This window comes from Asticcacaulis sp. YBE204, assembly GCF_000495855.1.
Lineage (GTDB): Bacteria > Pseudomonadota > Alphaproteobacteria > Caulobacterales > Caulobacteraceae > Asticcacaulis.
This window is the reverse complement of the sequence record NZ_AWGF01000013.1, coordinates 1-111,288: the sequence shown is the minus strand read 5'-3', so window position 1 is coordinate 111,288 and position 111,288 is coordinate 1. Positions and strand designations below refer to the sequence as shown.

118 protein-coding genes and 2 tRNA genes (1 of these 120 only partly in view) are annotated in these 111,288 nt (G+C 60.2%); 86 read left to right on the top strand and 34 right to left on the bottom strand.

Features of this window, described 5'->3' with window-relative positions:
• From pyrE to AEYBE204_RS35210, 14 genes are all read left to right on the top strand, one after another.
• Nucleotides 1-479, top strand: the 3' portion of a protein-coding gene (pyrE, locus tag AEYBE204_RS35270; RefSeq protein WP_023463345.1) for an orotate phosphoribosyltransferase. The gene continues 109 nt to the left of window position 1, outside the view; the window shows 479 of its 588 coding nt (coding positions 110-588); its start codon lies off the left edge, out of view; it ends in the stop codon at nt 477-479.
• Nucleotides 480-483: 4 nt separating this feature from the next.
• On the top strand, nt 484-1,233 hold the full coding sequence (locus tag AEYBE204_RS35265) for a pyridoxine 5'-phosphate synthase (RefSeq protein WP_023463344.1): 750 nt from the start codon (nt 484-486) through the stop codon (nt 1,231-1,233).
• The gene (acpS, locus tag AEYBE204_RS35260) at nt 1,230-1,631 is read left to right on the top strand and encodes a holo-ACP synthase (RefSeq protein WP_023463343.1); all 402 of its coding nucleotides are present in this window, start codon (nt 1,230-1,232) and stop codon (nt 1,629-1,631) included. The genes AEYBE204_RS35265 and acpS overlap by 4 nt, the downstream gene beginning before the upstream one ends.
• Before the next feature lie 96 nt (nt 1,632-1,727).
• Nucleotides 1,728-2,531, top strand: coding sequence for a signal peptidase I (gene lepB / locus AEYBE204_RS35255; protein ID WP_023463342.1), 804 nt, complete (start codon nt 1,728-1,730; stop codon nt 2,529-2,531).
• Between the two features lie 151 nt (nt 2,532-2,682).
• Nucleotides 2,683-3,411, top strand: coding sequence for a ribonuclease III (gene rnc, locus AEYBE204_RS35250; RefSeq protein ID WP_023463341.1), 729 nt, complete (start codon nt 2,683-2,685; stop codon nt 3,409-3,411).
• A complete protein-coding gene (era, locus tag AEYBE204_RS35245; RefSeq protein ID WP_023463340.1) occupies nt 3,408-4,382 on the top strand; it encodes a GTPase Era in 975 nt (324 codons plus the stop codon). Before rnc ends, era begins: the two co-directional genes overlap by 4 nt.
• A gap of 209 nt (nt 4,383-4,591) precedes the next feature.
• On the top strand, nt 4,592-5,314 hold the full coding sequence (recO, locus tag AEYBE204_RS35240; RefSeq protein WP_031231234.1) for a DNA repair protein RecO: 723 nt from the start codon (nt 4,592-4,594) through the stop codon (nt 5,312-5,314).
• A gap of 98 nt (nt 5,315-5,412) precedes the next feature.
• Nucleotides 5,413-5,877: a hypothetical protein gene (locus AEYBE204_RS35235; protein ID WP_031231232.1), complete on the top strand. Its 465-nt coding sequence runs from the start codon at nt 5,413-5,415 to the stop codon at nt 5,875-5,877.
• Nucleotides 5,878-5,914: 37 nt separating this feature from the next.
• Entirely contained in the window at nt 5,915-6,847 is a 933-nt protein-coding gene (locus AEYBE204_RS35230; RefSeq protein ID WP_023463337.1) for a GGDEF domain-containing protein, read from the top strand.
• Nucleotides 6,848-6,909: 62 nt separating this feature from the next.
• The gene (locus tag AEYBE204_RS40425) at nt 6,910-7,050 is read left to right on the top strand and encodes a hypothetical protein (RefSeq protein WP_155908455.1); all 141 of its coding nucleotides are present in this window, start codon (nt 6,910-6,912) and stop codon (nt 7,048-7,050) included.
• Between the two features lie 170 nt (nt 7,051-7,220).
• Nucleotides 7,221-9,434 (top strand): DNA topoisomerase IV subunit A, encoded by a 2,214-nt coding sequence (parC, locus tag AEYBE204_RS35225; RefSeq protein WP_031231228.1) that lies wholly within the window; start codon nt 7,221-7,223, stop codon nt 9,432-9,434.
• 55 nt (nt 9,435-9,489) lie between these two features.
• Nucleotides 9,490-9,744 carry a hypothetical protein gene (locus AEYBE204_RS35220; protein WP_023463335.1) on the top strand — a complete coding sequence of 85 codons (255 nt, stop codon included), beginning with the start codon at nt 9,490-9,492 and terminating at the stop codon, nt 9,742-9,744.
• A 103-nt stretch (nt 9,745-9,847) separates the two neighbouring features.
• Nucleotides 9,848-10,324 (top strand): VOC family protein, encoded by a 477-nt coding sequence (locus AEYBE204_RS35215; protein WP_023463334.1) that lies wholly within the window; start codon nt 9,848-9,850, stop codon nt 10,322-10,324.
• A gap of 355 nt (nt 10,325-10,679) precedes the next feature.
• Complete coding sequence (locus AEYBE204_RS35210; protein ID WP_023463333.1) at nt 10,680-11,321, top strand: exopolysaccharide biosynthesis protein; 642 nt, start codon at nt 10,680-10,682, stop codon at nt 11,319-11,321.
• Here the strand turns inward: AEYBE204_RS35210 and AEYBE204_RS39660 are convergent.
• The 4 genes from AEYBE204_RS39660 to AEYBE204_RS35190 form a co-directional block, all read right to left on the bottom strand.
• Nucleotides 11,318-11,743 carry a hypothetical protein gene (locus AEYBE204_RS39660; RefSeq protein WP_023463332.1) on the bottom strand — a complete coding sequence of 142 codons (426 nt, stop codon included), beginning with the start codon at nt 11,741-11,743 and terminating at the stop codon, nt 11,318-11,320. The two genes, AEYBE204_RS35210 and AEYBE204_RS39660, sit on opposite strands and share 4 nt — an antisense overlap.
• Entirely contained in the window at nt 11,740-12,060 is a 321-nt protein-coding gene (locus AEYBE204_RS35200; protein WP_023463331.1) for an autorepressor SdpR family transcription factor, read from the bottom strand. The genes AEYBE204_RS39660 and AEYBE204_RS35200 overlap by 4 nt, the downstream gene beginning before the upstream one ends.
• 73 nt (nt 12,061-12,133) lie before the next feature.
• Nucleotides 12,134-12,874, bottom strand: a complete 741-nt coding sequence (locus tag AEYBE204_RS35195; protein ID WP_023463330.1) for an arginyltransferase — start codon at nt 12,872-12,874, stop codon at nt 12,134-12,136.
• A gap of 50 nt (nt 12,875-12,924) precedes the next feature.
• On the bottom strand, nt 12,925-13,827 hold the full coding sequence (locus AEYBE204_RS35190; RefSeq protein ID WP_023463329.1) for a flagellar motor protein MotB: 903 nt from the start codon (nt 13,825-13,827) through the stop codon (nt 12,925-12,927).
• A 162-nt stretch (nt 13,828-13,989) separates the two neighbouring features.
• Here AEYBE204_RS35190 and AEYBE204_RS35185 point away from each other — a divergent pair, with 162 nt between their 5' ends.
• The 3 genes from AEYBE204_RS35185 to AEYBE204_RS35175 all read left to right on the top strand — a co-directional run bounded on the left by AEYBE204_RS35185 (nt 13,990) and on the right by AEYBE204_RS35175 (nt 15,862).
• Complete coding sequence (locus AEYBE204_RS35185) at nt 13,990-14,403, top strand: DUF1761 domain-containing protein (RefSeq protein ID WP_023463328.1); 414 nt, start codon at nt 13,990-13,992, stop codon at nt 14,401-14,403.
• A gap of 68 nt (nt 14,404-14,471) precedes the next feature.
• Nucleotides 14,472-14,975: a flavin reductase family protein gene (locus AEYBE204_RS35180; RefSeq protein WP_023463327.1), complete on the top strand. Its 504-nt coding sequence runs from the start codon at nt 14,472-14,474 to the stop codon at nt 14,973-14,975.
• Between the two features lie 23 nt (nt 14,976-14,998).
• Nucleotides 14,999-15,862 (top strand): NAD(P)-dependent oxidoreductase, encoded by an 864-nt coding sequence (locus tag AEYBE204_RS35175; protein WP_023463326.1) that lies wholly within the window; start codon nt 14,999-15,001, stop codon nt 15,860-15,862.
• Nucleotides 15,863-15,867: 5 nt separating this feature from the next.
• On the opposite strand, the gene AEYBE204_RS35170 is transcribed toward AEYBE204_RS35175, so the two are convergent.
• Genes AEYBE204_RS35170 through AEYBE204_RS39655 form a run of 3 tightly spaced genes read right to left on the bottom strand, consistent with a single transcriptional unit; the run spans nt 15,868 to nt 17,996 of the window.
• Nucleotides 15,868-16,419: a hypothetical protein gene (locus AEYBE204_RS35170; protein ID WP_023463325.1), complete on the bottom strand. Its 552-nt coding sequence runs from the start codon at nt 16,417-16,419 to the stop codon at nt 15,868-15,870.
• A complete protein-coding gene (gene hemB / locus AEYBE204_RS35165; RefSeq protein ID WP_023463324.1) occupies nt 16,416-17,417 on the bottom strand; it encodes a porphobilinogen synthase in 1,002 nt (333 codons plus the stop codon). Before hemB ends, AEYBE204_RS35170 begins: the two co-directional genes overlap by 4 nt.
• Before the next feature lie 30 nt (nt 17,418-17,447).
• The gene (locus AEYBE204_RS39655; protein ID WP_023463323.1) at nt 17,448-17,996 is read right to left on the bottom strand and encodes a hypothetical protein; all 549 of its coding nucleotides are present in this window, start codon (nt 17,994-17,996) and stop codon (nt 17,448-17,450) included.
• A gap of 295 nt (nt 17,997-18,291) precedes the next feature.
• Between AEYBE204_RS39655 and hemA the strand changes: the two genes are divergently transcribed.
• The 15 genes from hemA to AEYBE204_RS35100 all read left to right on the top strand — a co-directional run bounded on the left by hemA (nt 18,292) and on the right by AEYBE204_RS35100 (nt 30,291).
• Nucleotides 18,292-19,515: a 5-aminolevulinate synthase gene (gene hemA / locus AEYBE204_RS35155; protein ID WP_031231219.1), complete on the top strand. Its 1,224-nt coding sequence runs from the start codon at nt 18,292-18,294 to the stop codon at nt 19,513-19,515.
• Nucleotides 19,516-19,530: 15 nt separating this feature from the next.
• Nucleotides 19,531-19,869 carry a VOC family protein gene (locus tag AEYBE204_RS39650; RefSeq protein WP_023463321.1) on the top strand — a complete coding sequence of 113 codons (339 nt, stop codon included), beginning with the start codon at nt 19,531-19,533 and terminating at the stop codon, nt 19,867-19,869.
• 50 nt (nt 19,870-19,919) lie between these two features.
• Entirely contained in the window at nt 19,920-20,138 is a 219-nt protein-coding gene (locus AEYBE204_RS35150) for an addiction module protein (RefSeq protein WP_023463320.1), read from the top strand.
• Complete coding sequence (locus AEYBE204_RS41130; protein ID WP_081724729.1) at nt 20,139-20,429, top strand: type II toxin-antitoxin system RelE/ParE family toxin; 291 nt, start codon at nt 20,139-20,141, stop codon at nt 20,427-20,429.
• Nucleotides 20,430-20,431: 2 nt separating this feature from the next.
• Nucleotides 20,432-20,638: a hypothetical protein gene (locus AEYBE204_RS35145; protein ID WP_023463319.1), complete on the top strand. Its 207-nt coding sequence runs from the start codon at nt 20,432-20,434 to the stop codon at nt 20,636-20,638.
• Between the two features lie 140 nt (nt 20,639-20,778).
• On the top strand, nt 20,779-22,074 hold the full coding sequence (gene glyA / locus AEYBE204_RS35140) for a serine hydroxymethyltransferase (RefSeq protein WP_031231216.1): 1,296 nt from the start codon (nt 20,779-20,781) through the stop codon (nt 22,072-22,074).
• Nucleotides 22,075-22,082: 8 nt separating this feature from the next.
• Nucleotides 22,083-22,670, top strand: a complete 588-nt coding sequence (nrdR, locus tag AEYBE204_RS35135) for a transcriptional regulator NrdR (protein ID WP_023463317.1) — start codon at nt 22,083-22,085, stop codon at nt 22,668-22,670.
• On the top strand, nt 22,667-23,317 hold the full coding sequence (gene ribD / locus AEYBE204_RS35130) for a bifunctional diaminohydroxyphosphoribosylaminopyrimidine deaminase/5-amino-6-(5-phosphoribosylamino)uracil reductase RibD (RefSeq protein WP_023463316.1): 651 nt from the start codon (nt 22,667-22,669) through the stop codon (nt 23,315-23,317). Before nrdR ends, ribD begins: the two co-directional genes overlap by 4 nt.
• Before the next feature lie 144 nt (nt 23,318-23,461).
• Nucleotides 23,462-24,052: a riboflavin synthase gene (locus AEYBE204_RS35125; protein WP_023463315.1), complete on the top strand. Its 591-nt coding sequence runs from the start codon at nt 23,462-23,464 to the stop codon at nt 24,050-24,052.
• Between the two features lie 154 nt (nt 24,053-24,206).
• The gene (gene ribB / locus AEYBE204_RS35120; protein WP_023463314.1) at nt 24,207-25,346 is read left to right on the top strand and encodes a 3,4-dihydroxy-2-butanone-4-phosphate synthase; all 1,140 of its coding nucleotides are present in this window, start codon (nt 24,207-24,209) and stop codon (nt 25,344-25,346) included.
• Nucleotides 25,347-25,473: 127 nt separating this feature from the next.
• A complete protein-coding gene (locus AEYBE204_RS35115) occupies nt 25,474-25,944 on the top strand; it encodes a 6,7-dimethyl-8-ribityllumazine synthase (RefSeq protein ID WP_023463313.1) in 471 nt (156 codons plus the stop codon).
• Nucleotides 25,937-26,452, top strand: a complete 516-nt coding sequence (gene nusB, locus AEYBE204_RS35110) for a transcription antitermination factor NusB (protein WP_023463312.1) — start codon at nt 25,937-25,939, stop codon at nt 26,450-26,452. Before AEYBE204_RS35115 ends, nusB begins: the two co-directional genes overlap by 8 nt.
• A gap of 15 nt (nt 26,453-26,467) precedes the next feature.
• Nucleotides 26,468-27,427 carry a thiamine-phosphate kinase gene (gene thiL / locus AEYBE204_RS35105; protein WP_023463311.1) on the top strand — a complete coding sequence of 320 codons (960 nt, stop codon included), beginning with the start codon at nt 26,468-26,470 and terminating at the stop codon, nt 27,425-27,427.
• A gap of 70 nt (nt 27,428-27,497) precedes the next feature.
• On the top strand, nt 27,498-27,908 hold the full coding sequence (locus AEYBE204_RS0120640) for a hypothetical protein (RefSeq protein ID WP_023463310.1): 411 nt from the start codon (nt 27,498-27,500) through the stop codon (nt 27,906-27,908).
• 232 nt (nt 27,909-28,140) lie between these two features.
• Nucleotides 28,141-30,291, top strand: a complete 2,151-nt coding sequence (locus AEYBE204_RS35100) for a sodium-translocating pyrophosphatase (protein WP_031231211.1) — start codon at nt 28,141-28,143, stop codon at nt 30,289-30,291.
• Between the two features lie 196 nt (nt 30,292-30,487).
• Here the strand turns inward: AEYBE204_RS35100 and AEYBE204_RS35095 are convergent, their stop codons facing one another.
• Nucleotides 30,488-30,979 (bottom strand): outer membrane protein assembly factor BamE, encoded by a 492-nt coding sequence (locus AEYBE204_RS35095; protein ID WP_023463308.1) that lies wholly within the window; start codon nt 30,977-30,979, stop codon nt 30,488-30,490.
• Between the two features lie 99 nt (nt 30,980-31,078).
• Here AEYBE204_RS35095 and AEYBE204_RS35090 point away from each other — a divergent pair, with 99 nt between their 5' ends.
• The 10 genes from AEYBE204_RS35090 to AEYBE204_RS35045 all read left to right on the top strand — a co-directional run bounded on the left by AEYBE204_RS35090 (nt 31,079) and on the right by AEYBE204_RS35045 (nt 37,573).
• The gene (locus tag AEYBE204_RS35090; protein ID WP_023463307.1) at nt 31,079-31,660 is read left to right on the top strand and encodes a ubiquinol-cytochrome C chaperone family protein; all 582 of its coding nucleotides are present in this window, start codon (nt 31,079-31,081) and stop codon (nt 31,658-31,660) included.
• A gap of 4 nt (nt 31,661-31,664) precedes the next feature.
• Nucleotides 31,665-32,198: a DUF177 domain-containing protein gene (locus AEYBE204_RS35085; protein WP_023463306.1), complete on the top strand. Its 534-nt coding sequence runs from the start codon at nt 31,665-31,667 to the stop codon at nt 32,196-32,198.
• 96 nt (nt 32,199-32,294) lie between these two features.
• Complete coding sequence (gene plsX, locus AEYBE204_RS35080) at nt 32,295-33,419, top strand: phosphate acyltransferase PlsX (protein ID WP_031231208.1); 1,125 nt, start codon at nt 32,295-32,297, stop codon at nt 33,417-33,419.
• Nucleotides 33,420-33,421: 2 nt separating this feature from the next.
• Nucleotides 33,422-34,399, top strand: coding sequence for a beta-ketoacyl-ACP synthase III (locus AEYBE204_RS35075; RefSeq protein WP_023463304.1), 978 nt, complete (start codon nt 33,422-33,424; stop codon nt 34,397-34,399).
• A 119-nt stretch (nt 34,400-34,518) separates the two neighbouring features.
• A complete protein-coding gene (locus tag AEYBE204_RS35070; RefSeq protein ID WP_023463303.1) occupies nt 34,519-34,821 on the top strand; it encodes an integration host factor subunit alpha in 303 nt (100 codons plus the stop codon).
• Nucleotides 34,822-34,824: 3 nt separating this feature from the next.
• A complete protein-coding gene (locus AEYBE204_RS35065; RefSeq protein ID WP_023463302.1) occupies nt 34,825-35,343 on the top strand; it encodes a MerR family transcriptional regulator in 519 nt (172 codons plus the stop codon).
• 118 nt (nt 35,344-35,461) lie between these two features.
• A tRNA-Pro gene (locus AEYBE204_RS35060) sits at nt 35,462-35,538 on the top strand.
• Between the two features lie 384 nt (nt 35,539-35,922).
• Nucleotides 35,923-35,999 (top strand) — tRNA-Pro (locus tag AEYBE204_RS35055).
• A gap of 108 nt (nt 36,000-36,107) precedes the next feature.
• Complete coding sequence (locus AEYBE204_RS35050; protein WP_023463301.1) at nt 36,108-36,824, top strand: murein L,D-transpeptidase family protein; 717 nt, start codon at nt 36,108-36,110, stop codon at nt 36,822-36,824.
• Nucleotides 36,821-37,573 (top strand): hypothetical protein, encoded by a 753-nt coding sequence (locus tag AEYBE204_RS35045; RefSeq protein ID WP_031231206.1) that lies wholly within the window; start codon nt 36,821-36,823, stop codon nt 37,571-37,573. The genes AEYBE204_RS35050 and AEYBE204_RS35045 overlap by 4 nt, the downstream gene beginning before the upstream one ends.
• Here the strand turns inward: AEYBE204_RS35045 and AEYBE204_RS35040 are convergent.
• A complete protein-coding gene (locus AEYBE204_RS35040) occupies nt 37,570-37,815 on the bottom strand; it encodes a DUF2842 domain-containing protein (protein WP_023463299.1) in 246 nt (81 codons plus the stop codon). The two genes, AEYBE204_RS35045 and AEYBE204_RS35040, sit on opposite strands and share 4 nt — an antisense overlap.
• Nucleotides 37,812-38,075, bottom strand: a complete 264-nt coding sequence (locus AEYBE204_RS35035) for a GlsB/YeaQ/YmgE family stress response membrane protein (RefSeq protein WP_023463298.1) — start codon at nt 38,073-38,075, stop codon at nt 37,812-37,814. The genes AEYBE204_RS35040 and AEYBE204_RS35035 overlap by 4 nt, the downstream gene beginning before the upstream one ends.
• A 160-nt stretch (nt 38,076-38,235) precedes the next feature.
• On the opposite strand from AEYBE204_RS35035, the gene AEYBE204_RS35030 reads away from it, so the two are divergent.
• Nucleotides 38,236-39,285 (top strand): COX15/CtaA family protein, encoded by a 1,050-nt coding sequence (locus AEYBE204_RS35030; RefSeq protein WP_031231204.1) that lies wholly within the window; start codon nt 38,236-38,238, stop codon nt 39,283-39,285.
• 117 nt (nt 39,286-39,402) lie between these two features.
• On the opposite strand, the gene AEYBE204_RS35025 is transcribed toward AEYBE204_RS35030, so the two are convergent.
• Nucleotides 39,403-40,842: an alkaline phosphatase PhoX gene (locus AEYBE204_RS35025; protein WP_023463296.1), complete on the bottom strand. Its 1,440-nt coding sequence runs from the start codon at nt 40,840-40,842 to the stop codon at nt 39,403-39,405.
• A gap of 273 nt (nt 40,843-41,115) precedes the next feature.
• On the opposite strand from AEYBE204_RS35025, the gene rplM reads away from it, so the two are divergent.
• The 25 genes from rplM (at nt 41,116) to AEYBE204_RS0120630 (ending at nt 67,634) form a co-directional block, all read left to right on the top strand.
• Nucleotides 41,116-41,592, top strand: a complete 477-nt coding sequence (gene rplM, locus AEYBE204_RS35020) for a 50S ribosomal protein L13 (protein ID WP_023463295.1) — start codon at nt 41,116-41,118, stop codon at nt 41,590-41,592.
• Between the two features lie 2 nt (nt 41,593-41,594).
• Entirely contained in the window at nt 41,595-42,077 is a 483-nt protein-coding gene (rpsI, locus tag AEYBE204_RS35015) for a 30S ribosomal protein S9 (protein ID WP_023463294.1), read from the top strand.
• 232 nt (nt 42,078-42,309) lie between these two features.
• Complete coding sequence (gene argC / locus AEYBE204_RS35010) at nt 42,310-43,242, top strand: N-acetyl-gamma-glutamyl-phosphate reductase (RefSeq protein WP_023463293.1); 933 nt, start codon at nt 42,310-42,312, stop codon at nt 43,240-43,242.
• A 22-nt stretch (nt 43,243-43,264) separates the two neighbouring features.
• Nucleotides 43,265-43,528, top strand: a complete 264-nt coding sequence (locus AEYBE204_RS35005; protein ID WP_023463292.1) for a DUF1467 family protein — start codon at nt 43,265-43,267, stop codon at nt 43,526-43,528.
• 86 nt (nt 43,529-43,614) lie between these two features.
• Nucleotides 43,615-44,934 carry a proline--tRNA ligase gene (proS, locus tag AEYBE204_RS35000; protein ID WP_023463291.1) on the top strand — a complete coding sequence of 440 codons (1,320 nt, stop codon included), beginning with the start codon at nt 43,615-43,617 and terminating at the stop codon, nt 44,932-44,934.
• Nucleotides 44,934-46,217, top strand: a complete 1,284-nt coding sequence (locus AEYBE204_RS34995; RefSeq protein WP_023463290.1) for a lipoprotein-releasing ABC transporter permease subunit — start codon at nt 44,934-44,936, stop codon at nt 46,215-46,217. Before proS ends, AEYBE204_RS34995 begins: the two co-directional genes overlap by 1 nt.
• On the top strand, nt 46,210-46,908 hold the full coding sequence (locus tag AEYBE204_RS34990; protein ID WP_023463289.1) for an ABC transporter ATP-binding protein: 699 nt from the start codon (nt 46,210-46,212) through the stop codon (nt 46,906-46,908). The genes AEYBE204_RS34995 and AEYBE204_RS34990 overlap by 8 nt, the downstream gene beginning before the upstream one ends.
• A 260-nt stretch (nt 46,909-47,168) precedes the next feature.
• On the top strand, nt 47,169-50,600 hold the full coding sequence (gene dnaE / locus AEYBE204_RS34985; protein ID WP_023463288.1) for a DNA polymerase III subunit alpha: 3,432 nt from the start codon (nt 47,169-47,171) through the stop codon (nt 50,598-50,600).
• 275 nt (nt 50,601-50,875) lie between these two features.
• Nucleotides 50,876-51,643: a 30S ribosomal protein S2 gene (rpsB, locus tag AEYBE204_RS34980; RefSeq protein ID WP_023463287.1), complete on the top strand. Its 768-nt coding sequence runs from the start codon at nt 50,876-50,878 to the stop codon at nt 51,641-51,643.
• 121 nt (nt 51,644-51,764) lie between these two features.
• Nucleotides 51,765-52,670: a translation elongation factor Ts gene (gene tsf, locus AEYBE204_RS34975; RefSeq protein ID WP_031231200.1), complete on the top strand. Its 906-nt coding sequence runs from the start codon at nt 51,765-51,767 to the stop codon at nt 52,668-52,670.
• Nucleotides 52,671-52,808: 138 nt separating this feature from the next.
• Nucleotides 52,809-53,537: a UMP kinase gene (pyrH, locus tag AEYBE204_RS34970; protein ID WP_023463285.1), complete on the top strand. Its 729-nt coding sequence runs from the start codon at nt 52,809-52,811 to the stop codon at nt 53,535-53,537.
• A 39-nt stretch (nt 53,538-53,576) separates the two neighbouring features.
• Entirely contained in the window at nt 53,577-54,134 is a 558-nt protein-coding gene (gene frr, locus AEYBE204_RS34965; RefSeq protein WP_023463284.1) for a ribosome recycling factor, read from the top strand.
• 48 nt (nt 54,135-54,182) lie between these two features.
• Nucleotides 54,183-54,950, top strand: coding sequence for a polyprenyl diphosphate synthase (uppS, locus tag AEYBE204_RS34960; protein ID WP_023463283.1), 768 nt, complete (start codon nt 54,183-54,185; stop codon nt 54,948-54,950).
• Nucleotides 54,937-55,806, top strand: coding sequence for a CDP-archaeol synthase (locus AEYBE204_RS34955; protein WP_023463282.1), 870 nt, complete (start codon nt 54,937-54,939; stop codon nt 55,804-55,806). The genes uppS and AEYBE204_RS34955 overlap by 14 nt, the downstream gene beginning before the upstream one ends.
• Complete coding sequence (dxr, locus tag AEYBE204_RS34950; RefSeq protein WP_023463281.1) at nt 55,803-57,008, top strand: 1-deoxy-D-xylulose-5-phosphate reductoisomerase; 1,206 nt, start codon at nt 55,803-55,805, stop codon at nt 57,006-57,008. Before AEYBE204_RS34955 ends, dxr begins: the two co-directional genes overlap by 4 nt.
• A gap of 39 nt (nt 57,009-57,047) precedes the next feature.
• The gene (locus AEYBE204_RS34945) at nt 57,048-58,247 is read left to right on the top strand and encodes an RIP metalloprotease (RefSeq protein ID WP_023463280.1); all 1,200 of its coding nucleotides are present in this window, start codon (nt 57,048-57,050) and stop codon (nt 58,245-58,247) included.
• 108 nt (nt 58,248-58,355) lie between these two features.
• Complete coding sequence (gene bamA / locus AEYBE204_RS34940; RefSeq protein ID WP_023463279.1) at nt 58,356-60,761, top strand: outer membrane protein assembly factor BamA; 2,406 nt, start codon at nt 58,356-58,358, stop codon at nt 60,759-60,761.
• 28 nt (nt 60,762-60,789) lie between these two features.
• Nucleotides 60,790-61,440: an OmpH family outer membrane protein gene (locus tag AEYBE204_RS34935; protein ID WP_023463278.1), complete on the top strand. Its 651-nt coding sequence runs from the start codon at nt 60,790-60,792 to the stop codon at nt 61,438-61,440.
• Between the two features lie 162 nt (nt 61,441-61,602).
• Complete coding sequence (gene lpxD, locus AEYBE204_RS34930) at nt 61,603-62,607, top strand: UDP-3-O-(3-hydroxymyristoyl)glucosamine N-acyltransferase (protein ID WP_023463277.1); 1,005 nt, start codon at nt 61,603-61,605, stop codon at nt 62,605-62,607.
• A gap of 8 nt (nt 62,608-62,615) precedes the next feature.
• Nucleotides 62,616-63,095 carry a 3-hydroxyacyl-ACP dehydratase FabZ gene (gene fabZ / locus AEYBE204_RS34925; RefSeq protein ID WP_023463276.1) on the top strand — a complete coding sequence of 160 codons (480 nt, stop codon included), beginning with the start codon at nt 62,616-62,618 and terminating at the stop codon, nt 63,093-63,095.
• Nucleotides 63,092-63,877 (top strand): acyl-ACP--UDP-N-acetylglucosamine O-acyltransferase, encoded by a 786-nt coding sequence (gene lpxA / locus AEYBE204_RS34920; protein WP_023463275.1) that lies wholly within the window; start codon nt 63,092-63,094, stop codon nt 63,875-63,877. Before fabZ ends, lpxA begins: the two co-directional genes overlap by 4 nt.
• Entirely contained in the window at nt 63,874-64,704 is an 831-nt protein-coding gene (locus tag AEYBE204_RS34915) for an LpxI family protein (protein ID WP_023463274.1), read from the top strand. Before lpxA ends, AEYBE204_RS34915 begins: the two co-directional genes overlap by 4 nt.
• Nucleotides 64,688-65,866: a lipid-A-disaccharide synthase gene (gene lpxB / locus AEYBE204_RS34910; protein ID WP_031231190.1), complete on the top strand. Its 1,179-nt coding sequence runs from the start codon at nt 64,688-64,690 to the stop codon at nt 65,864-65,866. Before AEYBE204_RS34915 ends, lpxB begins: the two co-directional genes overlap by 17 nt.
• 108 nt (nt 65,867-65,974) lie before the next feature.
• On the top strand, nt 65,975-67,198 hold the full coding sequence (locus tag AEYBE204_RS34905) for a serine hydrolase (protein ID WP_031231188.1): 1,224 nt from the start codon (nt 65,975-65,977) through the stop codon (nt 67,196-67,198).
• Between the two features lie 67 nt (nt 67,199-67,265).
• The gene (locus AEYBE204_RS0120630; protein WP_023463271.1) at nt 67,266-67,634 is read left to right on the top strand and encodes a hypothetical protein; all 369 of its coding nucleotides are present in this window, start codon (nt 67,266-67,268) and stop codon (nt 67,632-67,634) included.
• A gap of 48 nt (nt 67,635-67,682) precedes the next feature.
• Here AEYBE204_RS0120630 and gltA read toward each other — a convergent pair whose 3' ends face one another.
• Nucleotides 67,683-68,972, bottom strand: coding sequence for a citrate synthase (gene gltA, locus AEYBE204_RS34900; protein ID WP_023463270.1), 1,290 nt, complete (start codon nt 68,970-68,972; stop codon nt 67,683-67,685).
• A gap of 75 nt (nt 68,973-69,047) precedes the next feature.
• A complete protein-coding gene (gltX, locus tag AEYBE204_RS34895) occupies nt 69,048-70,445 on the bottom strand; it encodes a glutamate--tRNA ligase (protein ID WP_235068243.1) in 1,398 nt (465 codons plus the stop codon).
• 91 nt (nt 70,446-70,536) lie between these two features.
• Here gltX and AEYBE204_RS34890 point away from each other — a divergent pair, with 91 nt between their 5' ends.
• Nucleotides 70,537-72,660 (top strand): ComEC/Rec2 family competence protein, encoded by a 2,124-nt coding sequence (locus tag AEYBE204_RS34890; RefSeq protein ID WP_035442211.1) that lies wholly within the window; start codon nt 70,537-70,539, stop codon nt 72,658-72,660.
• On the opposite strand, the gene AEYBE204_RS34885 is transcribed toward AEYBE204_RS34890, so the two are convergent.
• The 5 genes from AEYBE204_RS34885 to AEYBE204_RS34865 form a co-directional block, all read right to left on the bottom strand.
• Nucleotides 72,631-73,101, bottom strand: coding sequence for a hypothetical protein (locus AEYBE204_RS34885; protein ID WP_023463267.1), 471 nt, complete (start codon nt 73,099-73,101; stop codon nt 72,631-72,633). The genes AEYBE204_RS34890 and AEYBE204_RS34885 overlap by 30 nt on opposite strands.
• A 56-nt stretch (nt 73,102-73,157) precedes the next feature.
• Nucleotides 73,158-73,856: a transcriptional repressor LexA gene (lexA, locus tag AEYBE204_RS34880; protein ID WP_023463266.1), complete on the bottom strand. Its 699-nt coding sequence runs from the start codon at nt 73,854-73,856 to the stop codon at nt 73,158-73,160.
• A 111-nt stretch (nt 73,857-73,967) separates the two neighbouring features.
• Nucleotides 73,968-74,762, bottom strand: a complete 795-nt coding sequence (gene trpC, locus AEYBE204_RS34875) for an indole-3-glycerol phosphate synthase TrpC (protein WP_023463265.1) — start codon at nt 74,760-74,762, stop codon at nt 73,968-73,970.
• 4 nt (nt 74,763-74,766) lie between these two features.
• Nucleotides 74,767-75,780 (bottom strand): anthranilate phosphoribosyltransferase, encoded by a 1,014-nt coding sequence (trpD, locus tag AEYBE204_RS34870; RefSeq protein WP_023463264.1) that lies wholly within the window; start codon nt 75,778-75,780, stop codon nt 74,767-74,769.
• Nucleotides 75,773-76,366, bottom strand: a complete 594-nt coding sequence (locus AEYBE204_RS34865; RefSeq protein ID WP_023463263.1) for an aminodeoxychorismate/anthranilate synthase component II — start codon at nt 76,364-76,366, stop codon at nt 75,773-75,775. Before AEYBE204_RS34865 ends, trpD begins: the two co-directional genes overlap by 8 nt.
• Nucleotides 76,367-76,530: 164 nt before the next feature.
• Here AEYBE204_RS34865 and AEYBE204_RS34860 point away from each other — a divergent pair, with 164 nt between their 5' ends.
• Nucleotides 76,531-76,857 (top strand): hypothetical protein, encoded by a 327-nt coding sequence (locus AEYBE204_RS34860; protein ID WP_155908453.1) that lies wholly within the window; start codon nt 76,531-76,533, stop codon nt 76,855-76,857.
• Nucleotides 76,858-76,886: 29 nt separating this feature from the next.
• On the opposite strand, the gene trpE is transcribed toward AEYBE204_RS34860, so the two are convergent.
• Nucleotides 76,887-78,410, bottom strand: a complete 1,524-nt coding sequence (gene trpE, locus AEYBE204_RS34855; protein ID WP_023463261.1) for an anthranilate synthase component I — start codon at nt 78,408-78,410, stop codon at nt 76,887-76,889.
• Nucleotides 78,410-80,329 (bottom strand): peptidylprolyl isomerase, encoded by a 1,920-nt coding sequence (locus tag AEYBE204_RS34850; protein WP_031231185.1) that lies wholly within the window; start codon nt 80,327-80,329, stop codon nt 78,410-78,412. The genes trpE and AEYBE204_RS34850 overlap by 1 nt, the downstream gene beginning before the upstream one ends.
• Nucleotides 80,330-80,536: 207 nt before the next feature.
• On the opposite strand from AEYBE204_RS34850, the gene tpiA reads away from it, so the two are divergent.
• The 5 genes from tpiA to AEYBE204_RS34825 all read left to right on the top strand — a co-directional run bounded on the left by tpiA (nt 80,537) and on the right by AEYBE204_RS34825 (nt 84,752).
• Nucleotides 80,537-81,286, top strand: coding sequence for a triose-phosphate isomerase (tpiA, locus tag AEYBE204_RS34845; protein ID WP_031231184.1), 750 nt, complete (start codon nt 80,537-80,539; stop codon nt 81,284-81,286).
• Between the two features lie 132 nt (nt 81,287-81,418).
• Nucleotides 81,419-81,940 carry a preprotein translocase subunit SecG gene (gene secG / locus AEYBE204_RS34840; protein ID WP_023463258.1) on the top strand — a complete coding sequence of 174 codons (522 nt, stop codon included), beginning with the start codon at nt 81,419-81,421 and terminating at the stop codon, nt 81,938-81,940.
• Nucleotides 81,941-82,085: 145 nt separating this feature from the next.
• On the top strand, nt 82,086-83,720 hold the full coding sequence (locus AEYBE204_RS34835) for a CTP synthase (RefSeq protein WP_031231181.1): 1,635 nt from the start codon (nt 82,086-82,088) through the stop codon (nt 83,718-83,720).
• A gap of 140 nt (nt 83,721-83,860) precedes the next feature.
• Nucleotides 83,861-84,244, top strand: coding sequence for a hypothetical protein (locus AEYBE204_RS34830; protein WP_023463256.1), 384 nt, complete (start codon nt 83,861-83,863; stop codon nt 84,242-84,244).
• Between the two features lie 127 nt (nt 84,245-84,371).
• Nucleotides 84,372-84,752, top strand: coding sequence for a RidA family protein (locus tag AEYBE204_RS34825; RefSeq protein ID WP_023463255.1), 381 nt, complete (start codon nt 84,372-84,374; stop codon nt 84,750-84,752).
• 39 nt (nt 84,753-84,791) lie between these two features.
• Here the strand turns inward: AEYBE204_RS34825 and AEYBE204_RS34820 are convergent, their stop codons facing one another.
• Nucleotides 84,792-85,394, bottom strand: coding sequence for a YMGG-like glycine zipper-containing protein (locus tag AEYBE204_RS34820; RefSeq protein WP_023463254.1), 603 nt, complete (start codon nt 85,392-85,394; stop codon nt 84,792-84,794).
• Between the two features lie 300 nt (nt 85,395-85,694).
• On the opposite strand from AEYBE204_RS34820, the gene rpmF reads away from it, so the two are divergent.
• The 7 genes from rpmF to lpdA all read left to right on the top strand — a co-directional run bounded on the left by rpmF (nt 85,695) and on the right by lpdA (nt 93,145).
• Nucleotides 85,695-85,877, top strand: a complete 183-nt coding sequence (gene rpmF / locus AEYBE204_RS34815; RefSeq protein WP_023463253.1) for a 50S ribosomal protein L32 — start codon at nt 85,695-85,697, stop codon at nt 85,875-85,877.
• Nucleotides 85,878-86,038: 161 nt separating this feature from the next.
• Nucleotides 86,039-87,316 carry a phosphopyruvate hydratase gene (gene eno, locus AEYBE204_RS34810; protein ID WP_023463252.1) on the top strand — a complete coding sequence of 426 codons (1,278 nt, stop codon included), beginning with the start codon at nt 86,039-86,041 and terminating at the stop codon, nt 87,314-87,316.
• Nucleotides 87,317-87,510: 194 nt separating this feature from the next.
• Nucleotides 87,511-87,825 carry a septum formation initiator family protein gene (locus AEYBE204_RS34805; RefSeq protein WP_031231177.1) on the top strand — a complete coding sequence of 105 codons (315 nt, stop codon included), beginning with the start codon at nt 87,511-87,513 and terminating at the stop codon, nt 87,823-87,825.
• Between the two features lie 256 nt (nt 87,826-88,081).
• The gene (gene pdhA, locus AEYBE204_RS34800; protein WP_023463250.1) at nt 88,082-89,098 is read left to right on the top strand and encodes a pyruvate dehydrogenase (acetyl-transferring) E1 component subunit alpha; all 1,017 of its coding nucleotides are present in this window, start codon (nt 88,082-88,084) and stop codon (nt 89,096-89,098) included.
• Between the two features lie 5 nt (nt 89,099-89,103).
• The gene (locus AEYBE204_RS34795; RefSeq protein ID WP_023463249.1) at nt 89,104-90,459 is read left to right on the top strand and encodes a pyruvate dehydrogenase complex E1 component subunit beta; all 1,356 of its coding nucleotides are present in this window, start codon (nt 89,104-89,106) and stop codon (nt 90,457-90,459) included.
• Nucleotides 90,460-90,469: 10 nt separating this feature from the next.
• Nucleotides 90,470-91,732, top strand: coding sequence for a pyruvate dehydrogenase complex dihydrolipoamide acetyltransferase (locus AEYBE204_RS34790; protein WP_023463248.1), 1,263 nt, complete (start codon nt 90,470-90,472; stop codon nt 91,730-91,732).
• Between the two features lie 12 nt (nt 91,733-91,744).
• Nucleotides 91,745-93,145, top strand: a complete 1,401-nt coding sequence (gene lpdA / locus AEYBE204_RS34785) for a dihydrolipoyl dehydrogenase (protein WP_023463247.1) — start codon at nt 91,745-91,747, stop codon at nt 93,143-93,145.
• Nucleotides 93,146-93,461: 316 nt separating this feature from the next.
• Here the strand turns inward: lpdA and AEYBE204_RS34780 are convergent, their stop codons facing one another.
• The 5 genes from AEYBE204_RS34780 to AEYBE204_RS34760 all read right to left on the bottom strand — a co-directional run bounded on the left by AEYBE204_RS34780 (nt 93,462) and on the right by AEYBE204_RS34760 (nt 99,991).
• Nucleotides 93,462-94,799 (bottom strand): PepSY domain-containing protein, encoded by a 1,338-nt coding sequence (locus AEYBE204_RS34780; protein WP_023463246.1) that lies wholly within the window; start codon nt 94,797-94,799, stop codon nt 93,462-93,464.
• Nucleotides 94,800-96,857 carry a TonB-dependent receptor domain-containing protein gene (locus AEYBE204_RS34775; protein ID WP_023463245.1) on the bottom strand — a complete coding sequence of 686 codons (2,058 nt, stop codon included), beginning with the start codon at nt 96,855-96,857 and terminating at the stop codon, nt 94,800-94,802.
• 68 nt (nt 96,858-96,925) lie between these two features.
• Nucleotides 96,926-97,351 carry a hypothetical protein gene (locus AEYBE204_RS34770; RefSeq protein ID WP_052019493.1) on the bottom strand — a complete coding sequence of 142 codons (426 nt, stop codon included), beginning with the start codon at nt 97,349-97,351 and terminating at the stop codon, nt 96,926-96,928.
• Between the two features lie 42 nt (nt 97,352-97,393).
• Nucleotides 97,394-98,953 carry an AMP-binding protein gene (locus AEYBE204_RS34765; protein WP_023463243.1) on the bottom strand — a complete coding sequence of 520 codons (1,560 nt, stop codon included), beginning with the start codon at nt 98,951-98,953 and terminating at the stop codon, nt 97,394-97,396.
• Nucleotides 98,954-99,076: 123 nt separating this feature from the next.
• A complete protein-coding gene (locus AEYBE204_RS34760; protein WP_023463242.1) occupies nt 99,077-99,991 on the bottom strand; it encodes an alpha/beta hydrolase in 915 nt (304 codons plus the stop codon).
• A gap of 140 nt (nt 99,992-100,131) precedes the next feature.
• Here AEYBE204_RS34760 and lipA point away from each other — a divergent pair, with 140 nt between their 5' ends.
• Genes lipA through AEYBE204_RS34745 form a run of 3 tightly spaced genes read left to right on the top strand, consistent with a single transcriptional unit; the run spans nt 100,132 to nt 102,386 of the window.
• Nucleotides 100,132-101,100, top strand: coding sequence for a lipoyl synthase (lipA, locus tag AEYBE204_RS34755; RefSeq protein WP_023463241.1), 969 nt, complete (start codon nt 100,132-100,134; stop codon nt 101,098-101,100).
• A gap of 3 nt (nt 101,101-101,103) precedes the next feature.
• On the top strand, nt 101,104-101,556 hold the full coding sequence (locus AEYBE204_RS34750) for a type II toxin-antitoxin system RatA family toxin (RefSeq protein ID WP_023463240.1): 453 nt from the start codon (nt 101,104-101,106) through the stop codon (nt 101,554-101,556).
• A 23-nt stretch (nt 101,557-101,579) separates the two neighbouring features.
• Nucleotides 101,580-102,386 carry a DUF3658 domain-containing protein gene (locus AEYBE204_RS34745; RefSeq protein WP_023463239.1) on the top strand — a complete coding sequence of 269 codons (807 nt, stop codon included), beginning with the start codon at nt 101,580-101,582 and terminating at the stop codon, nt 102,384-102,386.
• Here the strand turns inward: AEYBE204_RS34745 and AEYBE204_RS34740 are convergent.
• The 8 genes from AEYBE204_RS34740 to AEYBE204_RS34705 form a co-directional block, all read right to left on the bottom strand.
• The gene (locus AEYBE204_RS34740; protein ID WP_023463238.1) at nt 102,383-102,889 is read right to left on the bottom strand and encodes a CinA family protein; all 507 of its coding nucleotides are present in this window, start codon (nt 102,887-102,889) and stop codon (nt 102,383-102,385) included. The genes AEYBE204_RS34745 and AEYBE204_RS34740 overlap by 4 nt on opposite strands.
• 126 nt (nt 102,890-103,015) lie before the next feature.
• Entirely contained in the window at nt 103,016-103,627 is a 612-nt protein-coding gene (locus AEYBE204_RS34735) for a superoxide dismutase (protein WP_023463237.1), read from the bottom strand.
• 126 nt (nt 103,628-103,753) lie between these two features.
• The gene (locus tag AEYBE204_RS34730) at nt 103,754-104,479 is read right to left on the bottom strand and encodes an ATP-binding cassette domain-containing protein (protein WP_023463236.1); all 726 of its coding nucleotides are present in this window, start codon (nt 104,477-104,479) and stop codon (nt 103,754-103,756) included.
• A complete protein-coding gene (locus AEYBE204_RS34725; RefSeq protein WP_155908449.1) occupies nt 104,458-105,519 on the bottom strand; it encodes a hypothetical protein in 1,062 nt (353 codons plus the stop codon). The genes AEYBE204_RS34730 and AEYBE204_RS34725 overlap by 22 nt, the downstream gene beginning before the upstream one ends.
• Entirely contained in the window at nt 105,520-106,107 is a 588-nt protein-coding gene (locus AEYBE204_RS34720) for a helix-turn-helix domain-containing protein (protein ID WP_023463234.1), read from the bottom strand.
• Between the two features lie 122 nt (nt 106,108-106,229).
• The gene (locus AEYBE204_RS34715) at nt 106,230-107,066 is read right to left on the bottom strand and encodes a TolB family protein (RefSeq protein WP_023463233.1); all 837 of its coding nucleotides are present in this window, start codon (nt 107,064-107,066) and stop codon (nt 106,230-106,232) included.
• Nucleotides 107,063-107,818, bottom strand: a complete 756-nt coding sequence (mazG, locus tag AEYBE204_RS34710) for a nucleoside triphosphate pyrophosphohydrolase (protein ID WP_031231165.1) — start codon at nt 107,816-107,818, stop codon at nt 107,063-107,065. Before mazG ends, AEYBE204_RS34715 begins: the two co-directional genes overlap by 4 nt.
• Before the next feature lie 16 nt (nt 107,819-107,834).
• On the bottom strand, nt 107,835-109,193 hold the full coding sequence (locus tag AEYBE204_RS34705) for an MFS transporter (protein WP_023463231.1): 1,359 nt from the start codon (nt 109,191-109,193) through the stop codon (nt 107,835-107,837).
• A 306-nt stretch (nt 109,194-109,499) separates the two neighbouring features.
• On the opposite strand from AEYBE204_RS34705, the gene ybaL reads away from it, so the two are divergent.
• Nucleotides 109,500-111,206, top strand: a complete 1,707-nt coding sequence (gene ybaL / locus AEYBE204_RS34700) for a YbaL family putative K(+) efflux transporter (protein WP_023463229.1) — start codon at nt 109,500-109,502, stop codon at nt 111,204-111,206.
• Nucleotides 111,207-111,288: the final 82 nt, after the last annotated feature.

Sequence of the window (111,288 nt, the reverse complement as noted above, 5' to 3'; positions counted from 1 at the left end):
TCGTCTTCATGAATGCCGACCGCTGCGAGCGTCTGTGCAAGGCATTGGCCGAGAAGATCGTGGCACAGGTCGGTGCGGTCGATGTCGCCATTTCGCCCGCCGTCGGCGGTATCATCCCCGGCTATGAAACCGCGCGTCACCTGAAGGTGCCTTCGCTTTATGTCGAGCGCGAGGGCGGGGTGTTCAAGCTGCGCCGCGGCTTCCACATCGAACCGGGCGCGAAGGTCGTCATGGTTGAGGACATCGTCACCACCGGCCTGTCGTCGCGCGAATGCATCGCCGCGATCAGGGAACTGGGCGGCGAGGTCGTCGCGGCGGCGTGTATCGTCGACCGTTCGGGGGGTAAAGCAGATGTCGGCGTGCCGCTGATCTCGCTGGCCAGCCTGGAAGTTCCGGCCTATCCGGCGGACGCCCTGCCGCCGGAGCTGGCCGCCATTCCCGTACAGGACCCCGGTTCACGCCGGATCGCGAAAGCCTAACGAAATGAGCCGCATACGCCTCGGTCTTAATATCGATCATATCGCCACCGTGCGTAACGCGCGCGGCGGCGACGCGCCCGACCCGGTGCGCGGTGCGCGTCAGGCGCTGATGGCGGGCGTAGATGGCATCACCGCGCACCTGCGCGAAGACCGCCGCCACGTCCTCGATAAGGACATCTGGGCGCTGAAAACCGTCTGCGACGAATTCGGCAAGCCGCTCAATTTCGAAATGGCTGTGACCGACGAGATGATCGGCATCGCGCTCGACCTCAAGCCGCACGCCGCCTGTCTGGTGCCTGAGCGCCGTCAGGAACGCACGACCGAAGGCGGGCTCGATGTGGCGGGCAATATCGAACTCGTCGGCGCGGCGGTGGCCAAGTTCAATGCCGCCGGTATCCGCTCGTCGCTGTTCATCGCGGCAGATGCGTTACAGGTCACGGCGGCGTCGAACATCGGCGCGCCGGTGGTCGAATTCCACACGGGGGCCCTGTGCGACGCGTGGCGCAATGGCGAGACCTCGATCGTCGAGGACGAGATGAAGAAGCTCGAATGGGCGGCACACATGGCGGCCTCGGTCGGTATCGAGGTCCATGCGGGGCACGGCATCGACTACGACACGGTGACCTTCATTTCGCGCGTTCCTCAGATCAGGGAACTGAATATCGGTCATTTTCTGATCGGTGAGGCGGTCTTTGTCGGGCTGGATGCCTCGATTGCGAAGATGCGCACCCTGATGGACGCGGCGCGCGGATGATCGTCGGCATCGGCACGGACCTGACCGACGCCCAGCGGATCGAACAGTCCGGCGACAAGTTCGGCCAAAAGTTCCTCGACCGCGTCTTCACGCCCGCCGAACAGGCCTATGCGTCCAAAAACGCCACGCCGTATCAGACCTACGCCAAGCGCTACGCCGCCAAGGAAGCGGTAATGAAAGCGCTCGGCACGGGTTTGCGCGGGTTTCATTTTACCGATATCGAGGTTGTGAACGACGTCTTGGGTAAGCCCGAAGTGACGCTGTCAGGCGGCGCTCTGGCGCGGCTTGAGGCCATCACGCCCGCCGGACACGCCGCGCGAATCCACCTCAGCCTGACCGACGAGGGGCCGCTGGCCGGGGCTTATGTGGTCATTGAAGCGGTGCCCGCAACCGCCTAACAAATCGGTAAGCCTATATTTAGACCCAATCTATAAATAGACAGGTCCGTTGAATATGCCTAATGCTATGGGCGCTGAATATGATGGGGCGAATTTATGAGCGCTGAAGACAAGGTCATCGAAGACGGTATAGTCGAGGGCGAAAAGCCTGCGTCGTCGCTGAAAGACGAGACGATGGATATCATCAAGACGGTAGCTATTGCGCTGCTGATCACGCTGGTGTTCCGCACCTTCCTGTTCCAGCCCTTCACCATCCCGTCGGCCTCGATGGAGCCGAACCTCTATGAGGGCGACTATATCGTCGTGCGCAAGTGGGATTACGGCTATTCCAAGCACTCGATCCAGTTCTCGCCGCCGGTGATTTCGGGCCGCATCTTCGAGAAGCAGGCCAAGCGTGGCGATGTCGTGGTGTTCAAGCTGCCGCGCGACAACAAGACCGACTATATCAAGCGCGTCGTCGGCCTGCCCGGCGACCGCGTTCAGGTTCGCGACGGCAAGGTCTATATCAACGAGACCATTGTGCCCGCGGTCGACAAGGGCCCGATCTCGACCGGCATTTCCTATGCGACGCCGGGTGTCGAGGTCATCGAAGAGTCGCTGCCCAACGGCGCGACGCACCTGACGCAGGACATGGGCTATAGCCCCAAGGCTGACGATACCGAGGTCTTCACCGTGCCCGAAGGCCAGTATTTCGTCATGGGCGACAATCGCGACAACTCGCTCGACAGCCGCTTCTCGCCGTCGGATTACATGCAGCCGGGCGTCGGCTTCGTGCCGGCGGAAAACCTCGAAGGCAAGGCGACCATGGTCCTGATTTCGTGGAACAAGGGTGCGTCGTTGTTCAAGCCCTGGACCTGGCTCGACCTGCGCTGGGACCGGTTCTTCAAGATGTTGGATTAATGCCGGAACACGCGTTTTTAATACTCCCCCACTTGTGGGGGAGATACCGCTGTAAAGCGGGAGAGGGGGGCCTTGCTGATGTTGCAAAGGCCCCCCACCGTCATGGCTTACGCCATGCCACCTCCCCCGCGAGCGGGGGAGTATTTTAATAGTGACCCGTATCCAACGCGACGCCTCGGCCCATCGTCAGAAACTCCTGACCGGACTTGAGGCCAAACTCGGTTACACTTTTATCCACCGTGAGTTGCTGGAAAGCGCCCTGACCCACGCCTCGGTCGGTGACGGCGCCAAACGCAAATCCGGGGCCAGCGACAATGAACGGCTGGAGTTCCTGGGTGACCGCGTGCTGGGCCTGATGGTGGCCGAGGCCCTGATGGAAGCCTTTCCCGACGCCGAAGAAGGCGAGATGTCGCAGCGCCTGCATGGGCTCGTCAGCCGCGAAACCTGTGCCGAGATCGCGCAACAACTCGGCGTCGGCCCGGCGCTCCGTCTGGCGATCGGCGAGACGCGTTCGGGCGGCCGCAGCAACCTGACCATACTCGGCGACGCCTGCGAAGCCCTGATCGCCGCCGTCTATATCGATGGCGGGTTCGACGCCGCGCGCAAGGCCTTTTTGCCGCTGTGGCAGCCGCATATCCGCTCCGGCCACGACCGCTCGCACCTCAATCCGAAATCGCACCTTCAGGAATGGGCCGCGCAACAGAAGCTGTCCGCACCGAAATACGAGATCCTAAACCGGTCGGGCCCCGATCATGCCCCTATCTTTACGATCGCGGTCAGGATAGAAGGATACGATCCCGTCTCAGCCAGCGGCAAGTCCCGTCAGGAAGCCGAAAAAGCGGCGGCCCTCAGCTTTATCGAAAACGAAGGTCTTAATTGACAAACACCTCTTCCTCTACCGATGCGAACCACCGCGCCGGTTTCGCCGCCATCATCGGTGCCCCGAACGCCGGTAAATCGACGCTGGTCAATGCGCTGGTCGGCTCAAAAGTTTCCATCGTCACGCAAAAGGTCCAGACGACGCGCTTTCCGGTGCGCGGTATCGCCATTCATGGCGACGCGCAGATCGTGCTGGTCGATACGCCGGGTATCTTCAAGCCGCGCCGCCGTCTTGATCGCGCCATGGTCAAGTCGGCCTGGGGCGGGGCGCAGGACGCCGATGTCGTGGTGCTGCTGATCGATGCCGCCGCACACATCGCCGTCCATTTCGCGCCCGAAGGCACCAAGGCCGATGCCGCCGACAAGCGCTGCGTCGAGGACGCCGAGGCAATCATCGAAGGCCTCAAGGCCAACAATACGCGCGCTATTTTGGTTCTGAACAAGATCGACCTGCTGAAACGCGACAACCTGCTGGCCGTGGCCGATAGTCTGTTCAAGGAAGGCGTCTTCGATCAGGTCTTCATGATCTCCGCCGAAAAGGGCAATGGCGTGAAGGACCTCATGGAGGCCCTGTCGGAAAAGATGCCGCTCGGTCACTGGCTGTATCCTGAGGATCAGGCCGCCGACGCCCCGGTGCGCATTCTGGCGGCGGAAATCACCCGCGAAAAGCTGTTCCTGCGCGTGCATGAGGAACTACCCTATGCCTGCGCGGTGGTCACGACCGACTTCAAGGACATGCCCGACGGTGCGGCGCGCATCGAGCAGACCATCTTCGTCGAACGCGACGGCCAGCGCGCCATCGTGCTGGGCAAGAACGGTCAGACCCTGAAATGGATCGGTCAGAAGGCCCGCGAAGAGCTAATGGAGATTCTCGACCGCAAGGTGCATCTGTTCCTGCACGTTCAGGTCAATGAGCGCTGGAGCGACGACCGGGCGCTGTATGCGCAGTTCGGATTAGAATTTGAGGCGTAAAAATACTTATACCTCCCTGGCTTTGCCGGGGAGGGGGACCGCACGAGCCTGCTGAAAGCAGGTGAGATGTGGTGGTGGGGTATCTTACTTTCTGCACTCTGCCAGCGTCCTTTTCAAGCAAGAACCCCCACCACCGCATCTAGCGCTGCGCGCGTCGTGCGGTCCCCCCCCCAGCAAGCTAGGGAGGAATGATTTTGTGGAGCGTGTCGGTGCAATTCGAAGACGATGCCTTTGTCCTAAGCGCGCGGCCTCACGGTGAAACCGGGGCCGTGGTCAATGTCCTGACGCGTGAGCATGGCCGTATCGCCGCTCACATCGCCGGCGGCGCATCGCGGCGCATGAAGCCTTACTTGCAGCCTGCAAGCCATGTCCGTATCGCCTATCGCGCAAGGACTTCGGAACAATTAGGCTCGGCGACCATCGAACCGCTGGATGAAGGTGCGTCGCAGGTCTTCGACGATCCTGTGGCGCTTTTGGGCGTGCAATGCGCCTGCGTCATGACCCGCGCGGTACTGCCCGAACGCGAGGCCTTTCCCGGGGCCTATCACGGCTTTGAAGCCCTGATGAACGCGTTTCAGGTGCCCGCGATCTGGCCCTATATCTATATCCGTTTCGAGGCCGGGTTGCTCGAAGCCGTCGGCTACGGTCTCGACCTGACGGCCTGCGCGGTGACAGGGGAACGCGACGATCTGGTCTATGTGTCGCCGAAATCGGCCCGCGCCGTCAGCCGGAACGCCGGTATTCCGTATGCGGACAAATTGCTCGCCCTGCCGCAATTTCTCCTGTCCTCGCAAGGCGGTTTGTCCTCCGACGACCTGAAAAAGGGCTTCGACCTGACCGGCTTCTTCCTTGAGCGGCATATCTTCCATCCGCTCGATCGCCCGTTGCCGGAAATCCGTACACGGCTTATCGATGCGGTACGCCAATCCTGACATCGTTTAAAAATTACGCTGTTCTCTACGCTTTGGTAAGGTGTATGGCGTAAGGTGATCGAATCGGCGGGGATGCCGGACGGCTATAACGGAACACGATGAGCTTTAGCGACACAGAGTTGATGGCGGCCAATGTCAACCCGACGACGGGTCTGGCGACCGACTATCTCAACCTGTTCAACGAAGCGATCATGCTGTTCGAAATGGGCCTCGACATGCCGGACATGGCCGAGGAACTGATGGAATGGCACCGTCGTGGCTATGTCGAGCACTTCGAGCAGTCGGGTTTCGAGCAGAAGGACGTCGTCATAGCGGCCTATAATCAGGCCCCGGTCGCCGCGCGTCAGGCCTTCGATCAGGCCTGCACCGACGCGCTGGATGTCTTCGAATCCGCCATCGCCATCCTGCTCAGTTCCAATGTCGAAGACCCGGTGGCGCGTCAGGACCTCGAAGCCCGCCTCAACGACATGAAGGCCCGCGTTGTAGAGATGGACGCCCATATTCACGGCAAGGCCACACGCATCGAAAACAGCCTGCAAAACGCTGTGGATGCCCTGTTCTGATCATTTTCCCTTAAACCTGTTGCGTTAGTATCCGCGTATGTCCACACCCTCGATCGATCCGTTCAATGCGCCTCTGCCGGAGGTGCTGCAAAAGCTGGCTGAGGGCCTGCTGGCCAGCGGCACGGCGCTCGCGATCTTCACGCCGGACGATGCGCTGCACTACGCCTCGGCGGATTTCCGCGACATCTATGCGGTGCAGGACGGTGCGCAGACCTTTTCCTCGATCATGCGCCATTGTTTCGACGCCAGGGTTGGGCCGCTGATCGAGGCCGAAGACATCGAACCGTGGCTGGCCATGGCCAATGCCAAACGCCGCAGCCAGGCCAACCGCAAGTTCGAGATCGACCTGCTCGATGGGCGGTGGATGTGGGCGTCGGAAACGACCTTCGCCGGCGGCTGGATATTGCTGATGATCGCCGACTGCACCTTCGTCAAGGCCAAGGAATTCCACCTGAAAAGCGCGCGCGACGCCGCCATCGTGGCGTCGGAAACCGACTATCTGACTGGTCTGCTTAATCGCGGCGCCATGATGAAACGCTTCGGCGATCTCATCGAATCGGGCGTCGTGTCGGGCGAGGTGTTCAGCGTCGTCCTCATCGACCTCGATCACTTCAAGGCGATCAACGACCGCTTCGGGCATCAGGCCGGTGATGAGGTGTTGCGTCACTTTGCCGACGCCGCGCGCGCTACCTTACGCGGGGCCGACCTGTTCGGACGCATCGGCGGCGAAGAGTTCCTGCTGATCATGCCGAAAGCCACCGAAGATCAGGCCTTGAAGGTCTTGAAGCGCCTGCAAAACGAACTGCGCGTCCAGACGATTCCGATGAACGACGTGATCCTGCGCTATACCTTCTCAGCGGGCGTCGCCCAATGGCAGGCGACCAAAACGCTAGACAGTCTTTACCGCGAGGCCGATCAGGCGCTCTATGCCGCCAAACACGCCGGGCGCGATCAGGTCCGCGTCGCTTGAAGTCATGCTGACATGATTTGTCAGCATGTGGGGTAAGCTCTCCGTATCGAAGGAGACGAACCATGACCCTGACCGCCACCTGCCATTGCGGCGCGACCCGTATCACCTTGCCGCGCCAGCCCGAAACCGCCCACGAATGCAATTGCTCCTACTGCGGGCGACTGGGGGCCTGTGCTGTCGTAATAAAGCGCTGGTCGGGCTAACGATTTATTTTCGTTTTCTACGCGAGCCCCCCTCCGTCTGCTCACTTCGTTCGCATCCACCTCCCCCAGTAAACTGGGGGAGTATGAAGAAGATGGGTCCGAACATTGTGTGAACAGCTTTGACGGGGCAAGGTCTTGTCACGCCTTGCGCCGCGCCTTAAAATATAAGGATGACACCAGTGATTCCCGATGAAGGCGGCCATATCCTCAGCGAACCGATGGGCGAAGCCCTGTCGCGGCGGTATCTCGCCTATGCGCTGTCCACCATCATGCACCGGGCCTTGCCGGACGTGCGCGACGGGCTGAAGCCCGTCCATCGCCGCGTGCTCTACGCCATGCACAATATGCGCCTGAACCCGCAGGCGGCGGCGCGGAAATCGGCCAAGGTGGTCGGTGAAGTCATGGGTAACTTCCATCCGCACGGCGATCAGTCGATCTACGACGCCCTGGTCCGCATGGCGCAGTGGTTCGCCCAGCGTTATCCGATGGTCGACGGGCAGGGGAATTTCGGCAATATCGACGGCGATTCCGCCGCTGCCATGCGTTACACCGAATGCAAGATGACCACGGCCGCCATGCTGCTGCTGGACGGCATCGATGAAAATGCGGTCGATTTTCGCCCGACCTACGACGGTCAGGACGAAGAGCCGGTCGTGCTGCCGGCGGCCTTCCCGAACCTGCTGGCCAATGGCGCGACCGGTATCGCGGTCGGCATGGCGACGTCGATACCGCCGCACAACGTCGCCGAGCTGATCGACGCCTGTAAGCTTCTGATTGCCGAGCCGAAAACCGACACCGACGGGTTAATGAACATAATTCCCGGCCCGGACTTCCCGACCGGCGGCATCTGCGTCGAGCGCCGCGAGGCGATCCGCGAAGCCTATGAGACCGGCCGCGGTTCGGTCCGCGTGCGGGCGCGTTACGAGGTCGAGGATCTGGGGCGCGGCAACTGGCGCATTCTGGTTTCCGAAGTGCCGTACATGGTGCAGAAGTCGCGCCTGATCGAGCAACTGGCCGACCTGATCGAAGCGAAAAAGGCCCCGCTGCTGGGCGATGTGCGCGACGAATCCGACGAAGAGGTCCGCCTGATTCTTGAGCCGAAGACGCGCAATATCGAGCCCGAAGTCCTGATGGAAAGCCTGTTCCGGATCTCGGATCTGGAAACACGCTTCGCCTTCAACATGAACGTGCTGGACAAGACCGGCACGCCGCGCGTCATGGGCCTCAAGCCGATCCTGACCGCCTTCCTCGACCACCGCCGCGAAGTGCTGATCCGTCAGTCGCAGTGGCGTCTGGACAAGATCGAGCGCCGTCTGCACGTGTTGGACGGTTTGATGATCGCCTTCCTCAATCTCGACGAGGTGATCCGCATCATCCGCGAGGACGAGACCCCGAAACAGACCCTGATGGCGCGCTTCAGCCTGACGGAAATCCAGGTCGACTACATCCTCGACACCCGTTTGCGCCAACTGGCCCGGCTTGAGGAAATGGCGATCCAGTCCGAGCACGACAAGCTGGCCAAGGAACGCGATGGCCTGATGGCGCTTTTGGCCTCTGACAAGAAGCAGTGGAAGCGTATCGACGAGCAACTGACCGATGTGCGCAAGCAGCTTCTGTCGGCGCGCCGCACCACCTTTGCCGAAGCGCCGCAGGGCGTCGAGGTCGCGGCCATCGAGTCGTACCTGCCCAAGGAAGCCCTGACCGTCGTCCTGTCGGAACGCGGCTGGATTCGCGCCACCAAGGGCCGCGTCGACGATCCGTCCGAACTAAAGTTCAAGGAAGGCGATCAACTGGGGCATTTGGTGTCGGGGTTCAATACCGACAAGCTGCTGATCATGACGTCGGACGGACGCTTCTTCACGCTCGGTTGCGACAAGCTGCCGTCGGGTCGTGGTCATGGTGAACCGCTGCAACTGATGCTGGAGATGGACGAGAAGGCGCGCATTCTGGCGGTCTTCATGTTCACGCCGGGCGCCAAGCGCCTGATGGTGTCGAAGAACGGCTACGGCTTCGTGATGAACGAAGAGGACGCTGTTGGCAACAAGAAGGCCGGCAAGTCGGTACTCAATGCCGATGGAACCGAAGCGTTTGCCGCCTTGCCGTTGACGGGCGACAGCGTGATGATCCTCGGCGAAAACAACAAGCTGCTGATCTATCCGGTGTCGGAACTGCCCGAAATGGCGCGCGGCAAAGGCGTCAAGCTGCAAGGCTACAAGGACGGCGGCGTCAAGGACATCGCGGTCTTCGACTCGAACGGGCCGATTCAGTGGTACGACGGAGCGGGCAAGGCGCGCGACTTCAAGGACCACAAGGACTTTGTCGGCAAACGCGCCAGCGTCGGCAAGATGGCCCCGCGTGGATTGCGGAAGCTGAGGCCGGTTTAAATCCCCTCTCCCTGTGGGGAGAGGGTGGCGCGGAGCGCCGGGTGAGGGGCTCACTTTGATCCTTGAATACAAAGGTAAGACGTACCGTTGTGTCGTGGGCAGCGATGTCATCCGTGACGGTATGTATATAGAGGTATCAATTGATGGGGATGACAGCGATCCTCTCATCGAAATCTTCTATTCCGACGTGACGCACGATCTGAGCGTGACAGTGTTTCAGCCGGATATAGCGCTGGCGGTGCTGGAATGGGCGATCTCGGTGGCGCGGGAGCGACTACTGCCCTCATCTGCTGACGCGTCTGACCTATAGGCGCATCTTATCAGGTCTTTACGCTTTCAGGATCAAGTCCTCTTGGAATAACGCCGCTCTCGCTGTACCGTCTCCCGCAAACCGACAACGGAGAGGATGCGCCATGCACAAGAACACGATCTGCCTGTGGTACGACAAGGACGCTGAAGCCGCGGCCAATTTCTACGCCAGCGTTTTCCCCGACAGCGCCGTGACCGGTGTCCACAAGGCCCCTGCCGATTTTCCTGGTGGCAAGGCCGGACAGGTTCTGACAGTCGAATTCACCGTGCTGGGCATCCCGTGTCTGGGGCTTAACGGCGGTGATGTGTTCAAACAGACCGAAGCCTTCTCGTTCCAGATCATGACCGAGGATCAGGAAGAGACCGACCGTTACTGGGACGCCATCGTCGGCAATGGCGGCAAGGAAAGCGAATGCGGCTGGTGCAAGGACAAATGGGGCCTCAGCTGGCAGATCACGCCGCGCGTCCTGACCGAAGCGATGGCGCAGGGCGGCGACGTGGCCCAGCGCGCTTTCGCGGCCATGATGACCATGCAGAAGATCGATGTCGCAAAAATTGAAGCGGCAGTGCGCGGAGACTAGGTTCTAAAGGTTCTCCACAGATGGCCACAGATGCACACAGATGGACCGAGCGTGGAACTCTGGCATCAAGTTCATCGGTGTCTATGCTTTTGAATAACCACAGATTACACAGATTTCACAGATTGGACGGGTCACGGCGCGTCCTTTTTGTCTGGCCACGGTTATCGGGCCGAAAGCCCGGTTCGCTGCCACGCGCTTAATCTGTGAAATCTGTGTAATCTGTGGTTCTCATCTTCTGACCATCGATGCCCGCGCGCGGTCTATCTGTGTGCATCTGTGGCCATCTGTGGAAAACCTTCCCTCACGCAATCGATTTTCAGCTTGCATCCTGACGCGGCGCTTGCTGCATAGCCCTATGCAAAAGATATTCGGCTTTCAGGACAATACCGAGACCATGAGCGACATGCTCACCCACACGCTGCGGCGGATCGAGGGCGAGCATACGACCCTGCGCGAACTCATCGAGATCATGGGCGAGCAGGGGCTTTTGCTGCTCTGCGTGCTGTTGTGCCTGCCGTTCATGATCCCGGTCTCGATCCCCGGCATTTCGATCCCGTTCAGCGGTGCGATTGCCCTAGTTGCGGTCGCGATCATCTTCAACCGCCTGCCGTGGCTGCCGCAAAAGATACTCGACCGTGAAATTCACACCGAAAAGCTGGTGCCGGTCCTGCAAAAAGGCGTCGGTATCGTCTCGAAGATCGACCGGTTCGTAAAGCCGCGACTGCTGGCTCTTACGACCGGAATCCTGTCGAACCGCGTCAATGGTCTGGTATTGTTGTGGGCGGCCATCGTCATGATGCTGCCGCTGGGGATCATCCCGTTTTCCAACACGCTACCGGCGCTGGCGATCCTTCTGACGGCGGTGGGCATGATCCAGCGCGACGGCGTGTTTATCCTTGTCGGACAAGCCTTTGCGATCGCGGGAACCGCCTATGTCGTGGCCATCCTTTATGGCGCATTCGCCGCAGGACAGGGCGTCGGTGGCCTTTTTTCTTAAACCGCCCGCTTGGCGCATATCCGCCATGCCATATAGCCGAACATGACCACCATTGCGGCCAAAACCACGACGATGCAACCGACCTGCGCCACATCGAGCGGCGCGAAGGCCCACAGGCCGGCATAGGCCAGACCGCCCAGCATCAGCGCCCAGCCGCCGACACGGCTTACGGCGTGCCGCAGGGCCGCCCGAGCGATCGACTGCGGCGGGGCGCACTCCAGCGTTTTGGGCATACGGTTGCCGTACACCGCCAGACCGAGCCCGATCAGCACCATGCAGCCGCGTGTCGTCGTCTCGCCATCGATCAGGCCCTGTTTACGGGCCAGAGTCAGCAACAGGGCGCCGACAATCTGTATGCCCGCCAGGATCAAGGCGGCACGGATATTTTTCTTCGAGGCACTGAGGCCGTTAGAGTCGCTCATTTCGTGGTTCCTTCCTGGGGTGGGGTGGGATCGGTTCTGGGCGTCGCGGGTTCTTCGGCGGTCGGACTGAATAGCCGGGCAAAACCGAGCAGGGCATCTTCCAGCACCGTCAGTTTAAGTTGATAGGTAATGGTCGTGCCGATCTTGAGCGAGTCGATCAGGTCGGCTTCTTTCAACACGGCGAAATGCGCCGACATGGTGGGGCGCGACACCGGAAACCGGTCGGCCAGTTCTCCGGCGGTCATGGGCCTTTCGCGCAACAATTCCAGTACCTTGCGGCGGGTCGGATCGGCGAGGGCTTTGAAAATCGAGTTCATAATCGATATTTAGCTAAACATCGAAATTTAGTCAATAATAATTTCGACGAATGACTAAATATATAATGAAAGGCTACTCTGTTTTGGGATCGGCTTCAAAATCCACTGGGGTCCAACCGAAATCGGTCAGGGCTTCCAGAGGCCGATAATTAGCCTTGTAGTCCATCTTGGGCGAACCCTTGACCCAGTAGCCGAGATAAACGAAGCCATAACCGGCCTTCGTCGCTTGATCGATGTGATCGAGGATGACGAAGCGCCCCAGCGAGCGGTTCATCAGGTCCGGATCGTAAAAACTATAGACCAGCGACAGACCGTCGTTCAGCGCATCGACCAGCACACAGGCGATCAGTTGCCCGTCTAGACGGTATTCGATCATGTGCGTGCGGACGAGGGTGTCTTCGACCATGGCGACCAGATCGGGCCACGTCATGTCCATCATGCCGCCGTCGGGGTGGCGGATTTTCAGATACTTTTGCAGCAGTTCATACTGTTCGCGCGTCGCCTCCGCTTCGGCGAATGACCGCGTAACGTCACTATTGCGGCGCAGGATACGCTTGTCGGTGCGGCCGTGCGCGTAATCCTTGACCGGGATGCGCACCGACTGACAGGCGCGGCACGACGGACAGGCCGGACGATAGGCGATGTTCTGCGAGCGACGGAAGCCGATAGAGGAGAGCTGATCGTTGACATTGATCGCTTCGAGCGGCGGCAAATGGACGAAAACCTTGCGCTCTTCCTGCCCCTCCAGATATGGGCACGGCCCCGGAATGGTCAGATAGTATCTGAGCTTGCGTCCGGGAAAGTGTTCGCTCATCGCCGTGTGTCGAGCCTCTGGTTGCCAGAGGATTAGACCTCAAATCGGGCTTAAAGAGAAGGGTTTTCTGGCAGAACCGGGGCTTCGCGCAGCAGAATTATCGCAATGCGGCGATTTCCGGCCAGAGTCGGATCGTCCGGATACAGGGGTTCCTTGGCGGCCTTGCCCGACACCTGCGCCACGCGGTCCTGATCGACACCGGCGCCTTGCAGAATCTGACGGGCGGCATCGGCACGATCGGCGGACAGTTTCCAGTCCTTGTCGGCTTGACCTGTGCCCGGCGTACCCGAAGTGTGGCCGGTGATGGTGACGCGGTTAGGCAACTGATTGACGACCTTGGCTACGGCGCGCAACAAAAGCTTGGCGCGGTCGTTGGGCGTGGCCGAGTTCGCATTGAACATCGAGCGGCCTTCCTGATCGATCAACTGGATGCGCAGGCCTTCGGGCGTCTGATCGACAAGGATGTTCTTCGACAGTTCGGCCAGTTCCGGCATGTCCTGCAAGGCCTGACGCAGGGATTCCGCCGCCGAACGAAACGAGGCTTCCTCGCGCTTTTGCAGTTCTTCGCGCAGTTGCTCTTCGGGAGTCTGCGACAAATCGGCGGTGTGTTTCGACTGGCCGTCGCGGTCCTGCATGTCGGGCGATTCGGGCGCCATCTGCTCGATGAAGGCCATCGAGCCTTCCTGCTTGACGCCGTCCTTGCCGATCGCGGTGCCGCCGAGGATGCCGCCGGAGCCCGAGGTCGTCTGCGACACCGAGGCCGGGGCGAAATAGTCTGCGACGCCGCGCTTTTGTTCCGGCGAGGTCGTGTTGATCAACCACATCAGCAGGAAGAAGGCCATCATGGCGGTCACGAAGTCGGCATAGGCGACCTTCCAGGCGCCGCCGTGGTGTCCGCCACCGACGACCTTCTTGACTTTCTTGATGACGATGGGCGCGTCGCGGCTGGCCATGGGAACTCCATCAGCACCTGGACGGCGCGATTACAGATTCGTTTATCGGGGATTAATCTTAACAGGGGGTTGAAGCGCCGCCTCGTGCCTGGCCAATTTCACGATTGTAACGCTGTTATGAATAGCGCATTCTGACACAGGCAACTTCATTAGGGGACTGACATGAAGATCAATTACTGGGGCGTCGCCGCAGGTGCGTTGTTTGCGTGGTTTTTCGGCTTTATCTGGTACGGCCTGCTGTTTTCCGAGCCGTGGATGGCGCTGGAAGGGCTTACCAAAGAAATGGGTGCGGGGCAGGAATGGCGGATGGGGCTGGGTGTGCTTCAGGTTATTTTTCTGGCCTTCGGCATCTACTGGCTGCGCCGCGTGACCGGGACGGCGGGTTATGTGGCGGGCCTTAAGGTCGGCGCGTGGGCCGCGCTGTTTTTTGCGGTGTCGACTGTCTGGCTGCGCTTCATCTACGGCCTTAAGCCGCTGGCGCTGATCGGCATCGATTGCAGCTATCTGCTGATCCAGATCGCCGTGACCTCGGCCATCATCTGTGGTTTTTATGGGTTCAAGCGCAAATCCGTTTAAGCGAAAGTTGACCGCCTCCGCCATTTCAGGCCATAGGATAAGACCTGATTTTGCGTGAGTGAGGGTGAATGAGCGATCCGGATCGTATGGCCTACAGGCATGTGCTGGGGACTTTTGCGACCGGCGTGGCGGTTGTCACCGCGCCGGCGCAGGACCGCGACGGTACGCCTTGTGTCATGGGGCTGACCATCAATTCGTTCGCTTCGGTGTCGCTGGAGCCGAAGCTGATCCTGTGGTCGCTTGACCTGCGCTCGGACCGCTACGGTGTGTTTTCCGACGCCAAGACCTTTGCGATCAACATCTTGCCGGTCGAGCAGCAGGCTCTGGCCGACCGGTTTTTCCGCGAAAACCCTTATTGCCGTGAGGGCGACGATCTGGCCTTCGCGGACGAACCGCTGCGGCTCAAGGGCGCGATGGCGTGGCTTAAATGTAGCCAGTACCAGACCCAGATGCTGGGCGACCATCTGGTCATCGTGGGTCAGGTCGAACAGTTCGATCAGTCGGACACGCACTTCGGCGAACACGGCCTGACCTATTTCCGCGGCCGCTATGGGCGGACGCACTCGCTTTAATTCTCCAAAGTTTCGAGGTTACCATGCGCATCGTTTTCGCAGGTCTGGGCGTCATGGGCGCGCCGATGGCCGGTCATTTGCTGAAAGCCGGATTTGAGGTCGTGGGCTTCAATCGCTCCGTCGAAAAGGCGGCGGCGTGGGGTGAAGCGCATCAGGCGGCCTTTTCAGCCGATTTCGAGGATGCTGTGGTCGATGCCGAAGCGCTGGTCCTGTGCGTGGGGCGCGACGACGACGTGCGCGATCTGGTGACGCGGGCGGTGGACCGCATGGCGGTGGGGAGCCTCATCGTCGATCACACCACGACCTCGGCCAGACTGGCGCGTGAGATGTTTGCGTTATGCGCCTCTAAACACATCCATTTTTGCGATGCGCCGGTGTCGGGCGGACAGGCGGGGGCGGTCAATGGCGCGCTGTCGGTCATGGCCGGATGCGAAGCGGACGTGCTTGAGCGTGTCGTGGCTTTGACCTCACCCTACACGAAATCGATCACCCGCATCGGCGAGGCCGGGGCAGGTCAGACGGCCAAGATGTGCAACCAGATCGCTATTGCCGGCGTCGTACAGGGGATTTCCGAGGCGCTGCATTTCGCAAAGTGCGCTGAGATCGATCCCGATCTGGTTTTGCAGGCCATTTCGCAGGGGGCGGCGGGGTCATGGCAGATGTCGAACCGCTGGGGCACGATGAATGAGGGCAAGTACGACTTTGGCTTCGCGGTCGACTGGATGCGCAAGGATCTGGGGATCGCGCTCGACGAGGCCCGGACCAACGGCGCGCATCTGAGCATGGCCGCTCTGGTTGATCAGTTCTATTCCGAGGTGCAGGCCATGGGCGGCAACCGCTGGGACACCTCGTCGCTGCACGCGCGTCTGGAGGCGAGGCGGAAGTAAGCTGTTCAGCTTTTCAAAGATTGGACATAGGTCTTAAGGCCGGTCGTATATTCGTCATCGAAGCTGATTTGGCTTATGTCTTCCCAGTCGATTTCGACGGGGCCTTCTATAGGCGCGGCGACGGCATCAATTCCATTCAAAATGAGGCGACGTGAGACGTGAGCAATCTCACCTACTTCACACCCATCACTTATATGAACAGCTATGGTTTTTTCCATAGCCTTTAATGCCCAGCAGAGTTCGGGGAGACTATCGAAATTGAGGCCGTCGGGTTGCACGCTCTTGTGAAAGCCTAAGGCGCGCAGAATGGTTGAACGTCCGGTTTCAGTCGGGCTTTGCCGCCATCCGGCAAGGTGACTAAGCGCAAAAACGGCAAAACCATCCGTATGCCAATCGTCAATAATTTGTAGCAAAGCAAGCTTATCGCTCACGGCAATGACGTAGCCTTCGTACTGACTATAATCATCACGATGATCGGTTATGAGCTTAACGCAATCGGCAGATGCTAAGGCAATATCAAGCGCCTGAACCGAATACTCGTAGTCGCTTTCGCTCATCGCTCCAGCTTCTCCGCCACATACTTGGCAAAATAGGTCAAAACCCCCGAAGCACCCGCACGCTTAAACGCCAAAAGAGTCTCGAAGACGCCCTTGTCGTGGTCCATGAAGCCCGCCGCCACCGCGGCCTTGATCATCGCATATTCGCCCGACACCTGATAGACGAAGGTCGGCACCTTGAACGTCTCCGACACGCGCTGAACGATGTCGAGATAGGGCAGGCCGGGTTTGACCATGACCATGTCGGCACCTTCCTGGATGTCCATCATGACCTCGCGCAGGGCTTCGTCGGAGTTCGACGCGTCCATCTGATAGGTTTTCTTGTCGCCTTTCAGCGCCGAGGTGCCGACCGCGTCGCGGAACGGGCCGTAGAAGGCGGAGGCGTATTTGGCGGCATAGGACATGATCAGCTTGTCGTGCAGACCGCGCGCTTCGAAGGCCTTGCGGATTTCGCCGATGCGGCCGTCCATCATGTCCGACGGGGCGACGACATCGGCCCCGGCCTCGGCCTGAACGAGGGCCTGCTGGATCAGAATGTCGATGGTCTTGTCGTTGTGGATTTTTCCGTCGACGAGCAGACCGTCGTGGCCGTGCGCGGTGAACGGATCGAGCGCCACATCGACAATCAGGCCAATCTCCGGCACGGCGGATTTGATGGCGCGGCAGGTCTGGGCGACCAGACCGTTCGGGTCGATGGCCGCCGTCGCCTCATCGTTGCGCAGGCGGGCGTCGATATTGGGGAACAGGGCCAGCGCGGGAATGCCGAGTGCATGGGCTTCCTTGGCTTCCTTTACGGCTTCACTGATGCTCAGGCGATCGACGCCCTCCAGCGAGCGGATCGGGTCGCGGGCCATGTCCTTGTCATGGACAAAGATCGGCCAGATCAGGTCGGATGCCGTGACGCGGTGTTCGGCCACCATATCGCGCACCCACGCGGATTGACGCAGACGGCGCGGACGCGACAGCGGATAAGAACCGACGACAGGCTTGAATGACATGGTGGTTTCCCGAAATATTCGGGGCAGGGCTTACGCTTTTTGGAAGCGTTTGCCAATCGGCTTGTGATGATTGAGGCGGATCAGGCCCATCACCGAAGCGATCAAAATCCATACCGTGGCCATGACAGTGAGGATGGCGGAAACCACATAACCCGAAGCGACGCCGAGCAGGGTGGAGACCGAAATTTGCGAAGTATCGAAGTCCGAGAGGTCGATATCGAGTTGTCGCCAGTCGGTAATGTCGTACTGCGTCCAGATGAGGTTGACCAAGGTCCAAGTCAGGAAGACGGTGCAGATGACGGCGATGAAGGTAGCGATCGCCCACATGGCAAAAATAACCCAGAAGCTTTTGATCTGATAGCGGAAATGGGTCTGTATGTACGAGGTGCAGTCGTGTTTCTTGATATAGGCCAGCACCACGCCGATCAGGGCGGTCAGGCCCAGCGAGAACGGGCTGATAAACAGAAGGCCATAGACGACATAGGCCAGATTTCGTTCGTCGGACTCGCACGCATTCAGGCTGGTCAGCGGTTTTACGGGCGCGTGGGCATCGAGTGTCTTGGACGTCGAGCTGTTCATTCCGTAATCCTTGTCACCTTATTGGCCTAAGGGTTTGAGGTCTTAAGTCATATATATTTGCAAAAAAATCGTCGCAATGCAAACAAACATGGTGAAGCTATCACAAAAGGTGCGTCATTTTGCGCACCTTGCACCCTGAAAAGTAGCGTGATTTGGCCGGGAATATGGCGTATTAAATCTGGTAAAGGCCGGATATTCAGACTATATCCGGCATCAAGGAACCGTCAGGGTTCTTCATAAAAGATCGCACCGAGGGCCCTGAAGCGCGACGAGCGCCACCGGGTTGAGTATGAACATGGACTATACCGCCGCATTCGAGGCCGCCATCGACGCCGTCCGCAAGGAGGGCCGTTACCGCGTGTTCGCCAATATGAAGCGTCACCGCGGCGATTTCCCGCGCGCCACGTGGCTGCGCGAGGACGGCACCGAACAGGCGGTAACCGTGTGGTGTTCCAACGATTATCTCGGTCAGGGGCAAAATCCGGTCGTGCTCGACGCCATGCACAAGGCCATCGACGAGGCCGGTTCGGGCTCGGGCGGTACGCGCAATATTTCCGGTACGACCTGGTATCATAATGAGCTTGAGGCCGAACTGGCCGATCTGCACGGCAAGGAAGCGGCGCTGGTCTTTTCGTCGGGCTATGTCGCCAATGAAGCGACCCTGACGACGCTGTATAAGGTGCTGCCGGGTCTGATCATCTTTTCGGATGCGCTGAACCATGCTTCGATGATCGCAGGTATCCGCAATGGCGGCGGCGAGCGTCATATTTTCCGCCACAACGATCTGGTCCACCTCGAAGAACTGCTGGCCGCAGCACCCGTCAATGCGCCGAAGCTGATTGCGTTTGAGTCGGTCTATTCGATGGACGGCGACATCGCCGACATCGCCGGGACCATCGCTCTGGCCAAGAAATACAACGCCCTGACCTATATCGACGAAGTCCACGCCGTCGGCCTCTACGGTCAACGCGGTGCCGGTGTCGCCGAGCGCGATGGCGTCATGGATCAGATCGACATCGTCGAAGGCACGCTGGGTAAGGCGTTCGGCATGATGGGCGGCTATATCGCGGGAAAGGCCGCCATGTGCGACGCCATCCGCCTGTGGGCCTCGGGCTTTATCTTCACGACGTCTTTGCCGCCCGCCGTCATGGCCGGGGCCACGGCCAGCGTCCGCTATCTGAAAGCGCACAACGAACGCCGCGTCGCCCATCAGGAGCGCGCCCAGACCCTGATGCGCCGCTTCCGCGAAGCCGGTATCCCGGTCTTCCCGTCGGAAAGCCACATCGTCCCGGTGCTGGTCGGCAATCCGGTCCACTGCAAGATGATCTCGGACATGTTGCTGAAAGATTTCAACATCTACGTCCAGCCGATCAACTATCCGACCGTGCCCAAGGGGACCGAGCGCCTGCGCTTCACGCCGTCGCCGGACCATACGGACGACATGATGGATGAACTGGTGACCGCGATGGACAAGCTGTGGAGCCATTGCAACGTGGCGCGCATGCCGGCGGTAGCGTAAAGGATCGGGTGCGTCATGGACCTCAGCCTGACGCACATCATCTATTTCACCGATAATATGGACGGCATGACCGTCTTTTATCGCGACGTTCTGGGTCTGGCTCTGGTCAAGGATGATGGCGACTGGCGCGAATTCGACGCCGGAGCTTGCCGCATCGCGCTGCATGCGGGGGCCAAGAGCAAGCCAAATGGCCAGACGCCCAAGATTGCCTTTCGGGTCGCGGATGTGCCCGCCGTGCGTGATGCGCTGATCGCCAAAGGCGTACCGATGGGCAAGTTGTGGGTCGCGCCCGACGTGACCTTCTGTCAGGGTTCTGATCCGGACGGAAATGCGTTTAATATCTCCACGCGTTGAGACCTGTGCATAGCCTTGCCGGAAATCGCGTTTGGGGGTAATCTCGACTCATGAACGCCGTTTCCAAAATTTCGATCGCCGATCTGACCGTCGAAGAGCGCCTCGAACTGATCGAGGCGTTGTGGGACAGCCTTGAAGACACAGACATTGATCTGACGCCCGCACAGAAAGCCGAACTTGACCGCAGGCTTGATAATATTGATGCGGGAAAGGGCGACGCCATGGAATGGGAGACGTTTCGCTCTGAACTCAGGGCGCGTCATTTCTGAATGCGGATTGTAATCGAAGCTGAAGCCCGATCCGAGATCAATGACGCTGTAACTTGGTATCGGAGCGGCAGCGTTGAGACTGCCTTACGGTTAGAAGAAGAGATAGCATCGTCGATTGGCAGGATTGCAGAACGTCCGACTTTGTATAGACGTTCTGATCGAGATTTGCGAATTTGCCGAATGTCGCAGTTTCCTTACAAAATAATCTATCGCGCCGAAGCGGATGAGATTCGGATTGTGGCTTTCTTCCATACACGCCGCGATCCTTCGATCTGGCAAAGCCGGAGCTGATAATGTCCGAAGTCCTGCTCGAGTATCATCGTCAAGGTGCCTATCTGAAGGTCATCGCCGTCGATCCGGACACGGGCGAGGAGGTCTCGACGCTCGGGCCCGCCAGCGACCCGGAGGCCGTCAAGCGACTGGCCATCCTCAAACTGCGCAACAAGCTGGCGGTGCTGAAAGGCCCGCCACCAGGCGGCGGCAAGGGGATCATCGTCTGAGTCTGTATTAGCGGCGCTCATCTGTCGCCGCAGAGGTTTTCGCTTGGAATCGCGGGCGCAAAGGTTTAACAGACGCGCAATTTCCGGCAGTCGTACTATATGTGGTACTAGGCCCCATCCCAGCTAACAGGATCATGCCCGTGAACGCACCCGCCTCCTTCATCCCGCAAAGCTATTTCAGCAGCGATCTGGCCGCCGCCGATCCGGCCGTTCTGGCGGCGATCAAGGGTGAACTGACCCGTCAGCAGGATCAGATCGAGCTGATCGCCTCGGAAAACATCGTCTCCAAGGCCGTGCTGGAAGCGCAAGGGTCCGTCCTGACCAACAAATATGCTGAGGGCTATCCGGGCCGCCGCTACTACGGCGGTTGCGAATATGTCGACGAGGTCGAAAAGCTGGCCATCGACCGCGCCAAGCAACTGTTCAACTGTAATTTCGCCAATGTGCAGCCGCACTCCGGCGCCAACGCCAATCAGGCGGTCTTCTTCACCCTGCTGCAACCGGGCGACACCTATATGGGCATGGACCTGGCCTGCGGCGGTCACCTGACCCACGGCTCGCCCGCCAACCAGTCGGGCAAGTGGTTCAAGGTTGTGCCCTATGGTGTGCGCGAAGACGATCACCTGATCGACTACGATCAGGTCGAAAAGCTGGCCAGGGAACACAAGCCGAAGCTGATCGTCGCGGGGGCCTCGAACTACAGCCGTCACATCGACTTCGCGCGTTTCCGCGCCATTGCCGACAGCGTCGGCGCTTACCTGTTCGTTGACATGGCGCACTATGCCGGTCTGGTCGCCGGTGGCGTCTATCCCGATCCGCTGCCGCACGCCCACGTCGTCACCACCACGACGCACAAGACCCTGCGCGGTCCGCGCGGCGGCCTGATCCTGTCGAACGACGAGGCGCTGGGCAAGAAGATCAATTCGGCGGTCTTCCCCGGTCTTCAGGGCGGCCCGCTGATGCACGTCATCGCCGGTAAGGCGGTCGCCTTCGGCGAAGCTCTGCAACCCGAATTCAAGGCCTATGCGGCGCAGGTCGTGGCGAATGCCCGTGCGCTGGCCGCCGTGTTGATCGAGCGTGGTCTGGGCGTCGTCTCAGGCGGCACCGACAGCCACGTCATGTCGGTCGATCTGCGCCCCAAGGGCCAGACCGGCAAGGCGACGGAACACGCCCTCGAAGAAGCCTTCATCACCTGCAACAAGAACGGCATCCCGTTCGACCCGCAGCCCTTCACTATCACGTCGGGCGTTCGTCTCGGTACGCCTGCGGGCACGACGCGCGGCTTCCGCGAGGACGAGTTCCGTCAGATCGGTCACCTGATCGCTGATGTGGTCGATGGCATGGCGTCGAATTCCGGCGCGCCGGACGAAGCCGTCACGGCCAAGGTGCGCGAGCAGGTTCTGGCGCTGACGAAACGCTTCCCGATTTATAGCTAAGGTATAGTATGCGCTGCCCTTTCTGCGGAAATCCTGAAACCCAGGTCAAGGACTCCCGTCCCTCCGAGGACGGGGCAGCCATTCGCCGTCGCCGCTCGTGCTCCGAATGTGGCGGGCGGTTCACGACCTTCGAACGTGTGCAGCTGCGCGAACTGATCATCGTCAAGCGCTCAGGTCGCCGGACGCCGTTCGACCGCGAAAAGCTGGAGCGGTCGATTTCGATTGCGCTTCGCAAGCGAGATGTCGAGCCGGATCGCGTCGACCGCATGGTCTCGGCCATCGTGCGTCAATTGGAGAGCCTCGGCGAAACCGATATCCCATCGGAGGTCGTCGGCGAAATGATCATGAAGGCGCTCAGGGCCGTTGATGAAGTGGCCTATGTACGCTATGCCTCGGTCTATCGCGACTTCCGTGAGACGGCGGACTTCGCGCGCCTGCTGATCGACGAATTCGACGGGGACGGGGAGGTGCCGCCCCAACCTGAAACTAAAAAGCCCCGGACTGCCGCGCCGCATGGCAATCCCGATCCCGAAGACCCGCGCGATATCAAACGCGGTCTGGGCGAGCAGGATCTCTCCTCGACCGACGACGCATGATACGCCCTTTCGTCACCCTGAAACTGGCCACGACTCTGGATGGGCGCATCGCCACCCATACGGGCGAAAGCCGCTGGATCACGGGGGAAGACGCGCGTCGCGCCGTGCATGAGTTGCGCGCCAGCCATGACGCGGTACTGGTCGGTATTGAGACCGTACTGAAAGACGATCCCGAACTGACCGTGCGCTTGCAGGGTTACGAAGGCTATCAACCGGCGCGGATCGTGCTGGACTCGCGTGGACGTATCCCGCTGCATTCCAAGCTGGTTCAGACGGCGCGGGTCATCCCGACCTTCGTCGTCACCACGCACGATCTCAATCCGGAACTGGTGTCGCTGGGGGTGCGTCCGTTGAAGGTCGCTTCGAAGCATCAGCGCGTCGATTTGACGGCGGCGCTGGAAGCGCTCAATGACGCCGGGATTGACCGTCTGTTTGTCGAGGGCGGCGGGCAGATTGCGACCGCTTTTATCAAGGCCGGGGCGGTGGACCGTCTGGAATGGTTCCGCGCACCGACTATATTGGGGGGCGACGGGCGTTCGGTTGTCGGTTTCCTCGATATCGCGGAAATCAGCAAAGTCATCCGCTTTTCCCGCGTCGGCGTGCAGGCCGTCGGCGAGGATCTGTGGGAAAGTTACGAGTTGGAGTAGGGCGTCGCGCTACAATTAATCCCCCTCTCCCTGTCGGGAGAGGGTTGGGGTGAGGGGGCTTCTGTCGGAGTTCTGGACTCCCCCTCATCCGGCCCTTCGGGCCACCTTCTCCCCAGAGGGGCGAAGGGAACAAGCGAGCATTCTATGTTTACCGGCATCATTACCGACCTTGGCACCGTAATCTCCATCGACCGTCATGAAGGTGGGGCGCGGTTCGAGGTGCAGACCACCTACGACCTTTCCAGCGTCGATATCGGTGCGTCTATCGCCCATTCGGGCTGCTGCCTGACCGTGATCGAAAAGCACGATAATCGCTTCTTTGTCGATCTGTCGCCGGAGACTCTGTCCCTGACGACGCTCGATACGTGGCAGGTCGGCGACCGCATCAACCTTGAACGGGCGCTGAAGCTCGGCGACGAACTGGGTGGGCACATCGTCGCCGGTCATGTCGATGGCGTCGGCGAACTGATCAGCCTGATCGAGGACGGCGACGCTTACCGGCTGAAAATCCGTGTGCCGCGTCCGCTGCATCGCTATATCGCGCCGAAGGGCTCCATCGCGCTCGACGGCATTTCGCTGACGGTCAACGAGGTCGAGGACGATGTCTTCGGCGTGGCGATCATTCCGCACACCTGGACGCACACGACCCTGTCGCAAAAGTCGGTGGGCGACAAACTAAACCTTGAGATCGACCTTATGGCGCGCTATGCCGCCCGTTGGCGCGAAACGGTTTAGCCCTTCATCCCCACTTGTGGGGGAGCGGGGCGGTCCGTGCCGTGGATTTTGCGAAGCAAAAGACGGTGGGGGCCTTTGTAAAGACCGCAAGGCCCCCCTCTGTCACTTCGTGACATCTCCCCCGCGTAGCGGGGGAGTATAAAGGTAAGTAGTCATGACTTTTAATCGCATCGCCACCGACCTCAATCCGGTCAGCTCTGAAAGCCCGATCTCGACCATCGAGGATATCCTCGAAGACGCGCGCAATGGCCGGCCCTATATTCTGGTGGATGCTGAAGATCGCGAAAACGAAGGCGATATCTGCATCCCGGCCCAGATGGCGACGCCTGACGTGGTCAATTTCATGGCGCGCTTCGGGCGCGGCCTGATCTGTCTGGCCCTGACGCCGGAACGGGCGCGGCAACTGCGCCTGCCGCCGATGGCCGCCGAAAACGGTGCGCGCAACGGCACGGCTTTCACGGTGGCCATCGAAGCGAAAGAAGGCATCACCACCGGCATTTCGGCGCACGACCGCGCCCGCACCATTTCGGTTGCCATCGACCAGACCAAGGGCTTCGACGATATCGTCAGCCCCGGCCACGTCTTCCCGCTGGTCGCCCGCGAAGGCGGCGTGCTGGTCCGTACCGGCCACACCGAAGCCGTCGTCGATATTTCGCGCATGGCCGGGCTCTATCCCGCCGGGGTCATCTGCGAGGTGATGAACGACGACGGGACCATGGCGCGCCTGCCGGACTTGATCGTCTTCGCCCAAACCCACGGCATCAAGATCGGTACCATCGCCGACCTGATCGCCTACCGCCGCCGCACAGAGCGCTTCGTCGATCGCGTGCTGGAAAAGCCGTTCGAGAGCCAGTGGGGCGGGCAGTTCCGCCTGTTCGTCTATCGCAACCGTCTCGATCAGGGTGAACACATCGCGCTGGTCAAGCAGCAGCCGTCGCCCAACAAACCGACTCTCGTCCGCATGCACCAGATCGACGTCGCCGCCGATGTGCTGGGGGCCGCCGACGGTCGTGCCGGGCTGGTCGAACGCGCTATGCAGCATATGGCCGACTACGACGGTCCGGCGGTGATGGTCATGCTGCGCGACCTCGATCCCAAGGTCCTGTCGAACCATTTTTCCGTCGATGAGGTCGATCAGCCCGCGCCGCGCGGCCTGCGCGATTACGGTGTGGGCGCGCAGATCCTGCTCGATCTGGGGGTGCGGGAGATGATCGCCCTGTCGGATTCCAAGCCTAAACCGGCGGCGCTCGAAGGCTACGGCTTGCAGATCATCGACTGGAAACCTTTAAGCTAAGGGCGCGCATTTATTCCAAAAACCGCTGCACACTTTTTGGAATGCGCTTGTCTAAACCAGATTTGACTTTTGTACTGCCGCAGAAGCCGCTATTGACGGTTTCCTGCTCTTACCAAGGACGTTCGTCTTGACCATTGATACCCCCCTGCGCCTCCTCATCGTCGAAAGCCGTTTCTACGAGGATATTTCCGATGAGCTTCTGAGCGGTGCTAAGGCCGCGCTCGAAGCCTATGGCGCTGAGTACGACGTCGTCACCGTGCCGGGCGCCTTCGAAGTGCCTGCCGCCATCGCTATGGCCGAAGACGCCTCGAAAGGCCCTGCCGGCCGCAAATACGACGGCTATGTGGCGCTGGGTTGCGTCATCCGTGGCGAGACGACCCACTACGACTATGTGTGCGAGGAATCGGCGCGCGGCCTGATGGACCTGACGCTGAAGCAACTGCTGTGCATCGGCTACGGCATCCTGACGGTCGAAGACGAGGATCAGGCCTGGGCCCGCGCCCGCGTTTCGGAAGGCGACAAGGGCGGCACGGTCGCCAAGGTGGCGCTCGACATGATCGCCCTGCGCAAGGCGTTCCGTGGTGGCAATCATGGTTGATCCGCAAAGCCTCAAATCGGTGATCGAACAGTTGAACGCCGCCGAGCCTGCCGAGGGCAAGTTGTCGGTCAAGAACAAGCGCGCGCGCACCGTGGCGCGTCTGGTGCTGGTTCAGGCGCTCTATCAGATGGAAATCGCCGGGACGGGCGTCGAATCGGTCATCCGTGAATTTGCCGACTTCCGCTTCGACGGCGATATCGAAGGCGAAACGCTTGGTGCGGCGGATGAGGAATTCTTCGCCGAGGGCCTGCGCACCATCGTTCAGGAACAGACCAATATCGACACGCTGGTGTCGGAGCGTCTGGCCGCCAACTGGCGCATCGACCGCATCGACACGACGCTGCGCGCCATCCTGCGCGCCGGGGCGTGGGAACTGAAGTTCCGCAAGGACATCGGCCTTGAGGTCGTGATCAACGAATATGTCGAGATCGCCAAGGCCTTCTTCGGCGGCGAAGAGGCGCGTTTCGTTAACGGCGCGCTGGACGGCATCGCCAAAGACACGCGTTAATAAAGAGGGCTTCCGATGACCGGCGACAACAGCGAATTTTCCGTCATTGATCGCCTGTTCAAGCCTCTGGCGGGGCTGACGGCGGAGGCGCGCGGCCTGATCGACGACGTGGCCGTGCTCGGCGCGCGCGAAGGCTATGACCTTGTGGTCACCACCGACGCCATGGTCGAGGGCGTGCATTTCCTGTCGACCGATCCGCTCGATCTGGTGGCGCGCAAGCTGTTGCGCGTCAATATCTCCGACCTTGTCGCCAAGGGCGCCGATCCGTACGGCTATCAGCTCCTGACGGCGTGGCCCAAGGGCATGGCCTATGAGGGCAAGGAAATCTTCGCCGCCGGTCTGCGCGTCGATCAGGACGAATTCGATTTCGATCTGTTCGGCGGCGATACGGTCTCGACCGACGGGCCGCTGCTGCTGGCCATCACGGCGTTTGGTCACGCACCGACCGGGCGGACCCTGTCGCGGGCCGGGGCGCGGGTAGGGGACCGCGTGCTGGTCGGCGGCTTTATCGGCGACGCGCATCTGGGCCTGCGCGTGTTGCGCGGCGAATTCGATGAACTATCCGACGCGCATAAGGCGCATCTGATCAAGGCTTATCGTTTGCCGCAGCCGCGCGACGACATGGCCGACACGGTACTGGAAAACGCCCATGCCTCGATGGATATTTCCGACGGCCTGATCGCCGATGCGACCCATCTGGCCAAGGCGTCGGAAGTGCGCATCGTCATCGACCTCGATCGCGTGCCGACGTCCGATGCGGCGCGTGCGGCGATGGTGCTGGGGGCCGATGCGGTCGATCTGGTCACCGGCGGTGACGACTATCAGATGCTGTGCACGGCCAGTGCGGCGGGCGCGAAAGTGCTGATCGCGGCGGGCTTTGTCGAGGTCGGTCAGTGCGAAGCCGGTGAGGGCGTCGATCTGGTCAGCAACGGTCAGGTGCTCGAACTCGAAGATCGCGGCTGGGTGCACGGGTAATCTCATCCTCCCCCGCTTTGCAAGCAGGATGTTTAAGGCTTCTCAACCGTTTCCGGTTAGGCTGCGTCCCATGACCCTGACCCGACGTACCCTTATCGCTGCCGCCGGTATCCTGACTGCCGCGCCCGCATTGGCTTCCGCGCCCGCCAAGGAGGCCGGAGCGCCCTATATCAAGCTGGCGCCCGTCGCCCTGCCGGTCATCGACAAGGGGCGCATCGTCAACTACCTGTTTATTACGCTCAAGATCAATCTGACGGCCAAGGCCGACGTCAACACGTTGCGACTCAAGGAACCCTATTTCCGCGATGTCCTGATCCGCACGGCGCACAAGCAGTCGTTTGCACTGCCGAACAAGCGCGATACTTTAGACGAGGCGCGCCTGAAGGCCGTAATGATCCCTGAGTTCGCCAAGATCACCGGCCCGAACGCCATAGAATCCCTTGAAGTCCTCGCGCAGAACCCCAAGAAGTCGATGAACTGATCCGGTGCATGTGCACCACTCGATACAGTTTGCGTTGCAATAAATAGGGCCGCATATTTGTGTGCGGTGCGCCATTTATTCAATAAACACTTACCCTTGCGCAGTCATCGAACTTGCGGCACTCTCGCCGTCTTGCTTGAGGGGACCGCGTGCCCGCGACAATGTCCCTGACGGTCAGTAAATAGCGCTTTTGCAACGACGAAAGCGCATCAAAGACTACAGGGGTTAGGATATGACATCTTTAGTTTGGCTGGTCCTCGGGGCCGGTGTGTTGGGATTACTCTATGGGGTCGTGCAGACCCTCAGCCTGCTTAAAAAGCCTCAAGGGAATGCGCGGATGATGGAAATCGCCGCCGCCATTCAGGAGGGGGCCAGTGCCTATCTCAAGCGTCAATATACGACCATAGCCCTTGTCGGCGTGGTCATTTTTTTTGCCGCCATCTATTTCTTAGGCATCTATGCGGCGATCGGGTTTCTGATCGGCGCAGTGCTGTCGGGCGCGGCGGGTTTCGCCGGGATGCTGATTTCCGTGCGGGCCAATGTGCGCACCGCCGAGGCCGCGTCGAAGAGTCTGCAAGCCGGGCTTAGTCTGGCGTTCAGTGCCGGGGCGGTGACCGGAATGTTCGTGGCGTCGGGCGCGTTGCTGGGCGTGGCGGGTTATTACGTGGTGCTCACTCAGGTACTGAATCTTGAGCCGACCAGCCGCACCGTCATCGACGCCCTTGTGGCGCTCGGTTTCGGTGCGTCGCTCATCTCGATCTTCGCGCGTCTGGGCGGCGGTATCTTCACCAAGGGCGCCGATGTCGGCGGCGATATGGTGGGCAAGGTCGAGGCGGGCATCCCCGAAGACGACCCGCGCAACCCGGCGACCATCGCGGACAATGTCGGCGATAATGTCGGCGACTGCGCCGGCATGGCGGCGGACCTGTTCGAGACCTATGCGGTGACCACCGTGGCGACCATGGTGCTGGCGGCGATCTTCTTTGCCGGGACCGAACTGGTCGGGAGCATGATGTTGCTGCCGCTGGTCATCTGTGCGGCCTGTATCCCGACCTCGATCGCCGGGACGTTTTTCGTGCGGCTGGGCAAGGACAACCACATCATGAACGCCCTCTATAAGGGCCTGATCGTGACGGGCATCTTGTCGGTCGGTGCCTTGGCGGCGGTTATCGAGATCGTCGTCGGTTTCGATACGCCGATCACCTATCCGGGCGTCGCCGAAGGCTTTACCGGTCTGACCCTGTTCTGGTGCGGCATGATCGGTCTGGCTGTCACGGCGGGCTTCATCGTGGTGACCGAATACTATACCGGCACCGGCAAGCGCCCGGTCGTCTCCATCGCTCAGGCCTCGGTCACCGGACACGGCACCAATGTCATTCAGGGGCTGGCCGTGTCGATGGAATCGACGGCTATTCCGGCCCTGATCATCGTCGCCGGGATCATCGGCTGCTACCTGCTGGCGGGCCTGTTCGGGATTGCCATTGCCACCACGACCATGCTGGCCCTGGCGGGGATGATCGTGGCGCTGGATGCGTTCGGACCGGTGACCGACAATGCCGGCGGCATCGCCGAAATGGCGAGGCTGGACAAGGAGGTCCGCCACACGACGGATGCGCTTGACGCGGTCGGCAACACCACCAAGGCCGTCACCAAGGGTTATGCCATCGGTTCGGCAGGCCTCGGTGCGCTGGTCCTGTTCGCGGCCTACACTTCGGATCTGAAGTATTTCGCCGCCAGTGCTGCGCCGGGCTCTTTCTTCGACGGATTGGGGGATCTGACCTTCTCGCTGTCGTCGCCATGGGTGGTCGTCGGCCTCCTGATTGGGGGCCTGTTGCCCTACCTGTTCGGCGGTATGGGCATGACAGCGGTGGGCAAGGCCGCTCAGGCCGTGGTCGAGGAAGTCCGGCGGCAGTTCCGCGAAAATCCCGGCATCATGGCAGGGACGTCGAAGCCCGACTATGGCCGCGCTGTGGACATGCTGACCAAGGCGGCGATTCGCGAAATGATCGTGCCGTCGCTGCTGCCGGTCCTGTCGCCGATCGTGCTGTTCGCCATCGTCTATGCGATCGGCGGCGCGGTCCCGGCGTTCGAGGCTCTGGGCGCCATGTTGCTGGGGGTGATCGTCACGGGAATTTTCGTCGCCATTTCGATGACCTCGGGCGGCGGGGCGTGGGACAATGCCAAGAAGTCGTTCGAGGACGGCTTCGTCGACAAGGACGGCGTGCGGCACCTCAAAGGGTCCGACGCCCACAAGGCCTCGGTGACCGGCGACACGGTCGGCGATCCTTACAAGGATACGTCGGGTCCGGCGGTCAATCCGATGATCAAGATCACCAATATCGTGGCTCTCTTGATGCTGGCGGTACTGGCGCATATGGGATAGTTCCCTTCGCCCCTTTGGGGAGAAGGTGGCTGAGCATAGCGAAGCCGGATGAGGGGGCTCTCGTTGAAAAGGATTGCTCCCTCACCCTAGCCCTCTCCCCAGTGGGAGAGGGGATTCCTCTAGCCATATCTGGCGAATCTAAAAACCCCTCCGGAGCAATCCGGAGGGGTTTTGAATGTCACAAAGTGCGTAACCGCTACTCGCGGCGGCGCTGACCGCCGGGGTTCGAATCTTCGTCGTTGACGACCGTCTGGCGACCGACATTGCCGAGGATCTGTTCCAGGGCCGTCAGTTCGCGGCCGCGAGTCGGGGTCTTGTTCGGGTTCATCGCGATGTCGCGGCTGTCGGCCAGCGACAGGTTCTTCACCGCCGTCACCTTCTGCGTCTCCTTGTCGAACTCGACAATGGTGACGACGCGCGAGGTGATCGTCGCCGGCTTATAGGTCATCTTCTGCGTGGTCTGTGTGATATAATACCAGATGTTCGGGTCGTAGGTCGCCACCTGCGATGGCGAGCCGAACTTGGTCTTGACGCTGGTCTGCGTGTCTTCCGCGACCTTGATCTCGGTGGCCGGATTGGCTTCGATGGCCAGATACCCCTGACGCGATAGGCTGGGCGCGCAGGCGCTCATGGACACGGCCAGAGCGGACACGGCGGCAATTGCGAGGAGGGTAGCAGGCTTTTTCATCGGGATTCCATGTTTGACCTCGAGGGCCAGACTGTTTAGTGCAATCTTGAGGCCGAATGAAGGCCATAAATATTCCGACTTGGCAAGAAGAGCGTCCCGATGCTGGAGAAAATCCTCAAATCGTTAGGCCTGCAAAGGGCGCGTCCGACCGAAAAGGCCGGTGAAGCGCTCTATGCTTTGGCCGTCGCGCAATCGCGTCAGGTCGTCTTCTATACCGACTATGGCGTGAAAGACGAGATCGGGGCGCGATTCGAATTGCTGGTCCTGCATGTTGTGATGCTGGTCGATGCGCTGAAATCCGACGAGCCGCAGCGCAAGGAGACGTCGCAGGCCCTGTTTGACGCGCTTTTGCTGGCGCTCGACGACACCCTGCGCGAACAGGGAATCGGCGACCTGACCGTGCCCAAGAAGATGAAAAAGCTGGCCCAGCAGGTCTATACGCGGCTGGTGCGCTGGGATGAGATCTGGGGTGAGGGCGGTGATGACGCCACCCAGACCGACTACATCCTCAAAACCGTCTATGCGCAGGACGAGGATGAGGCGATCGAGCCGAACGCACCGCTTTGGGCAGCAGCACTGAGCGCCTATATTACAGATGTCCGCCGGAGCGTGGACGTGGACGAACTGCTGGCCGGACACGTCAACTGGCCGCAAATCACTGAGATTAAAGTAGAAGGGTAAGATCATGACCGAACAAGATGCACCGCTGTGGACGCATACCGTGCGCTTCGATGAGGCGTTTCGCGGGCTGAACCTGACCCTGACGGCGGATGAGGCGCGCCTGAAGACCCTGACCGAGAGCTTCGGCATGATCGAACTGCACGCTCTGGAAGCGAAGGTAAAGACCACCGGCCTGCCGTCGCCGGGCGGCGATCGCGTGCGCATCGACGTCGCCCTGACCGGCGAAGTGACGCAGGAATGCGGCGTGACGCTTGAGCCGTTCCGCCACGCAATCCATGCGGATATCGACGTGATTAACGTCCTGAAAAACAAGACCGCGAAGGCGGGCGATCCCGACAACGAACTGACGCTCGATGATCTCGATGTGCCGGATGTGGCCGAAAATGGCGTGATCGACATCGGGCTCTACGTCATCGAAGCTCTTGGCGAGGCCTACGATCCGTTCGCGCGTAAGCCGGGGGCGGTGTTCGAGGAACCTGACTTGCCCAAAGAGCCGTCGCCGTTCGCGGCTCTGGCCAAACTCAAACGCGACGAATAGAATTTAACCACTTGAATAGTTGCGCGGGAAGACTATCGTCCGCGGCTCTGGAATCCTGTATATCGGGGTTTCCTGTAATGAGGTTTTAAGCGTCCCTTGTCGCACTCCGAAGACACACATCCGCAATCGATATCCCAGCCTCAGACGGTGGTCATCGCCATCGACGCTATGGGGGGCGACCACGGCCCGCGCGTGACGGTGGCGGGCGCCGCCGAGGCGCTGAGTCGCGACACCTCCGGACGCCTGCGATTCGTTTTGCACGGCGACGAGGCCCTGATCGCGCCTGAACTGGCCAAACTGCCCGCGCTGAAGGCCGTCGCGACCATCGCCCACACCGATCAGTTCATCGCCATGGATGAAAAACCGGCTCAGGCGCTGCGCCGCAAGGGCACCAGTCTGTTCGCGGCGATCGCCTCGGTCAAGGCGCGCGACGCCCACGCCGTCGTCTCGGCGGGCAATACCGGCGCGCTGATGGCCCTGTCCAAGATGCTGCTCAAGATGATGACCGACGATCTTGAGCGTCCGGCCATCGCCTGCGGCTGGCCCAATGAAAAGGGCGGCATGGGCACCGTGCTCGATGTCGGGGCCAATGTAACCTCGGACGCCAATCAGCTTATCGAATTCGCCGTCATGGGCACGGCCTTTCACCGCGCGGTGCGCGGCAAGGACCGCCCGACGGTCGGCCTGCTCAATGTCGGCTCGGAAGACGTCAAGGGCCACGAAGAGGTCCGCGAAGCCCACCGCATCCTGCGCGAAGGCGTCGACGGCATCAATTATCACGGCTTCGTCGAAGGCGACGATATCGGCAAGGGCACGGTCGACGTCGTCGTCACCGACGGCTTTACCGGCAACATCGCGCTGAAAACTGCCGAAGGCACCGCCAAGTTCGTCAAGAACCTGTTCAAGGGGGCGCTGAAATCGACGCCTCTGGCCATGGCGGGCGCGCTTCTGGCGTCTTCGGCGCTGAAGAAGATGGCGCGCAGCGTCGATCCGGGGGCCGCAAACGGCGGGCCGCTGCTGGGGCTCAACGGCATTGTCGTCAAAAGCCACGGTGGTGCCGAGGCCTGGGCCTTTTCGAACGCTGTGTCCGTGGCCATTTCACTGGCCGCCAGCACCTATGAACACGATATCCGTCAGGCTCTGGCGCAGGTCAATTCCGCGCATGGCCTGAAATCCGACACGGTTCCTGCCGATAAGGCGGTGGACGAAAAGGTTTCCTGAGAATGAGCGTAACACGTACCGCGGTCACCGGCGTCGGCGGCTATTTGCCCGAGACGATTCTGACCAATGCCGACTTCACCCGCATGGTCGACACGACCGACGAATGGATCGTCGCGCGCACCGGCATCCGCCAGCGTCACAAGGCCGCCGACGGTCAGGTGACCAGCGATCTGGCCGTCGAAGCGGCCAAGGTGGCGTTGGCTGCCGCCGGACGCGATATTACCGAGATCGATCTGATCATCGTGGCGACCACTACGCCGGACATGACCTTTCCCTCGACCGCCTCGATCGTTCAGCACAAGCTGGGCGCCAGGGGCGCGGCCTTCGACGTGCAGGCGGTCTGTTCGGGCTTCGTCTATGCCCTGAGTGTCGCCGACGGTTTCGTGGCGCGCGGTCTGTCGAAGGCGGCTTTGGTCATCGGGGCGGAGGTGATGAGCCGCATCCTCGACTATACCGATCGTTCGACCTGTATCCTGTTCGGGGATGGTGCGGGGGCCGTTGTGCTGGAGCCCGTTGTGGGCGAAGGCACGCCCGACGACCGCGGTATTCTCAGCTTCGACCTGCAATGCGATGGTTCTAAGACCGATCTGCTCTATGTCGACGGCGGGGTGTTCGAAGACGGCCATCGCGTCGGCAAGATCCGCATGCAGGGTAATCAGGTCTTCAAGCACGCCGTGCAGAAGATTTCGGAAGCCGCTGAATCGGCTATCGAAAAGGCCGGCGTGCCGCACGACAGCGTCGATTGGTTCATCCCGCATCAGGCCAATCAGCGCATCCTCGACGGCGTGGCCGACCGGTTGGGTCTGGACCGCGCCAAGGTGATCTCGACGGTGGCCGATCACGCCAACACCTCGGCGGCTTCGATCCCGCTGGCGTGGTACGAAGGCGTCAAGGACGGGCGTGTGAAACCGGGCGATCTGGTGCTGATCGAGGCGCTGGGCGGTGGTCTGACATGGGCGGCGGCGGCGATTCGGTTGTGATTCTCCGATCACGCGAATAAAATCTCATTTATTTGATGCAATGGCGCGCATAAGCCTTTGACGCGTACGGGAAATTGCGTATCCTTGTGCGTATATAGATTTTTTATTGGGGACTGAGGATGAAAGCGACGACCTTGACGCGTGCCGAACTTTTCGAAAGCGTCCACAACGAACTGGGCCTGCCGCGTCAGGAATGTTCGGCGCTGGTGGAGCGCACGCTCGATCTGGTCATCGACGCGCTGGAAAAGGGCGAGACGGTCAAGTTGTCGGGCTTCGGTGTGTTTCAGGTCCGTGACAAGAATGCCCGCGTCGGCCGTAACCCCAAGACCGGCAAGCCCGCCGCCATCGACCCGCGCAAGGTCATCTCGTTCCGCGCCTCGCAGATCATGAAGGCACGCGTGGATGCGGGCGCAGGCGAATAAGACGTGTCCAAAGGGCCTTTAGCCTTCCGCAGTATCTCCGAGACCGCTGACGCCTTAGGCGTGCAGCAGCACGTCCTGCGTTTCTGGGAAACCAAGTTCACCTTCATTCGCCCGACCAAACGCGCGGGTGGACGCAGATTCTATCGCCCGCAGGATATCGAGCTGTTGGCCGGGGTTAAGGTTCTGCTGCACGATCGCGGCTATACGATTCGCGGTGTGCAGAAGCTGTTCAAGGACGAAGGCCAGAAGGCGCTGATCGCCGCCGCGCGCGGTCAGGCCGTGCCGATGGCCCTGCCGGACGATGAACCGGAAACGGTTATCGAAGCACCGGTCACGCCGCCTTTGCCGCAGACGGCGGCCCCGACGCCCGAACACGCCCCGCAATTCGATTTTAGTGAACTGAAAGACCTGCCGGTGGCGCATGGCGTGGCCGAAGAGGTGCGCGCGCGTCTCTTGATCGTGGCACAGAACCTCGAAGCCGCACAAAAGGCGATGGTGCGGACGCTGAACGGCGTTAACTGACGCGCATATAAGTGCATATTTGCGTGGAAAAACGCTTTCGCGCCTATTGCCGGGTCTGATTTTCCTCTCTATAAGCCGCCTCTCTCCCTGCCAGAGGAGACCTCTGTTTCAGAGGCGTCGGAGCGTGGCGCAGCCTGGTAGCGCACTTGACTGGGGGTCAAGGGGTCGCAGGTTCGAATCCTGTCGCTCCGACCATTTAAACAAAAAGGCCTGCCCTCCGGGGCAGGTCTTTTTGTTTAAAGGTCTCCGCTCAGGTTCGAACCGTAGAAGGTTCGACGGCCAGTGATGATCATCGTGCGAAGCCCGATGATCACACGCAGACGCGGCGGAGCGTTAGCGAAGTCACATCGACCCGAAAGGGCGATGGACGCCGAAGGCGCCCGAAGGGCAAGCCTCGTTAAAACGCGGCGCGTCAATCCTGTCGCGGTCGACAGCGTGCATAGAGACAACGCGCTCCACTAAAGCCGTTTGCGCATTTCCCACAACAAACCTGTGAGTTTTTCTGTCAACAAGACTTGCATCCCCCGAACGCTTTCCGTATAGACGCGCTTCTCGGAAGTTCGCTTCCGGTTTCTGTGACGGAGAGTGGCGCAGCCTGGTAGCGCACCTGCTTCGGGAGCAGGGGGTCGCAGGTTCGAATCCTGTTTCTCCGACCAATCAAAAACCCGCTTCCTTACGGAGGCGGGTTTTTTCGTTTGCCTGTCCGGCTTTGTAAGATGCGCCCGGCCTGACGCCCCGGTATAGTGACGCAAAGGGGAAGCGCCATGAAACGCTGGGGGATACTTATCGTTGCCGTTGTAGTCCTGACCGCCGGGTGGTTTCTACGCCCGGGTCAGACCGGTGCCGCCGACCTCACTAAGGTCCGCGCCGACCGTATGGCGACGATTCGCGCCGATATGTCTCGTGCGGGGCTCACCGTAGGCAGCCCCATCCTGATCCGGATTTTCAAAGAATCGGACGAACTGGAACTGTGGGTCAAATCGGGCGCGACCTACAGGCTCTACAAGACGTTCAAAATCTGTGCGTGGTCGGGCAAGCTCGGTCCCAAGCAGAAGGAGGGCGACGGCCAATCTCCGGAAGGCTTTTATACCGTGGCGCGCCCTCAGATGAAGCCCGACAGCCGGTATCATCTGGCCTTCAATCTCGGTTATCCGAATGCCCATGACCGCGCCAACGGCTATACCGGCAGCTTCCTGATGGTGCATGGCAACTGCGCCTCGATCGGCTGTTACGCCATGACGGATAAGGGTATCGAGGAAATCTGGCTATTGGCCGACGAGGCGCTGAAAGGCGGGCAGAGCGCGTTTCAGGTCCACAGCTTTCCGTTCCGTATGACCGACGCCCATATGCAGCGTCACGCCAAATCCGAATGGATCGGTTTCTGGCGCGACCTCAAGGCGGGGCATGACGTCTTCGATCGCCGCAAGACCGACCTTCATGTAACGGTCGTAAATCGGCGTTATTCTGTGGGGGACGAATGAGAGACGATGCACTCTGGCGCCGGATCGCGGCGCACCGGCTGGACGCGGAAGGCGCGATGCTTCCGTTCAGCCAAAGGCTGGCCCGCGATAATGGCTGGTCCGTCGGTTTCGCCGAACTGGCGATGGAAGAATATCGGAAATTCATCTATCTGGCCTGTGTTTCCGGACGCAGCCTGACACCGTCCGATGCCGTGGATCAGGTCTGGCATTTGCACCTGACCTATAGCTACGATTACTGGGAAGTTTTCTGCCCGCAGGTGCTGGGCCGCAAACTGCACCATGGCCCCACGCAAGGCGGCGCGGCAGAAGGCGCAAAATACAGGACCTACTACAGCGAAACCCTCGATCTGTACCGCGAAGCGTTCGGCGAACCGCCGCCCGCTCTGTGGCCGCCGGAGACCCGGCGGTTCGGGCAGACCTTCACGCGCCTCGACCGGACACGGGTCTGGGTATTGCCCAAGGCACAGGTCTATGCCGGGATGTCCGTGCTGCCCCTAATGGCGCTGGCGGCCTGCACCATGGCGGACATCACGCCTTATCTCGATATCAAGCTGATTATCGGCGGCTTGGTGTTTATCGTGGTGGTGATTTTGGTGGTCACAATAAAGGCAGGGGCGGCCCATCCCCGGCGCAGGGACGGTAGCGGTTGCTCAACGAACAGCGGCTGTTCTTCAGGTCACGGTTCGGATGGCGATTCCGGTGGCGACAGTGGTTGTGGTTCCGGCTGCGGGGGTGGTGGTGGCGATTAAATCTTAGGCCGCTTCTTGTAGTTTTCCGACCAACTGATGATCGGCAGAACCGGAATGCCCCACAAGATGCCGGCCAGGCCGTAGAACAGCAGGCGCACAATCTGGTTGTCGGGTAACCGTTGACCAATGCCGGAAATCAGCATCACATAAAACACCAGAAACACCACGATCCCGACACAGGCGACGACCCGGCGCACGGGCAGGCTCAGACCCTTGACCTCAGGCGCAGGCAACTCGCTCATTTCTTGATCTTTTCCATAGCGCGCGTCAGGTGGAACAGGCCCAGCAGGATCACGCTGCCCGCGACCGCCGCCCGAAGCGTCGTGAAGAAACGGTCCGGATAGATGTCGAGAATGTGAATGAAAAAGGTCATCAGGATGGCCCCGAAAATGCCCACAAACATGTTAATGATCGCGCTGTAGCGGCTTTTGGTCAGGTTGTTGGCGATCCAGCCAACGATGAACCCTGCCATGCCGGCCAGAATCCAGTCCTGAACATTCATTTTGTGGAACCTTTCGCTTTTGCGTCGCGCATCGCTTGAAATTAACCTGCCCCTGTGGGCAAATCACGCGGCTTGACGCAATGCTTATAGAGGCAAAGTTCAACAAATTGAACTGCTCCCCCAACGGGAAGCCAACAATTATTTTCTGTGAGGCGTATCGGTGCGGCTTCCCCTGAAATCTCCGTCTGTGGCCCTGTGGCTTTATCTGATCGCGGCGCTGGTCGTGGCCATCGTGCTGGTCGGCGGGGCGACGCGCCTGACCAATTCCGGCCTGTCGATCACCGAATGGAAGCCGGTCCACGGCGTCATCCCGCCGCTGAACGATGCGCAGTGGACTGAGGAATTCGCGAAATATCAGCAGATTCCGCAGTATAAACAGGTCAATGCCCATATGACCGTCGATCAGTTCAAGGGCATCTTCTGGTGGGAATGGGCGCATCGCCTTCTGGCGCGGCTGGTCGGCGTCGCGGTGCTGATTCCGTTTGTCGCGTTCCTGTTCCTGCAAGCCATCCCTAAACGCCTGATCTGGCGCTGCGCGGCCATACTGGTGCTGATTATTCTGCAAGGCGTCGTCGGCTGGTGGATGGTCTATTCCGGTCTGTCGGCGCGCGTTGACGTGGCACCGGAGCGCCTGATGATCCATCTGAGTATGGCGCTGCTGGTGCTGATCGCCTGTATCTGGACGGGTAATGAGGCCCTGGAAGGTCAGTCGCGCGGTAACGGCGCGCCGGGTAACTGGCGCACGGGAGCCTTGGCCTTGATCGTCCTGACCTTTGTTCAGGCCATGCTGGGGGCGCTGGTGGCCGGTAACGACGCGGGGCTGGTCTATAATGACTGGCCGCTGATGGGCGGTAGGATTTTTCCGCTCGTCGACTATTCGAAAGGCTTCCTGCACGCCCTGTTGCACGATCAGGGCATGGTGCAGGTCCTGCATCGTATCAACGCCTATATCCTGCTGCTGGCGGCAACGGCCTATGTAGCGTGGCTGTGGCGGCGGTGTCTGGACGACGGACTCAAGCTGATCGCCGGGGCGTTCGGGGTGCTTATCTGGGTGCAGGCGGGGCTGGGCGTCGCGACGCTGTGGACCAACGTCAATATCGCTTTCGGCCTGTTGCATCAGCTCGGCGCGGTGATCCTGCTGGTGCTGGCGACCCTGATGAACTGGAAGATCGCCCGCGCCGATCGCGATTTCAGACGGCGGAACTTTTAGGACGCAAAGACGCAGGGGCCATAAGGCCCCTGCACCCCTTAACCTGGAGCCAATGGCACCGTCGGTGCATCGTTCTCCCGGTTAGGGGGTGTGGGGCCTGAGGCCCCACGTCTTCATCTAAGCCTTGAACTTATCCCACGGGCCGGTGATGACGACCGTCCAGCCATTGGCTTGCAGATTGACGAACATGGTCGAGCCGTCGGGCGAGAAACACACCCCCGCCCATTCGGAGTTCTTCGCATCGACGTTGCGGGCGAAGGTCGCGACCTTGCCTTCGCGGGTAAGGATACGGATGTGGTTTTTCAGCGTGTCGGAATAACGGTCCTCGCAGGCAAACAACTGACCGCGTGGCGAGATGACGATATTATCGACATAGTCGAATATCAGATCGTTGTTGGGCTCGGCGAAGAGCTGAATACGGCCCCGCGCCTGAGCCTCTTTCTCGGTGCCTTCATAGAGGCTCGGCACGTAACGCATGATCTGACCGTTCAGGCCCGGACCACCGGAGGTGCAGGTGAAATAGAGTTCACCCTCGCCGAAGAAGATGCCTTCCTCGCGCGAGAACTGTGCGGCGCCCTTGGCGTGGGCGCGGTTGCGCAGGTCATTGTTGGGGCTTTCGACGTCCTCCAGATCGACCCATTCGGTCTCGAACCAGTCGCCCTGCTTCCAGAACAGCGCATCCTTGTTAGCGGTAAGGGCGTGCGGGTGGTCCCTGATGACCAGCGCCTGAAGTTTGCCGCCTTCGAGCATCTTGCCCGGCACCTTCGGGATGAAGCGATAGAAGGCCGAATCGACCTTGTCTTCGGTCAGATAGACGATGCCGGTCTTGGGATCGACGGCGATGGCTTCGTGGTCGAAGCGGCCCATGGCGCGGATCGGCTCGGCCTTGACAAGGCCGGTGGCCGCCGACGGGACTTCGAAGACGTAGCCGTGGTCCTTTTTGACGCCGTTGGGCGCCTGTTGCTCGGTTTCTTCGCAGGTCAGCCACGAGCCCCAGGGCGTCGGCCCGCCGGCGCAGTTGGTTGAGGTGCCGACCAGCGACAGGTGATGGCTGACCAGCTTCTGCTCTTTGACATTATAGATGAGCGTCGTCGTGCCGCCGTGCAGCGGACGACCGTCGGGGGCGAAGTCGTAAACCTTGTCGGCGTCGATCTTAGAGAACAACTCGTTCGTATCGCCGAACGGCCCGACCTTGGCGAGCGAATACTTGACCTCGTGGTTACGGACGAGGGCGACCGTATCCTTACCGTGCGGGAAGCAGGCCATGCCATCGTGTTTGCCCGGCACTTTCAGGCCGTCGCTCATGGTCTCGCCCTGCACCGAAATGACCTTATAGGAGAAGCCTTCCGGCAGGTCGATCAGGCCCTTGGGGTCCTTGACCAGCGGGCCGTAGCCTTCGATCTGGTTGATATAGGTGTCCGGCGCGTTCTCGGTAATATGGTGGACGTTCGCCGGAACGGTCTGGGCCTCCGCCTTGTTGAGCCACAAAGCCATGCCGGTAAAGGCGGTGGAGGTGGCGAGCGACGACGACAGCAGCGAACGGCGGGAGAGGGACATGGATAAGACCTTACAAGTGACAGAGCCTGATTTCAGGGGTGCGGCGCGGCTTGTAAAGTCAAAACAGGTACGTTTTTGTGACAAATAAATGAGGTAATTTAATACCTGGTTCATTTTTCTTAATAAAATCAATGCTATGTGTGTGTTTTTATCAAAAATAAAAGTTGACGCGGCCATATGCCTCGTCTATACGCGCTCAACCTTTTCCGGCGGTGGCTTTGTCTGCGGCGGGAAACGCCTTTTCAAATCCCGGATTCACCAAAGGAATCTCCCATGCTTACCTCCACAACCGCGGCGCTGAAGCCCGCCAATGTCGAGAAGAAGTGGATCGTGATCGATGCTCAGGACGCCGTTGTCGGCCGTCTGGCGTCTTTCATCGCCATGCGTCTTCGCGGCAAGCACCTGCCGACCTACACCCCGCACGTCGATTCGGGCGACTATGTCGTCGTCATCAACGCGGACAAGGTCCACTACACCGGCAACAAGCTGGCCGACAAGATCTTCTACTGGCACACCGGTCACCCGGGCGGCGTCAAGAAGCGCACCATGGGTCAGATCCTGACCGGCAAGTATCCCGAGCGCGTCCTGACCAAGGCCGTCGAGCGTATGCTGCCCAAGGAATCGCCCCTGGCCCGCGCCCAAATGACCCACCTGCGTATCTACGCCGGCAGCGAACACCCCCATGAAGCTCAGCAGCCGGAAGTCGTCGACTTCAAGGCCCTGAACCGCAAGAACGTCCGGAGCGTCTAAGAATGTCTGAAGTTCAAGCTCAAGGCCTGGAAGCCCTCGCTTCCCTGTCGTCGAACCCTGAAGCCGCTCCCGTCGAGCGCGTCCAGACCCTCGACAAGTACGGCCGCGCCTATGCCACCGGCAAGCGCAAGAACGCCATCGCCCGCGTCTGGATCAAGCCGGGTTCGGGTAAGTGGATCATCAACGACCGCGAACAGGAAGTGTATTTCGCGCGTCCGGTTCTGCGCATGATGATCGCTCAGCCGCTCAACCTGACCGACCGCGCGACGCAGTTCGACGTGATCGTCTCGGTTCAGGGTTCGGGCCTTTCGGGACAGGCCGGTGCCATCCGTCACGGCCTGTCGAAGGCGCTGACCTATTATGAGCCTGCCCTGCGTCCGGCCCTTAAGGCCGCTGGCTTCCTGACGCGCGACTCGCGCGTCGTCGAGCGCAAGAAGTACGGCCGCGCCAAGGCTCGCCGTTCGTTCCAGTTCTCGAAGCGTTAATGGAATCACGGGGGAAACGTGGTTTCCCCCGTGTGCCCCCTTCCGATACGGAGAAAAACACCCGCGGGGCAACTCGTCGGGTGTTTTTTTCTTTTTAGACGCCTGCTTCGCAGGTATTGACACCGCAAGCCCCGCTTCATACCTCCCCAGCTTGCTGGGGAGGGGGACCGCACGAGCCGAAGGCGAGATGTGGTGGTGGGGGTTCTTTTAGTCGTCCTCTCTGGAGCGCATCATGTCACACAAGGTTTTCATCGACGGCGAAGTCGGCACGACCGGCCTGCAAATCCGCGAGCGGCTGGAAACGCGCCCGGAAATCGAACTGATCCGCCTGCCGGACGATAAGCGCAAGGACCTCGATGCCCGAAGCAAAGCGCTGAACGCCGCCGATGTGGTCATCCTGTGCCTGCCGGACGAGGCCGCCATCGAAGCCGTCAGCCTGATCGACAATCCCGACACGGTCGTCATCGACGCGTCGACCGCGCACCGCGTCAGCGAAGGCTGGACCTACGGCTTCCCCGAAATGACCGAAGACCAGCGCGACCTGATCCGCGCCTCTAAGCGCATCAGCAATCCCGGCTGCCACGCCACGGGCTTCATCGCCCTGACGCGACCGCTCACGGAAATGGGCGTCCTGCCGCCGTTCTTCCCGGTTACCTCGACCTCGCTGTCGGGCTATACCGGCGGCGGCAAGGCTATGATCGCCGAGTTCGAGAGCGGGCAGGGACATGAGCGCATCTACGCCACGGCCCTGAAGCACAAGCACCTGCCGGAAATGCAGCTTTATTCGGGTCTGGAAAGCGCGCCGATCTTCTCACCGACCGTCGCCAATTTCGCGCAGGGCCTGATCGTCGAGGTGCCGTTGCACCTGTGGGCCCTGCCGGATGCGCCGGATCTGGCGACCATCTATAATATTCTCAGCGCCCATTATGCGGACGAGCCGTTCGTGCGCGTGGCCTCGCCGGAAGAAACCGAAGCCGCCAAATCGCTGAACGGCGACGCGCTGCGCGACACTAATCAGCTTGTGATCTATGTTTTCGGCGACGAAGACAGCGACACCGTCAATCTGGTGGCGGTATTTGACAATCTCGGCAAAGGGGCGTCAGGTGCGGCGGTACAGAACCTCAACATCGTGCTGGGGCTGGATGAAACGAGCGGTCTGATCTGAACGCAAGCCGGGAGCTAAAAGCATGGGTCCTTTGACCATGTTCGCCATCTTCATCATGATCTGGTGGGTGACTCTGTTCGTCACCCTGCCGTTCGGCAATGTCAGCCATCATGAAGCCGGTGTCGAGACCAAGGACGGCGGCGATCCCGGCGCGCCTCTGGTGACAAATCTCAAGAAAAAGATGCTGATCAATACGGGCATTGCTTTCGTGGTGTGGGCGATATCGATGATCGTGATCCATTTTGGCCTGATCCCGGCACCTGAATTTCCGCACTACCGGCCTTAAACCGGCCTTTTTGCCGTTGATTATAAGGCCCGAACCTGAATAGGTTGCGGGCAAATTTACGTAACCCAAATTACCGGATATCTCCCATGCGCCTGTCGCGCTACCTGCTGCCGCTGCTCAAAGAAAACCCCTCCGAAGCCCAGATCGTGTCGCACCGCCTGATGCTGCGCACCGGCATGATCCGTCAGGAAGCCGCCGGCATCTATGCCTGGCTGCCGCTGGGCCTGCGCGTCCTGCGCAAGATCGAAAAGATCGTCCACGAGGAAATGCAGCGCGCCGGTGCCGTCGAGCTTCTGATGCCGACCCTGCAACTGGCCGATCTGTGGCGCGAGTCGGGCCGCTACGACGACTACGGTCAGGAAATGCTGCGCATCAAGGACCGTCACGAGCGCGAACTGCTCTACGGGCCGACCAATGAGGAGATGATCACGGAAATCTTCCGCGGCACGGTCAAGTCCTACAAGGACCTGCCGATGAACCTCTACCACATCCAGTGGAAATTCCGCGATGAGCAGCGCCCGCGTTTCGGCGTCATGCGTGGCCGCGAATTCCTGATGAAGGACGCCTATTCGTTCGACATCGACGAGGCTTCGGCGCGTCAGGCCTATAACCGCATGTTCATCGCCTATCTGAACACCTTTAGCCGTCTGGGCCTCAAGGCCGTGCCGATGCGCGCCGATACCGGCCCGATCGGTGGCGACCTCAGCCACGAATTCATCATCCTGGCAGACACCGGCGAAAGCGCCGTCTTCTGTCACAAGGATCTGGTCGATATGCCTGCGCCCGGTGCCGATGTCGACTGGGACGACCTGCAAGGCCTCGTCGATGAGCGTACGGCACTGTACGCTGCAACCGAAGAAATGCACGACGAAGCGGCGTTTGCCGCCGTGCCCGCCGACAAGCAACTGTCGGCGCGCGGCATCGAAGTCGGCCACATCTTCTATTTCGGCGAGAAATACTCGGCCCCCATGGGCGCCAAGGTCTCCGGTCCCGACGGGGCGCAGGTCAATGTCCATATGGGTTCCTACGGCGTCGGCGTGTCGCGCCTTATTGGCGGCATCATCGAAGCCAGCCACGACGAGGCCGGTATCATCTGGCCGGAAAGCGTCGCGCCTTTCGATGTTGCCGTGATCAATCTGCGCGTCGGTGACGCGGCCTGCGATGAAGCGTGCGAAAAGGCTTATAAGGCCCTGAAAGCCGCCGGTCGCGATGTCCTCTATCACGACACCGACGACCGTCCCGGCGCGAAGTTTGCTTCGATGGACCTGATCGGTATTCCGTGGCAGCTCATCATCGGCCCCAAGGGCATCGCCGAAGGTCAGGTCGAAATCAAGCAGCGCGCCACGGGCGAACGCCACACCGCGCCGTTTGACGCCGTCCTCGACCAACTGACGAAAGCGAAATAATGCAGGGGTTTTTGTCGCTGTTCTCATTTTCCGCCTGGGAAACCGATCTCGCCCTGCGGTATCTTCGCACCAAGCGCAAGGACGGCGGCATCGCCCTGATCGCCATCATCAGCTTCATCGGCATCACGCTGGCGGTCGCCGTGCTGATCATCGTCATGTCGGTGATGAACGGCTTCCGCGACGAGTTGATGTCGCGCGTGCTGGCCTTCAACGGCCACCAATATATCTACGGCGCGCCGCTGACCGACTGGGATAAGCGCGACGCCATGCTGAAACGCGTGCGCGATATTCCCGGCGTCGTCGAGGCCTCGCCCTATATCGAGTCGCCCGGTCTGGCGCAGGGACCGTTCTCTCAGGCCGGTCTCGCCTATATGCGCGGCGTCGAAGTCGACATGCTGAAAAACACGCCGATCATCCGTGACAACATCAAGGAAGGTTCGCTGAAAGGCTTCGGCGAAGGCGAATACGGCGGCGACACCATCCTTGTCGGCGAAGGCCTCGCGCGGCAGATGAACGTGGCGGTGGGCGACGAGATGACGCTGCTGTCGCCCAACGGCTCGACCGCCTTCGGGGCGGTGCCGCGGCGCAAGCCCTATATCATCGGAGGTATTTTCAAGAGCGGCGTATCCGAACTCGATGCCGCCTTCGTCTTCATGCCGCTGGAGCAGGCGCAACTGTTCTTCGACCGCGAAGGCGAATGGGACGTTGTCGAAATCAAAGTCAAGGACCCCTATGACATCGCCAAATACCGCGCGCCGGTTATGGCGGCGGCGGGCGAGGGTGCTCTGGTTCAGGACTGGACGCAGCGCAACGCGCCGCTGTGGAACGCGCTTCAGGTCGAACGCAACGTCATGCGGCTGATCCTGATGCTGATCGTGCTGATCGCGGCGATGAACATCATTTCCGGCATCGTCATGCTGGTGAAGAACAAGACGCGCGACATCGCCATCCTGCGTACATTGGGCGCGGATCGTGCCTCGGTGACAAAAATTTTCTTCCTGTCGGGCTCGATCATCGGCGCCACGGGCACGATCCTGGGCGTTACGGTCGGCACCCTGTTCTGCGTCTTCATCCGCCCGATCCAGCAGGTCGTCGAGGCCGTCTTCAAAGTCAAGGTCTTCAACGAAGAGGTCTATTATCTGGCCTATATCCCGGCCAAGGTAGAACCCACCGAAGTGCTGATCATCGTCGGGTTCGCCATGCTGGCCACCTGCGTCGCCACCCTGTTCCCGGCGCTCTGGGCATCCAAGCTCGAACCCGTGGAGGCGTTGCGTTATGAGTGAGATCGTCTTATCGCTCAAAGGGTTGACGCGGTCCTATGCCGTCGGCGGCGCCAAGTCGCTGGAGGTACTCAAGGGGGTCGATCTGGAGCTGCGCGGCGGCGAAGTCGTCGGTCTGATCGGCCCGTCGGGGTCGGGCAAGTCGTCGTTACTGCATTGTGTGGGATTGCTGGAGGCTTCCGATGAAGCCGCCCTGAGCATCGACGGCGAAGACTTCAAAAACGCGTCGGAGGCTGCGCGGACCCGCGCCCGTCTGCACAAGATTGGCTTCGTCTATCAGTTCCACCACCTGCTGCCGGAATTTACGGCGCTCGGCAACGTTGCTTTGCCACAGCGGGTGTTGAAGCGTCCTGTCAGAGACGCCGAAGCGAAGGCGAGGGCGCTTCTGGAGCAACTGGGTCTCGGCGAACGCCTCGATCACCAACCCGCACAACTGTCCGGTGGCGAGCAGCAACGCGTGGCGATTGCCCGGGCGCTGGTCAATTCGCCGCGTCTGTTGCTGGCTGACGAACCGACCGGTAATCTCGATCCCCAGACCTCTCAACAGGTCTTCGAAGCCCTGCGGGATATCGTCAAAAGTCAGGGGGTCGCGGCGCTGATCGCCACGCACAATCTGGAACTGGCCAGCCATATGGATCGCGTGGTCAGCCTCAAAGACGGCAAACTCGTCGAATTATCCCGCGCCGGCGCGTAAAAATATATCCATACGAATCAACTGAATACATGATTTGTTCCCGGTGTGCATAAATTCCGCTTGCGCGTGGAACAAATGGGGAATACAGAACAAAGCATGAATTAACATCTTTTCAATTCAGGGGATGAAACCATGCTGGCCGTTCATAACATCTTGTCTTTCGCCGCCGTTGCCGCTTTTGTCGTTGTCGTCTGTCAGGTGGCTATGCTGATCGGGTGAATCGCCTGAGACTGCCCGTCGTATAGGATGAGGTTGCGGTTATGAGCGAAAACGGTTTTGTCCACCTGCGTGTGCGCTCGGCCTATTCCCTGCTCGAAGGCGCGATCAAGGCCTACGACATGGGCAAGCTGGCCGCCAAGGCCAACATGCCGGCCATCGCCATCTGCGACCGCGGCAATCTGTTCGGCGCGCTCGAATTTTCGCAGATTTGCAAGGACACTGGCGTTCAGCCGATCGTCGCCGCCGCCATCCCGGTCAAGGGCATTGGCGGGATGCTTTCCGACAAGTGGGCCAAGATCCCGACCATCGTTCTGATCGTTCAGAACGAAAAGGGCTATCTCAATCTCACCGAACTATCGTCCAAGGCCTATGTCGATATCGAGGCCACCGATGAGCCCCATGTCATGTGGGAAGAAGTGGTTAAACGGACCGAAGGCCTGATCCTGTTGTCGGGCGGTCCTGATGGCCCCATAGATCCTCTGTTCAAACAAAACCGCGCCGATGAAGCTTTGGCGGCGCTGTCCGACATGCGAGCGGCGTTTGGCGATCGCTTCTATATCGAACTGCAACGTCATGACGGCAGCGCCAACGGTGGCGTGCGCGGCGGCGAGGCGGAAACCGGCCTCGTCAAATACGCCTACGAACACGATGTGCCGCTGGTCGCCACCAATGATGTCTATTTCGCCGACCGCGACATGTTCAAGGCTCACGAAGCCCTGCTATGCATTTCCGACAGTACCTTCATGGGCGTCGCCGACCGCCGCCGGGTGACCAGGGACCACTGGCTGAAACCGGCGGTCATGATGCGCGAGTTATTCGCTGACCTGCCCGAAGCCTGCGACAATACGATCGAGATCGCCAAACGCTGCGCCTTTCTGGTCGGCAAACGCGATCCGATTCTGCCGCGCTTCGATACCGGGGCCGGGCGGAACGAAAACGAAGAACTGGCCTTTCAGGCGCGTGAAGGGCTCAAGGAACGTCTGCGTCAAGTCGAACCGGCCTTTCCGGAACAGGAGTACTGGGACCGGCTGGAACGCGAAATCGGCGTCATCCAGCGTATGGGTTTTCCCGGTTACTTCCTGATCGTTTCGGACTTCATCAAATGGGCCAAGGCGCACGACATCCCGGTCGGGCCGGGCCGGGGGTCCGGGGCCGGGTCACTGGTGGCGTGGTCGCTGCTGATCACCGACCTCGATCCGCTGCGGTTTGGTTTGTTGTTCGAGCGCTTCCTCAATCCGGAGCGGGTGTCCATGCCCGACTTCGATATCGACTTCTGTCAGGAACGCCGTGAAGAGGTCATCACCTACGTTCAGGACAAGTATGGCCGCGATCGCGTGGCGCAGATCATCACCTTCGGTACGCTTCAGGCCCGCGCCGTGCTGCGCGATACCGGACGGGTGATGCAATTGCCACTAGGGCAGGTGGATCGTCTGTGTAAAATGGTGCCGAATAACCCGGCCAACCCGACGACGCTGGCGCAGGCCGTGGAAATCGAACCACGCCTGAAGGAGGCCCGCGACGAGGAAGAAACCGTCGCCAAGCTGCTCGATACGGCGCTCAAGCTGGAAGGGCTTTACCGTAACGCTTCGACCCACGCCGCCGGTATTGTGATCGGCGACCGCGACCTGACCGAACTGGTGCCGTTGTATCGCGATCCGCGTTCGGATATTCCGGCGACGCAATTCAATATGAAATGGGTCGAAAGCGCCGGTCTGGTCAAGTTCGACTTCCTCGGCCTCAAGACCCTGACGACCCTGAACCGTGCCTGGCACTATCTGAAAAAGCGCGACATCGACGTCAACTATTCGACCCTGCCGCTGGACGATAAGACGACTTACGAACTTCTGGCCTCGGGTCAGTCGATCGGTGTGTTCCAGCTTGAAAGCCAGGGCATGCGCGACACCCTGCGCAAGATGCGCTGCGGCTCGATCGAGGAAATCACCGCCCTGATCTCGCTCTACCGCCCCGGCCCGATGGACAATATCGACACCTATGTTGACCGCAAATTCGGTCGTGCCGATATCGACATGCTGCACCCCAGCCTCGAACCGGTGCTCAAAGAGACCTACGGCGTCATCATCTATCAGGAACAGGTGATGCAGATCGCCCAGATCCTGTCGGGCTACTCCCTTGGTGAAGCCGATCTTCTGCGTCGCGCCATGGGCAAGAAGAAGAAAGAGGAAATGGACTTGCAAAAAGCAAGATTTATTTCCGGTGCTAAGGAGAAGGGCGTTCCCGAAAAGCAATCGGACTCGATCTTCGAACTGGTCAACAAGTTCGCAGGCTATGGCTTCAACAAGTCGCACGCCGCCGCCTATGCCTTTATTTCGTATCAAACCGGCTGGTTGAAGGCCAATCACCCGGTTGAATTCTTCGCGGCCAACATGAGTCTCGATATCGCCAACACCGATAAGCTGGCGGTCTTCTATCAGGACGCCCGGCAATTCGGCGTGACCATTCGTCCGCCTGACATCAACCGTTCCATGGCCGATTTTGACGTTGAAAACGGTGAAGTGCTTTACGCCCTCGGCGCGGTGCGCAATGTCGGCTTCGAAGCCATGCAGTCGGTCGTTTCCATCCGTAAGGAAGGCGGCCCGTTCAAGGACCTGTTCGACTTTCTTGAACGGATCGACCCCAAGGCCGTTAATAAACGCGCTATCGAAAATCTGGCGCGGGCAGGGGCCTTCGACTCGATCCATCCCAACCGCGCCCAAATTGTTCAATCTGCCGACCTGCTGATCGCGCACGCGCAAAGCATGGCAGCGGAACGCGCCTCGGCGCAGGTCAGCCTATTTGGCTCGAATGACTCGTCACGACCGCGCCTGCCCAATATCCCCAAGGCGTCCGGACCGGACGCACTGGACGAAGAGCTTCATGCCGTCGGCTTCTACCTTTCCGGCCACCCGTTGCAGGACATGGTCGATGTTTTCAAACGTCGCAAGGTCACCCTCTATGCCGAGGCGGTCGCTCTGGCGCAGGAAGGTCGCGAAGCGTTCCGCATGGCGGGGGTTGTGCGTCGCCGTCAGGAGCGGGCCTCGGCGCGAACGGGTGAGAAGTTCGCCTTTGTCACCATGTCCGATCCCAGTGGTGAGTACGAAGTTCTGTTCCAGCCCGAAGCTCTGCGCAAATGCCGCGAAAACCTCGAACCCGGTCAATCCATCCTGCTCAAGGTCCGCTGCAAAGGGGCTGATGGCGAGGTGCGGTTCTTCGGCGAGTCCGCCGATCCGCTGGCCGGTAATCTCAAGACCGACGATATGGGACTGCGCCTGACGGTCACGCCACGCGGGTTCGATCTTGAGGCGTTTAAGGCACAACTGGATAATGCACGGGGGCAGGGCGGTGAAATTACGCTCCTCAGTGAAATCGACGGTCACGAAATCGAACTCAAGATGCCGAATCGCTATCGCCTTGATGCGAGCCTGCGCGGTGCCTTGAAATCAATGAACGGCGTCCTATATTGCGAGGATGTATAGAAGAGACGATTTAAAAGCCGTTTCATCTGTATCGGGTTGCCTTCCATCGCAGTATCAACCCAAGGTGCCGCACTTTTTGGCCGATCAGCCTAAAATCGCTTGATTTTATCGTCGATTGTGCCTAGTTGCGCACCATCTCACACGCGGATGCGCGGGTGGGCGTCTTTATCGTCTTTGTTTCAAAGACGGTTTTGACGTTCAACCGTTCCGAGGTTCCGGTTTTGCCGGTGCTTTTTGTCCGCGGAGGTCTATCGGAATTAAAAAGGAAGATTCACATGGCTATGCCTGAACTGTCTATGCGCGCCCTGCTTGAAGCCGGCACGCACTTTGGTCACCAGACCCACCGCTGGAACCCGAAGATGGAGCGTTACCTCTTCGGTTCGCGTTCCAACATCCACATCATCGACCTGTCGCAAACCCTGCCGCTGTTCCATCAGGCCCTGCTGAAGGTGCGTGAAGTTGCCGCCAACGGTGGCCGCGTCCTGTTCGTCGGCACCAAGCGTCAGGCCGCCGGTCCGGTTTCGGTCGCTGCCAAGCGTTCGGCTCAGTACTATGTCAACCACCGTTGGCTGGGCGGCACGCTGACCAACTGGCGCACCATTTCCGGTTCGATCGCCCGTCTGCGCGAGCTGGAGCAGGTCCTCGACAACCCGTCGGGCCGCGCCAAGAAGGAACTGCTGACCCTGACGCGCGAGCGTGAGAAGCTGGAACTGTCGCTGGGCGGCATCAAGGACATGGGCGGTATCCCCGACCTGATGTTCGTGATCGACACCAACAAGGAATCGATCGCCATCCAGGAAGCCCGCAAGCTGAATATCCCGGTGATCGGCATCCTCGACTCGAACTCCGATCCGGACGGCATCACCTATCCGGTTCCGGGCAACGACGACGCCGCCCGTGCGCTGCAACTGTATTGCGACCTGATCGCCGACGCCGTCCTTGACGGTCTGGCCGCCGGTCAGTCGGCTTCGGGTATCGATCTCGGTGCTTCGGAAGCTCCGGTCGAGCCGGCCCTGCTCGCTGAAGAAGCCAGCGAAGCCTAATTTACTCAGGGACGCTAAAAGCGGAGCCTGAGTAAATCAGGCTCCGTCTTTACATACCTGTCACACCCTCGGGCTAAGGAGCCGCCGAGGGTTTAGCTTTTTAAGATTTATGGAGGATTCCATGGCGGAAATCACTGCTGCACTCGTTAAGGAACTGCGCGAAAAGTCCGGCGCCGGCATGATGGATTGCAAGAAGGCCCTGTCCGAGAACGACGGCAATGTCGAAGTCTCGATGGACTGGCTGCGCACCAAGGGCCTGTCCAAGGCTGCCAAGAAGGCCGACCGCGTCGCCGCTGAAGGCCTCGTGGCCGTCGCCTCGAACGGCACGACCTCGGTGGCCGTCGAAGTGAACGCCGAAACCGACTTCGTGTCGCGTAACGAGCTGTTCCAGAACCTGGCGCGCAATGCCGCTCAGGCCGGTCTGGCGGCCGACGCTCCGGAAGCCGTTCAGGAAGCCGTCAACGACGAAATCACCAACCTCATCGCCAATATCGGTGAGAACATGGTCGTTCGCCGCATGGCCAAGCACACCGTCTCGCAAGGCGTTGTCGCTTCGTACATCCATAACGCGATCGCGCCGAACCTCGGCCGCATCGCCGTTCTGGTGGCCGTCGAATCGGCGGGCGATGTCGAAGCTCTGAACGACATGGGCCGCAAGATCGCCATGCACATCGCCGCCACCCAGCCGCTGTCGCTGTCGTCCGACGACCTCGACCCGGCGGCGGTCGAGCGTGAGCGCACCATCCTGACGGAAAAGGCGCGCGAAGAAGGCAAGCCGGAAGCGATGATCACCAAGATCGTCGACGGTCAGATCTCGAAGTTCCAGCGCGAAGTCGTTCTGCTTGAGCAGCCCTTCGTCATGAACCCGGATCAGACCGTGAAGCAACTGATTGCCGACACGGCCAAGACGCTCGGCACCGACGTTGCCGTCACCGGCTTCACCCGTCTCGCTCTCGGCGAAGGCGTGGAAAAGAAGGTGGACGATTTCGCCGCCGAAGTCGCTTCGATGATGAGCGGTAACGCTTGATCTTTTGATCTCAGCACGGTTTAAGGGCGCAGCACCGCAGGGTGTCTGCGCCCTTTCTCTGTTCAAAGAGAAGAAACTGGTTTAGACCATCCGCCAATCTGGTTTGATTCACCCCCAGCCTGACTTTTGAGAGTACCCATGACCGACGCCAGCCCGACCTACAAACGCATCCTCCTGAAAATTTCGGGCGAAGTGCTGATGGGCGAGCAGGGTTTCGGCATCGACATGAACACCGTCAAGGCCGTGGCCGAAGAGGTGGCTGAGGTCGCCCGCATGGGCGTAGAGCTGTGCCTGGTTATCGGCGGCGGTAATATTTTCCGTGGTCTGTCGAAGGCGGCGGTTGGGATGGAACGCTCCAGCGCCGACTATATGGGCATGTTGGCGACCGTCATGAACGCGCTGGCCATGCAGAACGCGCTTGAAAAGCTCGATGTCGATACGCGGGTGCAGTCGGCGATCCAGATGAATGCCGTTTGCGAGCCCTTCGTGCGTCGCCGCGCCATGCGTCACCTCGAAAAAGGCCGCGTAGTGATCTTTGCCGCCGGTACGGGCGCACCCTATTTCACGACCGATACGGCGGCGGCCCTGCGCGCGGCGGAAATGAACTGCGATGCTTTGTTCAAGGGCACATCGGTCGATGGCGTCTATACCGCCGATCCGAAAAAAGACCCTTCGGCGGAGCGTTATGAACGCCTTAGCTATATGGATGTTTTGTCCAAAGATCTGCGCGTCATGGATGCGTCCGCCGTGTCGCTGATGCGCGAAAACGATATTCCCATCGTCGTGTTTTCGATTCGCGAGCCCGGCGCTCTGAAGAAAGTCATCACCGGTCAGGGCGTTCACACCGTTATTTCCGAGCAGGCCTGAGGCCGCTCCAACTGCCAAATACTTAAGCAGAGACATACAATGAGCAAACCCGAACTCAATAAATTCAAGGATCGCATGGACAAGTCCGTGCTGTCGCTCAAGGAAGACTTCGGCGGTCTGCGCACCGGGCGCGCCTCGTCGGGCCTGCTGGAAGGCATCATGGTCGACGCTTACGGTTCGTCGATGTCGATCCTGTCCTGCGCCGCGATATCGGTGCCGGAACCGCGCATGATCAGCGTCAATGTCTGGGACAAGGGTCTGGTCACGCCGGTCGAAAAAGCGATTCGCAACGCCGGTCTGGGCCTCAACCCGATCACCGACGGTCAGACCCTGCGCGTGCCGATCCCGCCGCTGACCGAAGAGCGCCGCAAGGAACTGGCCAAGATCGCCGGCAAATATGCCGAAGAAAAGCGCGTGGCCGTACGCAATGTTCGTCGCGACGCTAATGACGACCTCAAAAAGGCCGAAAAGGACTCGGTTATTTCCGAGGACGAACAAAAGAAGATGACGACCGAAGTGCAGAAGTTCACCGATGAAGCGATCAAGCGCATCGACGAATTGCTCAAGGTCAAGGAAGCGGAGATCATGCAGGTCTAGGATTTCCCTGAACCTGCCTGTCATCACGTCATAAGGGAAGTCGCGTTCATGCCCTCAGGGCCGGACCATATCGCCGAAGGTAAGGCCGCGCCCGCAGGAGGCGCGCCGCTTCACGTTGCGATCATCATGGACGGCAACGGCCGCTGGGCCAAGGCGCGCCATCAGATGCGCACCTTCGGGCACAAGGCCGGGGTCGACGCGCTGAAAAAGACGATCACGGCGGCGGGCGATCTGGGCGTTACCCACATGACGGTGTTCGCCTTTTCAACCGAGAACTGGCGTCGTCCGGCGGCGGAAGTTTCCGACCTGATGGGGCTTCTCAAGGCCTTCATCAAGTCTGATCTCGACCGTCTGGAGCGCGCCGGGGTCTGCGTCCGCATCATCGGTCAGCAGGCCGGTCTGCCCGCGGATATTCTGTCCTGCATTCACGATGCCCACGAACGCACGAAGCATAATTCGCGCTTTTTCCTTCAGGTCGCCCTGAACTATGGGGCTCAGGCCGATATCGTCGAGGCGGCGAAGACGTTTGCGGCGCAGGTACAGTCAGGTGCCGCGCGTGTGGACGATCTGACGCCGGAAAATTTCGGCGGATTATTGTCAACGCACGGTTTGCCGACGCTCGATCTGGTTGTCCGTACATCGGGTGAACATCGTCTGTCGAATTTCCTGCTCTGGGAAGCCGCCTATGCCGAGTTCGTTTTTCAGGACATCCTGTGGCCCGACTACGACGGCGATGCCCTGAAGGCGGCGCTGGACATCTATTACCGGCGTGAGCGGCGTTTCGGCGCGGTCGAGGCGGGTCATGTCCCAGCCTGATACCGGGTCGACGACACTCAAACCGAAGAAATCCTCGCGCGAACTGCTGTTTCGCGTGGCGTCTGCCGCCGTGCTTATTCCGACGGTGCTGGGCATCATCTGGATGGGTGAACTAAATCTGCCGTTTGGCCTGAGCCGCTGGCCGTTCCTGCTGTTGATCAGCGTCGGTGTGGCCTTTCTCAGCCTTGAATGGTCGGCCATGGCGGCACCGAAATGGCCCAACCGCATGGCAGTGGCAATCACCTTGGCGGTACTTTCAGCGGTATTTACGGTTTATCTGTCGAACATCGTGGCGGGCATTGCGGTTTTGAGCTTCGGAACCGTGTGTGCGGGCCTCTATTTTCGCCGTCTCAAAGGTCCGTACCTCGATGCGGCCTATGGGGCTTTCTATATCGGCTGGCCCGCTCTGGTCCTGATCTGGCTTAGGGAAACCCACAACGGCGTCTATTGGGTGTTTTTCGCGTTTCTCATCGCCTGGGCGGCGGACAGCGCGGCTTATATATTCGGCAAGCTGATCGGTGGACCGAAGTTATGGGCTAAATATTCGCCGAACAAGACCTGGGCGGGCTTTGCGGGCGGCATGATTGCGGGGATGCTGACCTCGGGTGCTCTGGCCGACCTGACGGACCTTTTCCAGTCCAATACGGCGGCGCTGATCGTCGGACTGCTGGTCGCCTTTGCGACCATGGGTGGCGACCTGTGGGAATCGATGCTGAAACGCCGGTATGGCGTCAAGGATTCCGGCGCGCTGATCCCCGGCCATGGCGGTCTGCTCGATCGCGTGGACGGGTTGATGTTCGCCATCGTCGCCATTGGCGGCATCCGCTGGCTGGTCATGCTGGGGACGAAGCTATGAGACGGATATCCATCCTCGGCTCGACCGGTTCGGTCGGGGTCTCGACGCTCAACCTGATTGAAGAAACCCTGATGCCGGGTGTGGATTACACGATTGAAGCCCTGTGCGCGGGACGTAATGCCGCGCTTCTGGCTGAGCAGGCGCTGAAATTCCGTCCAGCCGTTGCAGTCATTGCCGACGAGGCCCAATGGCCGCTGTTTCAGGACCTGATGCGTGGTTCGGGCATCGAGATCGCCTGTGGAATAGACGCGGTTGAAACGGCGGCGGCGCGTCAGGCCGACTGGGTCATGGCCGCTATCGTCGGCATCGCCGGACTTAAACCCGTTTGGGCGGCAGCAGGGACGGGGGCGACCATCGCTCTGGCCAACAAGGAAAGCCTCGTCTGCTGCGGCCGCGCTTTGATCGAGCGCGCCGAGGCGGCGGGCGGGCGCATCCTGCCGGTCGATTCCGAGCACAATGCTATTTTTCAGGTCTTCGAGACGACGCAACGCGACCATATCCGCCGACTGATCCTCACGGCGTCGGGCGGGCCGTTCCGGGGCAGGACGCGTGAAGACCTCAAAACCGTCACCCGCGAACAGGCCCTGAAACACCCCAACTGGTCGATGGGTGCCAAGATCACCATCGACAGCGCGACGCTGGCTAACAAGGGGCTGGAACTGATCGAGGCGGCCTATCTGTTCGATATGCCCGCGTCGCAAATCGACGTGCTTGTTCATCCGCAGTCGGTCGTGCATAGCCTCGTCGAATATACCGACGGCTCGACTCTCGCTCAGATGGGGCCTGCGGATATGCGCGTGCCGATATCCTATTGCCTCGGCTGGCCCGACCGCCATCCGTGGAAAGCCCCGGCGTTTGACCTGCGCGCCATCGGCACCCTGACCTTCGACGCGCCGGACGAGGAGGCTTTTCCCATGCTCAGGCTGGCGCGCGAGGCCCTGATGATCGGTGGCCTGATGCCGGTCGTTTTCAACGCGGCGAACGAAGTGATGGTGCAGGCTTTCCTTGCCGGACGCATCGGTTTCCTCGATATTCCCGAGGCCGTGGCCCATGCCATGAAGAAGGCGGAATCGCGCTCTATGGCCTTAACAGTAAATTTAGGCCATGATATCGGGCAAATATTGCTTACGGACGCGGAGACACGCGCCGAACTGGCGGGACGCTGCGGGGCATTCGACGTATCCCAGGCGGCCACGGCGTAAGCGCGGGGTGAAAACGTGGCGACAAGGTACGGATATTAAATGACAATTTTGTTGGGAATTCCGACATTCCTTCTGCTGATCTCACTGATCGTGACGATTCACGAACTGGGACATTTCAGCGTGGCTCGCCTGTTTAAAACGAAGATCGAGCGCTTCTCCGTCGGATTCGGCCCGATCCTTTGGTCACGACGCGACAAAAACGGCGTGCTATGGTGCCTCAGCGCCCTGCCTTTGGGCGGTTATGTCAAGTTTGCCGGCGACGAACATGTGTCTTCCATGTCACCGGATGAGAAAGAATTGCAGGAAGCGCGCCTCGCCATTGCCCAGCGTGAAGGGGCAGGGGCCGAAAAGGCCTATTTCCATTTCAAGCCGGTATGGCAGCGCTTTCTGATCGTGCTGGCCGGTCCTATGGCCAATTTCGCGCTGTCGATCGTTATCTTTGCCGTGGTCTTCATGATCGTGGGCAAGGGCATGTCGCCCGGCACGGTCATGGGGTTCAGCGAAGCCAATGGACCGGGGGTGCGCGGCGGCCTTAAGGTCAATGACCGGATCGTCCGCATTGACGGGCGCGCCATCAAGTCCTCCGAAGACGTCATTATGCTGATTACCATGCGCGGTGACGAACCGACCCGCATCGATCTCGTGCGCGACGGTCAACCGGTGAGCCTTGTGATTACGCCCGAGCGTCGGCTGATTTCCAAGCCTACCGATCCCGTGCCGACCTATGCCGGTCGACTGGCGGTACAGATCGGCGATGGCAAGCCGCGCGCCCTGTGGCCTCACGAAGCCTTGTGGCTGGGGACGCAAAAGACGTGGAACGTGCTTGACACGACGCTGACCTATATTGGCCGCATTTTCACAGGAAAAGAAAACGGCGACCAGCTTTCGGGCATCATCGGCATGACCAAGGCGACCGGTGACATGACCGCCGCCGCGGCGAGCGTGAAGGCTGACCCGGCTCTGGTGGTGGCGAACTGGGCTTTTACCATGCTTCAGTTTGCGGGGTTCATTTCGATCGGCATCGGGTTCGTCAACCTGCTGCCTATCCCGGTGCTCGATGGTGGTCATCTGGTGTTTTACACCTACGAGGCCATCGCGCGCAAACCGCTCAATGCCACCATACAGGGGCTGGGCTACAGATTCGGCCTTGTGGCCTTGTTAGGATTGATGTTGTTCGCTACATGGAATGACCTTAACCGTACCGGGTTCAACAGATTTATAGTGGGACTGTTCTCATGACCGTCATAAACCGTCTCCATACTCACGGGGTTTAGCGGTCGTGCCGCGATTTCCCTCTACCGACACTGCACAAACGACTGCCAACATATAAAGCGGATCCAGAACTTTATGCTCAGCCATAACCTCCCTACGCCGAAGACCTTCCGTCCGCTGGCGGCTTCGGTCAGCCTGTTCGCCCTTCTGGCCGCCGCCGCGCCCGTCATGGCGCAGGAAGCGCCGCCCGCACCGCCGGCCGAACAGCAGCAACAGGCGCCCGCACCGCAGGTCGCTACGATCAGCCGCATCAAGGTCGAGGGGAATGAGCGCATCGACGCCGCTACCGTCATTTCCTACCTGCCGATTCAGGTGGGGCAGACCGTCAACGACGCCCTGATCGACCAGTCGGTCAAGACGCTGTTCCGCACCGAGCTGTTCTCCGATGTGCAGATCGTCATGAACGGTCAGGAAATGGTCGTCAGCGTCGTCGAGGCGCCGATCATCAACCAGGTGGTCTTCGAGGGCAATTCGGCCCTGTCGAAGGACAAGCTGCGCGACGAAGTGACGATCCGCCCGCGCGGCGTCTTCACCAAGGCCAAGGTTCAGGCCGATGTTCAGCGCATCATCGAGCTTTATCGCCGGTCGGGCCGCATCTCGGCGACCGTCACGCCCAAGATCGTCGAACTGCCGCAAAAGCGCGTCGACCTGATCTTTGAAATCAACGAAGGCGTGAAGACCGGCGTCGAAAACGTCAACTTCGTCGGCAACAAGGCCTATTCGGACAACGAACTGGCCGGTGTAGTCGTGACGCGCAAGTCGCTGTGGTGGAAGTTCTTCTCCTCGAACGACAACTACGATCCGGACCGTATGGATTACGACCGTGAGCAGTTGAAGAAGCACTACACCAACCGCGGCTATTACGATTTCCGCGTCGTCTCGGCGGTGGCCGAACTGACGCCGGACCGCAAGGACTTTGTCATCACCTATACGCTCGATGAAGGTCAGAAGTACAATTTCGGCCGCGTGACGGTGAAGACCGAGAACGACAAGCTCAACGGTGAAAACCTGGCGCGCATCCTGCCGATCCAGCCGGGTCAGCTTTACGAAGCCGACCTGATCGAAAAGTCGGTCGACACCCTGACCTATGCGGCGGGGCAGGCGGGCTTCGCCTTCGTGGACGTGCGTCCGCGCGACGAGGGCAATGCCGAAAGCAAGACCGTCGACGTGACCTTCAACGTCCGCGAAGGTGCCCGCGTCTATATCGACAAGATCGACGTGGTGGGCAATGCCCGCACGCTGGACCGCGTCGTGCGTCGCGAAATGCTGGTCTCCGAAGGCGACGCCTATAACAAGGCCCTGATCGAACGCTCCAAGATGTTCGTCAACGCGCTCGGCTTCTTCAAGGAAGCGGACATCAAGGAAACGCCGGGTTCAGCGCCCGACCGCACCAATATCCGCGTCGAGGTGACCGAGCAGCCGACGGGCGAACTCAGCTTCGGGGCCGGTTTCTCGTCCTACGAAAAGTTCATTCTCGACGTCGGCATCACCGAGCGCAACTTCCGTGGCCGCGGTCAGAACGTCCGGGCGCGCGTCTCGCTGGGCTCGATTCAGAAGAACGTCGACCTGTCCTTCACCGAGCCGCATTTCATGGGCCGCGACATTTCGGCGGGTATCGACATCTTCTCGAGTTCCTACGAATACGAAGGCGTAAGCTATTCGACCAAGACCAATGGCGCGGGCCTGCGTCTGGGTTACAGCCTCAACGGCTATTCGATCCTGCGTCTGCGCTATAACCTGCGCAACGACGAACTGTCGACGACCACGTCCTCGGCCTGTGACGACCTGCTCTATTCCTGCGGCAACGGCGTGACATCGAGCGTCGGCTATACCCTGTCCTTCGACCGCCGCAACGATTACGTCATGGCGACGCGCGGCTGGCAGACGATCCTGCGTCAGGATTTCGCCGGTCTGGGGGGCGATTCGAAATATATTCGCTCGGAACTTGAAGCCCATTGGTACCACGGCTTCCGCAAGGATATGATCCTCCACGTTCAGGGTCTGGCGGGGAACATCACGCCGACCAACGGTGACTCGATCCGCATCAACGATCGTTTCTTCAAGGGGGGCACCACGTTCCGCGGCTTTGAAAATGCCGGTATCGGTCCGCGCGATACCAGCTCGACCTATTCGCTGGGCGGGGAAACCTACGCCATCGGCACGGTCGAACTGGGTATCCCCAACGGTCTGCCTGAGCAATACGGCCTTAAAACCGCTTTGTTTGTGGATTTTGGTACCATGGGCGGTGTCGACGACCGTCTGAAATATTGCAGCGCTACCCAGGCTGCCGCCGGCTCGTGCGTCGCCGGTGCGCGTCTGGACTACATAAAGGACGACTTCTCGCTGCGGGCCGCCGCAGGTATCACCATCCGCTGGAAATCCCCCATGGGGCCGATCCAGTTCGATATCAGCCAGCTCCTGAAGCGCGAAGACTACGACAAGACCGAAACCTTCCGTTTCTCACAATCGACCCAGTTCTAATCTACTTCGGATGAAGAGTTCCCACACCATGAAAAAGCAACTTCTGATCACTGTCTGCGGCCTCTCGGCGCTCGTTCTCGCGTCGGCGGCCTCGGCTCAGGCCCCGGCCGCCCAGCAGCCGCAGACCAAGCCCGGTCCGGTGATCGCCGGCGTCTGCGTCTATTCGAACGAAGCCGTCATGGCCAACGCCGCCATCGCCAAGGCCGCCGCTACGCGCCTTGAGCAGATCAACCAGCAGGCCGAAGCCGAACTGGGTCCGGACGTGACCGCGCTCGAAAAGGAACGCGCCAGCCTTGCCGCTCAGCAAAAGACCCTGACCAAGGAAAAGTTCGAGCCCCTGGCTCAGGCCTTCTACACCAAGGCCAAGGCGTTCCAGGACAAGGCGTTTATCGTCAATCAGGAACTGGGCCGCACCGAGCAGCAGGCCAATGTCCTGATCGCCCAGCAGGTCGGTCCGGTCCTGTCGTCGGTCTATGAGACCAAGAACTGCGGTGTGCTGGTCGACCGCAAGGCCGTCCTGTTCGCCAACCCGGCGATGGACATCACCGGCGACGTCATCAAGAAACTGGACGACTCCAAGGCCACCGTCGACATCAAGCGCGTCGTCCTGCCGGAAGCCGATCGTCAGAAGCTGCTGAAAGCCAAGGCCGAGCAAGACGCCCAGCAACAGGGCGGCTAATACCCGCACCGCTAAAACACGTTCAAACGTGTTTCAAAAACTTGAGCCCAAAACTTGAGCCTTGTCCAAAAATGTGCGAAGCCATTTGTCTGGACAAGGCTCAACCGTTTTTAAAGTCCGGATAAAACCGGTTTTACAAACGATATCAGGACATCACGGGGCATGCCCGATCTGAGATTTTTCGACGTGGGGGCGCGGATCGGTCTGGATCAGGTCGCGGCCCTGACCTTCGCTTCGGTTGGCAAGGCCGAAGGCTTCGTATCCGGCTGCGCGCCGTTGTCGGCCGCCGGTAAAGGCAAGGCCTCCTATTTCAGCGACCGCCGTTACCTTCTCAATCTGCAAAAAACCCACGCGGAATATGTCTTTGTCTGTTCGGCCGACGTAGACAATGTGCCGCCGCATTCCATTCCACTGGTCACCGCCTCGCCTCAGGCGTCGTGGTCGCGGTTGGCGGCCAGGCTATATACGCCCAAGGTTCACGACGGTTCCCAGGCCATTCATCCGACGGCACGGATCGAGGACGGGGTAAGCCTCGGCGTCGGCGTCGTGGTGGGGCAGAATGTCGAAATCGGGCGCGGATCGCGCATCGAAGCCTATACGGTCATCGGACCGGGCTGCACCATCGGTCGCGATTGCCTGATCGGGGCGCATTCCACCATCTATTGCGCCTTGATCGGCGACCGGGTGCATTTGTCGTCGGGCGTGCGCATCGGTGAAGCCGGGTTCGGCGTATCGGGTGACAAGCTGGGCCTGATCGATGTGCCGCAACTGGGTCGGGTCATCCTTCAGGACGACGTGTCGATAGGCGCGGGGACCTGCGTCGATCGCGGGGCGTTCGATGACACGGTCATCGGCGAAGCTACGAAGATCGACAATATGGTGCAAATCGCCCATAACGTTAAGATCGGACGTAACGTCATCGTGGCGGCGCATTCGGGCCTGTCGGGGTCTGTGCAAATCGGCGACGGTGCCATGTTCGGCGGTCGGGCCGGGGTCATTGACCATATCGAAATCGGCGAGGGGGCCAAGGTCGCCGCCGGTGCTATTGTGTTCAAGAATGTCCCTCCGGGACAAATGTGGTCGGGCTTTCCGGCCAAGCCGTCGCGGCAGTTTCTGCGCGAATCGGCCTGGCTGGCCAAGGCTGCGTCCTCCAAAGACAAGGGTTAAACGGAACCATGACGATCGAAAATGCGCCTGAAGCTGAAACCGGTATCGCCGTAGGCTATGCCGAGGTTTTAAAGCGACTTCCGCATCGCTATCCTTTCCTGCTCATCGACCGGGGCGAGGAGTGGATAAAGAACAAGAGCATGGTCGGCATCAAGAATGTCACCTTTAACGAGCCGTTCTTTCAGGGGCATTTCCCTGAAAACCCGGTCATGCCGGGCGTTTTGATCATCGAAGCCCTGGGTCAGACGGGTGCCGTGCTGATGTCGAAATCGCTCGAGGTTTCGGTCGAAGGCAAGACCATTTTCTTCCTCGGCGTCGATGGCGTGAAGTTCCGCAGCCCCGTCCGTCCGGGCGATCAGCTGCGCATGCATGTCGAGGTAACGCGTCATCGCGGTGACGTGTTCAAGTTCAGCGGCAAGGCCTATGTCAACGGCAAGATATGCTGTGAATGCGAGTTCGCCGCCATGGTTGTCGAGAACCCGCAATGAGCATTCACCCGACCGCCATCATCCACGACGGTGCGACCCTGGGCGAAGGCGTCACGATCGGGCCGTGGTCCATCGTCGGGCCTCAGGTCGTCCTCAAGGATCGCGTGACGCTGCAATCCAGCGTCGTCATCGAAGGCCATACCGAAATCGGTGAAGACACCATCGTCCATCCATTTGCCGTACTGGGCGGTACGCCGCAGCATCTGGCGCACAAGGGCGAAGACACACGGCTGATTATCGGCGCGCGCAACCATATTCGCGAACACGTCACCATGCACACCGGTACCGTCAAGGGCGGCGGCGTGACGACGGTCGGCAACGACTGTTTGCTGATGGTCGGCAGTCACGTGGCGCACGACTGCGTCGTCGGCAACAATGTCGTTCTGGCCAACAATGCTTCGCTGGGCGGCCATGTCCAGGTCGGCGATTACGTGTTTCTTGGCGGCCTGTGCGGCATCCATCAGTTCGCGCGCATCGGCCGTTACAGCTTTGTCGGCGGCGCGGCGATGGTGACCAAGGACGTCATTCCCTACGGTTCGGTGTGGGGCAACCACGCGCGCCTCGAAGGTCTGAATCTGGTCGGGCTCAAGCGTCGTGGATTTTCGCGCGATCTGATTCTGGCGCTGCGCACGGCCTACCGCATGATGTTCGCGCCGGAAGGCACGTTTCAGGAGCGTCTCGACGACGTGCTGGAAAATTTCAGCGATATTCCTCAGGTGGTTGAAATCGTTCAGTTCATCCGCGAAGACTCCAACCGTCCCATCTGCCTGCCTGTCGAATGACCAAGCTGGGTCTGATCGCCGGGGGCGGACTGGCGCCGGTGGAAATCGCGCGCTATCTGAAAGCCTCGGGGCGCGACTATTGCATCATCCGTCTGGCAGGACTGGCCGATGAGGAGCTGAGCGCTCACCCCGGCCACGACATCGATATCGGCCACTTCCAGCAGATTTTCGTGGCTTTGGCGCAGGAAGGCTGCAAGGCCGTCTGCATGGTGGGCTACGTCAAACGCCCGGACTTCGATACGCTGAAGCGCGACGAAGGCGGTGCGGCGCACCTGCCGTCGATCCAGCAGGCCGGACGCGGCGGCGATGATTCGCTCCTGCGGCAAGTTGCCCGGGTGTTTGAATCTCAGGGCTATGCCATAGAGGGCGCGCACGAGGCCAATCCGGAACTGCTGCTCGACAACGGCGTTCAGGCCGGGCCCGAACCTTCGGCGGCGGCGCTTGACGACGTCAACGAAGCCTTCCGTATCGCCAACGCCATCGGCGCGCTCGATATCGGGCAGGCGGTCGTTGTAGCGGGCAAGATCACGCTGGCGGTCGAGGCACAGGAGGGCACGGACGCGCTGTTGCAGCGTATTCAGACCCTGTCGCCGGTGCTGATCGGTCGTGAGAGCGCGCGCAAGGGTGTGCTGGCCAAGGTCGCCAAACCGATACAGGATCTGCGCCTCGACATGCCGACAATCGGTGTCCAGACAGTCGAGGCGGCGGCGGCGGCGGGATTGGAAGGGATTGTCGGTCAGGCGGGGGCGCTGCTGGTCGTCGACAAGGCACGGACCTATGCCCGTGCCGCACAGTTGGGATTGTTTATCTATGGTCACGCCCCTTAAACTAATGATCGTGGCCGCCGAAGCGTCCGGCGACACGCTGGGGGCCGGGCTGATCCGCGAATTGCAGGCGCAGTCCTCAATGCCGCTCGCCTTTTTCGGCGTCGGCGGCAAACAGATGGCCGAACTGGGGATCGAGAGCCCGTTCGATATCGCGCAATTGTCGATCCTCGGTATGGTCGAGGGGCTCAAGGCCTATAAACGCGTCAAGGCGCGGGTGGCCGATACGGTGGCTCTGGCTCAACGCGAAAAGCCCGATGCGGTAATCCTGATCGATTCCTGGGGTTTCACCCTGCGCGTGGCGCATGGCATTCGCGCCGTCATGCCCGACGTGGCGCTGATCAAATATGTCGGCCCTCAGGTATGGGCGACGCGCCCCGGTCGCGCGAAGACCTTGGCGCAAAGCGTTGATCTGCTTCTGGCCTTGCATCCGATGGACGCGCCCTATTTTGAAAAAGAGGGGCTGCAAACCGTCGTCGTCGGCAATCCGGCGCTGAATGTCGATTTCTCCAAAGCCGATCCGGAAGACTTTCGTGCGCGTCAGGGCCTCGGCGCCGACGATCCGTTCGTGCTGGTGCTGCCGGGCAGCCGTCCGTCCGAGATCCGGCGTCTGATGCCGACGTTCCGGGGCACGCTGGAGCGCCTCGCTGCCGAACATCCCGCCCTCAAATTCGTCATGCCGGTCGCCGATACCGTGCGTGGTCTGGTGCATGAAGGTTTGGCTGGTCTGACCATCCCCGTGACCCTGATCGAGGATGAAGCCGATAAACTGTCGGCCATGCGTGCGGCGACCGTGGCACTGGCCTGTTCCGGAACTGTCTCGACCGAACTGGCGCTGGCCGGGTGTCCGATGGTCATCGCCTATAAGGTCGAACCCCTTACCTTCTTTATCTTCAAGCACATTTCGCCGCTCAACCACGTGACCCTGTTCAACATCATGGCAGGCAAAACAGTCGCGCCGGAGTTCATCCAGAACGATTGCTCGGTGGATAATCTGGTCGCCGCCGTCGATGCACGTTTGACCGACAAGACCTTACGCGATACCCAGCGCGAGGAACAGTTTGCCGCGCTTGATCTGATGGGGCGGGGGCAACCGGCCCCGGCAAAACTGGCCGCCGCGGCCGTTCTGGATCACCTGAATGTTAACCCCAAGGTAACCAATTAGGTTGAAACTTTCCCATAGCTTATTACATTAAGCCATTGTTCCCATAGGATTCTGATGACGCGCACGATGTGATCCGCCGTCATCGGGCCAAGGTTTGATTTAGCACCGATGTTTGATCCCAGGCAAAAACAGGGGGGATTTACGCGCCGCGCCGCTGTGGTCGCCGGGTTGGCCTCGCTCGGTGGCAGCGCCGTGCTGAAAGTTGTGCCGATCGAACTGCCGACCTTTGCCGCCAAGCCAAAGACCCCGCTGCTGAAAGACTGGCCTACCCTCGACGCCATGGCCCGGACTTTGATCGATACGCGCCTGACGCCCGGCCTGAGCCTCAGCGTCATGCGCAAGGGCGTGATGCTCTATTCCAAAGGCTTCGGCATCGCCAATATCGACACCGGCGATACCGTTACGCCGCAGACGACCTTGCGCATCGCTTCGATTACCAAGCAATTTACCGCCGCCGCCATCCTTTTATTGCAGGAGCGGGGGTTATTGAGCGTCAACGATACCCTGTCGCGTTTCCTGCCCGATTTTCCGCGCGCTGGCGAAGTCACGCTTAGCCAGTTGATGAGCCATACCTCCGGCATGGGCGATTACGTCAACCGACAGGACATGGCGATACTAACCGAGGCCCAGAACCGCGACTACACGGCGGATGACGTTCTGAAACTGATCCGGGCCGGAAAGCCATTATATCGCTTCGGTCCGGGCCTCGGCTGGGCCTATTCCAATTCCGGCTTCACGCTTTTGTCGATCGTCGTCGAGCAGATGTCGGGTATGGGCTTCGCGGATTTTTGCGAACAGCACCTGTTCAAACCGGCGGGCCTTGTCCACACGACGATTGATCGTAGCTGTGCGGTGGCCAATACGGCAACGCGTGGCTATACGCCTTCGGGCCGCGGCTTTAATCCAAACGTACCGGTGTCCCCCAGCTTCCTCAGTGGGGCCGGGGCCATGCGTTCGACCAGCGAAGACCTGTGCCAGTGGCACGCCGCGCTTCTGGGCGGCAAGGTGCTTAAGACCGAAAGCCTGAACGCCATGCTCAGTCCGGCCTTGTTGCGTAACGGGCAACCGGCGTGGGAACGCGAAGGCGGCACCGAACCGCTGAACTACGGGTTCGGACTGGGGGTCGGGACGCTCGATAATCACCGATACTGTACCCACGGTGGCCGTATCAACGGCTTTACCGGGCACCTGCGCAGCTTCCTCGACGAGCAGGTGACGGTGTCCATTCTTTATAACTGCGATGGTGGTGGTTCGGCGCATTTCGGCGCGGCTCAGAAGGCGCTGAGAATCGAAGCGTCGCGACTAGGGCTCGAAGACGCGGGCAAAGCCTGATGTCACGCCATCCCGACCTGCACCGGTTGAACATCCTCGTTGGTGTTGGGACACGACGATTACCCAAGTGAACGCCGACGGCAGCGCGGGGGAGGTATCTTCGGCCACGGACAGTTACCGCTGGGCCAATCGGTTTTTCCTGTTTCATGACGTCGATGCCGTCATGAACGGTCAAAGGCTGCGGTCGCTTGAAATCATATCGCTGGGAGGCGACGGCGTCTATGCCACGCGCAGCTACGACGCCGACGGATCGGTCAATGACTTCACCGCACAACTCGACGGCTGCCGCTGGACGATAAGCGGCGCGGTTCAACGCTTCGACGGACGCTTCGGCAACGACGGTCAAACACTGTCAGGCCTGTGGGATATGCGCGACGACGAGATATGGAAACCTCTGATGAGGGTCGAACAAAAGCGCCCCAGATCGGAGACATAAAAAACCCGCCGGAGCGTTCCGGCGGGTTTTCTTTGGCAGATGCAGCGATTAACCGCGTTGGGACACCGGAACGAAGTCGCGGGCGGCGGAGCCGGTATAGAGCTGACGAGGACGGCCGATCTTCTGACCTGGATCCTCGATCATTTCCTTCCACTGGGCGATCCAGCCCACGGTGCGCGCCAGAGCGAACAGCACGGTGAACATGGTGGTCGGGAAGCCCATGGCCGACAGGGTGATACCCGAATAGAAGTCGACGTTCGGGAACAGCTTGCGCTCCATGAAGAACTCGTCGTTCAGGGCTACGGCTTCCAGTTCCTTGGCGACGAGGAACAGCGGGTCGTTTTCACGGCCCGTGGCGGCCAGCACTTCGTAGGCCGAGGTCTGCATGACCTTGGCGCGCGGATCGTAGTTTTTGTAGACGCGGTGACCGAAGCCCATCAGCTTGTACTTGCGATCCTTGACGCCGGCGATGAACTCAGGGATGCGCTCGGGTGTGCCGATTTCCTTCAGCATGTTCAGCGCTTCTTCGTTGGCACCACCGTGTGACGGACCCCACAGGCAGGCGATGCCGGCGGCGATACAGGCGAACGGATTTGCGCCCGACGAACCGGCCAGACGGACGGTCGAGGTCGAGGCGTTCTGTTCGTGGTCAGCGTGCAAAATGAAGATGCGGTCCATGGCGCGGACCAGCGCCGGATCGACGACATAGTCCTCCGCCGGGACGGCGAAGCACATGCGCAGGAAGTTTTCGGCGTAGCTGAGGTTGTTTTTCGGATGAACGAAGGGCTGGCCGACGCTGTATTTGAAGGCGCGGGCGGCGATCGTCGGCATCTTGGCGATCAGGCGATGGGCCGAGATTTCACGCTGCTTGGCGTCCTGAATGTCGAGGCTGTCGTGATAGAAGGCCGACAGGGCACCGACAGCACCCGTCATGATCGCCATCGGGTGAGCGTCACGGCGGAAACCGTCGAAGAAGCGGTCGAACTGCGCATGCAGCATGGTGTGGCGGGTAATGGTGCTTTCGAATTCTTCGTATTCCGACGCCGTCGGCAGTTCGCCGTGCAGCAGCAGGAAGCAGGTCTCAAGGAAGCTCGATTGCGAGGCCAGCTGATCGATCGGGTAGCCGCGGTGCAGCAGCACGCCCTTGTCGCCGTCGATGAAGGTGATCTTCGATTCGCACGACGCGGTCGAGGTGAAACCGGGGTCGTAAGTGAAGGCGTCGGACTGGGCGTAAAGCTTACGGATGTCGATCACGTCCGGGCCAAGCGTCCCCTTCATGATCGGCAGATCGATGACCTGTTCGCCGACGGTAATCTTCGCGGGAGTGTTCTGGGTCATGAAGTGCTTACCTCTTGATCTTTTGTGTGCAATGCAAACGGCATTTTCGTTGCACCTGCTATATAAAGTGCCAAACTAAATGAAAAGAGCCTGCTTGAGACGGGCGAGAGACTCGTCACGTCCTAGGGCGGTTAAAGTACGCGAAATATCAGGTGCAGGTTGTCCGGCGGACAGGATTCCGCGCAAAACGGGACCTACCTTTCCGAAGCCAACCTGTTCATTTTCAACGAATTTTTTCAACAATTGGTCCAGAGAGTCAGCGTCCCAATTTGTCTGACTTAACAACTTTTCGTGAAGTCGCGTCAGCCGTTGTAAAGTTTCCTCAGTCAGAAGATTTTTCGTCTTTTCGTCAAGAGTGAAATCGGTTTTCGCCAGTGCAAAGGCACATAAATCTGCCAGTTCCGGAATCGTTTTTGCCCGCTCCACGACCTGCGGCAGGGCGCGCATGAGGATGTTTTCGGCGTGATCCGGCACATCACCACGCGTCCGCAGCACGTCCATGACCAGCGCCGTCAGACGCTCCGGCGCGCATTCGCGCAGCCAGTGGGCATTGACATGGGCCAGCTTAGCGAAGTCGAGGCGGGCGGGGGCCTTGTTGATGCCGGTGACGTCGAACCAGTCGATCATCTGCGCATCGGTGAAGATTTCGTCGTCGCCGTGCGACCAGCCGAGCCGCGCCAGATAGTTGCGCATGGCTTCGGGCAGGTAGCCGAGGTCTTCATAATCGCCGACGGCCTGCGCGCCGTGACGTTTGCTCAGTTTGGCGCCATCCGGGCCATGGATCAGCGGGATATGGGCGAAGGTCGGCACGTCCCAGCCAGCGGCCTGATAGATCAGGCTCTGACGGGCGGCGTTGTTCAGGTGATCGTCGCCGCGGATGATATGGGTGACCCCCATGTCGTGATCGTCGACCACGACCGCCAGATTATAGGTCGGCGTGCCGTCGGTGCGCAGCAGGATCAGGTCGTCCATATCCTTGGTGTTGAAGCGCACCGTGCCCTGCACCGCGTCTTCGATGATCAGCGGCGCGTCGAGCGGACCTTTGAAACGAATGACGTGCGGTTGCGCCAGTTGGTCGGCGTCCGGCGTACGGTCGCGCCAGATAGACCGCAGGGCGCGGCCCTCGGCCTTGGCCAGTTCGCGCGCGGCCTCGGTCTCTTCCGGCGTCATGAAACAGGCATAGGCGTAGCCGCTCGCGTAAAGCTGCTGTACGACCTCTTTGTGGCGGGCTTCGCGGGTCGATTGAAAGACGATGGGCTCGTCCGTATTGAGCCCCAGCCAGTCGAGGCCCTTGAAGATGGCATCCACGGCGGCCTGCGTCGAGCGCTCGCGGTCGGTGTCCTCGATGCGGATCAGGAAACGGCCGCCGGTATGTTTGGCGTACAGCCAGTTGAACAGGGCCGTGCGCGCCCCGCCGATATGCAGGTAACCGGTGGGCGAGGGAGCGAAGCGGGTAACTACGGGTTGCGTCACGTAAAAAGCCATATGATAGTAAAGACGCGCCCTTATACGCTTCCTGAGCGGGGATAACAGGGGGCGTGGCGGGGGAGCGGTGAATTTTTCTGTGGCGTCTGTGCGAGAATGGCTGAGTGAGGCGGCGCGTGACGCCGTGTCGGCACAGGCGGGTCGCCTGATCCTGTGGATGCCGGTGGCGCTGGGCGGCGGCTGCGCGGTTTATCTCAGTCTGAAATTCGAACCGGCCCTGTGGATGGCGCTAGGGTTTGTGGTGGTTTGCGCGGCATTGGTTTGGGGTGTCCGGCGTTTTGGCGCATTGCCATATGTGACAAATATTGCATGGCTTTTTCTCGCCTTCGCGGTGGGTTTTGCGGTGTGCAGGGTGCGCACGGAACGCGTGGCCGCACCGGTGCTATCGGGTGTAGAAACCCAGTTCCGCATCGAGGCCGTGGTGATCGACGTCATCGGCAGCGACACCGATACGCCGCGTCTGCTCGTTGCGCCGTTGAAGATGTCAGGTCTGTCACCGGGAGAGACGCCGATCCGGTTGCGCCTCAGTCTGCGTCAGGTGCCGGAGGGTATCGCGCCCGGTCAGGCCATCCGCGCCTTTGCCATCGTCAATCCGCCCGCCGCGCCGAATATCCCCGGCGGATTCGACTATGCGCGGACGGCGTGGTTCGATGCCATCGGCGGTGTCGGCTTCGTGCCGGGGAAGGTCGTGCAAATCGAAGCACCGCCCATGTCGGGGCGGCTGAAAGGTATGGTAACGCTGAACCAATGGCGGTGGCAGATCACGCGCCATATCGTTAGCGTCCTCGACGGTCAGGCCGGACAAGGGACGCGGTTAGGTGGATTTGCTGCCGCCTTGGTGACCGGTCATCAGGCTTATCTGGCACCTGAACTGGTCGAAGATATGCGCGACAGCGGACTGGCGCACATCCTGTCGATCTCAGGTCTGCATATGGCGATCGTCGGAGGCTTTGCCTTCTTCGCCTGCCGCGCGGGACTGGCCCTGATCCCGGCTGTGGCCCTGCGTTATCCGATCAAGAAATGGGCCGCAGGGTTCGGCATCTTTGCGGTAATGATCTATCTGGCGATCTCCGGTGCGCCCGCCCCGGCCATCCGCGCCGCCGTGGTCGCCATCGTCGCCTTCGGGGCCATCCTGCTCGACCGGCGGGCTTTGAGTTTGCGAGCGCTGGCGCTCGCAGCCATCGTGGTGCTGTGCCTGATGCCCGAAGCGGTGTTCGAACCGGGCTTTCAGATGTCGTTCTGCGCCACGGCAGCGTTATTGGCGCTTTCGGAAAGCCTACCGTCCGTACCCAAAGAACTCAGCGTGCCGTGGTGGGTAAGGGCATGGCAGGGGTTCTGGCGGGGGATATGGATCTCGATTGTGGCTTCGACCGTGGCCGGTCTGGCGACCACGCCGTTCGGCATTTTCTATTTCAATCGCGCTCAGATGTACGGCCTTATCGCTAATCTGCTGGAAGCGCCGATCACCGGTTTTGTCATAATGCCGGGGTTAGCGGTCGGAACCGCGCTCAGTGCGACGCCCTTGGGTACGCCGTTTCTGTGGCTGGCCGGATGGGGTTTATGGCTGATCGACCGCATCGCCGGGTTCGTCGCGCATCTGCCGGGAGCGGTCGCCGCCGTATCGAGCCCACCGGACATCGCGCTATTGCTGTCGTTCGCTGGAGTTTTGTGGTTGTGTCTGATCCGCGGTAAGGCGCGCTGGCTGGGTATGATCGCGGCACTAGCCATCCTCTATTGGCCGCGCGAAAAAGCGCCTGATCTTTGGCTGCATGCCGAGGCTGCTAATGCGGCGGTTCAGATCGACGGCAAGGCCTATGCACTGAGGGCGAAGGTTCAGCAATATGGCTATGAACAATGGGTCAAGCGCTATTCCCTGACACCGGAAGAGACGCGATTGATGCAGGATTATCAGTGCAAAAGCTATGTCTGTATACCGACACAAACAGCACCCTACAGCGTGGGTTTCGCGTTCGGCAAAAAGCCGCCCAAAATTGAAAATCTGGAAGCCCTGTGTCGGTCAGCAAAGCTGGTCGTAATCCGCAGCGCGATCGAGTCGTGGCCGGAGTCCTGCAAGGGCGTCAACCGCATCACGGCGGCGGATTTCGACCGATTGGGGGCGATGGAACTGAACCGCAATCTCAACGGGACTTGGGCTATCAAGGCCGCCCAGCCCTTACGCGGCAATCGCCCATGGACCAGATAAAGGTCGGTCTTCATTGTCGTCACGCGTAATCCTTACTTTCCGGATTTGCAGCCGCACAGCGCGCGTCGTCCGATGGGTTTTAAGGCGAACAACGCCGGTAATAGTTTTGAAACGGCTCAGGATAGTCGCTTTCAGATGCACGAAGGTTGCGTTCAGGCGCGTACCTGCATTCATCAGCATAACCGCTGCCATGACTTCGACATAGGCGGCCATATCGCCTGCCGCCAGAAGCGCGATTTCCACGGGAAAGGCGTAGGCGAAAACAAACGACCCGGCGACCAAGGCCAGAATGAAAATCAGTTTGGGTAGTGTCATCCGGTTCAAAGCGTCCGCGGCCTTGTTAAACACGTGCCGCCGCAAGCTTTTGGCCAGCGATGTTTCCGGAAAACACAGAACGACAAGTATGGCTAGCGCCAGCGCACTCAAAAGAAAAAGCCCCATACCCACCTCGCTAAAAAGGCAGATATGGGGCCAAATTCATCAGCCGCAAGACGGGTTTAGTGATACCGGCGCATCAGACCAACCAGCTTGCCCTGAACGGCGACTTCATCGTTGTTGTAGATGCGTGTTTTATAGGCAGGGTTGGCAGCTTCGAGCGCGATGGACGCACCCTTCTTGCGCAGACGTTTCAGGGTGGCGGTGTCGCCATCAACCAGTGCGACGACGATTTCGCCGGATTGCGCCGAGTCGGATTTCTTGATGATGACGTAGTCGCCGTCGAGGATGCCGGCATTGATCATAGAGTCGCCTTCGACTTCGAGCAGGTAATGTTCGCCCGAACCGACAAAAATATCCGGCACGCGAATGCGGTCGCGTTCCTGCCCCATGGCTTCGATCGGTACACCGGCGGCGATCTTGCCCAGCAGGGGCAGTTCGCGCCCGTCTTCCTGAATGACTTTAGATGCAGGGGCGGGCTTGGTGCCTTCGACCACCTGCGGCACGAAGGCCTGACGACCCTTGGGCGGGGCAGCGGTCGTTGCCTGATCCGGCAGCTTTATCACCTCAAGGGCACGGGCACGGTGCGCCAGACGGCGGATAAACCCCCGCTCTTCCAGCGCCGTAATGAGACGGTGAATCCCCGACTTGGAGGCCAGATCGAGCGCCTCCTTCATCTCATCGAAGGAGGGCGACACGCCGCTTTCCTTGATGCGTTCGTGTATGAACATCAGAAGTTCGCGTTGCTTGGTCGTCAGCATAGGTCCACCCGCTGCAATGAATTCATCCCCATTGATCGTTCTACTTAGCGACAAAATGGTGAACAAGTCATGAACTTGCAATTGATGTTCTGTATGCGTTCTTGGTTCTTGTCAAGCGATAGCGAGCAAATTTTTCGCTGCTATGGTTACATCGCCTTGCCGCATAAGGCTTTCGCCGACCAGCATGGCGGTGGCGCCGGTTTTTTCCAGCCGCGCGACGTCGTCAACGGTGAAAATACCGCTTTCGGCGACCAGAACATGCTCCGGGCCCACCATCTGCGACAGGTCTTCGGTTGTCTTCAGATCGACGTCGAAAGTCCTGAGATTCCGGTTGTTTATCCCGATCAGCGGGGATGACAGTTTAAGCGCGCGCTCCATTTCCGGCGCGTCGTGGACCTCGACCAGCGCATCCATGCCGTAATAGTGCGCCGAGGCGATCAGGTCGGCGGCCAGCGCGTCGTCGATCATGGCCATGATGACCAGAATCGCATCGGCCCCAAGGCTGCGCGATTCGGCGACCTGCCACGGATCGACGAGGAATTCCTTACGGATGCAGGGCAGGGAGACCGCCGCACGGGCGGCCTTGAAGTGCGATTCGTGGCCCATGAAGCTGGGGTTATCGGTCAGGATCGACAGGCATGATGCGCCGCCCGATTCGTATGCCGCCGCCAGATGCGCCGGATCGAAGTCTTCGCGAATCAATCCCTTGGAGGGACTGGCCTTCTTGACCTCGGCGATCAGAGACAGGCTGCCGGGTTTTTTGTTGGCGACCAGCGCTTTTTGAAAGCCGCGCGGCGCACCGGCCTCGGCGATCAGGGCTTCGAGGTCGGTCAGGGTCGTCTGCGGACGGCGCTGAGCCACTTCCTCGCGCTTATAGGCGGCGATAGTTTCGAGAATATCGGTCATGGCGTCAGCTATTCGTAATAATGCACAGTTGGTTGAGCGCGGCCAAAGCCTTACCCGAATCGAGGCTTTGGGCGGCCAGATCGATGCCGTCACGCAGGGTTTCTACCGCATCGCCGACAAGGAACGCCGCAGCGGTATTGAGCAGAACGATGTCGCGGTAGGGGCCTTTTTCGCCTTCGAGCAAACGACGCAAGGCGGCGGCATTGTGTTCGGGCGCGCCGCCGGTGATATCGGCGAGTGCCGCGCGCGGCAGGCCCACGGCCTCAGGCGTGATGGTGAACAGGCGCAGCGTCCCGTCCTTCCATTCCGCGACCTCGGTCTCACCGGTCGTCGTCAACTCATCGAGCCCGGAACCATGTACGACCCAGGCGCGTTTGGCGTCGAGTTGCCCCAAGGCTTTCGCAATCGGCTCGATAAAGCGCGGCGAGGGGACGCCGACGACCTGACGGCGCGCGCCGGCGGGGTTGGTCAGCGGGCCTAACAGATTGAAAATAGTGCGGAAACCGAGTTGCTGCCGGATTGGAGAAACGTGTTTCATCGCCCCATGATGCGACACGGCGAACAGGAAGCAGATACCGGCTTCGTCCAAAGCTTTACGCTGCTGATCCGGCGTGGCGTCGATATTGACACCCAGCGCGGCCAGCACGTCGGCGGTGCCCGATTTCGAGGTGATGGCGCGGTTACCGTGCTTGGCGACCTTGAGCCCGCCGCCCGCCGCGACAAACCCCACGGCGGTCGAGATATTCAGCGTATGCAGCCCGTCGCCGCCGGTGCCGCAGACATCAACCGTGTCATAGGGATGGTCGAGCTTTTTGGCGGCGGCGCGCATGGCGCGGGCGCAGGCGGCGATTTCCCCAACGGTTTCCCCACGCAGTCGGATGGCGGTCACGGCAGCCGCAACCTGAGCCGGGGTGGGTTCGCCGCGCAGACAGGCCGAGAAGAAGATTTCGGCGTCTTCGTCGGACAGGGTTTGTCCGTCGGCGAGCTTCGACAAAAGCGGTTTGAAAGCGTCAGACATAGACGTGTTGGCTCTCAATGCCCGCCAGTTCGAGGAAGTTGGCGAGGATCTGATGACCACCTTCGGTGGCGATCGATTCGGGGTGGAATTGCACGCCGTGGATCGGGCGCGTCTTGTGTTGGACGCCCATGATCTCGCCATCGTCGGTCCATGCGGTAACCATCAGATCGTCGGGCAGGGTCTCGCGCTTGATGGCCAGCGAGTGGTAACGCGTAGCGGTGAAAGGGTTCGGCAAATCCTTGAACAGGCCGATATCGGCGTGGTGGATCTGGCTGGTCTTGCCGTGCATCAGGGTCTTGGCGCGGATGACGTCGCCGCCATAGGCCTGACCGATGGCCTGATGGCCGAGGCAGACGCCGAAAATGGGCAAATCGTCCGGAGCGGCGCGCAGCAGCGGCAGGCAGATACCGGCCTGATCGGGGGCGCACGGACCGGGCGACAGCAGGACCGCCTTGGGCTTGAGGGCCAGCGCGTCCTGCACGCTCAAAGCATCGTTGCGATAGACCTTCGTCTCCGCGCCGAGTTCGGCGAGATAGTGGACGAGGTTATAGGTAAAGCTGTCGTAATTATCGATGACGAGGATCATGGCCCGCTCCCGGCTTATGGTTTGGATATAGGGCTAAGGCGCGTAAAAACCAACCGAAAACACCGAGATCATAAAGCGTTAACCATAATCACAGCATGATTTATCGATTATATCCTCGCGCGGACGTTGTTCGCTGCGATTCGTCTGTTTCCGGAATGTCGATCATGACCGCTGAAGTTCAAAACCCGCTCGATCAGGCGCTGGCGCTACTGGAAAAGCCGGCCAAACCCGCGCCGTCGGTTCGCAAAGCTTTTTGGGCGTCGGTCGCTTTGGCGTCGGCAAGTTTATGGCTAGCGGCGGCGATGGTCGTCGGCCCGGTGTTCGAGGCCGACAAGCCCGTGGCCGAGGCACGCCCGTTTGTGACCCAAACGGTGAAATCCGGCACGGAAGGGGGTTTCGAACTTTCGGCTTCGCCCCTGCCTGCCAAAGGCGAAAAGACCGCTATCGCCGAGGCCGTGCCACTTACGGATGAGCAGATCGCAGCACATTAAAAAAGGGCACCGCCGGGTGCCCTTTTTGCTTAGTTGCGCTGCTTATAACGCCACGCTTCGGAGGCGGCCTTGATCAGGGCCGAGGCCTTGTGGACCGTCTCGTTATATTCGCTGATCGGCACGCTGTCGGCGACGACACCGGCGCCCGCCTGCACATAGATAGTTTCGTCCTTGAACAGGGCCGTTCGCAGGACGATGCAGATATCCACCGCACCCGACCCCGAAATATAGCCGACGCCGCCGGCGTAACCCAGGCCGCGCTTTACCGATTCGAGTTCGTCGATGATTTCCATCGCCCGGACCTTGGGCGCGCCCGAAAGTGTTCCGGCGGGCAGGGCCGCCAGCAGCGCATCGACCGGATCGAGGTCGTCCGGTGCATCGCCTTCGACGTTCGAGACGATGTGCATGACGTGGCTGTAGCGCTCGATATAGAACTTTTCGGTGACGCGGACACTGGCCGGTTTGGCGACACGACCGACATCATTACGGCCCAGATCGAGCAGCATCAGGTGTTCGGACAGTTCCTTCGGATCGGCCAGCAATTCGTCTTCGAGCGCCTTATCCTCGGCAGGCGTCGCGCCGCGCGGGCGCGTCCCGGCGATCGGACGGATGGTCAGCTTGCCGTCGCGAACCCGAACCAGAATTTCCGGCGACGACCCGGCGAGCTGGAAATTGCCGAAATCGAGATAGAACAGGTAAGGCGACGGGTTCTGACGGCGCAACGACCGATAAAAGGCGAACGGGTCGAGATCGAACGGCGCTTCGAAACGGTGCGACGGCACGACCTGAAAGATATCGCCTGCCGCGATATATTCCTTGGCCTTTTCGACCATTTGACCGTAGTCCGCTGCCGAGGTCGGCGAGACGAGTGCCGGTTGATGGCGTTCGACGGCGATCGGCTTGGGCGGCAAAGGCAGACGCAGGTCTTCCTCGACGCGATCGAGGCGCGACAGGGCGGCAGTATAGGCGGTTTGCGCGTTGACGCCCGTGTCCGGCCACACCGTCGTAGTCAGCAGGATTTCATGCTTTACATTATCGAAGACGCAGATGACCGAGGGCCGCACAACGACCGCGTCGGGCAGGTTCAGCGGATCGGGATTGGCCTCGCCCAGCGGTTCCGACAGGCGGATCAGGTCGTAACCGAACACGCCGAACAGGCCCGACGCCATCGGCGGCAGATCGGCGGGAATATCCAGACGGTTGGCGTTCGACAAGGCGCGCAGCGAATCGAGGCTGGCGGCGTCCTCGGCGACATAAAGGCCCTTGGCGATGGCCGCCTCACCGCGGGCGATTTCCGCGCGGTTGCCGAAGCAGCGCCACACGACGTCCGGACGCAGGGTCAGGATCGAATAACGCCCGGCCAGTGCCCCGCCTTCGACCGATTCGAACAGAAAGGCGTAGGGCCGCTGACGCGCCAGTTTCAGATAGGCTGAAACCGGCGTTTCCAGATCGTCGGTCAGACGGCGCGAAATGATGGTCGGCTGTCCGGCGTCGTAGCGGGCAGCAAAACCGCTTTCACTGTAGCCGCTGGCGGCGACGTCAGGCGCGCTCATCATTGCGTAGCCTTGCCAGCTTCGGCGGCCTTGGCGACCTCCTTCGGATCGAGACCCAGCGCCTTGACGGCAGTATCCGGGTAGGTCTTGGTCTTGAGCAGGGTACGGGCGCCCTTGCGTGTACCGTTATTGATGTCCTCGAACAGGCCGTAGGTCAGGCCCTGAGCGGTCATGACGGCGGCTTGATTGACGGTCGTGGCGTCACCCGAATGGATGGCGGTCACCTTGCCGACGACGATGGCCTGCTGGCTGCGCGACTGGAACACTTCACCGGCCTTGGACCCAAAGACGCGACCGGCGATTTCCTGACCGACGGCCTGGGCCGCCGATTGGCGTTGCAGACCGGGCATGGTTTCGACCTTGGCCTTCATCGACGCGGCAACCGCCTCGATGCTTTCGCCCTTGCGCAGGCGGGCCACGGCTTCGTCACCCTTGGCGACGACTCGGTCCATCACGGTTTTCGCCTTCCAGGCCTGGATAAGGTCGGGCTTCACCTTGTCGAGCGCCGGGACTTCCGACGGGATGATCTCATTGACGCGAATGGCGTAGTATTCGCCGTTGCCGAGTTCGGTGACCTCCGTCTCGCCGCCCTTGGGCTGATCGAAGGCGGTCTTGAGGATTTGCGGGAACTGCGCGAAGGACTGACCGTTGATCATCTGCCCTTGCGCCGTCATCGGCGGCAGCTGGATGATCTTGACGCCCAGCTTTTGCGCGGCGGCCACGAAATCGGCACCGGCAGCGCGTTCCTTTTCAAATTCTTCCGAAGCCTTGTAGGCCAGATCCTTGGCCTTATCGGTCTTGTAATCGACTTCGAGGGTCGGACGCACCGACTCATAGCCCGGCACCGAACCGGCGGTGATGCGCGACACCTTGACGACGGCCAGACCAAGGTCGCCCTGAATGACGCCGGATGTCTCGCCTTCCTTGAGGGCGAAGGCAGCGTCGGCGACCTTGCGGTCCGGCACGGCGGTCTTCGGTTTGTTGTCGAAGGTCAGCAGCGTGCCCTTGTGCGCCTTGGCCAGAAGCGCCGGATCGGCGCCGCTGTTGAGGCCGGTGATGACGTTCTGCGCTTCTTTCTGGTCCGGCACGGTAATCTGCACGAAAGCGCGGACCTCCGGTGTCGACAGGGTGTCGCGGCGGAATTCGTAAAGCTTCTTCAGTTCGGCTTCGTCGACCACGACCTTCGAGGCGAAATCGCCCGGCGCGAAGGAAGCAAGGACGAATTGACGCAGTTCCGGACGGCGCAGCTTTTCCTTGTTGTCGTTATAGAACTTGGTCAGATCGGCGTCAGACGGATCGCTGGGCATTTCGACGCTGTCCGGCGTCAGGACCAGGAAGGTCGCGTCGCGGCTTTCGAGACGGAAGGCGCTTTGCATGGCGGCGTAGATACGCGGGGGCTTGAGGCCGGCGACGGCGGATTCGACGAACTGGCGCTGAGCCATCTCATCCGAGATATATTGCTGGAACTGCCCTTCGCTCATTTTCATGCGCTGGGCCAGTTCTTCCTGATACTTGGCCTTGTCGAACTTGCCGGTAATCGAATCGAAGAAGATCGGGAACTTGGAAATCTGGTCGCTCACCACCTTGATCGAAGGCCTGACGCCGACCTTGATCAGCCACCCCGCCAGCGATTCCTGATTGGCCAGTTCTTCCAGCATCTGCACGTGGATGCCGTGCGACACAGCTTCTTCATAGGTGACGGGCTGGCTGTACTGCTGTTCCTGCTGGGTCTTCCAGTCGTCGAAGCGGCGACGATATTCGCTGGTCGTCATCTTGCGATCGCCCGCGACGATGACGTCGTTCGTCGAAGCGGCGGTAAATACATCCTTCATGCCGAAAACGGCGAAACTCAGGATCAGCGCCACCATCAGAACCTTGAAGACGATGGATTTGGTGAAGTCTCGGAAACTGCTGATCATGAAGAAACGACCTTGGAAAAGGAAAGGGTGCCCCGCCGCAACCCCATTCAGGGTCATCAAGGCGCGCCACATATAATTGAGCAACTAGGGCCGGATCAAGGCTGTTACAATAGGAATCTATTTGTTTACGGGTTTTTTCTTGGCGCAGCGCGTCCCGTTGGTTACAGATAAAATCATTCGATATAAAAACAAACCCTAAGACATTTAATGCCACATAATATACCGCTTATTGCCGGCAACTGGAAAATGCATGGCCTGGCTCAGGCTGTGCCGGAAGCCCTGTCCATCGATGCCGCCGCGCGTAAATCCAACGCCCGTATCGCCCTGTTCCCGCCCGCGACCTTGCTCGACCGCCTGTCTCAGGCCCTGATTGAGGCGGGCAGCCCCATCATCACCGGCGGTCAGGATTGTCATTGCGAAGCTGACGGTGCCTTTACCGGCGACATCTCCGCCGAAATGCTGAAAGACGCCGGGGCGGGCATGGTCATTCTTGGCCACTCCGAACGCCGCCACGGTCACCATGAACCCTGCGCGCTGGTCGCCAAAAAGGTCATCGGCGCGCTCCGCGTCGGGCTTGAGCCGGTCATCTGCATCGGCGAAACGCTCGAAGAGCGTCTGGCCGGCGAAACCCACGCCGTTCTGAATCGTCAACTGGGGGCCAGTCTGCCCGAAGAGTTGACGGGTCAGGTGTTCCATGTCGCCTATGAGCCCGTCTGGGCCATCGGTACCGGCCATATTCCGACCGATGAACAGGTTGTGGATGCGATGGTCCTCGTCAAATCCTATCTGGAAGACCGGTTCCACGGTCAGGTCACACCGCACGTGCTTTACGGCGGTTCGGTCAAGCCGGACAATGCCGCGCACCTTTTGACACTCGATGGCGTGGGCGGGCTTCTGGTCGGCGGGGCGTCGCTCAAGGCTGTGGATTTCAACCGGATTATCACGGCTGCGGGTTAATCCGTATTCGAATCCTTGAAATGGCTATGGCAAAAGCCCATTCTTGATGCTAAGGGCGTGCGCTTACGCCATTCCTCCGCGTTTCCGGGCCACCGGGAACCGGCGCGCGACACCTATCAAAGTCCGGAAGTTATGCTGTTTGTCATCCTGCTGACCGTCCAAATCATTATCGGAATCGCCCTCGTGGGCCTGATCCTCGTCCAGCGCTCCGAAGGCGGCGCGCTCGGCATGGGCGGCGGCGGCGGTGGCGGCTTCATGTCGGCGCGTGGGGCGGGCAATTTCCTGACGCGCGCGACCTCGATTCTGGCGGTGCTGTTTTTCGCCAACTGCATCGGCCTGACGATCGTCAGCAATCTCGATCGCGCCGGTACGTCGGTCGTCGATCAGGTCGGTGCCGACAATTTGAAACTGGACGAATCGGCAGCGTCGGCCCAGGCCGCCGCCGCGCAGCAACAGCAGGGGGCTTCGTCGTCGAGCGCCTCGGTCGCCCCGTCGCTGACCGACCTGCCGGCACCGACGACCGCCGCGCCGTCGCTCGGCAATCTCGGCACCTCGTCCTCCTCTGTCGCGTCTTCGTCTGTGGCCAAGCCCGCCGCTAAGCCGGCACCCAAATCGGCCAGCGCCTCGGCCTCTTCGGAAGCCGCGTCGCAGTAAGCGAACCGGACTGTAAAACTTAAAACCAAAGGACGGCTCACAGACTCATTTGTGGGCCGCTCTTTTTGAATGTATAGCTAGACGACCCGCGTTCGCGGCGTCCGGAAGGTAAGGCTTTTTCGACATGCCCACGGTGAACAAGGATATGGCGCGCTTTGTATTTATTACGGGGGGCGTGGTGTCCTCGCTGGGCAAGGGCCTCGCCTCGGCAGCCCTGGGCGCTTTGCTTCAGGCGCGCGGCTACAAGGTCCGCCTGCGCAAGCTCGATCCCTATCTGAACGTCGATCCGGGCACGATGAGCCCCTATCAGCACGGCGAGGTCTTCGTCACCGACGACGGTGCCGAAACCGATCTCGATCTCGGCCACTATGAACGCTTCACGGCGGTCAATGCACGCAAGTCGGACAACATCACCACCGGCCGCATCTATTCCAACATCATCGAAAAAGAGCGTCGCGGCGACTATCTGGGTGCCACCGTTCAAGTGATTCCGCACGTCACCGACCAGATCAAGAGCTTCGTCCTGTCGGATCAGGGCGACGCCGACTTCATCCTGGTCGAAATCGGCGGCACGGTCGGCGATATCGAAGGCCTGCCGTTCTTCGAGGCGATTCGCCAGCTGGGGCAGGAACTGCCCCGCCGCCAAGTCTGCTTTATTCACCTGACGCTGCTGCCGTTCGTCAAGACGGCGGGCGAGATGAAGACCAAGCCCACCCAGCATTCGGTCAAGGAGTTGCGTTCGATCGGCATCCAGCCCGACATCCTGCTGTGCCGGTCCGAATACGAAATCCCGCGCGAGGAACGCCGAAAGATCGGTCTGTTCTGTAATGTCCGCGAATCGGCGGTCATTCAGGCGCTCGATTCGGAAAACATCTACGCCGTGCCGATCGATTACCATAAGGAAGGCCTTGACACCGAGGTGCTCAGCGTCTTCGGTATCGACGACGCGCCGGAGCCGGAACTGGCCCTGTGGGAAGACATTACGGGCCGCTATTCGCGTCCAGACGGCGAAGTGTCTATCGCCGTCGTCGGCAAATATACCGTGTTGAAAGATGCCTATAAGTCGTTGATCGAAGCCATTTATCATGGCGGCATGGCCAATCGCGTCAAGGTCAGTATCGATTGGGTCGAGGCCGAAACCTTCGAGGACGAACCCGACACCGTGCGTCAGCGCCTTGAGAACGTCCACGCCATTCTCGTGCCCGGCGGCTTTGGTGAACGCGGCGCGGAAGGCAAGATCGCGGCGGCGAAATTTGCTCGCGAAAACGCCATTCCCTATTTCGGCATCTGTTTCGGGATGCAGATGGCCGTGGTCGAGGCCGCACGCCATCAGGCGGGAATCACCAAGGCGACGTCGTCGGAGTTCGGGGAAGGCGGCGAGCATATCGTCGGCCTGATGACCGAGTGGCTGAACGGTAATGAACTGAACCAGCGCGCGGCAGGCGGAAACTTGGGCGGCACCATGCGTCTGGGGGCGTTCAACGCCGCGCTGACGCCGGGGTCGAAAGTGGCCGGAATCTATGGCGAAACGGCTATTTCCGAGCGCCACCGTCACCGCTACGAAGTCAACCGCGACTATATCCCGCAACTGGAAGCCTGCGGCCTGAAATTCTCGGGTATGTCGCCTGACGGCCTGCTGCCGGAAATCGTCGAACGCGACGACCATCCGTGGTTCGTCGGCGTGCAGTATCACCCGGAATACAAGTCCCGTCCGATGCAGCCGCACCCGTTGTTCAAGAGCTTCATCGCCGCCGCATTGGAACGCAGCCGTCTGGTGTAATGAATTGCTGCGTTGCAGCGTAATTCTCACATATTGTTGCAGTGCAAACTTTTGACTTGCCCCACTCGCCTCAAAAGCTAAAATGATAGCGCTGTCATAACGAGGGCAGCGCTCTTTCAACAACTATGTGAGTGTGTGATATGACCAAGATGAAACTGATCGGCGCCGTGGCTGTCATCGCCAGCGCCCTGACCGCCGGCTCGGCTCTGGCGGAATGTACCGATGCGCAAACCGTCGCCATCGGCAAGTCGGCGGCCAAACTGGCTGCCGCCGAAGCTTCCAAGGATGCCAGCATCCAGAAGGATCGCCTGGTAAAGGTCTATGATTGCGAGGCCGAAGGGACCAGCGCCAGCGCCGAGTTCGCCTACGCCTATGTCAGCAACAACGTCCTCAAGACGGTCTATGGCCGTATTGAAACCACGGACGGCAAGGTCAGCACTTTTGAAATGGAAAAGTTCTCGACCGTCGCGACGCGCGAAGACACCTACGAAGAAACCCAATACGGTTCGTTCTCCATCAACTAACGCGTAAACGTCAGGGGAGCGGCGATGTCGTTTCCCTGATGCTCCCGCCTTCGAAAAGCGTTGATTTTCAAAGACGGGAAAGGCATAGGCAGCGCATTCTTTTTGTCCTTACAAAGGTCTGCGATCCATGCGTCAACTCATCTCCTCCGGCTCTCCGTTCGAGCCCGAAATCGGCTTTTCGCGCGCCGTGCGCGTCGGCAACCGCATCGAAGTGTCGGGCACGGCCCCGATTCGCGATGGCAAGGTCGCCGGAACCGACGCCTATACCCAGACCCGCGCCGCGCTGGAAATCATCATCGCCGCAGTAGAGCAGGCGGGTGGCAAGGCTTCCGACATCATCCGTACCCGTATTTTCCTGACCGACATGTCGCTGTGGAAGGACGCCGCCCGCGCTCACGGCGAACTGTTCGGCGAGATTCGTCCGGCATCGAGCTTCTTAGGCACCTCGGCCCTGATCAATCCGGAATGGCTGGTCGAAATCGAAGCTTCTGCTCAGATTGAAGAATAAAGAAAAAGCCCCGGAGGCAGCTCCGGGGCTTTGCTCTATTTAATGCCGATCGCGATAGTCACGGCGATCATCTCGACGATCACGCCGGTCGTCGTAGCGCCCGTCATACCGGTCGCGCCGGTCGTCGCGGCGATCATAACGGTCGTCCCGGCGATCATTGCGCGGATCGTATTGTTGATAACGGACATTACCGCGATAATAGTAGGACGGCGGGGCCGGGTAGTAGCGCTGACCATAATAGCGGTCGCGATAGACGCTATAGCTGCCGTAGCTGGGGCGGCTGGAATAATAGACGACCGAATAGCCGCTCGGCGGGGGCGGCGGATCGTAATAACCGCTGTTTTCATAGGAATAGTAACGGTCTTCGTAGCAGCTGACGCTGGAGCTGCCGACCGCGCTGCCTAAAACGGCCCCCAGTGCTGCACCGGCGATGGTGTTTCCACCACGGTCGTAGCGGTGCGAGCTGGAATTGCCGATGGCCGCGCCTGCGATGGCGCCGACCACCATGCCGGTCGTGGTGGCGTTCGATTTGCGCTGATAGCAATAGCCGTCATAGCCTTGCGCCGAAGCCAGAGACGGTACGGCCAGCGCGGCGGCAAAACCGGCTCCGATCAGGAATTTGGTAAAAGACAACGTTTTCATGGAAATACCCTGTAGGCCCGTCACGGGATGATCCCGTAATGGGAAGCACTTAGCGTCCATTAACGCTTTTCAACCTGAACAGTGTCTGAATGGATTGGGGCTGAATTGCGTCGCTAAAATAAGACCTGTATAAAGCGGGCTAACTTTATTGGCGAAAAGCTTATGAAAGCCCTTGATCCGTACGCGGTCTTGAGGCATAAGGCGCGCCTTCTGATCGGGTTCTGCCCGTTCATCCCCTGTTATACGCTTGAAGGCTTGGGTTAAAGCTTATCGAGCCTCACTTGTAAAAGAGAGACGGAAATGGCCGTACCTAAGCGCAAAGTATCCCCCTCGCGTCGCAACATGCGTCGCTCGCACCACGCGCTCGGCGCGAACTCCTACGTGGAAGACAAGGACACCGGCGAGCTGCGCCGTCCGCACCACGTTGACCTGAAGACCGGCATCTACAAGGGCCGTCAGGTTCTGACGCCGAAGAAAGACTAAGGTTTCCTTAGACCGAACACACGGAAACGCGGCTTCTGCAAAGAGGCCGCGTTTTTGTTTGGACATTCAGGTGATTCGTTTACGGGTAACGCGCTTGCGTGAGGGAGTGCGGCTTGCTAAGGCAAAACAGCCTTTTTCCCAAGCTAACCAGGAAGCGCCCCATGTCCGAAATTATCGATATCGTCGCCCGTGAAATCCTCGATTCGCGCGGTAACCCGACCGTCGAGGTCGATGTGACCCTCGAAGACGGCGCGTTCGGTCGCGCCGCCGTGCCGTCGGGCGCTTCCACCGGCGCGCACGAAGCCGTCGAAAAGCGCGATGGCGACAAGTCGCGCTATCTGGGCAAGGGCGTCCGTCAGGCCGTCGACGCCGTCAACGGCGAAATCTTCGAAGCCCTCAACGGTTTCGACGCCCGCGACCAGCGCCGCATCGACCAGACCCTGATCAATCTCGACGGCACGGAGAACAAGGGCCGTCTCGGCGCCAACGCCATCCTCGGCGTGTCGCTGGCCGTTGCCAAGGCGGCCGCCGCTTCGGTCGGCCTGCCGCTCTATAAGTATGTCGGCGGCCTGTCGTCGCGCGTTCTGCCGGTGCCGCTGATGAACATCATCAATGGCGGTGCCCACGCCGACAACCCCATCGACATTCAGGAATTCATGATCGTCCCGGCGGGTGCCGAGTCCTTCTCCGAAGCTTTGCGCATGGGCGCGGAAATCTTCCATTCGCTCAAGGCCGCCCTGAAGGCTGCTGGTCACAACACCAATGTCGGCGACGAGGGCGGCTTCGCACCGAATCTGTCGTCCGCCGAGGTGGCCCTGCAATTCATCGTCGATGCCGGTGCCGCCGCGGGCTACAAGGCCGGTGAAGACTTCTGGTTGGCGCTCGACGTCGCCTCGACCGAGTTCTTCAAGGACGAGAAGTACCATCTGGAAGGCGAGGGCAAGACCCTGACGCCCGCCGAAATGGTCGACTACCTCGCCGACCTCGCCGACAAGTTTCCGATCTGCTCGATCGAGGACGGCATGTCGGAAGACGATTTCGAAGGCTGGGCGCTGCTGACCGAGCGTCTGGGCGACCGTCTGCAACTGGTCGGCGACGACCTGTTCGTGACGAACCCGGACCGTCTGGAAACCGGTATCGTCGAAGGCCTGGCCAACTCGATCCTCGTCAAGGTCAACCAGATCGGCACCTTGAGCGAGACGATGGACGCCGTCGATATGGCCCATCGCGCGGGTTATACCTCGGTCATGTCGCACCGTTCGGGGGAAACCGAGGACTCGATCATCGCCGACCTGTCGGTGGCGCTGAACTGCGGTCAGATCAAGACCGGCTCGCTGGCCCGTTCGGACCGGCTGGCCAAGTACAACCAGCTCCTGCGTATCGAATCGCAACTCGACGACGAAGCGGTCTATGCCGGTCTGTCGGTGATCCGCAGCTAAGTCTGGAACGCTGTTCCCGCATAGTGGAACGGTTTTTACACAAATGCTAAAAAGAGCGGCACAGGCCTCCTGTGCCGCTCTCGTTTTATGATAAATTCTTTCTGTACAAGTGACATATCCGGTAACAGTTTGTTAAACCCGTAAGGGCAAAATTGCGTCTGAAAAGTGTTTCCCGTCCAGAAAGGGCGCAAGACGTGATACAGAAATTGAGGCCGTATTTGCCTACCGCGATCATCGCTATATTTCTCACCTATTGCAGCGTTCAGTATTTGACGGGCGACAAAGGTTTCTTTTCGCAGGAAACGCGTCAGGTCGAGCTGGCGGAAAAGCAGGCGCAGCTGCAAAAGCTGTCGGCAGAGCGCAAAGATCTTGAAGCGCGCGCCCGTTATTTGCGCACGGACAACCTGTCCAAGGAATTACTTGAAGAACGCGCTCGTGTTCTTTTGGGCCTCAATGCGCCCAACGAATACGTCATCCGCGATCAAAATCCCTCATCACATAATTCGTGAGCCCCAAAGGGGACTTTACGTAAGCACGCGCTTCTCCTAAGAGGGATGCCGACACGCGCGTGTCGTTGTGCTTAACCCGTTGCATTTTCCCGTCTTTGACGTAAGCGGCAATTATGCGGTCGGGTCAAAAACACAGATTTCAAGCGCGTATTTAAGGCGAGCGGTCTCTTATTCGGACCGGACTTTTTGATTTGCCGTCTTCGGGCCCGCGCACCGCTGGTCTCAGGACGTGAATATTTAGCCTAGGGAGGTTTTTATGGCGCGTGCCGCCAAGGCCAACGACTCCGGAGCCCAGGGTTCCGCACTCCGCAACGTCTCCAAAGACGAACTCCTCAAATATTACCGTGAAATGGTTCTGATCCGCCGCTTCGAAGAGCGCGCCGGTCAGCTGTATGGCATGGGCCTGATCGGGGGCTTCTGCCACCTGTATATCGGTCAGGAAGCCGTCGCCGTCGGCATGGAAGCCGCTTCGATCGATGGCGATCAGGTCATCACCGGTTACCGCGACCACGGCCACATGCTGGCCGCGGGCATGGACCCCAAGGCCGTCATGGCCGAACTGACCGGCCGCGCCGGCGGTTCGTCCAAGGGCAAGGGCGGCTCGATGCACATGTTCGACATCGAAACCGGCTTCTTCGGCGGTCACGGTATCGTCGGTGCACAGGTCTCGCTCGGCACCGGTCTGGCCTTCGCCGACTTCTATAAGGGCAATGGCAACGTCTCCTTCACCTATTTCGGTGACGGCGCGGCCAACCAGGGTCAGGTCTACGAGAGCTTCAATATGGCCCAGCTGTGGAAGCTGCCGGTCGTGTACGTGATCGAAAACAACGAATACGCCATGGGCACGTCGCTCGCCCGCGCCTCGGCCACGACCAACCTGTCGCAGCGCGGCGCCTCGTTCGGCATCCCCGGCGAAACCGTCGACGGCATGGACGTGTTCGCCGTCAAGGCCGCTGCCGAAAAGGCCGCCGAATACGCCCGTTCAGGCAAGGGCCCCTACATCCTTGAAATGAAGACCTATCGCTACCGCGGCCACTCGATGTCCGACCCGGCGAAGTACCGTTCCAAGGAAGAGGTCGACGAGGTCAAGACGACCCGCGACCCGATCGACCACATCAAGACGATGCTGGAGCAGGCGGGCGTCGAAGAGGCCGAAATCAAGGCCATCGACAATGAGATCAAGGCGATCGTTCTGGAGGCCGTCGAGTTCGCTCAGACCAGCCCCGAACCCGATCCGTCCGAACTGTACACCGACGTTTATCTCGAGGCATAATCTCCATGACCGACATTCTTATGCCCGCGCTTTCTCCCACGATGGAGGAAGGCACCCTTTCCAAATGGCTGGTGAAAGCCGGTGACACCGTTTCGGCGGGCGACGTGATCGCCGAAATCGAAACCGACAAGGCGACGATGGAAGTCGAAGCCGTAGACGAAGGCGTCATCGAAGCCATCCTGATCGAAGCCGGTACCGAAGGCGTCAAGGTCAATACGCCGATCGCCCGCCTCGAAGGCGGCGAAAGCGCCCCGGCCCCGAAAACCGAAGTGGCTCCTGCCACCGCCGAAGCCGCGCCTGCCCCTGTGGCGGCTGCCGCGCCGAAGCCGGTTGCGGCTCCGGTGGACAGCCAACCCGACTGGCCCGAAGGCACTCCGACGGTCAAGATCACGGTCCGTGACGCGCTCCGTGACGCCATGGCCGAAGAAATGCGCCGCGACGACCGCGTCTTCCTGATGGGTGAAGAAGTGGCCCAGTATCAGGGCGCTTACAAGGTCTCGCGCGGCCTGCTCGAAGAGTTCGGCGACCGCCGCGTCATCGACACCCCGATCACCGAAATGGGCTTTGCCGGTATCGGTTCGGGCGCGGCCATGGCCGGTCTGAAGCCGATCATCGAGTTCATGACCTTCAACTTCGCCATGCAGGCCATCGACCACATCCTGAACTCGTCCGCCAAGACGCTCTACATGTCCGGCGGTCAGATCAAGTCGTCGATCGTCTTCCGCGGTCCGAACGGTGCCGCCGCCCGCGTGGGCGCGCAGCACTCTCAGGACTATTCGGCATGGTACGCCAACGTCCCGGGTCTGAAGGTTATCGCACCTTACGACGCCGCTGACGCCAAGGGCCTGATGAAGGCCGCGATCCGCGACCCGAACCCCATCGTGTTCCTTGAGCACGAAATGATGTACGGTCTGGAATTCGACATCCCCGAAGGCGGCGATGATTTCGTCCTGCCGATCGGCAAGGCGAAGATCCAGAAAGAGGGCAAGGACGTCACCATCGTCGCGCACTCGCGCATGGTCGGTTTCGCACTCAAGGCCGCTGAAAAGCTTGCCGAAGAAGGCATCGACGCCGAAGTCGTCAACCTGCGGACGCTCCGTCCGCTGGACACCGATACGGTCATCGCCTCGGTGAAGAAGACCAACCGTCTGGTCACCGTCGAAGAAGGCTGGGGCCCATGCGGTGTCGGTGCCGAAATCGCCGCCCGCGTCACCGCCGAAGCCTTCGACGATCTGGATGCACCGCCCGCGCGTGTCCACCAGGAAGACGTGCCGATGCCTTACGCCGCCAACCTCGAAGCCCTGACGGTCCCCAGCGTTGAGAAGATCATCGCCGCCGTCAAGCAAGTCTCGTACAAGTAAGGGAAGCGCCATGACCGATATTCTGATGCCGGCGCTCTCGCCTACGATGGAAGAGGGCATTCTGGCCAAGTGGCACGTCAAGGTCGGCGACACCGTCGCCGCCGGTGACGTGATCGCGGAAATCGAAACCGACAAGGCGACGATGGAAGTCGAAGCCGTCGACGAAGGCACGATCGAGGCCATCCTCGTCGAAGCCGGAACCGAAGGCGTGAAGGTCAATACGCCGATCGCCAAACTGTCGGGTGGCGATGCCGCCCCGGCCCCGAAAGCGACCCCCGCCGCCGAAGCACCGAAAGCCGCCGAGGCGCCCAAAGCCGCTGCGGCACCGGCTCCGGTTGCGGCGCCTGCCGTTTCGGGTTCGCGCGTCGCTGCGTCGCCGCTGGCCCGCCGTCTGGCCGAGATCAACAAGCTCGATCTCAAACTGCTCAAGGGCACCGGTCCGCATGGCCGTATCATCAAGCGCGACATCGAAGCCGCTCTGGCGTCGGGCACGGGCAAGGCCGGTTCGGCACCTGCCACTGCCTCGACCGCTGCCGCCGAACCGCGCAAGGTCCAGAGCCTTGAGCAAATGGGCATCGCGCCGGGTTCCTACGACCTCGTGCCGCTCAACAATATGCGCAAGGTCATTGCCCGTCGCCTGACCGAGTCGTTCCGTGACATCCCGCACTTCCCGCTGACCGTCGACATCGAACTCGACAACCTGCTGGCGGCGCGGACCAAGATCAACACGGCGCTGGAAGCTCAGGGCATCAAGGTCTCGGTCAACGACATCGTCATCAAGGCTGTGGCGCTGGCGCTCAAGCAGGTGCCGGAAGCCAATGCCTCCTTCACCCCCGAAGGCATCGCGCTGCATCACCATGCCGACATCGCCATGGCGGTCGCCATCGACGGCGGCCTGATCACCCCGATCGTCCGTAAGGCCGAAACCAAGTCTCTGGCGCAAATCGCCAAGGAGACCAAGGATCTGGCGGCGCGCGCCCGCGACATGAAGCTGAAACCCGAAGAATTCCAGGGCGGTACGTTCAGCGTGTCCAACCTCGGCATGTTCGGCATCAAGCAGTTCGCCTCGATCATCAACGAGCCGCAGGGCTGCATCCTGTCGGTTGGCGCCGGTGAACAGCGTCCGGTCGTCAAGAACGGCGCGCTGGCCGTCGCCACGGTCATGACCGTGACCCTGACCTGCGATCACCGCGTGGTCGATGGTTCGGTCGGTGCGAAATACATCACCGCGCTGAAGGGGCTTCTCGAAGACCCCATCAAGATGCTGGCTTAAGGAGCATATCACATGGCTTATGATCTCGTTGTGATCGGCTCCGGCCCCGGCGGTTACGAGGGCGCGATCCGCGCCTCTCAGAACGGCCTTAAGGTCGCCATCGTCGAGCGCGAACTGCTGGGCGGCATTTGCCTGAACTGGGGTTGTATCCCCACCAAGGCGCTGCTGAAATCGGCTGAAGTGTTCGATAAGATCAACCATCTGGGCGATTACGGCCTGACCGGCGAAAAGCCCGGCTTCGACTTTGAGAAGGTGGTCTCGCGTTCGCGCGCGGTGGCCAAGCAGCTCAATGGCGGCGTCGGCTACCTGATGAAGAAGAACAAGATCGACGTGATCGAGGGCTTCGCTACGCTGGAACCCGGCAAGGACGCCCCCAAGGTCGTCGTCAAGCTTAACAAGGGCGGCGAACAGGTCGTCGAGGCCAAGAACGTCATGCTGGCCGTCGGTGCCCGCGCCCGTGAGATCCCCGCCATCGGCGCGGTGTCTGACGGCGACCGTATCTGGACCTACCGCAACGCCCTGACGCCGAAGTCGATGCCGAAGTCGCTGGTCGTCATCGGTTCGGGCGCCATCGGGATCGAGTTCGCCTCGTTCTACCGGTCGCTCGGTGCCGAAGTCACGGTCGTCGAAGCGCTGGATCGCATCCTGCCGGTCGAGGACAAGGAAGTCTCCGCCGAGGCCCAGAAGGCCTTTGAAAAGCGCGGCTTCAAGTTCCGTATCGGCGCGAAGGTGACCAAGGTCGAGAAGTCCGGTTCCGGCGTCAAGGTTTCGGTCGAAATCGGCGGCAAGTCGGAAATCCTCGAAGCCGAAGGCTGCATCGTCGCCGTCGGCATCGTGGCCAATACCGAAAACCTCGGTCTGGAAAAGCTGGGCGTCGAGATGGACCGCGGTCACGTCAAAAACGACAGCCACGGCAAGACCAACGTCAAGGGCCTTTACGCCATCGGCGACTGTGCCGGGCCGCCCTGGCTGGCGCACAAGGCTTCGCACGAAGCCGTTCACGCCGCCGACTATATGGCCGGCAAGAAGCTGTCGAACCTCAATCCGCCGATTCCGGGCTGTACCTACGCCACCCCGGAAGTCGCCTCGGTCGGTATTACCGAGCAGGGCGCCAAGGAAAAGGGTCTCGATGTCAAGATCGGTCGCTTCCCGTTCAAGGCCAACGGCAAGGCGATCGCCGCCGGTGAACCGGGCGGTTTCGTCAAGGTGATCTTCGACAAGAAGACCGGCGCGCTTCTGGGTGCGCACCTGATCGGGGCGAACGTGACCGAAATGGTGCAGGGTTTCTGTCTGGCCATCACCATGGAAGCGACGGAAGAAGACCTGCAAGGGACGGTGTTCCCGCACCCGACCATGTCGGAAGCCATCCTTGAAGCGTCGCTCGACGCAGACGGTCGGATGATCAACCTGTAAGGATTAGCCACGGATAAGGCACGGATGCCGCCTTCGGCGGCGACACGGATATCCATGTTCATGGACGCGAAGCGGCCATATCCTTGAACATCCGTGGTTAAATCTTCAAATAAAAAGCCGCTGCGGAAACGCAGCGGCTTTTTATTTGGCTTGGGTTAAGTTGGTTATTTGGCTTGGGTTAAGTTGGAAAAAATGAAACACTTGCTGTTCACAATCGTTATTTTGCTTTCAGGTTGCAAGCCTGTCGATCCGCCGCGCTCGCCTGGCGATAGCATGGACTATGTGACCGGAGAGGCATCGGAAAGCGCCAACGACTCTATCTCAACCCCAGCCAGTCCCTGACCGGTACGATACGCCGCAAAACCAGAAACTCCAGCAATCCGACGCTGATAAGGCAGAGGCCCATCATCGGCAGAAAAAGACCGAGACCGACGATGAGTGCCTCCAGTCCGACCCCTAGCCGCTCATCCGGTAAACGCAGGGGCGTACCCAGCCGGTTTGGATCGGGGCGTCTTTGCCACCACATGACGACCGCCGATACGCAGAGCGTAATCAACCCCAGAGCGGTCAGCAGACCCAGTATCTGATTGAAAACACCGAACAACTGACCTTCGTGAGCCGCGATGCCGACCCCCACAACCTGATCGATCAGCGGCTTGTCGCCGAAGGTCGTGACGCGTTCTATGTCGCCCATAGGGTCAAAGGTCACGGTTACGGCTTGCGGGCGGTTAGGCGTCTGAGACACCCCCTGCCACGGTTTGCCCTTAGCGGGGGCGACCATCATGACCGACGGCGGCAGATCTGCCGCGCGCAGGGTCTCGACCATCGGATTGATAAAGGTCAGGTCGGTCAGGCCCTTGATCGACGATGCCGCCGGGTTTTCGTGTCCGACATGACCTTCGTGACCGGCCGCCTTGTCGGCGGCGCGGCTGGTGGACCAGTCCGCCGGTTGCGCGACGACCGCCTGCCGGAAGGTTTTGAAGCCCGCGCCCCAGACCGTGGTCCACGGCAAGCCGGTCAGCAGGAGGACCACCGCGAAGAACGACACATAGATGCCCGTCACACCGTGCAGGTCGCGCCAGAAGACCTTACGGCCCAGAGACAGCCGGGGCCACAACACCCCGGCCAGTCCCGTGCGTTCGCGCGGCCACCACAGGTAAAGCCCTGTGATGATCATGACCAGCGCCCAGCTTGCCGCCAGTTCGACCAGCAAGGTGCCGAACTGACCCATGACCAGTTCGCCGTGGATCGTCTTGATGATGTTCATGAACCGGTCTTCGTCCTTGACCGATTTCAGCACCATCAGGTTTTCCGGATGCACATAGACGCGCAGTTTCTCGCCATCTTCGCTGAGGATGACGCGCGCGGCGTCGGCGCGGTCCTGCCGCACCTCCACCGCCTGAAATGTGGCGTTGGGGAAGGCGGCCAGCGCGCCCTCCACCTGCGCCGACAAGGGCTGAACGCGGCCGGTTCGGGCTATGTGGTCGTAAGGACGGTCGATCATCGCCTCGATCTGCGGTTTGAACAGATAGATCGGACCGGTGATCGACAGGATGATGACGAACGGGATGCAGAACAGGCCCGCGTAAAAGTGCCACCGCCAGATCATGCGGTAGTCGATGATCCGGCGCTTCGTTTTGTCTTTATCGCGCATCTACTGGCCTGTCAGCTTCAGACCGATAAACAGCGCGCGGCCTTCGCCGGGCGTGAAGACGCTTTGCGCGCTGGCAGCGACCCTGGTGAAGTCGGTGACGGCATTGACGTTCGACACGTAGCGCGTGTCGCCGAGATTTCGCGCTTCGGCGAAGACTTCTAGACCGCTATTGATCTTTTTCGACGCCGCAAGATTCCACACGGTAAAGTCCGGTGCGCGTTGCGTATTGGCGTAATCGACCCACACGTCTTTGGGGGCCCATTCGACGGAGGGCGCGAACCGCCAGCCGGTCTTCGTCGAGAAGCTCAATTCGCCGCGATAATAATGCTCAGGCACGACCGGCAGGCGGGCATTACCGTAGGTCTTATCGTGGTCGAACTTGAAATCCGACCAGGTATAGGTCTGACGCAGGGCCACGGCCCAGTCGCCGACAGTGGCGACTTTCCAGTCGAGCGCCGCTTCAAGCCCCTGATGGATGGTGGATTGTGCATTAAACGTCGCTGCCGGGATATCCGCCGTGACGATGAAGTTGAGCATTTCACCGTCGATCTCGGCGCGGTACAGCGCCAGATCCCACGTCAGAGCGCCGGACCGACCACGTGTGCCGATCTCGGCGGTGACGGCTTCCTGTGGATTGACCGGCGTGAACTGCTGGAACTGCGCCTGAACCAAAGCGCCGTAGGTCGGGGCTTCGACCGACTTGGTCAGGTTGGCGAAGACCTGTTCACCACTGGCGTTTTGCCAGAGGATGCCGATGCGCGGCGCCCACCAGTCCATCTCGGTTTTAGCCGAGCGCGTCAGGGCCAGACGGTTAAGGTAGTCGCGGTCGGTCCAGCCGTAGCTGGTCCCGGCGACCAGCGCCAGTTCGTCGGTGACGAACAGACGGCCTTCGCCGAACACGTCCCAGGCCGAAGCGTTCTGTTGTGAATTGCCGGACATCGCGCCAGATGCACCGTTGATATTGGCAAACGTCAGGGCTTCGGCATTGCCGGTGCGATAATTGGCCCCGACAAAGGCATCGTATCTAAGCCCGCCGATGGTACCCTTGCCATCGAAACGCCCGAACGCGCCATAGTTCTGATAGTCGTAATCGAGATAGATCGAGATGGGGTGGATCAGTTCTTTCCACGCTGCGTAGACACCGCCCTCGAACGCCCAGTCGTCGTTCAGTCGCCAGTCGGTCTGCACCGTGGCGCGGGCCGACTTCATATTGCGTCCATATTTCAGCGTCGGATAGTTGCTCGCCGTCGTCACTTTTGGCGTGGTGAGTGCCTGCGTCAGCGTCAGACCACCGGCGATACGCTGATCGATATCGTTGGCCTGAAAAATCAGCCGCACCGAACGACCTTCGGCAAAGGTGCGCCCGATATTGAGCGTGACGCGTTTGGCATCCTGCTCGGAATTGGCGCGCCAGCCATCGGCGTGAGTCACCGTCGTCGACAGATAAAGATCGTAATCGCCGATAACATCGGCATAGGCCAGTTGCGCGCGGCGGGTGCCGAACGAACCGCCTTCGACACGCAAAAGCGTCCGATAACCGGCGTTCTGGCCCGAGGTCGTGACGTAATTGATCGCCCCGCCCAGTTGCGACCCGCCGAAGCGCAGCGCATTGCCGCCCTTATAGACCTCGATATAGCGCGCCGAGAGCGGATCGATTTCCTGAAAATCGCCGGAGCCGTCGGCCTGATTGACCGGCACACCATCGACCGACAGCCATGTGCCGCGGTTGTGCGAAGCATTGCCGATGCCGGAACCGCGGATAGACAGGCGTGTGTCCTCGCCGAATTTCTTCTGGGCGAACACGCCGGACACGTTTTTCAGCGTGTCGTAAAGGCCTAAAGCGTAGCTGTTCGAATAGGTCTCGCTCGCTACCACCGACACCGCGCCGGGGGTACGCGACAGCTTGGTGCGGGTCGATTTGACGACGTTGGGGTCTTCGGGGTTGGCTTGTCCGGTGACGATAACGGTGGGGATATCGTCAACGGCATCAGCAGCAAAGGCGGGCGTGAAGGCAGCCACGGAGACGCTGCATAGCAGCGCCATAATACGGGTTTTCATGAACTATAACCTGTCTGGAATCGATATTCAGGCAGGTGGATACAATCCGATCCTGCCGATGAAAAATTTCAGACGCGGTGAGGGGGGCCGCAGGAATGCGGGCGCGGGGGGGCGCGGGCCTTGGGGCGCTCGGCATTGGTCGGCACGACCGGCGACACAGAAGCCGTCGCATAAACGACCAATGTGACGGCAAATTCAGGCTCGGTCAGTCCGGTCAGCGACGCCAGAACGCAGTCAGCGCATTTCAGACCCTGAACGGATGTGTCTTTGAAGGCCTTACTGGCGCTATCTTTCGCGACGGCCTGACTGAGTTGCGTGTCAACGGCCGGGCTTTGCGTATTACAGAGGACGAAACCGCCGCCATCGGGCGCTGCCGCCAGCAGATGCGGCGGAAACAGGACCTGCGCGCATAGTGCCACGACCACGGCCAGCATCGTCCAGAAGCGAAATTCGCTCCGGGCAGAGGATCGAGGAAGGCGAAGGGCAGGGGCCATGATCCGCCTTTGACCGGTCAGCGACCCGATGTCAATACGTCATCATGCCGCATTGGCCACGACCTCGGCGAGCTTTTGCAGGGTAATATAGTCGGTCTTGCCCGATCCCAGCACCGGGACGGTCTCGACCTTGACCAGCTTTTTCGGGATAGCCAGCGCCGGGGTGCCGTTGTCCTTGGCCCAGTCGGCGAGTTGCGACAGGTCGGCGGTGTCGTGATCGGTGATCAGGACCAACCGTTCACCCTTCTTGTCGTCGGCGACCGCGACCACAGCGTGACGGTTGTCGGGCCATACCTCTTCGGCGATGCGTTCGACGGCGGTCAGAGAGACCATTTCACCCGCGATCTTGGCGAAGCGCTTGGCACGGCCTAAAATCTTGATGAAACCATCCTTGTCAAGGCTGACGATATCGCCGGTGTCGTGCCAGCCGTCCTTAGGGGCCTCGATGATGTCGGGCGTCTCCAGATTGATATAGCCGCCCATAATATTCGGGCCCTTGACGTGCAGACGCCCGCCTTCGTTGATCCCTTCGACCATCTCAAGGCGCAACTGCATCCCCGGCAGGGCGTGGCCCACTGTACCGTGACGGTTGTCGTGCGGATAGTTGACCGCCAGTACCGGTGAGGTCTCGGTGACGCCGTAACCTTCCAATACGGTCAGGCCGTTGAACTGCTCCCTGAACAGCTTGTGCGTTTCCTCGCGCACCTTCTCGGCGCCGCAGACGACGAATTCCAGCGTCGCGAAATCGTCGGGTTGTGAGGCGCGGGCGTACTGATTAAGGAAGGTGTCGGTCGAAAACAGCAGCGACGCCTTGGTTTCTTTCAGCAAACCCGGAATCTGCTTGACGTGCAGGGGCGAGGGGTACTGGAAGCTTTTCAGCCCCTGCAACAGCGGCAGAATCACGCCTCCCGTCAGACCGAGCGAATGGAAGATCGGCATTGGGTTGAAGGCGACCCATTCCGGTTTTAGCTCGATATGGGCGGCGATCTGAGCACAGTTGAGCACCAGATTAGCCTGGGTCAGGACCACACCGCGCGGCGTGCCGAAGCTTCCGGAGGTAAACAGAATGACGCCGATGTCCGACGGCTTCGCCTTATGGGCAAAGACTCGAGGTAGTTTCGACGCCGCCAGCCCGTAAAGCTTATCCGGTAACGACAGGGTTTTACGCAGGTCTTCGAGGTAGAGCACCCGCACATAGGCGGTCAGCGAGGCAACGATGTCTTCAAGCTTGGCCTGCGTCACAAAGCGGCGCGAGGTGATCACCGTCTTGACCTTGCCCGTCAGGCAGGCGGTCTTGATATTGGCGGGGCCAGCGGTGAAATTGATCATCACTGGCGTGCGACCACGCGCGTGCAGGCCGAAGAACGACAGGGCCCCGCCCATCGAGGTCGGCAACATCAGGCCGATGCGCGTCTCCTTATGCAGCACCTTGTCGAACAGGCGCGCAATGATAAAGGTGCGCAGGATGAACTCGTTATAGCTGACCGGCTGACGCTCCTGATCCTCGATGATGATCTTGTCCTTGCCGTATTTTTCGGCGGCATCAAGCAGCGCGTCGAACAGGGACTTGGTCTCGGTCTCTACGTCAAAAGGGCGCACCATGCGCGAAAACTCCCGTTTGGACACTTAGGTGTGTCACGTGTTGTTTCACATTATGTAGGGATGAATCACAAGTCAAATGAACATTGTTCAAAAGTCGGTGAGATTGTGCATAACTTCGTCATTTCAATTCAGAAATGCCTTGAAGACAGGCGTCAAGGCGGCTTCATCGGCAACTATTTCGCTCTTACAGGGACCGCGACCGCTGCACAGCGCCTGATCGCCGGACAGGCTGGCGATCAGCAGGGGCGGGCGTTTGAGCGTCGGATTGAGTTTATCGAGGCTTACCGAGGTAAGGGCCTTACGCGCCTTGCTCATCTGCTCGACCCAGGCCGAGCTTTTTTGCGTCAGGCGCAGGTCGGGATTGGCGATTCGCCAGCGGTGGGCGACCTTGCCCCACAGATCGGCGGGTGTATCTTCGCGATGCCATTCACCCGCATTGTCGTCGCCGTTCCACGGCGCATAGAGCATCAGGCTGGTGATCGGCCATTTTTGCGCTTGCAATTCCAGCGCCGTCAGCGCGCCCGAGCCGTGCCCGAATATGTACAACGGCTTGGCGACCGACGGCTTGATCACCGTCTCGACAAAGGCCTTGGCGGTCTTGATCGAATGGGTGAAGTCCGGTGTGTGAACTCTCAAGTCCTGCAAGAGATAATGACCCGACCCACCCTGACCGGGCGCTTCGAATATCCAGACGCTGACGCCCGATTTGAGCGCCGTCTGGGCCAGATCGAAATAGATCTCGCCGGGATAGCTAGCGTCGGCCAGAATCAACAGATGGGCGCGCGGATTGACCGGCGGCGCCGCGACGCCGTAGCGCGCCTGTGGCAGGTTATCGAACTTGAAACCGCTCCACACAAAGCCTGCGGGCGGATAATATTCCGGCGACAGGCCGGGCGGTATCTGGCTATCGAGGAACGCCGCGCCCGGCTGATCCGGCCCATCACCGCCCAGCCGCGAACACCCACCGGCCAATGCCACCAGACCAAAGGTCAGCATACGGCGCGAAAGCAGGACAGGAGACGGAGCAGGGGCGGTCATTCGTCAACCATAGGCCGGATTCCGCGTCCATGTCATCGTCCTGTTACGCTAAGTGACGGGCAATAAGGCATTTTGGCTTGATATCGATACCCAAAAAGCCCAATTAGGGTTTTCATACTTGTATTCTGTGATTGGTTTCGATGGTCACCCTGATTAACCGGCTCGACGCCACAGCGCGCGAACTTCGCCACCCCGAAAAGCAAAACCGTCCCGAAACGCCGGTGCTGAAAAAGCCCGACTGGCTGCGGGTCAAGGCACCGGGCTCGGCGGGTTACGCCGAAACACAGAAAATCGTGCGCGACGCCAAGCTGGTGACTGTGTGTGAAGAAGCGGCTTGCCCCAATATCGGCGAGTGCTGGACCAAGAACCACGCCACCCTGATGATCATGGGCGACACCTGCACGCGGGCCTGCGCCTTCTGCAACGTCAAGACCGGGATGCCGCAGCCGCTCGATATGGATGAGCCGAACCGCGTCGGCATGACGGTCGCCAGAATGGGCCTGTCGCACGTCGTTATCACGTCTGTGGACCGCGACGATCTGGCCGACGGCGGGGCCGAACACTTCGCCGAGGTCATCCGTCAGATCCGCGCCCAGTCGCCGAAAACGACCATCGAAATCCTGACGCCGGACTTCCTGCGCAAGGACGGCGCGGCGGAGATCGTCATCGACGCCAAGCCGGACGTGTTCAACCACAATCTGGAAACCGTGCCGCGCAACTATCTGAAGATCCGCCCCGGCGCGCGTTATTACCACTCCCTGCGTCTGCTGGAGCGCGTCAAGGAGCGCGACCCGTCGCAGTTCACGAAATCCGGCATCATGGTCGGCCTCGGCGAAGCCAAGGAAGAGGTCATGCAGGTCATGGACGACATGCGCTCGGCCGGTGTCGACTTCATCACCATCGGTCAGTACCTGCAACCGACGCGCAAACACGCCGCCATCGACCGCTTCGTGACGCCGGACGAGTTCAAGGCCTACGAATCCATCGCCCGCGCCAAGGGTTTCCTGATGGTGTCGTCCTCGCCGCTGACGCGCTCGTCGCACCACGCCGGTGAGGATTTTGAGCGCCTGCGCAACGCCCGCGAGGCGCTGATCGCCGGCAAGCGGTAAGCAATGGCGACGTTTCACCTTGAGCGCGTCCTGCCCTATGCGGCGGCGGACCTGTGGGACATGGTCAGCGATGTGCAGAAATATCCGGAATTCATTCCGTGGATTACGGCCTTGCGCGCCTATAATATGACGGCCCCGGCGGATGGCGTGAAGGTCTTCGACGCCGACGTCTCGGTCGGTTACAAGATGTTTTCCGAGCGTTTCTCGACCCGCGTCACAAGCCGGGCCGACGATCTGAGCCTGCATATGGGCCTGCTTCGCGGGCCGTTAAAGCGTCTGAACGGTCAGTGGAAATTCAGCGATGTCGCGGGCGGGACGCGCGTGGACTTCAATATGGATATGGATTTCAGGAATCCACTGCTCAATGCGGTGCTGAAAGCCAACCTGAATATCGCGGTGTCCAAGCTGATGAGTGTTTTCGAAGCCCGTGCGAAGCAGTTGTACGGGAAAGCTTAGTCAGTTCGCTGTCCGGGGGGAGCATGAACGATCATCCACTGCACATCGTTTTCTCATTATCCGCAAGCGCTTCCTTACGAGAAGCGCTAAAGCAGATCGAGTGGCCAGATGAGGTCATCGGTCTGTCCGATGATTGGTGTTTAGGGCAGATTGCAGAGATCGATACAGTATCACGCCTGAGGTTTGTCGAAGAAAGTCTTGGATACGAGCTTCATGAAGATCAAGACCAGATTGAAACTTTCTGGCATAGGTCGCTCATCAGTTCACGACCACGTATAGTCTGGTTTTCCGAGTGGTCGACCAAGGAATATTGTGGGTTTCTGGAATGGCTTCGCCGCAATGAAGGCGCACCGTTTCAACTGGTGGATTTGACCGATACCTTGCTTCCCGCGCTCGCCGACGCACGTCAAAAACTACCAGTACAGTGTGTATCGACCTTGACGACGGAGAATTTTATTCGTCACCAACTCTGGTCGTTGGCCGTTTCACCTGATGAGGCAAAGCTAAGGCGCTGGACAAACCTATGGCAGCGTCTGCGGCAAGAAAATGCGCCGCTACGCGTTATGACGCCGGACGGTTTAATGTCCGCATCAATGGATTATTTCGATAATCAGTTGTTGAAATTCGTTGGATCTCGTTGGCGAAGAGCCGTCCTTATCGTGGGTCACATGCTAGGCGCAATGATGTTCGATAGTTTCCGCAAAGGTGGTGTCTATCAATGCGGTGATCTGATATTTTTCACACGTCTGAGAGTGCTAGTTGAAACCGGCGTGCTCGAAAGCAAAGGCGATATGAGCTCGTTCGAGTTTGAGGTACGCCGAGCCAATTAGCTTTCCTCGGCCCGCAGATGCTCCAGTGCCCAGTGGAGCGCGTACATCACCGACTGTTCGCGGATGAAGTCGCGGCCCATGTCTTCGAAATGGTGCAGGTTGGCCAGCGACTTGACCTCGCCGTCCGGGCTTTTGAAAGCCAGACCGAAACAGACCGTGCCGACCGGCTTGTCTTCGGTGCCGCCCGTGGGCCCGGCAATGCCGGTGACGCTCAGGGCCAGATCGGCGCTCGCGGATTTCAGCGCCCCTTCGGCCATGCCGTGCGCGGTTTTCAGGCTTACTGCGCCGTGTTCAGCCAGAACGCTTTCCGGCACGCCCAGGAGCCGCGACTTGGCCTCGTTGGAGTAGGTGATATAGCCTTCGTGGAAGACGTCCGATGCGCCCGACACCCGCGTAATCGCCCCCGCGATCAGCCCGCCGGTGCAGCTTTCGGCTGTGGTCAGGGTCCGGCCCTGCGACCGCGCCAAAGCGATGATATCGGTGACGAGATCCTGAGCGTCCATGACGTTCCCTTCATGCGTGACGGCATTTAAACTCACGCGTGTATCAATAATCAATAGCTCCGGCGCGGTTAACGCGCACAAAAAAGGCGGCCTACGAAGGCCGCCCTTTCCATAATGTCGTGACGCTTACACGCCCGGATGCAACGGGGCTTCCAGATTGGTGTTGGCGAAGTCCCAGTTCACCAGCGAGGTGAGGTAGGTTTCGATAAACTTCGGACGCAGGTTCTGATAGTCGAGATAGTAGGCGTGCTCCCAGACGTCGATGGTTAGCAGCGGCTTGTCGCCCTTGGTGAACGGCGTCTCGGCATTGCCGGTCTTGACGACCTTCAGCTTGCCGTCCTGACCCAGAACCAGCCAGGCCCAGCCCGAACCGAACTGCGTCGCACCGGCGGTCTTGAAGGCTTCGGCAAAGGCGTCGAACGAACCGAAATCGGCAGTGATCTTGTCCGCGATGGCACCGGTCGGGGCACCGCCGCCGTTCGGCGTCATCGAGTGCCAGAAGAAGGTGTGGTTCCACACCTGGGCCGAGTTGTTGAACACACCGGGATTGCTGCCTTCCGACGCCTTGACGATCTCGACAAGGGTCTTGCCTTCGAACTCGGTCCCGGCGATCAGCTTGTTCAGGTTGTCCACATAGGCCTTGTGGTGCTTGGCGTGGTGGTAGCTGAAGGTGTTGGCCGACATGTGCGGCTCAAGCGCGTCGGTGGCATAGGGCAGGGCGGGGAGTTCGAACGTCATGGCGGCCTCGGGGCTGAAATGGATTTAAAATAAGTAACTGCTGACTGATATATGGGGGCTAAAATTGCTTTTCAAGATTAAAACTTGTGAGAATAATTCGCAAAATTAGCCTTATAAATTCAGGGGTTAAGGGGCGCGGAAGCGCTCATATATTTCACGCTCGAAGCCTGATACGTCGCCCCGACTTCGGGCAAAGTCGTCCGCCGTAAAAAGACGGCGCACTTCGCCCGCCGCCAGCAGCAATCCGGCATCGCAGCGGGTCACGAAACTGCTGACGTCGTGCAGGGCGGTAAGGATTAGAGCACCCTCGCGCGCCTGCTGCGTCAGGTATGATTTGAGCGCGTAGATGGCCAGAGGATCGAGCCAGTTGAAAGGCTCGTCGAGGATAATGCGCCGGGGCGCGCCGACAAAGGCGCACATCAGGGCGATCTTCTGTTTTTGTCCGGCGGACATGGTGCCGATCACCGTACCGCGCAAGGCCGGATAGTCGAGCGCTTCCAGCAGCGCGGGGTCGTCGGGAATATGCGCGTCCCGGGCTTCCGCCACAAGGCCTAGCAGGACTCCGGCGGTCAGTTCCGGCGGCAGGCTGTCGGGCGGCGGCGCGAATCCCCAGAGGCGCGCGCGTCGTTCAGGTCGGGACGTGACATCCTCGTCGTCAATCGAGATGCGTCCGTCTGCGGCGGGCAGGCGTCCGGCCAGCGCGTTGAGAAACGTCGTCTTGCCGGAGCCGTTGACGCCCAGAATGCCGAACCACTGACCGTAGGCCATATCCAGAGACACCGATCGCACGATGCGTCGGCCGGAGATATCGACGCACAGGTTTGCGCAGGTCAGGGCCGGGTCGGATGCCATCTGTGTCTCCTTACGCGTCGTATAAGCATGGTCAGGCGCAGCGCAAGCCAAAGCATCGCCGCCGGAAACGCCATGAGCGCCAGCAGCAGGGCGACCGCCAGATCGAGGCGCATGACCCAACTGGCCGGATTAGGTTCGTGGCCGAACTGCGTGAGGTAAAACCATACACACATCAGACCGGTAATGAGGCTTACGGCGCAAACGATCATCGCGCCTTGGGTCAAAGGCAGGCCGCTGATCAGCAGAGTCGCAATAGCGAGCGCCAGCCATATCCCGAACGGCACCAGCGACACTTGCCGCATAATGCCGGTCAGCGAGGCCGGTTGAAACCGCATGAAGCGGGTCAGTTCCACCGAAACCGGACACAGGATGAGGGCTTGCCCAATCACACCTATGCCGAAAATCGCCAGCCCCGTCGCGGGTTCCGGATTATTGGCCAGTGCCAGTCGCGTCGCTATCGGAGTCAGGACAACCGCCAGTCCCAGCGGAATCAGCAAGCGGTGATGTCTCAAACGGTCCAGCAAAGGGGAAAGCCGGTTGAACCGGCGTGAGGCAGGGGCGCTAACCTCAGGCAGCGCAAACCCCGGCATCATGGCCCCGGCAATCCCGGCGACGAACGATACCACCGCGCCCACTACCCAAAGGAACAGATCGCGCGGCATCAGAACGGCCTGTATCACGCCGAGCGCCAGAACCAGAGGCGCACACAGCAGACATGTGCGCAGCGCGAACCAGGTCAATCGGGGGCTCGGACGACTGATCAGTTCGAAAAACGGACCGTCCGAAAGAGTTTTGGCATAGACCGAACGCAGCGAGGGATATGTGGCCCGCGCGGCAAGGCCGATGAGAAGCGCGCTCCATATCCAGACGGGACGCCCTTCGGTGGCTTGTATGAGCAGCGCCTGATAGAGCGCGTATAGCACCGTGATTGCAAGACCGGCGATCAGCGCCACATCTGTCGGGCGGCGGCGTAGTGACCGCCAACGACTGAATTGCCGTTCCCGTTCAAGTCGTAGCAGCGTTTTCAGCCCAGGCGTCACTCAAAATCCGTCGAACAGGCTAAGGGTCTCGTCCTTCGGCTCGATCTTTACTGGCACGACCGGGGCCTTGGGCGCGACGGACGTATTGATGTCCTTGACGACGCGGGTGGCGAAGGCCGTCTTGTTCTTTTGCAGCGAGGCGAGGAAGTCCTTCGGCGTGTCGGTGATGTGGTACTTGTTCGACCACAACATCATCTCGACGAGCAGAGGCGCGAGGTCGGCACCTTTTTCAGTCAGTTTATAGATGAACTTGCGCGCGTCTTCGGGGTCGGTCGTTTTCGAGATCAGCCCTGCCGCCTCGAGTTTCACCAGACGGTCGGCGAGAATATTAGTCGCGATCTTTTCTTCGGCCCCCAGAAACGCCTTATAGGTCGAGCGTCCCTTGAACATCAGGTCGCGGATAATCAGCAGTGACCACGAGTCCCCGACCACCTCCAGCATCAGATTGATCGGGCATTTCGAGCGCGGCCCGCGGGCGGTGGCGTCCTTCACGGGCGCAGGTTTCGCCGTTGCCTTGGCGACGGGTTTGCGCGCGGATTTGGTGGCGACTTTGGGCGCGGATTTGCCGGCAGGTGAGGTCTTCGCCATATCAGATCAGCCTTTTGCTTTCGATATACAACTCATGGCGAAGTCGATAGCATATCACAAGTAAATTATACGTTCATTGCGTTTTGAAATCGAAAATAATTCGAATTGCGATTCAAAAGTAATTATGATGATTCCGGAAAATATCTCACAAAAGCAAAACTTTTTCCGCCCGGCAACCAGTTCGGTACGTTCATCGTGCCCTGCCCGCCGAACAGTTCCAGCAGCGTTTCAGACGCACCACCCACGGCGGGCATAAGCTTCAGCCAGATGGTTTTGTCGCGCGGATGATCACGTCCGACGGATGTATCATAGGACAGAAACAGCACGTGCCGCCCATCCGGCGACGGATGCGGAAACCAGTCGCAATGGTCGCTATCGCTCATGCGTTGCCGGTCGCTGCCGTGCGTCCGGGCGCGCCACAATTGCATGTGACCCGACCGATCCGAGTTGAACCACACCCACTGACCGTCTGCCGAGAAGTCCGGCCCGTCGTTCAGCCCTCCGCCTTCGATCACGACCTGTTCGTTGCGACCATCAGGTGTATTGGTCAGGATGGCGAAAACGTCGCGTTGGCGGAACGCGGTATAGGTGATGCGCGCGCCGTCGCCTGACCAGCCGTGATAATAGGACCCGAAATTGTCGGTGATGCGGACCGGCGTCCCGCCTTCGACCGGCACGGTATAGATAGCCGCGCGCCCGTCGCTCTTGTCGGTGATGATAAGGGTACGCCCATCCGGCGACAGGCCGTGGTCGTTATTGCAGCGTATGGCAAAACCCGTATCGATCCGCTCGGGCTTACCGCCGATGGGCAACCGGTAGATCAGGCCGTCCGAATTGAAAATCAGTGTCCGGCCATCCGGCGTGAAATGCGGCGATTCCACAAGTTGCTCGGTCTGCCAGACCACGCGCGACGACCGCGTCTCAAGATCATAGATCTCGATCGAACTGCGCAGCGTCATCGGTCGCGCTCGGCAACCTTGGCCTTGTTCCATAAGGCATCCATTTCGGCGAGGTCGGATTGCTCCGGGGTCTTGCCGATTTTGGCCAGTTCAGCCTCGATGGTCTCGAACCGACGCACGAACTTGGCATTGGTGCCGCGCAGGGCGTCTTCGGGTTCCGCGTCGATCTTGCGGGCCAGATTGGCGACGACGAAAAGAATGTCGCCCAGTTCGGCGCGTGCCTTGTCCGCATCACCCGCCACCAGTTCGACCTTCAGTTCCGCGACCTCTTCCTCCAGCTTGGCGAAGACCTCATCCGTCGACGGCCAGTCGAAGCCAACGCGGGCGGCGCGTTTGGTCAGCTTGGCGGCGCGGGTGAGGGCAGGCAGGCCCACCGGCACGTCGTCAAGAATACCATGCTTGGCCTTCGCCTTGCGCTCCTCGGCCTTGACGACTTCCCAGGCGGCGTTCTGCTCGTCCGCCGTGCGATCGCCGACATCGCCGAAGACGTGCGGATGACGGCGGATCAGCTTGTCGGTCATGGTCTGCGCCACGTCATGAAAGTCAAACAGGCCCTGCTCCTTGGCCAGATGACTGTGGAAAACCACCTGGAACAACAGATCGCCCAGTTCCTCTTTCAGGTCGCGCATATCCTTGCGCGCTATGGCGTCGGCGACTTCGTAGGATTCCTCGATCGTATAGGGGGCGATGGTGTCGAAGGTCTGGGCCAGATCCCACGGGCAACCGCCGTCCTTCGCCCGCAGGCGGTTCATGACCTCGATCAGGCCGTCAATGGCCGGGAGAGATTCCTGCGTCACGCGATAAACCCTTTGCTTTCAACGCCGCCTGAATATGCGCGTAGCGATCCGGCGTCAGGTCATAGGACTTCATCGCCCATGCCCCAAGCAAGAGGAAAACGACCGGCAGGCCGACAAAAAAGATTTCGACCCACAGCAAGGCCTGATCTGAATTATGCGCGGCCTTGTTATCGAAGCCCAGTGCCGCCAGCGCCGACAAGGTCAAAACCGAGAAGGCGTAGCCGAGCTTGGTGGTCGCCGACAGGATCGACATCAGGGTGCCCTTCTGATCATGGCCGGTCTCCAGCAGTACTTCATCGCCGATATCGGCCATCAACGAGCGCGTTAGCAGCAGGTAGGCAGCGTAAGGAATGCCGGCGAGGAACACCGCCACGGCCATGATCGGGAAATTGCCCGCCGGCACGAAGGCCAGCAGTCCATACAGCGCGGCGAAGATCACGCTCGAAACGACCAGCGTCTTATGCTTGGAATAGCGCTTAGATGCCCAGCTCCACAGCGGCGCGCCGACCAGACCGGCGACGAAATATAGCGCCATGGCAATCGTACATTCGAACCGCGTCAGGCCCTTGGTTTGCATGAAGTAGAAAAAGAACAACACCCCCATGATCCCCGGCGCCAGCCCCATCAGCAGGTCAGCCAGCAGGACCCGGATGACGTTCGGACGACGGATCATGTCGAAATAGGCCCCCAGTCGAACGTCGTGCGTCGGGGCGTCGGACATCTTTTCCGGCACGACCCACAGCGCGATCCCGATCATAACGGGAAGGGTGATCATGATGAACAGACCCATCCACTGCACGCCGGTCTGATAGGACTGACCGATGGACTGCGCGATGACGGGGATACTGACCACGCACAGCAAGCCCATGATATTGCCGATCTGCCAGAAGGCGAACACCTTGGTCCGCTCATCGTAATCGGTAGACAGGACGCTGCCCCAGCTCGATTGACTTAGCGCCGCCATCGAGAAGCCGATATAGACCACCAGAAGCCAGAATCCCATATAAAGCGGCGAAGCCCCCGGCGGGACGAGGAACATGAAACCGGTCGACACGAAGAGCACCGGCAGACACAGGGCGATCCACAGCTTGAAACGACCGAACCGGGTCCGCGTACGGTCCATCGCCCAGCCGATCAGGGGATCAACCGCGATATCGATAAGCTTGACGCCCATGAACACATAGCCCACGACCGCGATACTTATGCCGATATAGGTGATGTAATATTCGGACAGGGTCACCGCCAGCGGCAGACCCAGAGCCGCAAAGGGCAGGCAGGGGCCGCAGAAGGCCAGAAGTTGCGGCAGGGTGACCTGTTTGGCGGACGACATATATAGCCCCGTGGTTGTAGCCTTTTAGAGTAAGGCCTGATTTGGCTGTTATACCAAACGATTTGAATTTGAACAACGTTCAAAATATAGCTAACGCATTATCAAGTTTAGGAATGAGGCCCGTACAAAGGTTTGCAGGGCGCTTGTCTTTGCTTTTCTTCGCTAATTTCGCCCGTAAGGGTTGACGTATGCCGCCACAGCCCCGACATTAAAACCAATCCGCAATTCAGTCATTAACTCGGCGACGGTGCTTATGTACCGCCGGATTGCGGGCCTTTTCTGTTCCTCAAACTCTAAAGGCATCCGATGGATCACCATAATATATCGCTCATTACGACTCTGGCCACCGGTTTCGGTCTGGCCCTCACATTCGGCTTTGCCGCTGAAAAGATTAAACTTCCCGCTCTGGTCGGCTATCTGTTTGCCGGCATTCTGATCGGGCCTGCGACGCCCGGTTTCGTCGCCGATATCCATATCGCGTCTCAATTGTCCGAAATCGGCGTCATGTTGCTCATGTTCGGCGTCGGCCTGCATTTTTCGATCGCCGACCTGATGTCGGTGCGTCGTATCGCCTTGCCAGGCGCCGTCGTGCAGATGTCGCTGGCGACCTTGCTGGGTATGGCTTTGGCGCACTGGGGCTGGGGCTGGGGGATCGGCGCGGCGCTGGTCTTCGGCCTGTCGCTGTCGTGCGCCTCGACCGTCGTCCTGCTCAAGGCACTGGAAGCGCGCAATGCGGTCGACAGCATGAATGGGCGCATCGCCATCGGCTGGCTGGTCGTCGAAGACCTCGTGACGGTTCTGGTGCTGGTTCTGCTGCCGCCTCTGGCGCACCTGCTCGAAGGTGGTGCAAATGGCGCGGCCCCGGCGGGCAATATCTGGGTTACCATCGGTCAGACCCTGCTGAGCGTCGGCGCTTTCATCGCCCTCATGCTGCTGGCGGGTAAACGCGTTTTACCGTGGATTTTGTTGCAAGTAGCCCGCACGGGGTCGCGCGAACTGTTTACTCTGTCGGTCATCGCCGCCGCCATCTCCATCGCCTGGGGCGCATCGGAGCTGTTCAGCGTGTCGTTCGCCTTGGGCGCGTTCTTCGCGGGTATGGTCATGCGCGAGTCGAAGTTCAGTCACCGCGCGGCCGAAGAATCGCTGCCGTTGCGCGACGCGTTCTCGGTACTGTTCTTCGTCTCGGTCGGCATGTTGTTCGACCCGATGGTTCTGGTGCAAAAGCCACTCGAAGTGCTGGCCGTGGTCGGCATCATCGTGGCGGGGAAGGGGATCGCCGCCGCGGCTCTGGTCCTTGTCTTCCGTTACCCGATGAATACGGCTCTGACGGTCGCCGCCAGTCTGGCGCAAATTGGTGAATTTTCTTTCATTCTCGGTGGCTTAGGCGTCTCTCTTGGACTCCTCCCGCAGGAAGGCATGAGCCTGATTTTGGCTGGCGCGCTGGTCTCGATCGCCATCAATCCGTTCATTTTCACGGCCATTAAGCCGCTCACGGCCTGGGTGCTCAAAAACTCTGAAAGCGCCCGCCGCCACGAATGCCGGGACGATGTACTGGCCCAACTTCCGCAAACGACCGAAGCGCGTTATCTGAGCGGTCAGGTCGTGCTGGTGGGTTTTGGCCGTGTCGGTAAGCGCATTGCGGAGGCGCTCGATGAGCGTGGATTACCATATGTCGTCGTCGAGCAAAACCGCGAGCGCGTCGAAGACTTGCGCCAATCCGGCAAGGCGGCGGTCTATGGCAACGCCATCGAGCCTGAGGTTCTGGTTCAGGCGCACATCATCAATGCGGCCATGCTGCTGGTGGCGACGCCGGACCTTATCGGCATCAGCCAGATGGTCGATGTCGCCAGACGACTTAATCCATCGATAGAAGTCGTGCTGCGAACCCATAGCGAAGACGAGATGAACTTCCTGCGTCAGGAAAAGATGGGTACGGTGTTTTTCGGTGAAGAAGAACTGGCGCGCAGCATCATGGACCACGTACTGAACCGGTTCGAGCCGAAAGCCGCATAACGTAAAACGGGACTGGAAGGATAGCTCCAGTCCCGTTTTGATGTTAAATATTTCCCATAATCTATATTATGCGCAAATAGTG

Bases quoted from the DNA above. Each gene is read 5' to 3' on its own strand.
- AEYBE204_RS35265 (WP_023463344.1), top strand. From the start codon at position 484: ATGAGCCGCATACGCCTCGGTCTTAATATCGATCATATCGCCACCGTG.
- acpS (WP_023463343.1), top strand. From the start codon at position 1,230: ATGATCGTCGGCATCGGCACGGACCTGACCGACGCCCAGCGGATCGAA.
- lepB (WP_023463342.1), top strand. From the start codon at position 1,728: ATGAGCGCTGAAGACAAGGTCATCGAAGACGGTATAGTCGAGGGCGAA.
- AEYBE204_RS35235 (WP_031231232.1), top strand. From the start codon at position 5,413: ATGAGCTTTAGCGACACAGAGTTGATGGCGGCCAATGTCAACCCGACG.
- AEYBE204_RS35230 (WP_023463337.1), top strand. From the start codon at position 5,915: ATGTCCACACCCTCGATCGATCCGTTCAATGCGCCTCTGCCGGAGGTG.
- AEYBE204_RS40425 (WP_155908455.1), top strand. From the start codon at position 6,910: ATGACCCTGACCGCCACCTGCCATTGCGGCGCGACCCGTATCACCTTG.
- parC (WP_031231228.1), top strand. From the start codon at position 7,221: ATGACACCAGTGATTCCCGATGAAGGCGGCCATATCCTCAGCGAACCG.
- AEYBE204_RS35215 (WP_023463334.1), top strand. From the start codon at position 9,848: ATGCACAAGAACACGATCTGCCTGTGGTACGACAAGGACGCTGAAGCC.
- AEYBE204_RS35210 (WP_023463333.1), top strand. From the start codon at position 10,680: ATGCAAAAGATATTCGGCTTTCAGGACAATACCGAGACCATGAGCGAC.
- AEYBE204_RS39660 (WP_023463332.1), bottom strand. From the start codon at position 11,743: ATGAGCGACTCTAACGGCCTCAGTGCCTCGAAGAAAAATATCCGTGCC.
- AEYBE204_RS35200 (WP_023463331.1), bottom strand. From the start codon at position 12,060: ATGAACTCGATTTTCAAAGCCCTCGCCGATCCGACCCGCCGCAAGGTA.
- AEYBE204_RS35195 (WP_023463330.1), bottom strand. From the start codon at position 12,874: ATGAGCGAACACTTTCCCGGACGCAAGCTCAGATACTATCTGACCATT.
- AEYBE204_RS35190 (WP_023463329.1), bottom strand. From the start codon at position 13,827: ATGGCCAGCCGCGACGCGCCCATCGTCATCAAGAAAGTCAAGAAGGTC.
- AEYBE204_RS35185 (WP_023463328.1), top strand. From the start codon at position 13,990: ATGAAGATCAATTACTGGGGCGTCGCCGCAGGTGCGTTGTTTGCGTGG.
- AEYBE204_RS35180 (WP_023463327.1), top strand. From the start codon at position 14,472: ATGAGCGATCCGGATCGTATGGCCTACAGGCATGTGCTGGGGACTTTT.
- AEYBE204_RS35175 (WP_023463326.1), top strand. From the start codon at position 14,999: ATGCGCATCGTTTTCGCAGGTCTGGGCGTCATGGGCGCGCCGATGGCC.
- AEYBE204_RS35170 (WP_023463325.1), bottom strand. From the start codon at position 16,419: ATGAGCGAAAGCGACTACGAGTATTCGGTTCAGGCGCTTGATATTGCC.
- hemB (WP_023463324.1), bottom strand. From the start codon at position 17,417: ATGTCATTCAAGCCTGTCGTCGGTTCTTATCCGCTGTCGCGTCCGCGC.
- AEYBE204_RS39655 (WP_023463323.1), bottom strand. From the start codon at position 17,996: ATGAACAGCTCGACGTCCAAGACACTCGATGCCCACGCGCCCGTAAAA.
- hemA (WP_031231219.1), top strand. From the start codon at position 18,292: ATGGACTATACCGCCGCATTCGAGGCCGCCATCGACGCCGTCCGCAAG.
- AEYBE204_RS39650 (WP_023463321.1), top strand. From the start codon at position 19,531: ATGGACCTCAGCCTGACGCACATCATCTATTTCACCGATAATATGGAC.
- AEYBE204_RS35150 (WP_023463320.1), top strand. From the start codon at position 19,920: ATGAACGCCGTTTCCAAAATTTCGATCGCCGATCTGACCGTCGAAGAG.
- AEYBE204_RS41130 (WP_081724729.1), top strand. From the start codon at position 20,139: ATGCGGATTGTAATCGAAGCTGAAGCCCGATCCGAGATCAATGACGCT.
- AEYBE204_RS35145 (WP_023463319.1), top strand. From the start codon at position 20,432: ATGTCCGAAGTCCTGCTCGAGTATCATCGTCAAGGTGCCTATCTGAAG.
- nrdR (WP_023463317.1), top strand. From the start codon at position 22,083: ATGCGCTGCCCTTTCTGCGGAAATCCTGAAACCCAGGTCAAGGACTCC.
- ribD (WP_023463316.1), top strand. From the start codon at position 22,667: ATGATACGCCCTTTCGTCACCCTGAAACTGGCCACGACTCTGGATGGG.
- AEYBE204_RS35125 (WP_023463315.1), top strand. From the start codon at position 23,462: ATGTTTACCGGCATCATTACCGACCTTGGCACCGTAATCTCCATCGAC.
- ribB (WP_023463314.1), top strand. From the start codon at position 24,207: ATGACTTTTAATCGCATCGCCACCGACCTCAATCCGGTCAGCTCTGAA.
- nusB (WP_023463312.1), top strand. From the start codon at position 25,937: ATGGTTGATCCGCAAAGCCTCAAATCGGTGATCGAACAGTTGAACGCC.
- thiL (WP_023463311.1), top strand. From the start codon at position 26,468: ATGACCGGCGACAACAGCGAATTTTCCGTCATTGATCGCCTGTTCAAG.
- AEYBE204_RS0120640 (WP_023463310.1), top strand. From the start codon at position 27,498: ATGACCCTGACCCGACGTACCCTTATCGCTGCCGCCGGTATCCTGACT.
- AEYBE204_RS35100 (WP_031231211.1), top strand. From the start codon at position 28,141: ATGACATCTTTAGTTTGGCTGGTCCTCGGGGCCGGTGTGTTGGGATTA.
- AEYBE204_RS35095 (WP_023463308.1), bottom strand. From the start codon at position 30,979: ATGAAAAAGCCTGCTACCCTCCTCGCAATTGCCGCCGTGTCCGCTCTG.
- AEYBE204_RS35090 (WP_023463307.1), top strand. From the start codon at position 31,079: ATGCTGGAGAAAATCCTCAAATCGTTAGGCCTGCAAAGGGCGCGTCCG.
- AEYBE204_RS35085 (WP_023463306.1), top strand. From the start codon at position 31,665: ATGACCGAACAAGATGCACCGCTGTGGACGCATACCGTGCGCTTCGAT.
- AEYBE204_RS35075 (WP_023463304.1), top strand. From the start codon at position 33,422: ATGAGCGTAACACGTACCGCGGTCACCGGCGTCGGCGGCTATTTGCCC.
- AEYBE204_RS35070 (WP_023463303.1), top strand. From the start codon at position 34,519: ATGAAAGCGACGACCTTGACGCGTGCCGAACTTTTCGAAAGCGTCCAC.
- AEYBE204_RS35050 (WP_023463301.1), top strand. From the start codon at position 36,108: ATGAAACGCTGGGGGATACTTATCGTTGCCGTTGTAGTCCTGACCGCC.
- AEYBE204_RS35045 (WP_031231206.1), top strand. From the start codon at position 36,821: ATGAGAGACGATGCACTCTGGCGCCGGATCGCGGCGCACCGGCTGGAC.
- AEYBE204_RS35040 (WP_023463299.1), bottom strand. From the start codon at position 37,815: ATGAGCGAGTTGCCTGCGCCTGAGGTCAAGGGTCTGAGCCTGCCCGTG.
- AEYBE204_RS35035 (WP_023463298.1), bottom strand. From the start codon at position 38,075: ATGAATGTTCAGGACTGGATTCTGGCCGGCATGGCAGGGTTCATCGTT.
- AEYBE204_RS35025 (WP_023463296.1), bottom strand. From the start codon at position 40,842: ATGTCCCTCTCCCGCCGTTCGCTGCTGTCGTCGTCGCTCGCCACCTCC.
- rplM (WP_023463295.1), top strand. From the start codon at position 41,116: ATGCTTACCTCCACAACCGCGGCGCTGAAGCCCGCCAATGTCGAGAAG.
- rpsI (WP_023463294.1), top strand. From the start codon at position 41,595: ATGTCTGAAGTTCAAGCTCAAGGCCTGGAAGCCCTCGCTTCCCTGTCG.
- argC (WP_023463293.1), top strand. From the start codon at position 42,310: ATGTCACACAAGGTTTTCATCGACGGCGAAGTCGGCACGACCGGCCTG.
- AEYBE204_RS35005 (WP_023463292.1), top strand. From the start codon at position 43,265: ATGGGTCCTTTGACCATGTTCGCCATCTTCATCATGATCTGGTGGGTG.
- proS (WP_023463291.1), top strand. From the start codon at position 43,615: ATGCGCCTGTCGCGCTACCTGCTGCCGCTGCTCAAAGAAAACCCCTCC.
- AEYBE204_RS34995 (WP_023463290.1), top strand. From the start codon at position 44,934: ATGCAGGGGTTTTTGTCGCTGTTCTCATTTTCCGCCTGGGAAACCGAT.
- AEYBE204_RS34990 (WP_023463289.1), top strand. From the start codon at position 46,210: ATGAGTGAGATCGTCTTATCGCTCAAAGGGTTGACGCGGTCCTATGCC.
- dnaE (WP_023463288.1), top strand. From the start codon at position 47,169: ATGAGCGAAAACGGTTTTGTCCACCTGCGTGTGCGCTCGGCCTATTCC.
- rpsB (WP_023463287.1), top strand. From the start codon at position 50,876: ATGGCTATGCCTGAACTGTCTATGCGCGCCCTGCTTGAAGCCGGCACG.
- tsf (WP_031231200.1), top strand. From the start codon at position 51,765: ATGGCGGAAATCACTGCTGCACTCGTTAAGGAACTGCGCGAAAAGTCC.
- pyrH (WP_023463285.1), top strand. From the start codon at position 52,809: ATGACCGACGCCAGCCCGACCTACAAACGCATCCTCCTGAAAATTTCG.
- frr (WP_023463284.1), top strand. From the start codon at position 53,577: ATGAGCAAACCCGAACTCAATAAATTCAAGGATCGCATGGACAAGTCC.
- uppS (WP_023463283.1), top strand. From the start codon at position 54,183: ATGCCCTCAGGGCCGGACCATATCGCCGAAGGTAAGGCCGCGCCCGCA.
- AEYBE204_RS34955 (WP_023463282.1), top strand. From the start codon at position 54,937: ATGTCCCAGCCTGATACCGGGTCGACGACACTCAAACCGAAGAAATCC.
- dxr (WP_023463281.1), top strand. From the start codon at position 55,803: ATGAGACGGATATCCATCCTCGGCTCGACCGGTTCGGTCGGGGTCTCG.
- AEYBE204_RS34945 (WP_023463280.1), top strand. From the start codon at position 57,048: ATGACAATTTTGTTGGGAATTCCGACATTCCTTCTGCTGATCTCACTG.
- bamA (WP_023463279.1), top strand. From the start codon at position 58,356: ATGCTCAGCCATAACCTCCCTACGCCGAAGACCTTCCGTCCGCTGGCG.
- AEYBE204_RS34935 (WP_023463278.1), top strand. From the start codon at position 60,790: ATGAAAAAGCAACTTCTGATCACTGTCTGCGGCCTCTCGGCGCTCGTT.
- lpxD (WP_023463277.1), top strand. From the start codon at position 61,603: ATGCCCGATCTGAGATTTTTCGACGTGGGGGCGCGGATCGGTCTGGAT.
- fabZ (WP_023463276.1), top strand. From the start codon at position 62,616: ATGACGATCGAAAATGCGCCTGAAGCTGAAACCGGTATCGCCGTAGGC.
- lpxA (WP_023463275.1), top strand. From the start codon at position 63,092: ATGAGCATTCACCCGACCGCCATCATCCACGACGGTGCGACCCTGGGC.
- AEYBE204_RS34915 (WP_023463274.1), top strand. From the start codon at position 63,874: ATGACCAAGCTGGGTCTGATCGCCGGGGGCGGACTGGCGCCGGTGGAA.
- lpxB (WP_031231190.1), top strand. From the start codon at position 64,688: ATGGTCACGCCCCTTAAACTAATGATCGTGGCCGCCGAAGCGTCCGGC.
- AEYBE204_RS34905 (WP_031231188.1), top strand. From the start codon at position 65,975: ATGTTTGATCCCAGGCAAAAACAGGGGGGATTTACGCGCCGCGCCGCT.
- gltA (WP_023463270.1), bottom strand. From the start codon at position 68,972: ATGACCCAGAACACTCCCGCGAAGATTACCGTCGGCGAACAGGTCATC.
- AEYBE204_RS34885 (WP_023463267.1), bottom strand. From the start codon at position 73,101: ATGGGGCTTTTTCTTTTGAGTGCGCTGGCGCTAGCCATACTTGTCGTT.
- lexA (WP_023463266.1), bottom strand. From the start codon at position 73,856: ATGCTGACGACCAAGCAACGCGAACTTCTGATGTTCATACACGAACGC.
- trpC (WP_023463265.1), bottom strand. From the start codon at position 74,762: ATGACCGATATTCTCGAAACTATCGCCGCCTATAAGCGCGAGGAAGTG.
- trpD (WP_023463264.1), bottom strand. From the start codon at position 75,780: ATGTCTGACGCTTTCAAACCGCTTTTGTCGAAGCTCGCCGACGGACAA.
- AEYBE204_RS34865 (WP_023463263.1), bottom strand. From the start codon at position 76,366: ATGATCCTCGTCATCGATAATTACGACAGCTTTACCTATAACCTCGTC.
- AEYBE204_RS34860 (WP_155908453.1), top strand. From the start codon at position 76,531: ATGACCGCTGAAGTTCAAAACCCGCTCGATCAGGCGCTGGCGCTACTG.
- trpE (WP_023463261.1), bottom strand. From the start codon at position 78,410: ATGAGCGCGCCTGACGTCGCCGCCAGCGGCTACAGTGAAAGCGGTTTT.
- AEYBE204_RS34850 (WP_031231185.1), bottom strand. From the start codon at position 80,329: ATGATCAGCAGTTTCCGAGACTTCACCAAATCCATCGTCTTCAAGGTT.
- tpiA (WP_031231184.1), top strand. From the start codon at position 80,537: ATGCCACATAATATACCGCTTATTGCCGGCAACTGGAAAATGCATGGC.
- secG (WP_023463258.1), top strand. From the start codon at position 81,419: ATGCTGTTTGTCATCCTGCTGACCGTCCAAATCATTATCGGAATCGCC.
- AEYBE204_RS34835 (WP_031231181.1), top strand. From the start codon at position 82,086: ATGGCGCGCTTTGTATTTATTACGGGGGGCGTGGTGTCCTCGCTGGGC.
- AEYBE204_RS34830 (WP_023463256.1), top strand. From the start codon at position 83,861: ATGACCAAGATGAAACTGATCGGCGCCGTGGCTGTCATCGCCAGCGCC.
- AEYBE204_RS34825 (WP_023463255.1), top strand. From the start codon at position 84,372: ATGCGTCAACTCATCTCCTCCGGCTCTCCGTTCGAGCCCGAAATCGGC.
- AEYBE204_RS34820 (WP_023463254.1), bottom strand. From the start codon at position 85,394: ATGAAAACGTTGTCTTTTACCAAATTCCTGATCGGAGCCGGTTTTGCC.
- rpmF (WP_023463253.1), top strand. From the start codon at position 85,695: ATGGCCGTACCTAAGCGCAAAGTATCCCCCTCGCGTCGCAACATGCGT.
- eno (WP_023463252.1), top strand. From the start codon at position 86,039: ATGTCCGAAATTATCGATATCGTCGCCCGTGAAATCCTCGATTCGCGC.
- pdhA (WP_023463250.1), top strand. From the start codon at position 88,082: ATGGCGCGTGCCGCCAAGGCCAACGACTCCGGAGCCCAGGGTTCCGCA.
- AEYBE204_RS34795 (WP_023463249.1), top strand. From the start codon at position 89,104: ATGACCGACATTCTTATGCCCGCGCTTTCTCCCACGATGGAGGAAGGC.
- AEYBE204_RS34790 (WP_023463248.1), top strand. From the start codon at position 90,470: ATGACCGATATTCTGATGCCGGCGCTCTCGCCTACGATGGAAGAGGGC.
- lpdA (WP_023463247.1), top strand. From the start codon at position 91,745: ATGGCTTATGATCTCGTTGTGATCGGCTCCGGCCCCGGCGGTTACGAG.
- AEYBE204_RS34780 (WP_023463246.1), bottom strand. From the start codon at position 94,799: ATGCGCGATAAAGACAAAACGAAGCGCCGGATCATCGACTACCGCATG.
- AEYBE204_RS34775 (WP_023463245.1), bottom strand. From the start codon at position 96,857: ATGAAAACCCGTATTATGGCGCTGCTATGCAGCGTCTCCGTGGCTGCC.
- AEYBE204_RS34770 (WP_052019493.1), bottom strand. From the start codon at position 97,351: ATGGCCCCTGCCCTTCGCCTTCCTCGATCCTCTGCCCGGAGCGAATTT.
- AEYBE204_RS34765 (WP_023463243.1), bottom strand. From the start codon at position 98,953: ATGGTGCGCCCTTTTGACGTAGAGACCGAGACCAAGTCCCTGTTCGAC.
- AEYBE204_RS34760 (WP_023463242.1), bottom strand. From the start codon at position 99,991: ATGACCGCCCCTGCTCCGTCTCCTGTCCTGCTTTCGCGCCGTATGCTG.
- lipA (WP_023463241.1), top strand. From the start codon at position 100,132: ATGGTCACCCTGATTAACCGGCTCGACGCCACAGCGCGCGAACTTCGC.
- AEYBE204_RS34750 (WP_023463240.1), top strand. From the start codon at position 101,104: ATGGCGACGTTTCACCTTGAGCGCGTCCTGCCCTATGCGGCGGCGGAC.
- AEYBE204_RS34745 (WP_023463239.1), top strand. From the start codon at position 101,580: ATGAACGATCATCCACTGCACATCGTTTTCTCATTATCCGCAAGCGCT.
- AEYBE204_RS34740 (WP_023463238.1), bottom strand. From the start codon at position 102,889: ATGGACGCTCAGGATCTCGTCACCGATATCATCGCTTTGGCGCGGTCG.
- AEYBE204_RS34735 (WP_023463237.1), bottom strand. From the start codon at position 103,627: ATGACGTTCGAACTCCCCGCCCTGCCCTATGCCACCGACGCGCTTGAG.
- AEYBE204_RS34730 (WP_023463236.1), bottom strand. From the start codon at position 104,479: ATGGCATCCGACCCGGCCCTGACCTGCGCAAACCTGTGCGTCGATATC.
- AEYBE204_RS34720 (WP_023463234.1), bottom strand. From the start codon at position 106,107: ATGGCGAAGACCTCACCTGCCGGCAAATCCGCGCCCAAAGTCGCCACC.
- AEYBE204_RS34715 (WP_023463233.1), bottom strand. From the start codon at position 107,066: ATGACGCTGCGCAGTTCGATCGAGATCTATGATCTTGAGACGCGGTCG.
- mazG (WP_031231165.1), bottom strand. From the start codon at position 107,818: ATGAACCGCCTGCGGGCGAAGGACGGCGGTTGCCCGTGGGATCTGGCC.
- AEYBE204_RS34705 (WP_023463231.1), bottom strand. From the start codon at position 109,193: ATGTCGTCCGCCAAACAGGTCACCCTGCCGCAACTTCTGGCCTTCTGC.
- ybaL (WP_023463229.1), top strand. From the start codon at position 109,500: ATGGATCACCATAATATATCGCTCATTACGACTCTGGCCACCGGTTTC.